Source organism: Deltaproteobacteria bacterium, assembly GCA_029860075.1.
Lineage (GTDB): Bacteria > Desulfobacterota > JADFVX01 > JADFVX01 > JADFVX01 > JAOUBX01.
Genome location: JAOUBX010000006.1, coordinates 1 through 107,722, shown reverse-complemented (window position 1 = coordinate 107,722; position 107,722 = coordinate 1). Strand labels below are relative to the sequence as shown.

Below are 107,722 nucleotides of genomic sequence, written 5' to 3'. Positions count from 1 at the left end.
ATCCTCAAAAAGCCGGAATAATGCTTCAGTTTATCAGAGCTGAAGGAGATAATCAACGCGCATGCCTTAAATGAAGACCATTTTATGCTATAATTCTGGAAAGGGCCGTTGGATGCAGCAATGTACGTTTAGGAATTTGCAGTTTTAATTGTCATTTCGAATGCGCCCGAACAAAGTGACAAGCGCCCTGGGGTAAAATGACAATTTTATGGCCTGTTTACCTTAAAATTAATCATTACAATTTACCAACCGGACAATGCCTTCAGGCGAATAGAGTCAAGGAAAAAAATCTTTTTGCAGGAGTCAAAATGAAAAATCAGGCGCCTCACCACAAACATCGGGGCATGAGTGCACAGAATAAGTTACTCCTTTACAAGAACAGGCAGCAGGAAATACATGCGCCGGGGATTCAGAAACTCAAAGGTTTAATCTGTCTGCTAATTGCATCCCTCCTTATGTTGCCTTCCTGCACAACGCTACCGAGGCATCCCCTCGATGAAGAGCAGAAGACCTTTATTGCTGAAGAGGGGGAAGGAATCTTTAATCGCCATGCACCGGTCTTCATTGTTGAAAGGCCTGAAAAAAAATACAACCTTATCGGAACACCGGCAGCAAGAACAGATAAAAAAGGAGAAGAGAAAATCTTCGTTGATCCCGGCAGGGCCGCCGTATTTTACGAAAAAAGGATTTTTGAGACGGAAAAGGGGAAATATACCAACCTCTTTTACAGGGTACATTTTAAAAAAGTACCCTCTTTTAATCTCACTGCCGGTAATAACGGCGGACTCTTTATCGCAATAACGCTTAATGAAAAAGAAGAACCGCTCCTCTATACGACTGTTCACACCTGTGGCTGCTATATTGCTTTTATTCCGACCTCCTTTCTTCCCCGTGAAATGATGCCTCACAAATGGGATGATAAGAGACAAATTGTATTGGGTGAAAGTTTGCCGGGTATTCTGGATTATAAAGGCGCCTTCCATAGTTCTTTAAAAACAATGATTCTTTTCAGGGATGCTACTCACAGGATTATGGATCTCTGGCTAGAAAAGACAGAAAAGGTCTTTAAAAGAAAAAACAGCGTTGAAACAAAACTCATCCCTATGAAAAAACTGGAACAGCTTCCTTTGGAAAAAAAGGGCACAACCTCTTTCTTCGAGCATGACGGCCCGAGAAAAGGCTATGTTAAAATGAGCCACAAGTTTTGGGAGCGCTTGCTTATGAGTTGGTGGGCCTTTGACTGGCGCATCGGGGAAGACAAAATGCTGGGCAAAGATAAATCCGAAGGCACACGGTTCTATACAAGCCTTAAACCCTGGGCACGGGACGAATCGGACATGCGCGACTTTCCGGCTTTCCTGGAATACTGGGGCTGGGGCCTGTAAAAAAATACCCCGCCCTTGCGGCGGGGTATAGGCATGGAGACCGCCTTCCCGCTTTATCCCGATAAACGGGGTGAATACAGCCAGCAGGGATTCAAAGTATTTTACGGGTTAATAGCGAACCTTTACTCCAGCCCACAGGACGTAGTTTGTATATGCTCTTCTTATTGAGATATTTTCATCTTCCGTATTGCTGTCCCTGCTTTTCCGTTCAAATTCAAGGTAGAGCTTTCTTTTATAGTGAAACTTATAATCATATTCGATTGAGAAGTCAAAATAGGTATAATCCAGTTTAGGGTTTACCCCCGGTGACGGAGCAGTCCGGCGTTTGTACTTACGAGTTTCATAGTCCCCTTTAACCTCAATGGTATTTTTATCATCAAAATCGTAATCAAAATGCACGTCCAGGATCTTCGCCGAATAGCTGTCATAATCCTGGTAGGTATCTTCTCTTTCCCGGGCAGTCAGTTCGACAGCTACTTTCCCCCGCTTATTCAACTTCGCCTTTACCCCAACCATAATCGACCGGTATTCGAGCTCACGCTTTTTGCCTAATACATTGTCGCCACCGTTAGCCTCCTTGGCAAGGTCCTCCCTGTATTCTCTTGCCCTCTGGTCATATTCAAGCTCAAGTTGATACTTTTCTGCAATAACCTGTTCCATGGCGACAATCGATCTATGTTCAGTATAATCGTATGATTCGTAGGGCGCCGGCGGTTCGTCATAATCTTTATCCTTGTACCGCCCTTTTAAAGTCAACAGGGTTTCACCAAATTTCCTTTCCCTATTTTTATCTTCCGGCCTGATAACAAATATAAAATCGGGACCCGTATAGATAGAGCGATAGGAATATTCCTGGATATATTTGTCGCCGAATATGTTCGTCTCATCCCTTTCTTTTTTCCTAAAATCAGCATGGAGTTTGATTTTAAGCCTCTTATTGATTTTGTGGCGTGAATCGAGCTTAACCTTGCCCGTCGTTTCATCGAGCACATCGTGATTAGAATATCTTTTTCCTCCAATAGCCACGCCTGCTTTATATTTGTTTTTTTCGTTCCATGCTCCCTTTATATGAGCGCCAACTTCCATGGCAAGAAAAAAGTCACTTTTTTCAAGACCCGATTTTGTTCCATAGACAGGGTGAGCAACCACCTTGTCAGGGCTGTGAAATACGTTTGTTTCATAACCTGTTGCCACATCACCTTCAATATAGAGCAGTGCGCCCGACTTGCCCAGTTTATAACCATACTTCTCCGCGCCATAAGAAGTGCCACTCAAAATTAACGTAAAGAATAATAATAAAATAACCGCTTCTCTAACCATCATATCACCTCGCTCCATTTGATAGCCTTTCAATATATTTTTTTGCCTCTTTATTATGAGGGTCAAGCTGAAGGACCCTTTTGTAATACTTAACCGCTTTATCCTTATTGCCCGAGTCCTTATAAATTCGGGCAAAGGCAAGCCAGCCTTCAATAGATGAGGGAGAAAGGCTGACTGTTTTTCTGACCTCCTGGATAGCTTCTTTTTTTGCGCCTGATTTTTGCAATTCCTGTGCCAGAAGCAACCGTGTTTTTATATCATCCGGTTTTTGTTCGAGTACTTTGTTAAATAACGTGATGGCTTGCGCCTTCTCACCCTTATCTGAGCCGGCATAGAGAATCCCCAGTTCTCGCAATGCCTTAATATTTTCCGGTTTGAGGGCGAGAATTTTACCATAGGCCCTTATTGCTTCATCCAGGTTTCCCATTTTTGCATGGCCTTTCCCCAGCCTGAACCAGGCAGGCAGGTACTGGGGATAGAGCGCCGATACTTTTTCATATTCCCTGACCGAGCCCCTGTAGTCACCCTTTTGAAAAAGGAGTTTGCCCATATTCATACGTGATTTAACATAGTCCGGTTTCGCTTTAAGCGCTTTTTCGTAACTCTCTATGGCGGCATCAATGTTTTCCAGTTTCTTGTATATTACGCCCATCTGGTGCCACGCCTTATAATAGCTCCCTTTTATTCTTGCAGCCTCACCAAACTCCCGGAGGGCTACCTTATATTTTTTTTCTTTATAGTAACTCTGTCCCAGATTATAGTGAGCTGTTTCATAATCCGGCTTTATGGCGATTGCCTTTATGATGGAACTTCTTCCTTCTTCATGTCTTCCCATCTTTCCATAAGCAAGTCCCCTGTTCAGGAAAGCTTCGGCATATTTGCCTCCCCCTTTGTCTATGGCCTGGTTATAAAATTCTATCGATTTTTCGTAATCTTTCTGTTTGTAGTAGATTCTTGCCAGGTTAAAAAAGTCTTCTTTTTGAGCATTTGTCTCTCTAACGAGAGACAAAAATCTTTCTTCAGCAAGGTCAAGCCTGTTTTTACCCAGATAAAGAAGGCCGAGATTGTATTTTGCTTCCCTGTAGGCAGGATTATGCTTAATAGCTTCCTTGTAGTACTTTTCGGCTTTTTTATAACGCTTTTCCTCTTTGTAGAAGATTCCGAGATTAAAGTAGGCCGGTGTATAATCGGGCCTTAAATTGAGCACCCTTTTGTAAAGGCCTTCTTTTTTTCTTTTCCCTTCTTCAGAAGCGGGTTGAATAAGCGCCAGGTTCATTCTGGGTTCTATATAAGCGGGATAAAGGTTTATTGCTTCAAGATAGGCATTTTCAGCCCTCTTTTTATCCCCCATCCTCACATAGGCAAGACCAAGGTTGAATGAAGACTTCGCTTTTTGTATTCCGCTGCTCATGTCGATTGCTTTCAAAAGACTGGCAGCGGCATCGCTGTATTTTTTTTGTCCTAAATAAAGAATCCCCAAATTATAAAAAGGAATGTCATATGCCGGTTCCAGGGCGATCGCTTTTTTGTAGGCCTCCTCAGCGCCCTCATAATCCCCCAGATATCTTACTGCATGTCCAAGATTAACATATGCCTTTGCAAAATCAGCTTTCAGGGTTATCGCTTTTTTGAAAATTTGAGATGCATTCTCATAGTTGCGCATTTTTAATTCTATGAGACCGAGATAATTTAGTATAAAGGGATTATCCGGAATTTGACCAAGGGCCAGCTTAAAAAAGTTCTCTGCCTTGTTGTAATCAGCAGACCGGTAAAGCTCCCTTCCTTTTACAAAGTTCTCAATCCTTTCCAGTTCCACTGCCGATACTTCTTCCCCGTCATCGGTCTCATCCTCGTTGTTTACTTCCCCCTTATTTGCTGTTGCTATCTCCTCTGCCTTTATTTTAATGACAGTCGGTCTGGAACTGGCCACCTGGGCAAGGTTTTGCAAATAGGCAATAAATCCCACCAGCAGTAATAAAACAGTCAGAACAGGGACAAAGCTTTCTTTAAGGAATCTCGACATTGCTTCAGTTAACCTCTTTCATTATCTCTTTAAGGCCCATGGCATTGACATTCTGAATTTCCAGGCCGGGCCTGGCATTGATTTCCATAACCAGGGGACCCTGCGTCTTATCGATAACAATATCAATACCAAGATAGTCGAGTGGAACGACACGGGATGCTGCTTTTGAGATTGAGATAATGTCCTGCCAGAAAGGGACCTCCAATCCTTCAAGGCAACAACCGCTATCAGGGTGACTAAGGAGATAACCTTTCCCGTCAAATCCCCTCCCTGTAACCCCTGTTTTGATGTCAATTCCAAGCCCGATAGCCCCCTGGTGAAGGTTCCCCTTGCCCTCCGACCTGGACGTGGGTATTCTCGCCATAGCCATAATGTTTTTGCCTTTACAGGTTATTATTCTGAGATCAGCCACACCATGAGGATAAAGCGCGGTAAAGAAGGGGTGGGGATGGACGCGATGCTCAATCAGCACCCTGTCCCAGAGACCAAAGGAGTACACGCCGAAGATAATGTCAGCCATCTGCTTTTTCAACTGATCTGCCCCGAGCAGTCTTCCGGCAGCCGTTTTCCAGCAGCTTTCCGATTTTTCCGCTACCAGGATGCCTCCTCCGGCCTTTCCTCTTGCCGGTTTTATGGCAAATTCATCTATTTCGACTATCCTCTCCCAGGCGCTGTTTATCTCACTCATTGCTGAAAGGACAAGGTAGTTTTTTGGCACAGGTATCCCTGCGGGCACAAGATATTCCTTGGTTTTCACCTTGTCGTCTGCAACATTGAAATACCTGCGCGGATTATACTTGTAGACATAATCGATATTTCTCCCGTTAATGCCAAGCACCCTGCCATAAAGCCCGGCAAATGAATTTAAAGAAGGCCATTTCATTGTATTAACCACCTGAATCTTCCTATCTCCACAACCCTCATGCCTATCCAGCGGCCGATCCAGAGATTAAGCGCTGCAAGAATAAGCAGCATCTCGGGAAAGGCAAGAAATATGGCTTCCATAGCGAGAGAATTCATTGCAAGAAAACAGAACCAGACAACAACAAGGGTCATTGCTGTAACTTTGAGGGCCTTTAAAAGGCCCTGTTCCGTCTGAATGAGGGCGAAGCGCTCTGCCGTAATGGTCAGCACGGCAATAGGAAAGAGGCTGAGATGGGAGAGTTCAAAAAGACCCAGGTTCACCCCCGCTACGGTTATGCCGAGTATAAGCATAACGACGCTTATAAGCAGTATGCTCATTTTTGGGGTATGAAGGATTCCCCATTTTTCCAGCGGATAATGAATGAGACTGACCAGGGCAATGACAAGCAAAAAACCGACAGCCCCCCACACAAAACCTGTCTCCCGGCTGGCTGCCGCAATAAGCGCCGGAAGGAAGGTCCCGAAGGTTTCCAGGCCGATAACATTACGGAAAATGACAACAATAAATGCCCCCAGCGGTATCATTATTATTATTTTTAAAAGGCTAAGCGAAATGCCGACACGCTCAAAAGCAGCCCATGCGGCATAGGCGTTGAGAGGATGCTCTCCAAGTTCCGTCAGAAAATCACTTTTTGATGTCAGTTTTTTGCGTATTTTGAATGAGTAGTTAAAATTAATATCCGCTGTATGCTTGAAAAGCGCCTCGTCTGTGCGATAGAGGGAGAGATAGTTTTCAGGTATCCGGGCAAAATAACCGTTTAGCGTATCGAAAGGGACCCAGTGGCCCTTAATATGGACCTCAACCCACTGATGGCTTGTCCGCTTTGTGCCGCTTTGAAGAATCAGTCCCCCCACTAACCTTGACGGAATGCCCGCTTTTCTCAATAAGGCAATGAAGAGCCGGCTTTTTCCGTTACATGACGCCTCGCCAAGCCTGGCCGCCGTCGCCGCATCGGTAAGCCCCTTGAAGGGCATAGGTTTTAGTCCCCCGGCATAGTCGAAGGCGGCCTTCAGTATGGGAAGCAGTTTTTTTCCTTTTGGAATTTGCTCATCAAATATCCTGCTTATAACAGGATCACCAAGTTGTATAGTCCCCGTTGCAAGGAGGTATTTATTAAGGCGCTCAGGGTAAGATTTTGGAATAGTCAGCCTGTCGTCAAGTTCATAAACTATCTTTTCACCTGTCACTGAAAAGGTATAGAGTATTTGCTGAAACCCTGAGGGATTATCGCTTTGCCAAAGGCCAATCCTTCCAGACTCTTCATGGGATACCTGGAAGGACATGCCCCCTGAATTATTAAGCTCATTTCCTGTTACCTGCCTTTCATCGGAAAGGGGGAGATAGGTCCTGATCCGGACAGGCTCACCAAAACCCTGGAAGGACATGCTTATGTCTACATCATAACGTATCCGGGGAATAATAGAGGAAAAGGTATAACCGACAGAGAATATTTTATAGCATATTAAACCGCTTGCCAGAAGGGTAAGAAGAAACGCTGTCAGCCTGAGAAAGCTTTTTTCTTTTTTCTCTGTCATGCTTTAAAGGTAAGGCCTGATAAATAACCTGCGTTCCTATGACCTCCGGAACTATCCATAAATAATGCGGGATATAAGTATAAAAACAACCTTCCCGCAAGATCCCGATAAATGGGGGCGGGAAACAGCCGCCATGGATTTAAAACAAAAAAATATCATGACCGGCAAGCTGCAGGCTAATTTATAAGTTAACAGAGTAAAAATATTAATGCAACCCTCTCCGGCTTTTGAACTGTATCAATAAGGGATTGCCGATGGATTATCAATATTAAGCAATCAAAGGTTTATAAATATATGCCGGGACCTTATAAAACAATCTTTTTTAATGGAACAAAGACAGGATTTACAAGAGATTCCCCTAAAATTTATTTTTCCAAATACCCTCTTTTGTCAAAGGGGAAAAGTGAAGGCAATGAATATTTGCAATTACTCTCTCCTGTTGTTATTATTCGCTATGGAATAGGTATTCTATTTTATATTGTAAAGGAGTTTTGGAATGTTTAAGACGCTTCATATTAAACAGGGGAACAGCAGCGCTGTCAATAAATGGACTTTTCTCTTTATGGTAAAGAACTTCATTTTTCTCACCCTTCTTGCGGGGGCAGTACAGGCAGCCTATGTAACAGATAACTTCAACATAACCCTCCGTGCTGAACCGCTTAAGAGCGCGCCTGTTGTGACATTACTGAAAAACGGCACCAAACTGGAGGTACTGGAAGAAAATGAGGGATGGGTGCATGTAAAGATAGAAGACGGGAAAGAGGGGTGGATAGTAAAAAGGTATGTTTCACTGGAAATACCCCAAAGCATCCGTATTGAAAAGCTGGGCAAAAGTCTTGATGAAACTTCCATAAAACTGAAAGTTACCGCAGAAAAGGCGGCGGCAATAGGAGAGAATAATAAAACCTTAAAGCGGGAACTGGAATCAACCCGGGAAAAACTCAATCAGGTAGATGCCGACTACAAGCGGCTCCAGGCTGATTCGGGCAATGTGGTAGAGATTAAAAAAAATTATGAGGAAAGCACGGTAAACCTTAGCAGGGCCATGGCAAAAATTGAAGGGCTTCAGGCAGAGAATAACGAGCTTCGTTCAACAACAGAATTTCGCTGGTTTTTAACAGGCGCCGGCGTCGTTGCCGCTGCATGGATCGTAGGTTTTATCATGGGGAGCATGAACAGGGGCAAAAGGCATCATTCTCCTTTTATCAACTGATACTGTTAACCTTCCAAAGCTTACCCTCAAGGGTATAAACCCTTGAAAGTGAAATTTTATTCATCTTAACTTCATCTTTCCCGCTCACTGAATCAAAACCATGTGCTTTGCTTCATTGATTGCCTTTTAAATTATCAAGAGAGAAAGGATTTTTATAATCTATGAGTACGGAACCGAATAAAGTCATTTACTCCATGGTGGGAGTAAGCAAATTTTACAACAAAAAACCTGTTCTAAAAAATATCTATCTTTCCTATTTTTACGGGGCAAAGATAGGCGTGCTCGGTCTTAACGGATCGGGAAAGAGTTCTCTGCTTCGCATTCTTGCCGGTGTGGATAAAGATTATTCCGGAGAGATCAGTCTTTCACCGGGCTATACTATCGGTTATCTTGAACAGGAACCTGTTCTCGATGAAAATAAAACGGTAAAACAGTGTGTGGAAGAGGCGGTACAGGAGACGGTGGACCTTGTTAATGAATTCAACGAAATAAATGCAAAGTTTGCCGAACCCATGTCGGACGATGAAATGACGGCCCTTTGCGACCATCAGGCAGAAGTGCAGGAAAAGCTCGATAATCTCGATGCCTGGGATCTTGACAGCAGGCTTGAAATGGCTATGGACGCCCTCAGGTGCCCGCCTGAAGACAGGCCTGTTAAAATACTCTCTGGAGGAGAAAAAAGAAGAGTGGCTCTTTGCAGGCTCCTTCTTAAGAAACCGGATATTCTCCTCCTTGACGAGCCGACCAACCACCTCGATGCCGAATCGGTGGCCTGGCTGGAACAACATCTTCAACGCTATGCAGGTACCGTTATCGCTGTAACTCATGACCGTTACTTTCTTGATAATGTGGCGGGATGGATACTGGAACTGGACCGTGGTGAAGGCATTCCATGGAAAGGAAACTACTCTTCCTGGCTGGAACAAAAGCAGGAGCGGCTTGCTAAAGAGGAAAAGGAAGAGAGCGACAGGCAAAGGACCTTAAAAAAGGAACTCCAATGGATCAGGATGTCGCCCAAGGGGCGTCATGCCAGGTCGAAGGCAAGGATTACCTCTTATGAAGCGCTTCTTGGTCAGGAGAGTGAAAAAAGGGCCGGCGAACTGGAGATTTTTATTCCACCGGGACCAAGGCTAGGGGATATAGCCATCGAGGCAAAGGATGTGATCAAGTCTTTTGGCGACAACATTCTCGTTGAGGGAATGACCTTCAATCTCCCTCCCGGCGGTATTGTCGGCGTTATCGGCCCCAACGGGGCAGGAAAGACAACGCTTTTCAGGATGATTACGGAGCAGGAGAAACCCGATGGGGGATCGGTAAAAATCGGTGATTCTGTAAAACTTTCCTATGTCGATCAGAGCCGTGACAGCCTCAATCCGGAGCACAGCATTTGGGAGGCCATCTCCGAAGGTTACGATACAATTAATCTCGGCAAAAAGGAGGTTAATTCCCGTGCCTATGTAGGCCGGTTCAATTTTTCGGGGCAGGACCAGCAAAAGAAGGTTTCTCTACTTTCGGGAGGAGAAAGAAACCGGGTCCATCTTGCAAGGATGCTAAAGGACGGCGGCAATGTCCTTCTTCTCGATGAGCCGACCAATGATCTCGACGTTAATACCTTAAGAGCACTCGAAGAAGCGCTGGAAAACTTCGGCGGCTGTGCCGTCGTTATCAGCCATGACCGCTGGTTCCTGGACAGAATAGCAACGCATATCCTTGCCTTCGAGGGAGAGAGCAAAGTCGTATTTTTTGACGGAAATTATTCGGAATATGAAGAAGACAGGAAAAAACGCCTCGGAGCTGCCGCCGACCAGCCCCACCGGATCAAGTACAGGCACCTGACGAGGGATTAAAGAAAACTTCAAATAGAAAAGGGCGGTTTTTATACCGCCCTTTTCACTTTTATCAAGAACTAATCAGATGGGCACCTTATCAACAACGTCAGCCGCCTCATCAATTACTCCATGAGCCGCGTCTCCTGCAACAGGGATAATGGTAAGCACACCACCAACGGCACGCATGGGTGCAGAAACAAGCCGGGTGAGGAGACAGCCACTAAGTTGTGTTGCAATCAAGAGTACAAGCAGAATTTTTAGAAACTTCATAAGGTCCTCCTTTCTTTTTTTTTAACTATGGGAAAAGTATAACCTGCATAATTTCCTTCGACAAGCTATATTTGCAATTCACTACAAAATTCATTGCCCTTTCCGGGCGATCATATCGGCAACTTTAATGCCGTCAAGGGCTGAACTCATAATACCGCCTGCATAGCCGGCGCCCTCGCCACAGGGATAAAGGCCGGCTATACTGACAGATTGCATGTCCCTTCCGCGCAATATTCTAAGCGGCGCCGACGTTCTTGTTTCAATCCCGATCAGTGTCGATTCACTGGAAAGAAAACCCCGCATCTTTCTGTCAAAAACAGGGAGCGCTTCTCTCAGGCTTTCCGTCACATAGTGGGGAAGACAAAGGGAGAGATCGGCATGTTCCAGCGCGGGAAGAAAAGTCGATTTATTTAAGGAGTAACACTTTCCGGGTTCGCAAAACGCCATAAGGTTCTGGGCGGGCGCATTATAATTGCCGCCGCCATGAATAAAGGCAATCCTTTCCCATTTTCGCTGGAATTCCATACCGGCCAGCGCATGTTTACCAAAATCTTCGGGCGTAACATTTACAATGAGAGCGCTGTTTGCATACCCCCTATCCCTGCCGGAATGGCTCATTCCATTTACAACAAGCCCGGCAGGCTCTGAAGAGGCATTGACAACCATACCGCCGGGACACATGCAAAATGAATAGGCGCTGCGGCCGCGCTCTTTCATATTATGGGTAATGGCATATTCAGCCGAACCGAGGCCGGCATGGCCTGCACATTTGCCGAACTGTATTTTGTCGATGAGTGGTTGCGGGTGCTCAGCACGAAGACCGACAGCAAAAGCCTTGGATGTCATTTCCACTCCTCTTTCCAATAGTAAACGGTAAGTATCACGGGCGCTATGCCCTATGGCCAGGACAAGGCAATCCGTCTCTATTTCTTCTCCGTCATTCACGCTGACAGAAACGATCTTATTACTGCTTGCCTCAATACCGGTTACTTTTGCTCCAAAACGAAGCTCACAACCCCTTTCAATAAGCAGCTTTCTTATATTAACAACAATATTGCGAAGCTTGTCGGTCCCGATGTGAGGTTTTGCAAGGTAAGCTATTTGAGGATCGGCTCCGGCCCGGACAAAGGTTTCAAGAATATAGGAAATACGGCTGTCATCAACACGGGTCGTCAGTTTTCCATCGGAAAAGGTCCCTGCCCCTCCTTCACCGAACTGAACGTTGCTCTCGGGATCAAGTTTACGCTCCTTCCAGAAGCGTTCAACATCTTTTACCCGCTCTTCTATCTCTTTTCCACGCTCCACAATGAGCGGCCTTAGCCCATACTCGGTCATCCTCAAAGCGGCAAAGAGTCCGGCCGGTCCCGCGCCTGCGATAAGGGGCCCTTTCCTGCTCCGAAGTTTAGGGAATTTTACAGGGCCTTCTTTCTCAGCAACCTTTACATGGGGAGTATTAAGGTCAATCTTTTCAGCCAGGCAATCATCAATTTCCACATTGAGGGTATAAACAAAATTGATCTTGTCCTTTTTCCGGCTGTCGAGGCCTTTGCGAATAATCGTTAAAGAAAGAATGTCATCAGCCGTAATATCCAGGCGTCGGGCTGCCTTTGACTTAAGCAGTAACTCTGCTTCATCGAGGTAGAGCCTTATTTCTGTCAGCCTCAAAATCATGGTGCTATAATAACAGAATGGGACCTTTAAAAACAGCAGATGGAGTCAATCAAAATTCTTTTCACTAAGTTTGAAAAATTTGTATAATAGCGGTTCAGGGAATCCATAAGCCGGCGTAGCTCAGGTGGTAGAGCAGCTGATTCGTAATCAGCAGGTCAGCGGTTCAATTCCGCTCGTCGGCTCCATTAAATTGATTTTTCAAACTTTTTCAACCGTTCCATACAAAAAAAGTTCTTCTCCGGTTGTTTCCAACTTTCCTCATTACCCGACTTGAAATGCCATGTTCTTTTGCTAAACTTTTCAATTAAGGGCAGTTAGCCCTCTTATTAAAACTAATTCATAAACGAGGCGGCAAATGGATAAAAATAAAAAAGGGAGAATCATACTTCTGCCGGGACTATTTTCAGTGTTTATTATCTTGTCACTTGTCATTGGCCTTTCACACATATCCATGGCACAGCAAGGGCCTGGATATAGAAAACAAAGGACTTTTACACCTCCAAAAGATGAACGCCAGTTAGTCTCCATGCCCGATGGGGTAAAGCTGGTCCTGCGTCTGGATATGATTTCACATTTGAGCGCTTTAAACGAAATTTTGGTCAACATTTCAACGGGTGACCTCGATGCGGCTGCAGAAGTCGCTGAGTTAAAGCTGGGGAAAAGTTCCATGGGAAAACATAGAGGTACCGGCATGGGGCCTGGACGCTTTATGCCGCAGGATATGCACGATATCGCTTTTAGCATGCATCAGGCTGCAAGCAGTTTTGCAGAACTTGCGAAAAAGAAGGGAGATTTAAAGGGAGTTTATGAGGCCTTACAGGAAATAACCGCCCATTGCGTCAGTTGCCACTCAGCTTATCGGATTCAGTAACATATGATTTATAGAGGAGAGTTAAAATTGACTCTTTTCCCTACCCAAAAGTGATATTCAGTTTCTGATGTTTGTATTAAGTCACCAAATACTGGCCACTTCAATTTTTTTTTGTCTTTATAGTAAACAAGGGGCTCAACCCGTTCGCGTCCAACACCTATATTATGGGGCCACTTAAGAAAATGCCTTATTGATTCAACGCTTAATATACTGTCATCCCCCACATCATATTCAAAAGTGTCATAATTCTCCCATGCCCTGACATTATATGAATCATAATTTTCACTATCTTCAATAATAGTAATATACCCTTCAAATTCATTTGGGATTACTATCAAGACGGGATAAGTTTTGTTGCTCCAGTAAATTCCATAGCCGGCAACAGCTATTACGATGAAGATGAACATAAATTTTTTTTGCTTTAATATTTTAGACATAATGACGGAACTGAGGCGCTTACGGGTTGAGGGCAAGGCCATTGGGTTAAATCAATTGTTTTTAAAAGCCACTTGTTTCGATTTAAAACTGTTGCCGGCAAGTCCTTTTCTTTGTTAGATAAATTTTTCTCTATTTCTACAAATCTTTAAGCTTTTTTTGTAGCGAACAAAGATTCGACTCATATAATTTTGGGAGTTCACCCTTACTTGAGCCAGTTATTTTCTTCTTAATAGCGGAGATTAAGTAATGCTCATTGAGCGCGAATTCCTGTTGAATGGCACAGGATGAAAAAGTGTCGAACTCAATAGTCACATTCCCGGCTTGTTTCCCCTTTATCATCTCCTTAATTTTAAATGTTACTCGATTGTGAGCACCTTCAAAATCTATGTTTGATATTGTCCCCTTAAATACAATATCACTATTTTTGACTATTTCATCGGTAAGTTCTGTAGGTGCAGTACAAAAGCAAGCGGATGCGAAATTCGGTAACAGAATAAGAACAATTATTAAATATCTCATGGTAATCTAACGAGTCTGTAGAAAAACTCCTTTTAATTTGAAAACCTTATAATATCGGGGTGCCAAAATAATTCCTGGTACTGAGGTTGTCCAATACAGGCCAAATATGGGACTCATTTTTTTCGTAGAATCTACCAATGGGGAAACCGACAGCTTCATCGATTGAATTAACCGGCCGCTATAGCGAGCTATTAGCGGCCGGATTGAATGGCTTGTTATAAATTAATGGACACCTACACCCTCAAAAACAAGCTCAGAGATTGCAACATCTTTATATTTGGACCCAGGGTAGACTTCCATAATTTCAAATTTAATCAACGTGGTCGTTTTAGGTGGAAACATAAATTTCCCAATATCAATGGTTTGAATTTCAAAACTATCAATTATTTCTAAGATAGCGTATGGCTCATTATTTACGTACATTCTGAGTTTCTTAACTCTCGAATTTGCTTTCCATAATTCTTTAGATTTTTTATATCCGTTCGCTAGCAATATTTTGGTAATACCTAAATGCCCATCATAGTTTTCATACCTGTCAAAATTAAATTTATATTCTACATATTCACCAATTCCATAATCTTTTTTGCCTTCGACCCATGCGGTTTTCATTTCAAAATCATGTGCATTTTTCCCAAGATAGGTATTGCTCCCGTTGCTTCTTAATTCAGATGAGGCCGTAATTTCTTCAACATAACCACCACAATACCAGCTGCAACCTTTTAAAAATACTAAATCGCCAATTGGCTCGTTTGGGCCAGCATAATCCTCGTAATCCATATAATTAGAATCAGAATCTTGTATAGCCTTTATTACAGGGATCTCTTGGGCGTGCAAAAATGTTAATGATAGTAACATCAATAATATGGAAAAAAAGATTGTTTTCATTTTGACCTCATATTTATAACGATTGAATTAAACGGCCGCGTTTAGTGAGTGAAACGAGCTATTCGCGGTCGGGTTGAATGCTTTGTTCGGCATACTTGCGTAATAAATTAACTTTCTGAGTGACTTTTTTCATCGTAATCATCGCCCAGTATTCGTTGAATAATAGATTGTTTCATTTCAGCATAGTTATCAGTATCAGTTACTCCCTCCGAAATAATGCGTTTTTTCTCCGCTATGTAAGCGGAAAGTAATTCAGAGTCATTGCATAATCTGTCACGAAAGATTCGAAATCGGATTGCCTCGTATGAGTCTTCATGAATGACATGAACATATATAAGAAAGGAAGTGTTATCATATTCAAATGTTCCCATCATTACTGGCCTTGTATCAGGAAACCTATTTCTAAATTCTTTGCCTTGTCTTTGAAATCCCATTGCTGAAAGTAGTGATTTAACGACATCAAGAGATTCCTTTGGATAGAGTGCCATCAAATCTACTACACCTTTGCCAGAACAGCTTGGTATAGCTGTACTGCCAATGTGTTCGATAGTCACTCTTGGTACGCATAATTCTATTTGTTTTTTCAAATATTTAGCAACTTCTGGAGCCCTATGATCGTAAGGATTAAATGTAGCCTGCGGTTTCTTATATGGGCCAATTATTTTTTCCATATGCTTAAACATATTTGTACTTTTTGAAAACCACTATTAGGTGCGTTGATGCCGAACGCTAACCGGCCGCGGTTAGCAAGTGAAACGAGCTATTCGCGGTCGGGTTGATAATGGGTTAGGGCGTAGCCCTATGCTGACCCAGCAAGTTTAAGTTCGAAATAGTCCAGTCCAATTCCAACGTCTGAAAGTTTTGACTCTGAAGCTTCTTTTATTCTTTGTTGGATGTCATATCTGCCGTAAAGCTCCTTAAGCTGTGCGCTTTTAGCTTCATCAATAAGCTCTTTATATTCGTATTTGTCGATAATTGGATATAAAGCTTCAACAACTTTATCATAAACATAATCTCTTGCAAGTTTGTCGCTGTTTAAGCTTCGATAATATTTAACAGGGTCGGAAATTTTCCAAACAGCACGGCTTTCCAATTGATGAACTTGCCTGTCTTTCGTCATTATCTCAGGCTTAATTTTCATTATGCGTGGCGTTTTAATCAAGTAATGTGCTTTATGTATGAAGGGGATTTTGAAGTATTCGCCGGAGACATTTCGAGCGGTGCCTGTTAACTCTCCAAATTGGGTAATTACAACTAGATCGTCATCATCAAGTGTATATCTCGCATTTTCATATGCAATGAAAGAGAGGATAACGGCACCTATGACTATTATGATGGCATTCTTTTTCATATTTTAGCCCTAACGTTTCAACTCAAAGACTTGCGGGTTAAAGGCAAAGCCTTTGGATTAATTTAACGGATGTTTACACCATGCACTTCGATTCAACAACGATGTCAGCAAGTCCCTTGCACCTAAAGGTAATGTTGGGCTAGGTTGTTTCAACATTTTATTATTGTGGAATAGCTACTTTCTTTCTACCCGAGAACCACAAATAACCAAATAATAAGAAATTAAGAAAAATAATTCCTGTTAAAATATACCAACTACGCTCGCTTGTAACTTCTGGTTCAAGTACAGCAAAACCAGGGTTATTAAGGTCATAATATACTGTAACAGGCTTGCCACTTGGGTATTTAAGAATGTATTTTTTGCTAAATGCCTTATCTTTTGAGCCTGTCGCTCCGAAACTAACTTGATTAGATTGATATTGCTTTCCATTGACATAATATTCATAGACAATATTGTAATGATAGGAAAGTCCTCGACTTGTTTTAGTGACTCGATTGGATTTTATTACTCGCCCATCTGTTTCAACCAAATCAAGTTTATCACTAAAAAATGTCCCTTTTAATTGATTATATTGCATACCCATGACAAATAAAACGAAGAGAGTGAGTAACCCTAATATTTTCATGAAAACAATATTTTGATTATCACTGTTAGAATTATCAAAATTGTTTTTCTTTGTCTTTTTACGTGCCACTATATCCTAATGGGTATTCATATCATAATAGAACAGGGGCTTGCAGGTTAAAGGCAAGGCCGCTGGATTAAATTAATTGTTTTTAAAAGCCACCCACTTCGATTCAACACCGTTACCGGCAAGTCTCTTGCAGTAAGTGGTTATACTTTTTTGGTACTCAATACCTTCCATGACATTAAAACAATTGGAGCAGAAAACCAGGGAGTACTGTAATTTTTAACATTCTCAATAATCACTTTTTGATTGCCAGGTTCAGCATGTATCCAATCACCATTGCCGATATAAGTTAGAACGTGTATTCCGTCACTCGTAACAGCAATATCTCCAGGCAGAACGATTTCATTGCCTATCTCCAGGATATTATCAAATTCTCCTTTTTTAATTGTGTTCCCACGATAGCCATCACGCATAGCTCTGGCTGAAGTATCGAACCACCAATGCAAAATTGATTCTCTAAGTGCCGTACCATTAAAACTGAATATTCCAAACTCTCTGTAAGTGTCTATCAGAGCTTTCCTCGGCAAGCCTGAGCAATCTATTCCTTGAAAGGTTTCCCCTCCCCATACATATTTAACATCTAAATAACTTTTAATATTGCGGACATAGTTTTTACGAAAATCTTTCTCATCAATCTTCGATCCAGTTGGATTTGCTATAAATAAAAACACTACAGCTATGATAACGGAAAATGCGCATAACAAGCTCTTCATCTTTCGTACACCAAGCAGCGAAGAAACAATAAATGTTATTCCTGAAATAATTAATGCCAGTCTCAACATCGCATTATTGATCGGCTGTACCCAAAACAGAAAGAATAGGATCAATGAAATAATGGAAATGGCAATGAACGCAGGGATTCTTATATTCATTTTAAGTATAACGCTAACCAGCCGCGCAAAATGTTGACTTCAAATCAGACTGCGTTTTCTGCGGTCTGGCAGCAGATGCTTATGTGCTGATGTTTTTAATGTATTCATAATTGTCCGCATCACACTCAAACACTGAGTCTCTTAAATAAAAGAGATAATGTTTATTAGCTTCAGCAGGGCTGATGATTTTCCAGTCGTCTGGGCATTTGTCAAGAAGCAAATCCCCTTTGACCTCATAAAACTCGCCCCACTCAGGAGCAAGTTTGCTAAAACGGCATTGCCCCATATACCAGCCTTCATCATTTACTGAGCCTAAACGCCAATGACTACAACCATAAAACCGTATTGCAGCTCTTTGTTCTTCCTCATACCCTTCATATGCCCATGGATTAACATAGAAAGAAAGCTCAACATAATCTGGTTTTACCTCTACTTCTTCAGATGGCGCGTTTGGTTCAGCATTCCAATCTTTATTTAAATGTATAAACTCTGTTTTCATTTCTTTTGCATATAACGAATCTGCAGGAAAACTCAATTTAATTTAAAAACCTTAAAATATCGGGGTGCCAAAATGATTCCTCGTACCGGGATCATCCAAAACAGGCCATAGACGGAACTCCTTTTTTTCGTAAAATCTACCGATTGAGTAATCCTACAGCTTCAAGGATTGAATTAACCGGCCGCGGTTAGCAAGTGAAACGAGCTATTAGCGGTCGGGTAGCATGTGGTTAGCAATGAACTTCAAAATGAAAGGCCAATCTTTTTGGCACCAACTTCAATTGCCGACAATATTCTAGCTTTTTCTGTGCCTCCAGTTGCAGAGTTAATCGCCTTATGAGCTTTTTTAAGATCAATCCCATCATGGATAGGAGACTCCAACGCTGTAAGGATATTACTCTGTGTTTTTTTAGGCTGTTTGGAAAATGACTTAATAAAGTAGTCAGGGTACTTTATTGCCACTGTGTAAATAAGTTCATTTACCCACTCTGAAAATTCCATGCTGGAGAGGCAACCGCTATTAACTGAGGATAACAGTGTGCTAGTTTGTTTTTCATCTAGGGCATTAAGAGACTTCTCAACGGCAACTAATGTCTGACTACAATTGTCCAGCGTCTCTGAATTTTGAGCGAATACAGGTGAAGAGATAACAATAGATATCAGAATAAAGATCTTTTTCATAATATATCTCCTTTATACTGCTAACGAGTCTGTAGGAAAACTCAAATTTAATAAAAATTTACAAAAATATATTTTTTTCGATTTCCTAACATACTGATTTTATTGAATTAAATATTTGTCATTTTTGTAGTTTTTCCAAAAAAAACTTCAAAAGGGGTTTTCCTACAGCTTCAACGATTTAGCTAAGGGGCTAGCTGAGGCGCCCCAAAAGCGGATTTAAAATGTTTAAGAGACTACTTTCAAAAATTGAAAATGCGTGTTTGCCAGTCCCGTCTTGAGCGCCTGGTTATAAGCCTTACTCAGCTTGTGTTTTTACGATATTTATTAAAAATAATCGGTTCCTCACAAGTGCTGAACTACACCAGACATTTACTGTATCTTCAATCAATACACAAGAATTTTCCTTGTCCTTTAGTTCTTCAACAAGTTCAGATTTAGCTTTTTCTCCTATGCCGTTCCAATCTTTGATGTTGATATTCTCTGCCCACTTTATTGCAGCGGTTCTTGCTGTGGATGCCTTGACTTGTACTATGGTACTTTGACCATTGTAATCAATGTGTAATGTAAATAATGACATTAATTGATTTTGCCTTATAACAATAACGCTAACCAGCCGCGCCAAGTTGCTTGTTTTTCAATTCAGACCGCCTTTTGCGCGGTCTGGGTTGAGCAGCAAGTTAGAACTGACTTACAGAGAGTCTATACCAGTGCCAACAATATAATATAGTGCAATAAATGCGTAAATGACAAAACCAATACAAGTCTGCAATCCGACAAGTAACAATCTCTTCCACAGAGTAATTAGAGGTTTTGTTGCGACGAATGCAAGCCAGAGAGCAATAGTACATAGTGCCATCTGGATTAAAAACCACAATAATTCGGGGATACCGCCTGTGCGTATAGTCCCATCTTGTATCCTTAGTAAATGATCAACTCCCATTTCAAGCGCAAAGCCACCAAAGAATATAAGCCACGCAATTATTTTTTTTTCATTTTCGCTCTAACGTAAAGCCAATCGGCCAAGCCGGAGCCATTGGAAAGAGCCAATGTGGGTGTACGGTCCGGCTTACAGTCTGAAATTTTTCCTTGACTTTATTCACCTAAAGGTAATGTGGGATTAGGCCTCAGCATGAGACACCTTATTTTTTAAAGCATTAATAAAATCATCATGGTTTCCATGAACAATTGATGCTTTAGGCAGTACATGTGCTTGAATCTCATTCAAATAAACAAATGAGTAAGCATCTTTAAGCACAATAGGGCCAACAGAATTCCACGGTGATTTGGTTTCATTGAAATCTGTCTTTTCAATGAGACCATCTTCTTCAATTCTCAATTCATGATCGCAAAGAACGGACTTCATAAAGTCACTATTTTGTTGGTTTTTTAAATTCCGTACTTGCCACCAACGAACATAAAAAGGATACAGTGTAAAGCAAATGGCAGCAATGAGAAAGCCAATCAAAGCTAAAAATATGCTGTTATTTAAATAGGAAACATATGAAATTCCCGCAAAAACGCCACCAGAAAACCATAAGTTGCTCTTGAGAATTTGTTTTTTAACTTGTCGAGAGTTCTTATATTGGTATTCATTAAAGTTAATCAAATCGGTTAATTCATTTCTATATTTGATATTCATTCACCTATTTATTATTTCTAAAGAATTTTTACAGATTCAAGTTTTGCTGAGCAACTGCCAGCATCTTCTTTTTTATATAGCGAGTTAATGAAGCTAAAAGAGCTAAAACAAACACTGAAAAACCGATAAATTTAACCCAAGAGACTTGATATATCCCATACATGCCAAATTGCATTACAAGTAACATAAGAATCACTGTTGCAGACCAAGCTAAAAAGGAATGATAAACCCATTTTTTTAGTTTCCATAAGCCTAGAGTAGAAACTAAAGCTGTTCCGCCATAAGAAAGTGCTATGAATGCCATTAAAGTTGAGCCATTATTGGAATTTAATTGGATTACAGCGTTGCCAAAGCCTGCAATTGCAAGCCAAGCTAAAATAAGTGCCAAAATTGTAAAACCAACGGGTCGTTTCAAAACACTCTCCTTCAATTAATTAATAGAGGGACACATCCCAATAAAATCCAGGACGGTTAATCTTCCTTTTTGGGGCGTCCTTTTCCTCTAAATACCAGCTTCCGGCCAAGTAGTTTCGAAAGCCTATCAATGAAAGCCAAGTCCCCTAGTGGGTGTCCAAGAAGCGTTTTCTTCCGAATTTCTCCGACTTCTTCATCACGACAATCCTCTGCTATAAACTTTTTGTAACTATCCCTTTCTCCTTCTTCAAAAAATGGTTCATTGATTACAAAGTTATCTTTCCCTGTTAAGTGATAGGATGCGCTGGAATAAGAATAGTCAACAGCTTTGCTTACTATCTTTGCACGTACAGGATTATTCTCAATATATCGGCTGACAGCCCAGAGATATGAACCTCTATCAACGACACTCGAATAATAACGACACTCCCATAGACGGCCTGTTCTGTCGTTTTTTTTATTAAAATATTGTGTATAGCATAAGGCTACACCCTGCATCATTTTTGCCAGTGATTTTTCTTCCTTCGGATTTAGAAGCAGGTGCACATGATTTGTCATAAGACAGTAAGATAATATTGATGTATTGGTTCGCTCTGAATAACGTTTCAGCAACTTGAGGTAAAAATACTTATCATCATCATCGAGGAAAACATTCTCTCTGTTGTTTCCTCTTTGAATGATGTGATGGGGATATCCATATCCAACTATTCTTGCGACCCTTGGCATGGTCGATTTATATCATATCAATCTGTTGCTGTCAATTAATTGGGATGTGTCCCTGTTAATAATAGAAATAGTAGCCCTGCTTTTTTGCTGCCTTACTCAACACCTACTTCTGAAGAGCATGGGTAACAAGCCCTGCAATGGAATCAGCCAGGTCTTTAAAATTGAACTCGACTTTGATATTTTCCTCTTTCCCCATAATTCGCAGGTCCATTTCAAGGGACACACTGCCGCCGTCAACGGCGGAGAGTTCACCTTCAAAACAGACCTTCTTCAGATCAAAGATCCCGCCAAGACCATAATTGGCTATACAATCAGCGGCCTTTGCCCCTTCTTTAACGGTTAGTTTTACACCTTCAAGGACGATTTTACCGGCTTCGAGAGCTCCTCTTGCCGTTTCCTTGGCCACGATGAGCCCTGCAACCCTGGGATCAAGATCAACAGGTGTGGTATCGATGGCAGTCTTTGCGGCATCTATGGATTTTTGCGCGATTGTCAAACCTCCCTGGGCCGTTTCTCTCAAGGCAATGGGGCCGGCCACCCTGGGGTCAGAGTCAGGGGGAATAAGGGACAGCCCATTCTTAATTCCTTTCAGTACCTCTTTGGCGGCTTTCAGGGCAACTTCCGCGCTCTTTTGTCCAACAATAAGCCCGGCCACCCTGGGATCGGAATCAACAGGTATAAGTTTAACCCCTTTCCGTACTGTACTGAGCACTCCTTTAGCCACCTTAAGGGCTTCTTTGGAGACATCTCTGGCCACATAAAGGGCCCCGATCTCAACATTGGCGCCCGCGCACTTTGCTGCCCATTTTGGGTTATACCACTCCTTCTTCATTTTCTTTTCATATTTCTTAATGTCGGACTTTTTCCTCTTAATATCATCGTTAAGGTTATTAATCTTTTTTCTGGCAGAGTCTATCTTTTTCTCTGCTGACCGGATATCACGGGTCGCCTTCTCCTGTTCGCCTTTAACCTTTGTTCTCATAGCGGCTACCTGATTTTTAAGGCCCTTTACATCCCTTTCAGCGGCAGATACTTTATTCTCCGCATTTTTCAGATCTCTCTGGGTAGCGGCGCGTTCTCTTTTAATAATATTTCTCTGTTTGCTTATTTCCCTGTTTAACTTGTTCACGTCGTCACGGGCTTTTTTCAGGTCCTCTTTGGCTTTGTTAAGCTCTTTCTTATGGACCTCACGTTCAGACCGTACCTGTGCCCTGGCCGATTTAATCTGACTATCCAGCTTTTCCACTTCTTTTTTGGCTTTATCCACCTCTCCCTGGGCCTTGGTTAACTCTTTCACAGCGCTTTCGGCCACTTTTTTTATCCCCTCCCGCACATTCTCATTAAGATAAGAAATGAGATCATTTTGCAGGGAGGCCCTGATCATAAATTCTCCCGACTGAAAAATGTCTTTCCCATTCACATCAAGCTCTGCCTGGAAAAGATCAAATATCTTACCGACAACAAGAAAGCGGAACCCTTTATCTGAAATACTAATATAGGTGGCCTGTTTCAAGCCCAGCAGAGAGACTGCGCAGGCTATTGTTAAACTGGGCGTACTGCTTATACGCAGATCGAGTTTAAGGAGGGGGTCTTTTTCTTCTCCCGCTCCGGTGAGGGCGAATATATCTCCTGCTTCGATGCTCTCCATTTTCCCTTCAACAAATATTCCTTCCATATAATCGATAGTAGCATTTATACTTCCTTCCCAGTCCATGATTTCAAGCTTGCCCTTAACGGTTATACCGGACTCAAAGTATATTTCTCCAATCCGTGTAGCCGCAGGCACAACATGGACCTTAACATCTTCCAGCCCTGTATCTTTTAATACTTTCTTAAGATCTTTCGCACTTCCTTTTACCTTGGGGTCACAAAAGGCGGACAGCAGATCTGCCAGCAAAAGCTGATCAAATGAAACAGCAAGCATACTCTGAGTAGGATCAGCGGCATTAAAGGCGACAGCAGCTCCCCCCTCAACTTTGCCAATCTTCATGCGCCCCGCCAGGCCGATAGAGGGGAGCCCCTGAAAACTGATTCCAAGTTCAATGGCAACATCGGAAAGGTTGAATCCTTTGGCCCCGAAAGCATTTTGCCAGGTCCCTTTCATGGTGGCGGCAAAAGTGGCGCCATTAGGCATTACACTGAGCGCTCCCATAAAAGCAAGGTCTTCCTCGTTGACCCTGGCTACAACACGGCAAATGGCCATAAATTCCGGAGTTGTTCCCCCGGGAATAATGCGCAAACCGATTTGGCTCATGGTCACATTTTTGGCCAGCTTCATCTCTCCGGCCACACTCCCTTCAAGCATGAACTTCCGGGGATCTTTCCCAATGGCAGCCTGCATAACGATCGTTTCAATGCCAAGGAGTTTATCAAGGCCCGTATCTTTAAGAGTCATCGTTCCCGCAAAATTGAGGCCCTTCGACAGTTGTAACTTTGCGCGGGGCATATAAACCCTCTGGAAATTGAGGGGACTTCCTTCCAGTGATGAAACAATAAGTGCGGCATTGCTTAAATCCATGGAATCGAGACATTTAAAGGCCTTATTCACATGAGAGAACTTCCATTTTTTACCAGGCTTTAAACCGACCCCGGCGGCCCATTTCCCCTTTTTGCTTTTGCAGAGAATAACCTCAACAGCGTCGAAAGGCCCTGCGGCCGATGCAATGGAAAAACCGGGGAGGTTCGGCATAAGGCTGATGTCCACATTTTTCATGGTAAGATTCAAAAAACCGGAAGGCATGGATATGCCCCCGTCAGCAACAAAACCCTCTATCTTTTTATAGACCGAAGCAAGATCGATTTCCTCATATTTCCCTTTTAAAAGTAAATTGCCCGGCAGAATTGACGCCACATCAAGCTTTAAACCAACCACCTCAGCCGAAGCGATTAATTCCCCCTTTTTTACATGTTCTCCCTTTTTAGCTCCCGGCCGGGAGCTAAAAGAAAACCGCATGTTTTCAACAGAAACCATACCCGGAATGAGATCCCATTTCTTTTTCGCCTCTCCCTTAAATGCAAGAGACTTGTTTCCGGGGTTTGCCTCAAGGAACAGGCTGTTCAGATTGATGGCAGGCATTATGTCAGGGAGGGGAAAGCTTTTGGGTACAAGTGATTCGAGAAGGGCCTTCAGATCCATTGAAAAGCCTTCTCCTGTGAAAGCATTTATTGAGAATCCCGGGGAATAGGCGCTTACCCTCAGTTTTTTGGAATCAAGGAGCAGGTCTCCCGCGATGGCCCAGTAAAAATCCCTCTGCTGTTTTTTGAATGGAAAGAGGAGAGTGAGAAGGATTTTAGTGTTATCAATAGAAATCTTGTTTTCAATAATCTCCCATTCTTTCAGGAGGCTGAAACCTGTCTTAATACTAAAAACCTGCATCTTTTTGGGCATAATCGTTACACTGATTTCACTGAGCCCTATATTTTTTGTAATATCCGGGCCTTTTCCTATTGAAGAGGAAATATCGACACCGGGGAAAATTTCGGCCAAAGCCGTTAAATCATTAAGGGGCAGGTTTTCAGGTCTTGCCCGGAAAGTAAAAAAATCTCCGCCTATGGGAAGCAGGGAGGAAAGCTCAATTGTTTTTTCTCCTGCCTTAACATTGGCAAAAAGCCAGGGCTCAGACCGGACATTTTTTGCGCTATAATCTTTCCTGAAATCTTTAAGCTGGAAAAAAGGCTCATGTAGATTAAATGGCCCTATACCGGCTTTTTCTCCCAGAGGAACTTTTAAATTTGTATGCAGTACATTTTCCTTCTTTAAAATAGTCCCTGAAACAGGGAGGTCCTCACCGGCATTTAAAAGGGTGGCGAAACTTTTAAGCATGCCCATTCCTGAAAGCTTCCCTTCGAAAGAAGCAAGGGGATAAGTCGTGCTTGAGGGCTGGAAAGTCAATCTCCCTTCAGAGAAAACAAGATCTGAAAGGAGAGGGCCTTTTGTTTTTTCTTTAGTCTTATAAAATTTCCATCCCTTAGGGACCGATAAATCAATGTAAGCCTTTGCCGTGGCCCCTTTTCCTTTATATAAAAAAGTAATGTTGTATAACATGCGGCCGAAAGCGGCATTGTCCTCATTTTCCTTTAATGATGTGTCGGAGATGAGAGACTCATAAAGTTTTCCTTCTGCTTTCAAATCCCTATCTGTAGATTCGACTTTAGAGATCTTCAGCTTTTTTTCGCCAGGCCCCAGAAAATCGATTAAGAGGTCATGAACATTTTTGTCCAGCTGGAATCTCGATAAGGACAAGGTTTGTTTGGTCTTGTAACTCTCTAAAAGGTCTTCCATCGCCATTACAAGCCTCCTTCAGGTTTACTTAAGAAAAAACCTTTCAGCGGGGGGGGACGGTACCTTTTATTACATGCTGAAAGGCATAAAAATAATCAATTAGGATTGTCAATTTCTTTGTTTGGACATTGCCAGGTGCGGGGTGCCTTTGTTTTAACTGCTTGAAAATTTCGTCTTTTCTGAAGACAGTTGGCGTCGTTATCATCAGCCATATAAACTTTACCTTCTTTTGGGAAATAGAGAATATCCCCGGGATTGTATCCTAAAGTGTTCATCACACCGACTATTCGCTGTTGTTGAGTAACAAGAAAAAGAGACTTTGTGGTTACCTGTATACCTTTTGGTTGAAGATACTTTACTATATAATCATCCATTTTTTCATCCATGAATTCCTTATCACAGCCCCCTTTCTTGTCAAAAAACATTGTCCCGGCGCCTAACCACAGATCAATCTTCTCACTTGCAGCCCCCTCTGTTATCATGGCGAGAATGGTTAAACATGCTCGTTCATAAAGCAGCTTTTGACTTCTTTTATAAGTATGTACATGAGCAAGGCACCCCTTGTTTTCACTGTGAACAACGACAGTTAGACAGGGCCCGGCTCCACATGTGAAAAGTGCTTTTTCATCGGAAAAGCTCCAATAATTGGTATCAACATCATAGCAATCCTCGAAATTATAATTAGCGGGAATAGCTTTCTCTGTTTTTATTGCCATAATCTCTCCCTCCTCTCTATTTTAGTGGGCTAACAGTTACTTTTATACCTATTGTCTGCACTATAATTAATGAATAGCATAACCGTTTCAAATGTCAAAAAAATATTGCCTCTTCACGCTTTTTCTTTACTTTCTTGACATTCAAAAATGCAATAAATTTCTCTTTATATGGCATGTCAGTCTGTACGCCAACTTGAGGGATCGCTTATGATTCAACAAATCAAACAGTATTTTTTCGCAGCATCATATATTCCCGGAACCTTCCAGGGGGTAATAATGGGTGATTATTAAAATAGCAGGGATAAAAAGCAGATCTCTGTGGGAGAAAAGGGAGTTTTTTTAGACTTTAAAGGAGAACTTTAACTTTTTCCTTGACTGCTTGCGCCTAAAGGTACTGAATTGTTACAGGCTTTGACACCAAAAATAATTCGAAAAACCAATATAAGTACAATAATGTCTATTGAACAAATAATAATAGAAGGCCAAGGGTTAACAATTATTCTGACAGTCCCTTCAACTGCTTTCGGAATAGGAACATCAGGAGCAGAAAAATAGCTAATTGCATCGTATATTCTCTTTAAAATATCGATAGCAATGATTGGCGCAATAAATCTTATTGCACGTATCTTATTTTTGAAAATAAAAGCCCCACCAATTATGAATAAACCAGGGATTAGAAAATCGAAGAAAAAGAGTTGAAAAATAGACCAAAGCCCTTGCCCATCAAATGCATTAAGGTTACTGCGCAGTAAAATATAAAAGAGAGGGGGCTTGAAGAATACCTGCCCATCAAATACATCAACACTGTTATGCAGAATAATGTAAAGGCCCGGAAGGATTGTAATAGCGCCCACTATTTTATACATTTTATTGTTTTGACCTATCAACTCGTTCCCAAGCTCCAGCCTGGGAACAAAGACCGCGCGCACCCTACCTGGCTTCATAAAAAATATTTTAACCTTATAAGCTTTAATAGTTCATATATAAGAAAAGTTGCTGCTAAAGTAGCGATAAATATAGATAACACCATCTTTGCAGTACCACAATCTCCTGATGCAGTACCAACCGACCATGCTGGGTGTATGACTAATAACACAGCCATTAATATAAATATTCGAGTAGTAGCGCTTTTGATTCTACGGCTATATTTAATCAGTATAAAATATATGCCTATCGTAGCGAAATGTACTGCAAACAATACCCAAGAGAAAGTAATAGCATATTGTAAAGCATTAGCAGCCCCGGGACCGCTGCAAGCAAACGAAATATCATGAATGAGTATTAGTGTTATGAAAACAAAGAGAATTCTCATATTTTAGGTTCAACGACTTGGGTAAGACGCGTGCGCTGTTTGCGCGTCGAGCTTGATCCGCCTGTTAGGTGTTTTTTCCATACTTTAATATATTCACTAATTTACTTCTTACAGTTAGAAACAGCTTTTTTGTGGGACTATATGACTCCCACCTTTCTTGAGCCAGCTTGTCAAAAGCATCTCTCAAGCCAATATACTCAGATAATGCAATTGGACCCATATAGGGCTCAATTGCGTGTGTGCCAAATGACTTATGAGAAGAAATAAATAAAATACTCTCTATAAAGCCAAGATCTAAAACCTCAATTACTTCTTCGCTTCCGTTTTTATGAATATATTCACATGCGTTAAATATTTTTTTAAAATCATCAGTCTTTCCTTTGGATAGCTGATCTACTACATAATGCGCAAATACTGACATATCATTATAATAGCCGCGTTCATCATCCTCATCCCAGAACTCAATATGTTCTTTCCAGTACGGTTCAATTTCATCGCAGCTATCTTTGATTAAATTTATGGCATCAATTTCGCTTAATTTTTTACACATAACGAGTCCGTAGGAAAACTCAATTTAATTTGAAAACCTTAAAATATCGGGGCGCCAAAATGATTCCTCGTACCGGGATCATCCAATACAGGCTAAATATGGGACTCATTTTTTTCGTAGAACCTGCCAATGGAGTAATCCTACAGGTTCAACGGCGGAAGTAAACAGCGGCGTTAGCCGTCCACTTGACTGAATTGTTATGTGATATTATCGAAGTCTAGTCTGTTAAATAAAAGGTAATGTTAGTTATTACTCGAACATCTTTTTCTATCTTATTTGTATCACCATATTCTTCTCCAGCATCACGGATTCGAAAAATCCCCTGTCTTGCACTACGAATGCTTCCAACATTTACTCCAGCATTTTCAGCGAATTCTTTAGCCGCGATCCGGGCATTATGTGTTGCCTCTTTTAGCATATCAGGTTTAATTTCATTAAGTTTAGTAAAACGATAGGCTGGAGAATTGTTTTCTATATCAATGCCTTGAGCCATAAGTTTATTCACGCTTGCACGTGCTTTTGAAATAATTTCAACATTACCGGTTTCTACACGAATCGAACCAATTAATTCATGTTTCTGGTCTACCAGCCGCTGATTTTCATCACGAAATTCTTTGTACTCATAGTCTAATATGCCAACAGTTATTTCATCGCTGTCAAATCCATTTTGTTTTAAAAGGTCAACAATTGTGGCCTGATTTGTTTCAGCCAGTTTATATAATTTGGGAATTTCATTACGTGTTTTACCTGTAATGGTAAAATTTATCTTCCAGTTTGCCCTGTCGGAGTTAACCCTTCTTTCCGCCAAACCTTTAACCTCCGCAGTATTTAAAGCAACTTTAGCATTGTACATCGTTTGCCCAATAAAATAGCCTCCCACTGAAATCCCAACAGCCAAAAACATCCCTAGCAAAAGTAGCCCGATTTGATCTCTATTAGTCATCTTTCTTCCTCCTTATATTGATACTTAGTATACATTACAAGTCTGTAGAAAAACTCAATTTAATTTATAAACCTTAAAATATCGGGGTGCCAAAATGATTCCTCGTACCGGGATAGTTCAGCACAGACCATATATGGACCTCATCTTTTTCGTAGAATCTACCGATTGAGTAATCCTGCAGCTTCAATGATTTCAATCAGGGGCTTGCGGATTAACGGCAAAACCGCTGACTTAAATTATTTGTTTTTAAAATCAACCAATTTCGATTCAAGACCTCTGTTAGCAAGTCCCTTGCAGTGCTTTATTAGAGCTGCAACATTTGACTGAATAAGTATGTCACTATCATAAGTAAAATCAATGAAAGCCAGAGATATGTCGTGTACTTTTTGTTATGTGGCTTTTCTGTGCAAAATAAGTGACCCAAAATAGTAAAGCAAAGTTCTGGTGTATATGCAAAACTTAATACTATACCTATCATTGATACTATAACAAATGGCCAAATTGTAAAAATCCTGTATGACCAGAAATCAAAAAATAAAAGAGGAACAATTAGATATGTTAATGAAATCGAAACCGAGAAAATGAAAGCCGCATATATTTTGTCTATGAGATTTATTTTCTCTTTATTCATTGAGTTGCTACCGGATAGGTCAGGGGCATTACTCTCTACTCTACCTATTTTCCTATTTTACGGTTATGTGCAGCACCTATTTTGACAGAACAGCATAATGTTCTTCTGAATCAACAAATTTTATCAGCCATTGTTTTTTAGGTATAAGTTCCCTGATGGCAACTAAGTTCTCTACATAAGGATAGAAATCTTTTTTAAATAACTTGTGCTCATCTTTATCACCATTCAATATGGCTGAAGCGACTATTTCACCATGGATATCTATAATTGATAATACAGACTCGACCTTATATTCTTGACTTGAGTAGATTGTTAGAATTCTCTTGTCTTCAGGATGCCACGATATCAGAGTATCAATGCATTCATCTCCTGGACAGCCAGTTGAAAAATTTTTTTTATTTTTCAAATTGAAGAAGTGGAAAGTATAATTCCACGTACCGCAGCAACCTGTAAATTCTGGCGTAACAAGCAGGTCTGGATTAGCTTTAAGAGCATATCTCGGCATATAAACTATTCGATCAATGCTTTGACCTTCATAACTGTACACCTCAGTTATGTCACTGTCTTGGATTTGTTCAGAATAAAGGATAGCTTTACTATCTGGCAAATTTACGAAAGTTTCACGCACACCAATAGAAAACTCTTTACCATTTTGAGAGAAGTAAATAGCACTATGACCTTCTTGATCAGTATTTACTATGTCGCCATCTCTACCGTTTGTTAAGCGTCTGAACTTTCTTGCCAAACTAGACTTATTATGTTTTTCCGCAATCTTTCTGATTTTTTGAGAGCCAAATTCCTCCACATAAGATTCGACTGTTTGTCTGTTCAGCTGTATTAAAAAATCTTCAAAAGGAGGAAAGTTTGGGTGGAAAAGCTCTCCATTTACTTCACGAGAGTTAGTCGGTTTAATTTTTTTTATTTTCTTTATTTCTTCTGTTTTTTTGATAATTTTAACATTTGATAACTGAATTTCTGTCAATAGGTTATCATGATACCTGGGATTAACTTTGTACCAATCTTTGCCATGGAAATAACTGGAAAGATCTTTGCTTTTAAATTTCCGTCCATATCTGGCAAAAATAGAATTCCGTATTATGCGCAGATTTGTTTCAGAAAAAGTTATTAAATCGCAAACATCCAGCCTTTTATTAAATGCATCATGAGCAGTTTCCTCAAAGGAAGTTTTATTTGAATTACAAAGGTATATTTTATCTGACACCGCAGCACTGGATGACGTTGCTAGAGAGGTAAAAAATAGTGCAGCGATTATGGTAGCAAATATTTTCATTTAAAATTTCTCCGAAATTTTATTCAAGACAATTCAAGACACAAAATGATTCAACTTAGGGGCTTGCGAGTTAAGGGCAAAGCCTCTGAACTTATTTAACAATTTTTAAAACCGACACATTCAAATCAAACGCAGTGTCAGCAAGTCCTATTGCAGTGCAGGGTCATGTGTTTTTATTCTTAAAGTAATCTTTCGAGCTTTTACCAAAAGCAAATGAAAACAGCCACCAACTGAGTAGACCAGCTATCACGACCCCCAAAAATAAGTTTGGGTAAAATGCATCAGGATTTGATTTATTAATAAATGGAATAGAAATAAATGCGATAATGAATAATCCAATCGGTAAGGAACAAAATGCTCTACTCCATCTGCGAACTCTAATTAATCCGTACAGTCCGACAGAAAATAAGCCGGGGAATATGAGTGTAATATGGATGGGAGTATTGAATTTTGATACTGAGTTCTGAGCAGACATTATCCCAACCATGATAAACAAACCGTACAGAACGATACCTGCAACATGGGATGGAGGTTTCTTGAATTTTACTTTTTCCATTTGATCTCCTTCACATAACGACAGCATCAGCCCCTTGGCAGACTGCAGAGTGAAGCGACGCGGGATGCCAAGTCGGTCTGCATGCACTTCCTGGACTATGGTGTTGTTTTTTAATTGATTTATTGATTATGCCAAAAAACTTTTAAAGTTCCTTAAGGTATTTTTTGATATAATCAGGTAGCTTATTCTCCTGCCATTTTTCAATATTGAAGATCTGAGTCTTAGATCCGCCCTTGCCATCATACTTTGGTTTTGCCACCTTGGGTCGTTGATCATCATTAAAATAAGTACCTGCCTTTGTTGTTATAGGTTCAGCTTTCATTTCAACAGGATCTATTTTTGATGCAAAGTTAACCCACCATGGGATGCTATCCAAAGCATATTTTTTTCCCTTTAATTCTAATATTAAAAAACATTCATAACTATCTATTCCATCAATAAAAAATAAAGTAGGTTTTGGGGATAGTTTTGTCTGACTTCCATATATGTTACACAACTTAGACTTTGGAGTATTCTCATAGGGACCAGTCCACGGGGCATCATTAAAATCGTAAATATCCGACGTCCATCCCATTTCATCAAAATCCAAATCAGATGCTTCCGTTTTTGCATACCAAAAATCATCATCTATATCGTCATAAGCCGGTACATCTGTGATTTTCTGTACAATTTTTTCTTTATTTAAATGATAATAAAATCTTTCCGAAGAATAGATTGTATTAGTAAATCCGATATTTATAATCTTAGAACGAAGACCTTTTGGAATATTCACTTCAACCCCGAAAATTAATTTTTGGCTGCCAACTTGTACACAGTTAGTTTGAGAGTTATAATACTTTACTTGAATTAAGTTGAGAGTCTTTTTTGGTTTTCCGCTTGTGTATTTTTCATCTTGACCTAGCTTATGCTTCCACTTCCATTTAACTAAATGGCCATCAATATTTTTTTGACACATACGATTTATCCTTTCATTTATAATTCTATTTAAGATAGAAAAAAGGGGGCAACTTTCTTTTTTTCTCCGGCGGACAACTTCCTGTCCTTGACGCTATTCCGGAGTTGAGTAGTAAGGTCAACCATATCTTTGATGTTTCCCATTATAATCTTCCTACCGCCGCAAATCAGCCGAGCAGTAAGGAGCGACAGCGACTGAAGGTGTCGGCTGGATTTGCCCTGTTATACCTATATTTCCTTACTCATTACTGCCACCTGCATTCCAAAATAAACAGGCCTTTCAATTGTTTCCCACCCTTGATGCATATAGAATTGCTCTTTATCAGGAGTATGAAGGTAAAGCGTTTTTACACCTAACTCTCTTGCTTTAGTTTCTGCATGTTTTACTAGAGTACGACCAATACCCTTTTTTCGGTAATTTGGTAAAACGTATAGTGTTCCAAGCCAATGATATAAATGCTTATGGGTTGTCATTTCTTGTATTTTAAGACTTACAGTACCCACTGGCACAGATCCCATCAGCGCTACAAGAGCCAGAGGGAAATTATTTGTGTTTAATCTGTCAGACATTTTTGCAATCTGTTCCTCAACAGATTGTATTCGATACATCTCTCCCCAGTAATCATATACCCATGACGCCAGTACCGGAATATATTGGGGATTGCGTGATAGGTATACAATTGACACTTGCTCATTCATTTTATTTATAACAGATCAGTCTAAAGTTTTCTGGAGTTTTCTCGTTCCCAAGCTCCAGCTTGGGAACGCAATTGCAGTAAAAGCTCTGCTTTACACCCCATCCGAAAACAAGCAAGCGCTTGAATATACCAAACCTGTTTTGTTGATTAGTTTAGACCGCAATAATAGAAAAAGAGAAACCTCCCCTTTTCTTTTTCTTTTTTCATCCGACGACCTAGCACACTAGCGAGTGATTTATTAAGGTGTCAATTCAAATCAGACAGTCGTTTGCCCATCTGGAAGCGTTTTGTTAGCCCGATTTTTTATCTCTTACCTTCAAAATTAGTTTGTCTAATTTTTCCTGAGCCTTATTTAGCGCTCTTTCATTGCTCGGAAGAAATACATTTTTTATCCAATCTTTGTGAGGTGGTAATATCTTTCCGTTCCTAACCTTGTCAACAAACAATGGACGAAACCCATGCCAGTCTGCGTGCTTTCCGCTTTCCAGATACTCTTTACCTTTGGCAATAGCGTCTTCAAGATGTTTGATGCGATCAAGAATGGCCTTCTTCTTTGAGTTCATAACTGTCACGTAATCTTCCGGGCTAACGAGTCTGTAGAAAAACTGTTTTGCCAAGGGAGGTTTATCGAGGGAGGAACAGATTTTTCATAGTTTTGTTAAAGATTACATTCTATAGTTAGTATCGTAGGATGGGTGCAACGAAGTGAAACCCATCGTTCTTAACTTTTACTTCTAAGGCTGACCATTTGAAATCATTCTTAAATATTTTCATTCAAGAATCAACTGGTAATGTCAATCAACGATACAGTGAAACAGAAACTTCCACTTAACATAAAATGATGGGTTTCACTTCGTTGCACCCATCCTACATTTGCTGTTGGGGGCAGTAACCATATTCAATGCATAAGTAAGTAGTGTTTTTCTTCTTTCAAGCAAATTAACGGCAAAAAAGTAGCTGGTACCATTAATTATTTGTCACCTGTAATTTGGCATAGTATAAAGCTTCAATCATTCGGCGGATGGCGCAAGCTTATCCGCCCTACTTGGCTTATCGATTGAATTAACTGGCTGCGGATAGTATTATTCAACTATTTTACGTACTTTTACTCGATATTCCTCGTCTGAAATAATGCCTTGATCTCTTAGTGTCTTTAATGCTTTGATCGCTTCTTCTGTTTTCCCATCATTGTCGAGTGACTTTGTGGTTATTTCAATCTGCTGTTTTGGAGTGACAGACTCTAATCCAAGATCAAATTTCAGGGCTGCATTGCCTGTGCCTTTCCATTGGCAAGGGTCAATTTGTTTTGATTGAGTCTGGCCTTGGAAATTTTTAGGAGGATATGCTTTTACCTCATACTTCCCAGATGCATTCATCCAACCGCCCGGTGCATTCATTACGCCAACCCACTTTTTGTTGCATTCCAAAATAATTGTTGTGGGAGTCTCTCCCATGCTCACACCATTGACGTCAATTTGTGATTTTGGCGGGTAACTTGTCACATTGTAAGGTACTTTCTTGGCTGAAGCACAGCCGAATGTTAAAAGACAGCCAAACATTATTATGAATACTTTCATTCCCTCTCCTTGGTTTACATACTTAGCAAGTATGGGTTATATTTTATTATATAATTTGTATTCAACATTCTTCTGCACGTAATCAAGAGATTTTATAATGGTTTTTTCTGGTTCATAACCTTCTTCAAAGATCTCTACCAGGAATAATTTTCCATTATATATATCTTCTATCAGTCGTCGAATAGCTTTTTCACGAGTTAAACCATACTCCCTAGCTTCTATGTCTCCATGCGTATGGTAATCACCTTCTAATAATTGAATTGAATCTTCATCATCTTTCCAAATTGAAATTTCTAATATTCCGAAGTTATTTGGCAGTAGGACATGGATATCATCATTGACATATGAAAATATAATATTTCCCTTTTTTAGTTCATTTCCAATATTTTTTAGTGCTTTATTTCTCATAAATATAACGAAAAAATTAAACAGGTGCGTTAGCAATCTGATTGATGAAGGGTTAAGGGCTTAAACGGCCATTTAAACATTCAAAGTCCTTAAAATCATAAGCTTTTTTAGCTCGTAGGGCGTATAAGCCTGCGCCATACACCGCATGAAAAACTCCGGTTTATAAACCCTCAACAATGCAACACACCCATTTTTTGGGATAAATACCATACATCTGATCAATGAGAAGTCGCTTTCTTCTTTGAAGTAAATTAACGGTAAATAATAGCTAGCTCCATTGCTTCTTTGTCTGCCGTCTATAATTCAACATGGTGTAATACTTCAATCATACGGCGTATGACGCAGGCTTATACGCCCTACAGGGCTGCATTTGCATTGTCATGAAATTTTAATATAATTCTCAAATATCTTTTTAACGGCATTTGAGAGTTTTTGAAGAAAGCTCCACGCTATTTGTATATCTTCTTTTTCATATAGATACCGCCATTCAACGAAAGCATTAGAAATCTTGGTTAAGTCTTTATGGAACAATTCGCTATCTAAGCCGGTCTCTTCAATAATTTGCGTTTTACGCTCATGTTTTAAATCATTAAAGAGCTCGTGTAGTTTGTGACCGTATTTTGAAGTACCATCGTTCTGTAAAATTGCCTTCAAAAAAAGCTCTATCGAAAACGCTCTATTAGTAACCGCAGGCACAAGTAACCACTCTACTTGATTCTGACTTATTCGCTTTTGTTCTTCGCATCTTTCTGCAGCTAAAAAATAGGCATTTGCAGTTTCACTTATATTAACCATTCAAATATTTCTAAAAAAGGTATCTAAAGTTTTTTTGCATAACGCCCGTGCTCACTGGAGAGCGAACGAAGTGAGCGAATCTAGTGAAGCACATTGTTAGGCATCAGTTTCTGCAAGCTGTAAAAGCCTTTTTATCACCGAAGAACTTACAAAATGGACTAGTGAACTTGTTGCTGTTCCTCGCAATAACATACCCACAATCAAAGGAAATTGAATTTGTTGCTCGCCATTCATGACTGTTTTCAGGAAGAAAACTGGGCTTCCGCTTAATCCATCATAGTCCGATAGCCTGATCGTAGTGTCTATTTTGGCTGTATGGCAGTGCTGAGATAGGCTATTACCCTGATAAGTAGCCCGAATCACACTTCTCGTGTTTTTAATTGTACATGAATCAAAGTCAACAAAATTACTTTCTGAGGGATAACCAATTATCCAAAGTTCATCATTTCCTGAGAGCTCTTCGGCAGTCATTATCCCAGCTTCTATATCTTGCGCCGTCAATGGTGCGTCGCCATTTCCCTCAAATTCCGATAAATCAACACGTAGGGCATAGATATCTTTATAATCCTCATCGTCCAAACCTTCAGCCTTAATCAGGTAATTCTCATTAAATGGTAATGATATCCTAGAGTCATCAGCGGGGAATATTCTAAGCATGTCTGCTGCCCCGCCCATGTTGGTGATTACGTGCTTTGCTGTAATCCAATAATAATGATTAGAGTTTGCTAGTAGAAAAGAAGATCCCTTTCCCCAATACGGAAAATCAGGATTCTCTTGCTCAAATAATACAGGCCTGGCTACACCCTCAAATGTGTACATTTATTCAATGCCTAATAGGTTAGTCTAAAGTTTTTCTGGAGTTTAACAGAGAAGTTTTTATTTTGTAAATAGTATCGGTTTCTAAATTTATTTTTTTAATATTATCAACACTTCCTCCTCTGGATAACTACGGAAATCTGTAGTTATAAAGTTTTATTGATAATATTAAACAATGAACATACTATCAAATATTAGTTTTGTAGGGTGGGTTAAGCTCCTTTTAGCTATCAGTTTAATGCTGAAATAAAGTTATTTTTTAGAAATTCTCACACTATGACGTTAACCCACCACTTTTGAGGCTGTCGGTAACGAGGGTGGGTGGGTTTGATGTAGCGTTGGCATATTCATATATAAAAATTAATTCTAATAATTAGCTATCGGTAAAATTGAACGTAACCCACCCTACGCTACCTCAGTTTGGTGCAGCTAAAACCAGCGTCCAGTATGTTTTATAGTCAGCCGCCTCATTTACGACGCAGGCAGCCCCAATCTCGAAAAGATTTGCATTCATGATAGCTTCGCAATGAACAGGGCTATTTAGCCAACCATCTTGAACTGTCCCAGCCGCATCGGGACGGCCTGCAGAAATATTTTCTCGTGCATTCTGGAAACTATAGCCTGTAGCATTGATGCGAATTCCCGGATCTGAACCATCAGATCCAGTGTGACTAAAGAAATTATAATAGGCCATATCTCTGGAGTGTCTATCTGCGGCCTCGCGCAATTGCTCGTTCCAGGTAACAGTTGTGGTCGCGGAAAATGCGCCAAATCCCCCGCACGTTCTTGCCACTGCTCTTGCCTGATTCACAAGAAGAGTCATTTCTTCTTCTATTGGAGTGTCGAGTATGCATGCCCTTAAGGAATTGGGACCATCAAAATTGATGTTAGATGTATCTTCATCGCTTTCATCCGAACCGCAACCAAACAATATGGGAACAACTAGCAGCAATACAAAAATTTTCTTGCCAAAATCTATATACATCTGTAAATAACCTCTATTAGCTTATAAGGTTTAAATATTTTTTTAATTTGAATTCATCAAAGCACATAACTACAGAAATCTACAGTGATAAAGCTTTATTGATAATATTCAACAATGAATATAAAAAAACCCGAAACCGTCACCGGCCCGAGCTTTCTACTTTTTCCTTCAATATTTCCTTTTTCCCCATTTGCCTTTCCCTCAACGCATTTTTCTTATTTATATACTCTAATCATCTCTCCATGTAAATAGTTTTAACCCTTCCCAGCCTCCCCTTGCCAAGGGGAGGAGCGAAAAACCAGCCTTACTTCCCTTTCCGGGTTTCTTTCATAAAGCTCTTTTTAAAACTCTCATAGGCTTTTTGAACGTCATCATCTTTTAAAGCGCTTACATAAGTGCTGAGCATACCGACAAGACCGAGCTTACTGTCTTCCGGCAGGGCATGAAAGAGGTCGACAAGTTTTTCATCGACTATGGGAGTTTCACCACGGCCAACGTAATTGGCATCCTTGTTTTGATAAGCTTCCTCCCCGGTAAGAAGCCAGTTAATTGAAACACCCAACGCATTCGATATCTTAATCAGGTGCTCAGATTTGGGGATAACATTTAGGTTGAAAATTCTATTAAGTGCACCTCGGTTTAAACCTATTGACAAGCCCCAGGGTGTAGGCTTCCGGCTGCCAAGTTTCTCCAGTATTCTATCTTTAAATGTCTTTTCCATAAAAAAACATCCTTAACGTTGTTTTTAGCCTTGACAATAAACATCTAAATCGATACTATCGATGACTGAGTAATAACAGTCTGTAATTACCAGGCGAGCAATCAAGCACAAAAAGCAAAAGGCTGATGCTCCTGTCAATTCTCATGGCAGAAGTGCAGTCAAATCAACTTTCGATTCTATCTTACAGGCCTTACGAGGTCAACGGATAAAAGTATCTAAAAATCACAAGTATTATAAAAGTTTAATGGAGGTGGCAAAATGATGAAATATTTTAAGAAAAGGGTAGAGGCTCATGAGAAGGGGGAACAGAACTTTATAGCGCTCTCTGATTACGATGTGCTGGGAGAAGATCTGGCTATCATTTCCGCCATCTGTGATCAGTTTACCCTCTATACACACATCCTGACTTATCACCCCAACCCTAAAGAACATCAACGTATTGATATCGCCATAGATACTTTATGGGGACTGGGACAGGGGATTAATAATTTAGTCGAAGAGCTGCAAGAAAAATGTGAGGTTCTTGATGAAAAGTTTCATCTCCGCATAAAGGACGAGTATAAGAGGGAGGGGAAAGCTTCTAAAGGCAACCCACCAGACCTTACCGCTCCGGGCATAAGCCCTTGACAGGGAGGCTGTACTTCAACAAGCACAACTCTCAACCCCACTACTCGTTCCCAAGCTCCGGCCTGGGAACGAGTAGTGGAGTCGTTAAATATGATGATGATATGTTTCACAGGTATTTGTGCCATCAAAACATAAGTCCGACAGGTTTATCTTCTTTATTACCTCAAATATAAACACTACTGCTTCAAAAGCTTTTTTTTATTTTTTTTTTTGCTACAATGGGTCTTTTATCGAGGCTGAGGGTTTCAGTGTTCTCTTTAGCTCAGGGCCTCTTTTTTTTAGTCTGGAGCCCGCAAATTCATGTTACTGCCTTATCTCGATATTTTCTGCAAGGTCTATGAACTTCAAAGCTTCTCAAAGGCGGCAGCTTCACTATATCTCACCCAACCCACGGTAAGCACTCACATAAAGGCCCTTGAAGAGGAACTGTCTATTAAGCTCTTCGACAGGCTGGCACGCCAGGTAACACCCACAAAAGCAGGTGAACTTCTTTATGGTTATGCCCGAAACATAGAGAACCTGAAAAAAGAAGCAAAAGAGGCAATGGAGAGTTTTTCAGGAAAATTGAGGGGAAGTCTTCATATCGGGGGAAGCACCATTCCCGGTGAGTACCTGCTGCCTGAAATAATGTCAAACTTCAAAAAAAAATGTCCCCAGGTAATGACGATTCTGCAAATTGCCGATACTGGAAGAATAGCCGACAGGGTGCTCGAAGGTGAAGTTGAGGTCGGCCTTGTAGGGGCAAAGGGTGATGATAAGAGACTCGAAAGCAGGCGATTTATCGATGATGAACTGATTTTTGTGGCTCACCGTTCTTACCCTCATGAATCTCTTTCCATCGATAAACTGGGAACTGTACCTGTCATTGCCAGAGAGAGAGGGTCCGGTTCCTGGGCTTCTGTTGAAAAAGCGCTGGCGGCATTCGGTGTTAATCCTGAAAACCTCAATATCGTTGCAGAAATGGGTTCTACTGAAGCCCTTAAAAGAGGAATCAAGTCAGGAATGGGACTTTCTGTCCTTTCCACTATTGCCGTAAAGGATGACTTGTGCAGCGGATCATTGAAGGCGCTTAAGGTTGAGGGATTTCCACTCAAACGTTCTCTCTATGTCATTACCCACAAGAAACGTGCAAAAAGCCCCATATGTAAGGCCTTTCTTGATTTTCTGTCCCTTGACGCATAGTTTCTAAATCTTTGAGGCGTGGCTTCCTCAGCATTCAGCCGGTCTATGCCTTACCCTTAATCTATAGATAAAATCAATTTGAATTATAGTTATTTTTAATAGATAATAACTGTAATTCAATCTGGAGTTAAAAAATGATTATTAAAAAAACATGCGCTATCTTTATACTTTCTGCTTTACTGCTGGTCCTTGATTTTGCGCCGGTCCAGGCAAAAAGCCGCACCTTTGAAATGACCTACAAGGCAAAGATTGCTGAAATCCCTGCAAATGCAAAAAAAATCGATCTCTGGCTACCCTACCCTGTCAGCGACGAAGCCCAGCAAATACTGGATATGAAAATTGAATCTCCCTTCCCTGCTCATGTAAATTATGACAAGGAATTTGGAAACGGTATTCTCTACATAAATACCAAACCGGGGACAAAGTCTTTTGAGGTAAAAATGACTTTCCTGGTCAAGAGAAGAGAGCTTAGGCAGAAAAATCTTCCAAAAGAAGTATCCACTAAGCAGCTTGGCAACAAAGATCAATTTTATCGCTACCTCACTGCATCTAAATATGCCGTCATTAACGACAAGGTAAGATTTTTTGCCCAAAAAGCGACAAAGGATAAAAAGGGAATCTCGGAAAAGGCCAAAGGCGCTTATGATTTTATACTTGAAAATATGTCTTACGATAAGGTCATTCCCGGCTGGGGGAAGGGCGATGTGAACCGCGTATGTATCAATATTTCCGATGGAAAAGAAGGAACGGGTAATTGCACGGACTTCCATTCTTTTTTCGGCTCTATCATGCGGGCGTCGGGAATACCTGTGGTTTTTGAAATGGGTTTTCCCCTTAATCCATCGAAAGATTTGCCCGAAGGAATAAGGGGCGGCTATCACTGTTGGGCAAAGTTCTATCTTCCCGGCAAGGGGTGGGTGCCTGTCGACATTTCAGAAGCTGACAAGGCGCCTGAGAAAAAAGACTACTACTTCGGTTCTATCGATGAGCATAGGGTAAGGTTCAGCAGGGGGAGGGATATACTTCTCGAACCTAACCAGAAAGGGGAGAGGCTAAATTATTTTGGTCCCGATCCTTATCTGGAGATAGATGGCATTGCGTCTGATAATTTCGAGAGGTGGATATCATACGGGGATATCTGAGTTAACTCATTAAACTCCGTAGCCGGAAGTACGGCCGATCTCAGCAGAAAAGAGAACGATTGCCGTATACATGATAAGGTTTTGGAAAAATGAAGAGGGGAGAGTTTTTTGAAACTCTTTTTTAAATTTCTCCAGCTCCGCTTCACGACTCTTTGCCGGTCCGTTCTCTATATTTCTCTTTTTATCCATATAAACGCGAAGTAAGTCAGAAGCCTGGGTGACAGAAACAATCCCTATACAGAACAAAAAACCTCCGGCTGTCCAGTCAAACCATTGCGTACCCAGAAGCCCTAAGAGTATGTGCATAAATAAATTCCAAAGCATAAAAAATAATCTCCTTTTTAATGAACACTCATTATAAACAATAAATTAAGAGATGTCATATATATTAATGTCCGGTCACTAATTCGAAAATCAGATATCACCTTGCGACTTTCGCTTGTCTTTAAACGTAATTCTAAATTCCGTACCCTCTTCACTGCAAAGTTCTATTTTCCCACCAAGCTGGAGTTCCGAAAGCATTGTTACAAGGCACAGACCGATTGAATCCGAATTTCTTATATCATAATCGGGACTCATTCCAATACCGTCATCTTTTACAAGCATTTCAATCAGGTCACCTTCTTTTTTTGATATTTTAATATAAATATTGCCTTTCATTTCATCTGGAAAGCCATATTTAAGCGAATTGGTAATAAGTTCATTAATTATAAATCCGCAAGATATGGCGAGGTCGAGGTCAAGAAAGGTTTCCTTAATATCTACATTGAAATTGACATTATAGGAAAGGCCCTTATAAGTATTTATAAGCAGAGCAATGAGATCCGAGATATAATTATTGATATCAATAAGTGCCAGCCTTTCGGACTTGTAGAGCTTTTCATGAATGAGGCTCATAGATCTGATTCTCATCTGACTTGCCTTTACCATCTCAATATCGCCTTTATTATCCATTTTTTTAATTTGCATGTTAAGGAGACTGTTGATGATCTGCATGTTATTTTTTACTCGATGGTGAACTTCTCTCAATAAAACTTCTTTTTCTTTCAGGGATAATACAAGCTTCTTTTCAACCTCTTTTCGTTCTTCTATATTTGCCTCCAGAGATTCAATATTCTCGAGCAATGTAGAGGTCATAAAGTTAAAAGATCCTGCCAGATAAGCAAGTTCATCGTTGCCGGAAACGTTGGCCTTTTGATCAAAGTCACCCTTTGAAATTGCCTGGGCAGTATGTGCCAGTGTCTCTATGGGCTTTACCATTTTTTTTAAAAGCAAAACAATAAGCATTATGGCGGCAAAAAGGGTTATTACGGAAAAGATGACAGTTATCAGTAAGGACTGCCTCATATAACTTAAGGCTTCTTTAACAGGAACTTCTGTGACAATGAAATACTTTTCATCTCCCAGCATCATCTTTACCTGTGCAATAGCAACGCGGCTGCCATCAAGTCCACTCGAAATAGTTTTCTTATTATCAATATTAAAGTAGGTTTCTTTCAATACAATGGAAGGATCAGGGTGGGCAATAACTCTATTTTCGCTATTGAGTATGTAGGTAATCCCTGTGTCGCCAATTTCAATTTTTGCTATCACGTCCCACATGTACCGCATCCTGATATGTGCGATCAGGACACCTTTGATTTGACGCAGCCTGACATCTTTCAGAGGCAAACTTACAATTAACAAGGGTTCGCCCGTTCCTTTTTCAAAATAAACGGGTTCATAATGAATTTCTGCCCCCGCCATAATTGCTTGATATCCAGGGTTTCCTGAGAGGTCAATAAGGTCACTTTGAATAAAGATTTCAGTTCTGGAAACGTGAACTTCCTCGAAACCCTTTTCATCGAGCAGGATAAGGTCCTGAAATACTTTCCCATATTCCTTGTTTATTGTAGAAGAAAGAAGCATGGAAAGAATATTTTCTTTTTCATATTGATTAAGTTTAATAATATTCGTCGCTTTAATAGTGGACAAAAGCAATACCCTTTGTTGATCGAGGTAATTATTAATTTTTTGTAAAGCCACATTTGACATTAATCTCTGAATTTTTGCGATATGAATTTTGTGGGAAAGATAATGATCCCACGACAGGAGAGTACTAAGCAAAATAAGGGGAGAAATGGAAAGCAGGCCAAGGGAAAGGATAAGAAATTTACGTATGCTTTTTTCAGATTTTTTCATAACTCTAGATGTGATTATGCCTATTGTATGACGAAGTTGGCCTGATCTATAACGTGATCGGCTATATGGACATTAATCCTGGATGCCGTCTGCAGGTTAAGACCCAGAAAAAAGTCGGCCATTTCAACAGGGAGATGGGAAGGCCTTGCTCCCTGTAATACGGATTCCGCCAATCTGCCTGCATGAAAGGCAGCCTCATAGTGACTTACCCCATAAGAAAGGAGCGCACCCTTTTTATATTGAACATGCCCTGATGAAGCAACAGGCAATTTCTTTTCTATCGCCTTTTTCGAAATGATTTCCAGATTGGAATTGATCAAAATAGAGTGAAATGTGAACACTGCCTCTGCTTCAGCCGGGATAGATTGCAGAGATTCTATTAATTCTTCTTTATTTGTTACCTCAGAGAGAAGGATTTTAACATCAAGCTTTTTTGCCGCCTTTTCCAGTTCATTAAAACATTGCAAAGCAGCTTTTGTATCAAATGACACGGGAACCCAAATAGTGGCCATATCATGAAATATGGATTTGAGCCATTCAAGGGTCTTTGGCGTACTGCCGCTTAACTGAATACCGGTCAGGTTTCCCCCGGGATGCTTTATGGATTCAACAATATTGGAATTAACAGGATTGTTAACAACAAATATGACAGGAATTTCTTTTTTTTCAGTCAGTTTTTTAACGGTTCTTGTCACCGGTGTGGTTATGGTAAAAATGAGATCAACTTTTCTCTCCACCATTCGATTAATAAAATCTTCGAGACCTTCATTATTTTCACGGAAATAGAATGTTGTATTTTCCCCGCTAACATAGCCACGACTGTCAAGAGACGCAATAAAGCCGTCTGTTCCATGGCTCGTACCTGATTTAGGTATCACAATAGCAATATGATAGTGTTTTTCAGGTTTTGCAGTACAGGCAAAAACGGTAATTAAGAGGACAAGGACTAATAGTATGGATAAAAGGCCGGCTATGCTTTTCATTTAATAAACTGACAAATTGAATTTAAGCGAAATAACAGGGCAAATGACTCTTGTTTCATTTTATCATTTTTAATAGCGTGGGCCAAAAACAAAACAAAAAGTTAACAAAAAAGGAATAATGTCAGGCTATATTATAAAAGTATTTATTTTCGCCAAAACTGTAAAGGAGGTTAATCTTAAAATTAGTCTGTATGGGCCGATAAAAGACGAAACTAAAGTGCCGGTTTTTTCTTATGCCAGTCCGTCGCCTGCTCATAGGCATAAGCCACTTTAAGAATACTTTCCTCATCAAAGTAATTTCCCATCAGTTGAAGACCAATAGGCAATCCGTCTTTAGACAAACCGCAGGGAAGAGAAATGCCCGGAAGTCCGGCCAGATTGCAGGAAATAGTCAGAATATCAGAGAGATACATCTGAAGTGGATCACCTGATCGCTCGCCAAGCTTAAAGGCCGGTGTGGGAGTTGTAGGCGTTAGAATGACATCACATTTTTCATAGGCGCCCGCAAAATCCCTGGAAATCAGTGTCCTTACTTTCTGCGCCTTAAGATAATAGGCATCATAATATCCGGAGGAAAGCGCATAAGTACCGAGCATAATTCTTCTTTTAACTTCTCTTCCAAAACCCTCATCCCTCGTTTTTTTATACATATGAAGAAGGTCATCAACTTGTGAAGCCCGAAAGCCGAATTTAACTCCGTCATAGCGAGCCAGGTTAGAGCTTGCCTCAGCAGGAGCGACTATATAGTAGACGGCTACGGCGTATTCCGTATGAGGAAGGGAAATTTCAACAATCTCTGCACCAAGGTTTTTGATTTGACTGATTGCCTGTCGGGTGGCATTTTCAACATCTTCATCCATACCTTCAATGAAGTACTCCGTTGGGATACCGACCTTGACACCCTTTAAATCTCCTGTAAGCACCTCTCGGTAATCAGGCACTTCACGGTTTATGGATGTAGAATCTTTTTCATCATATCCGGCAACAGCGCCAAGCAGTATAGCAGCATCTTCAACATCTTTAGTCATGGGACCAACCTGGTCGAGAGAGGAAGCAAAAGCAACGACGCCATAGCGGCTTACTCTTCCATAAGTAGGTTTTAAACCGACAATGCCACAGAGTGAGGCGGGCTGTCTGATCGACCCCCCCGTATCGGTCCCAAGGGAAGCGATGCACTGGTCAGCAGCGACGGAAGCGGCAGAACCGCCACTGGAGCCGCCAGGGATTCTTTCAAGGTCCCAGGGATTTTTAGTGGGGCCATAATAGGAAGTCTCAGTAGAAGAACCCATGGCAAACTCATCCATATTTGTCTTGCCTACAATAACCGCGCCCTGGGACTTTAAATTTGCCACAGCCGATGCATCATAGGGTGGAACGAAATTGGATAACATTTTAGAAGAACAGGTCGTCAAAATGCCATCAGTGCAAAATATGTCCTTGACGGCAACAGGAATACCCGTAAGCGCTGAAGCTTCACCTCGTCCAATACAGGCATCCGCCTCCCTGGCCGCATTTAGAGCCTCTTCTTCCATGACCGTAACATAAGAATTAATCTCGCCATCAGACCTCTTTATGGATTCAAGTACAGCTTTGGTTACTTCAACAGACGAAACCTGACGCGAATCAAGTTTGTCTCTAAGTTCATGAATAGTAAGTTTTTCCAGGGACACTGCTTTCTCCTAATCTATAACTTTCGGTACTTTAAAAGAGCCATCTTCACCGTCAGGAGCGTTAGCCAGGCCCTTTTCCACAGTAAAATATTCTTTAAGAGCATCTTCACGAAAAGCATTAGTAACGGGAACGGCATGACTGGTTGGTTCTATATTTTCTGTTTCAAGCTCGGCAAGTTTGTCGATATAACCAATAATGTTGTTCATATCTTTCGTCAGGGAATCAACTTGACCCTGGGAAAGTTCGAGCCTTGCAAGGTGAGCTACTTTGTTTATATCATCTTTTTTAAGTGTCATCGAATTTAATCCCTAATCGTCATTTAAGGTGAGATAATGTAACATATCATCATATTACCTTTCAAGTATGATTAAGTTTTATCAATGCGAAATTTCATTCTAATCAGGCTTAAACATTGGATTTTGATAGACTAGATAGGCAACTTATGTTAAAAATATATAAAAAAACGACAGGATTTGTTAAGTGAGAATTGGAGTTGTTGGCGGTGGCAGCTGGGGAACTACCCTGGCGAATTTACTATCGAATAAAGGATATGATGTTACCTTCTGGGTTTATGAGGAAGATCTTTGTCGAACAATAAATGAATCACATGAAAATACCTTATATCTTAAAGATATCACGCTGTCTAATGAGTTAAGAGCATCTAATTCAATCTCTCAGGTTATCGAAGAAAAGGATTTGCTATTGTTTGTCACGCCTTCTCATGTAGCCCGTGCCATTCTTACTGAGGCCAGTGATCATATTAATGAAGATCAGATTTTGGTAAGTGCAACTAAAGGGATTGAGGAATCTACACTTAAGACAAATTCACAGGTCATTGAAGAAATATTATCTCCCTCTATCTCTAAGAATACCGTATATCTTTCAGGCCCCAGCTTTGCCAGGGAAGTAGCCATAAGGCAGCCTACTGCCGTAACGGTAGCTTCCCAAAATGAAAAGAGGGCACAGTCCGTTCAGGAAATTTTTTCGACTGACTATTTCAGAGTTTACAGGTCTAGCGACATTATAGGTCTAGAGGTAGGCGGTTCTATAAAAAATGTTATTGCCTTAGGTGCAGGAATATCTGATGGTTTAGGTTTTGGAAGTAATGCCAGAGCTGCGCTTATAACCCGCGGTTTGGCCGAAATGCTGAGACTTGGTGTTAAAATGGGGGCCAATGCTATGACTTTCTCCGGTCTTTCCGGTCTTGGAGATCTCGTACTCACATGTACAGGTGATTTAAGCAGAAATAGAAATGTAGGTTTAAGATTGGGGAAGGGTGAAAAGATAGGGGATATCCTTTCAGATATGAAAATGGTTGCTGAAGGCGTAAAAACAGCCAAGGCTGCTTATGATTTGTCCAGAAAAATATCTGTGGAAATGCCTATTACGGAATGTATATACAACATTATATATAATGATATGAATGCCAGAGAGGCCGTATCGACCTTGATGACGAGAGAACTAAAAGAAGAACTAACAAAATAATTAATTTAGTTGAGAGGAGTGGATTCATGAGTATTTTATTTTCAGCATCAGAGGTTATGACCATAGCAATTCAGATAGAAAAAAATGGTTTAAATTTTTATAATGCTATGGCAGCTAAAAGTGAAAACAAGGAGGCAAAAGAGCTGTTTAAATTTCTGGCAGATGAGGAAGTAAAACATTACAGTACTTTTCAAAAGTTATTAAATGGATTAAAGAAGCTTGAAATTTCAGCATACGATCAGGAAGAGTACAATAACTATCTTGGAGCATTGACAAGTTCCAGAGTATTTAACAGAGATGCCAACACTGCTGAATTTGTAAAGGATTTAACTGATCTTGATGCAGTTGAAATAGCGATTGAAGCTGAAAAAGACTCTATTCTTTTTTATTATGAACTACTTGAACAAGCCTTTTCAGAAGATAAAAACGAGATCGAAAAAGTAATAAAAGAAGAAAAGATACATTATGCAAAGCTTATCAAACTTAAAAAGGATCTTTCTGCCGGCTAAATGAATTCTTTCATATCTGTTTTAGACAAGCATAAACTGCCACCACCTGTTAGAGTCGATATCCAAACTCTTCAGGTTAATCTGGGCAGCCTATGTAATATGACCTGCGAACATTGTCATGTAAATGCTGGCCCTGCATCTTTGGAAATCATGTCTCAAGAAACAGCTGATTCCATCATTAGATTTCTATTTAAACATCGTATACAGACCCTGGATATAACAGGAGGGGCACCTGAAATGGCACCTCCATTTAAAAATCTGGTAACCAGGGCTAATCAACTGGTAAAGGAAATAATGGTCCGTTGTAACCTGACTGTACTATTTGAACCGGGAATGGATGACTTACCGGATTTTTATGTAGGTAATAATATTCATCTTGTCTGTTCCCTGCCATGCTATACGAAAGAGAATGTGGACAAGCAAAGAGGGACGGGAACATTCGATAGCAGTATAGAAGCTCTCAAAATTCTTAATAGTGTAGGATACGGTCAAAATAGCGACTTGAAACTTGATCTTGTTTACAATCCTGGAGGCGCTTTTTTACCTGCAAATCAAGCAAAGCTTGAGGCTGATTACAAGAAAGCCTTAAAGGACAACCATAACATCAGTTTTAATAAGCTAATTACAATAACTAACATGCCCATCAGCCGATTTTCAAAGGAAATTAAGAAGAACACAACAGAAGAAAACTACTTACGTTTGCTTGCAAATAATTTTAATCCTTCGGCCCTTGAAAGTGTCATGTGTAAATACTTGTTAAGCGTTGCCTGGGATGGAAAAATCTATGACTGCGATTTTAACCAGGCTTTAGGAATAGAAACAGCCGACAGAAAAGGTAACTCCATATCAATTGAGAACATAGACCTTGAACAACTTCTGGGCGGGACGATAAGATGTGCTGATCATTGTCTGGGCTGCGTTGCAGGAGAAGGAAGTTCTTGTTCGGGCGCATTGATTTAGAAATAATAATTAAGTACTGCAATTTTTAGCGAAAAAAAAGCCCCACTATCACAAGAATGTGGGGCTTTTTATAATCTCTAATTATGTTTTACTTCTTAATCACCTACGAGCTCATTTAATTCCTTCAATACAGGAACATGACTCATATCATGCATAGCACAAGCAAATTCAATTGACTCAACTCTGGAGCCGGGCATGCGGAGAGCCATTACTCCAAAATGCTTTCTAAATACCTCTAATGTTTCAGGGTACTCTTTAACAACATCCCTAACAAACATCTCTTTTTTTATTTTACCTTGCGGTTCATCATGACCAGCAGCCACTTCTATCCTCCAATCTCTAGAAAAAAACCTTCTCTGACATTCTAATAGCAAAATCGGTTACAGGTCCCGGATATACACCAAGATATAATACGCCAACGTTACAAGCTGTTAGCGCAACTTTCATAGTTACACTTACAGGAATCTTTCTATCATCTTTAGGCTCTCTCATATACATAGCCTTGATAACAAGAATGAAGTAGTAAAGTGTGACGACGGCCATAATTGCTCCGACAAATGCCAGGAGATAATTCTTTTGTTCAACAATAGCCATAAGTAAGTATAGTTTGCCTATAAATCCACCCAGGGGAGGAACTCCGGCTAGTGACATGAGACCAATAAAAACGGTTGCCGCCAGGTAGGGCGCTTTCCTGGCCAGACCATTAAAATCCTCAATAAGGTCTGAATCAGTAAGGTTAGATACAAGGATAAGCACAAGAAAAGCACCGAGCGTAGAGAAAAGATAAGCTGCGAGATAATAGATTGTACCTCCCGCTCCAATTTTACTGGCTGCTGCAAGGGCCATAAAAATATAACCTGCAGAACCAATTCCGGCATATGCTATAAGTCTCTTCAAACTTTTCTGCGGAATGGCAGCAAGATTTCCAAAAATCATCGATATGGCTGCAATACCCGAAAGGACTCCGATCCATGCAGAAGACATGGGTAAGAGCGCACCAAAGAGCACTCTCATGAGAACTGCTACGCCCGCCACTTTGGAACCAACGGCAAGAAATGCCGTTACCGGTGTTGGAGCCCCCTCGTAAACATCAGGCGCCCATATATGAAATGGTACCGCTGCGATTTTAAAACTGAGACCTGCAATTACCAGCACAACACCAAATTTTAGAGTATTTGGAAAGTCGCTCATTCCGGAAACGGCCTTATTAATCTCTACATAGTTAGTACTGCCTGTTACGCCATAGATAAAACTGACACCGTAGAGAAGTACGCCCGATGCCATAGCCCCGAGTATCAAATATTTCATACCCGATTCCAACGATACCGGATTGTCCCTCAAATAGGCTGCCAGTATATAGAATGTAATGGTTGTCAGTTCAAGGGCAACATACATGCTCATAAAGTCAGCCGCTGAAGCCATAATAAACATTCCCAAAGCCGCAAAGAGGGATAGGACATAAAATTCACCCTGAAAGGACTTTATTTTGTCAGCATAGGCAATAGACATTAGAATGACGAGCAGCGCTGTTATACCAAGAATGATTTTAAAAGCCATGGTAACCCCATCCTGAACATAAAGCTCAAAAAATGCAGTATCGGCAGCAGCTCCTCTCAATGCAACTTCAATAATAACAGCAACCATAGTGATAGCGCAGAGATAGCCAATCCATTTACGGTCACCCTTCTCTATCATGAAATCGAGAGTCAAAATGACCAGAGCCGCTCCACAAAGAAGCAACTCCGGTGACATAAGCATATAATTGGTTGCAGAAAAATCCATTACTACCTCTCTATTTTATAAGCTGTGCCGTCTTTACGGCCTCGGCTGCGTGATTAAGTTTATCTACAAGCGGCTCTACCCCTGAATTTATAATCTCCAGAAGAGGAAAAGGGTAAAAACCGACAATGAGAAGAATAGATATTAATATGACATAAGGTGCCCTGTGCAAAAAGGTATGGGCATCCTCTAGATCCGCCCATTTAGGGTCTGGCTCTGAAAAGAAAGCATCTCTGATGGCTCTCAACATATAAGTAGCTGATATAATAATACCGAAAACCGCAGCTACAGCCGCCAGTGGATAAACCTTAAAGGCTGCAATGATGACCAACAATTCTCCAACAAAATTGGCAAAGCCGGGTAATCCCGCTGAAGCAAAAGCCATGATAGCAAAACAAACGCCTAGAAATGGAATGTGCTTAGCCAATCCCGAAAAATCGTAGATCATCCTGGTATGTGCCCTGTCATAAATAAAACCGATAAGGGCGAATGCGAGAGCCGTCATAATACCGTGCGCAAACATAACCATAACAGCACCATTAATCCCTGCTATGTTTACACAAGCCAGTCCAAGCAGAACATAACCCATATGACTGGAACTTGAATATCCAATCATAAATTTAAAATCTCTCTTACTCATTGCTACGAGTCCACCAAATATCATGTTCAATACGCAAAGCGCAGCGACTAGCGGCATCCAGGCCTGAGCTCCAGCAGGGAACATATCGAGACATATCCTGATAACGGCATAGGCGCCCAGTTTCATGAGAACACCGGCATGAAGCATACTAACAGCCGTTGGTGCAGCAGCGTGTCCGGCAGGCGACCAGGAGTGAAAAGGCATCATTGGAATAAGCGCACTGAATCCAAAAAGCAAGGCCGGGAAGAAATACCATTGAAAATCAACCCCATAAGGCGTCGAAGCCAATACTGTCATATCAAATGTCAGGTAGCCGTTAACTTCTCCAGCAAGGAAATACATAGCAAGAAGGGCAACAAGGGCAATAAGCGAACCTAAGGTCAGATATATGGTTAGCTTCATAGTCGCATATTCTTTATTGGAACTTCCCCAGATCCCAATGAGAGGATACATGGGGATAACCGCTAATTCATAAAAGAGATAAAAGAAAAGGAGGTCAAGAGACATGAAAACACCATGAACTCCAAAAACGAGTGTTAAGAGAAAAAAGAAGAATTCCTTTTCTCTTTCCTGAATACTAACCCAGGAAACAAGACAGCCCGTGAAAATAACAAAGGCCGTGAGCAAAACCATAGAAACACTAATACCGTCAACACCGAGAAAGTATTGTACTCCCAGTGTTTCCACCCATGTAATCTTCTCGACAAATTGATAACCACCGGCAGTCGTGTCATAAGCCCATGTCATATAAAGTGAGAGCACCAGCGAAAGACCTGTCGATATAACAGCTGTCCAGCGAACACCCATTTTGTTGCCTCTTGGCAATACGGCAATAATAACAGCGCCGATGAGAGGCAAGAACATTATGGCTGATAAAAGTGGAAAATTCATTTAATGACTCCGGATTATACTAATTTAAAATACTGACAGAAAAACCAGGGCGGAAAGGCCCAGAACAAATATAAAGGCGTAACTTTGGATCTTACCTGATTGAGACAACCTCAAAATGGCGCCGCTCTGCCTTGTCCAGAAAGCGAGTCCATTACAGAAAAACCCGATAACAATATTGACCTCACACCAGTTAGTAAATGCAGAAATTTTGTTATATACGTTTTTTACAATCCAGAAATAAACTTCATCGAAATAATATTTATTTTCAAACATTTCGTAGAGTGCTCCCAGTTTTTTAGGAAGTACATCTTCTGTAACCTGCTTTCTCCCATAGATAAACCAGCCGAGAGCCAGACCTAAAAGAGCAATAACAGTCGATTGAATCATTATATCCCAATGAAGAGGTCCATGATGATATTCACCGTAGTGGATAAAGTAACCAAAACCATGTACAACTCCGGGGATTCCAAACTCACCAATAACACCTGATACCACGGCGAGAACTGCAAGGATAATGAGTGGGACGGTCATTACAGCAGGTGATTCATGGGCATGGTGATCTGTACGTTTAGGCCCGGTAAAGGCTACACACCAGAGTCTCGTCATGTAAAAAGGCGTGAGGAAGGCAGCAATAGAACCCATGACAAAAAGGATCATAAAACCATTATCATGAGCTGCCCCTAAAATAAGATCCTTGCTCCAGAATCCGGCAAAAGGCGGAAGACCAGCCAGAGCGAGATAACCAATGAAGAATGTCCAATAGGTCCATGGCATGTATTTTCTTAATCCACCCATATCCCAAATATCCTGCGAGTGCACTGCATGAATAACACTACCGGAACCGAGGAAAAGAAGGGCCTTGAAGAAAGCATGTGTCGTCACATGGAACATTGCGGCAGTATAACCCGCTGTCGTGTAGTGATCAGCGGCAAGGTTCACCACTCCCATAGCCATGATCATGTAACCGATCTGACTTAATGTTGAAAAGGCAAGAATCCTCTTAATATCATTTTGTGAAATGGCAATAGTTGCAGCAAAAAGAGCCGTTAAACCGCCGATATAGGCAACGACTTCCATAGCAAAGGGGGTAAGCATTAGCAGTGGATAAGTCCTAGCCACAAGATAGACACCGGCAACAACCATAGTGGCAGCGTGAATAAGGGCAGAGACGGGTGTTGGACCTTCCATCGCATCGGGAAGCCAGACGTGAAGCGGCAGCTGTGCTGACTTACCCATGGCACCGCAAAAAATGAGCAATGCAGCCATGGTTAGCGTTCCCGTAGCAAGAGTAGCTCCATCTTTGGCAAGAATATGTTCAATCTCATAGAAATTAAAAGATCCAATTGCATAATAGAGAACAAGAATACCAAGGATAAAACCAAAGTCTCCTATCTTATTAACCATAAAGGCTTTAACAGAGGCCTCAGCAGCAGACCTCTTTTCATAATAATAACCGATGAGAAGGTAGGACGCTACACCAACAAGTTCCCAAAAAACAAATATCTGCAAATAGTTAGTGGAGAGGACAATTCCAAGCATTGAAAAAATAAAAAGAGATAAACAGGCAAAAAACCTTGAGAAACCTTCTTCGCCATGCATGTAACCACGGGCGAAGATATGAATCAAGGACCCGACTCCCGTAACAACCATAAGCATGAGAATGCTCAACGGATCAAGCAGGGTGCCCATTTTTATCGTTAATCCGGGCAAAACTATCCAGTCAAGAGTACTCTCAATGGGTTCAAAGTGGCCATGAGAAGTTACTAACTCATAGAATGGAATCAAGGAAATGAAAAAGGGTATACCAACCCCGGCAATCGAAATATAGGAACTTAAGTCCTTATATTTCCTCGTGAGCAAAACTATCGTTAAGCACGAAATGAGAGGTATGAATAATATTAACCAACTGTAATGAATGTTTTGAATCACCTTTAAGTCTCTCCCTTAAATTATCCTTACCACTTCAGCGTATCGATCTCGTCAATCTCCATTGTCTTTCTGACCCTAACCAGATTAACTGCTATGGCAAGCCCAATTGCAACTTCTGCAGCGGCAACAGCCATGGTGAATATGGAAAATACCCGACCTGTTAAATCACCCAGATAATATGAAAACGTTACAAAGTTAATATTGACTGAATTAAGGATTAGCTCAAGTGACATGAGGATAACAATGATATTTCTTCTCGTCATAACGCCGATGACGCCTATAGAAAAGAGTATACCTGAGAGGACCAGGTAATATTCCATTGGTATTGAAGACATAAATCAATCCTCCTTTCGCGGTTTTACGGTGAGAACAACTGCACCCACAAAACCGATAAGCAATACAACAGATATAATTTCAAAGGGCAGCAGGTATTTTGTAAAAAGAACCCTGCCAAGTGCTTCCGTATTCTGACCAATGCTAAACAATTTGGAAATATCTGTGACCTCTTCAGATGGCTGCCCGAAAGTTCCACCGGCAATTAGAGCTATAATTTCTATTAGGAAAAAGAGCGCTATAGGTACTCCTAAGACAATCCATTTACTGAATTTCTCCTTAGCCATAGAAGTCCTGATGTCGAGGAGAAAGACGGCAAAAACGAAAAAGATCATAATAGCGCCGACATAAACAAAAATCTGTGCACCTGCAATAAAAGGAGCTCTCAGCAGTAGAAAAAGGCAGGCTATCTGAAAAAAACAGATGATTAGAGAAATCACGCTATGCACTGGATTCCTGAATGAAATCACCATCACAGCTGATACTACGGCCAACGCTGCAAAAAGAAAGAAAAATAGAGTTTCTACCATATTAAATTTTCCTGTTTACGATTGAATATAATTACCACCAGCGGTATCTTTTACCGCTTACCTCTTCAACCCTGACGGGTCCCTTACCTCTTATAAACTTTGCACTGGCAACTGTTCCCACTTTTTCAGGATCAGTTTCATTAGGCTTGTTTTTTAGAAGATCTTCAAGAGTCATCACCGCATCTTCACGCTTGTAACCGGCAAATTCATATCCGGCGCCATGCATAATGGCATCTTCAGGACAAACCTCAACGCAAAGGCCGCAATAAGCACACCTATGAAGATCCATAGTATAAAGATCGGGACGCCTCTGCCCTTCTTCATCTTCCTTCGCAATAATAGTAATAACGTTGGCAGGACAAATTTTGGCGCAAAGCTCACAGGCTACGCACTTGACTTTATTATTCTCATCAACAGCCTGGTAGTGAAGACCACGGAACCTCTCATAAGGGACCCACTTCTCCTTATCAGGATAATGCATGGTAATCGGCTTTTTAAACCAGTTATACTTAAAGGTAAGCCTCGCCCCGTTGAAAAGATCTACTAAAAATATAGTTTTAAGGAGTTCCTTGATCATTAAATCCTCTTATCAATATAGTAAAATAAATCCGCTAATAAGCACGTTGGCCACGCCCAGTGGAATCAGAATTTTCCAACCAAGTGTCATGAGCTGATCATACCTGTATCTTGGCCAGGTAAACCTGAGCCACATAAAGAGATAAACAAAAAAGAGCAGCTTCAAAACAAACCAGATAATACCGGGTATAAAGTCGAGGAATCCAAAAGGCGGCATCCAGCCACCGGCAAACATGACGACCGCCATGGCAGAGATACCAAACATGGCAACATACTCGGCCAGAAGGAAGATAGCGAGACGCATACCGCTGTATTCCGTATTAAAGCCGTTCCCGAGGTCACCTTCACATTCGGTAAGGTCAAAGGGTATCCTGTTGGCTTCGGCAAAACCGGCAACCATGAAGATAAAGAAAGCTACCAACTGTTTATGAGGCATAAAGTTCCAGTTCCACCAGCCTGCACCCTGGGCCAGTACAATCTCCTGCATATTGAGCGACTGGGCCATCATGATAACGCCGATCACTGCAAAGCCCATTGCCACTTCATAGCTAATCATCTGGGCAGAGGCCCTCATACCGCCGAGCAGGGCATATTTACTGTTAGAAGCCCAACCACCGAGTATTATTCCATAAATAGAAAGGCCACTCACTGCAAGAATATAGAGAATGCCTATGTTCATATTGGAAAGATAAACCGTATCCGTCACAGGGATAGCAACGAAGATGGCGATATAAGGAACAAGCGCCATAAAGGGAGCGACTTTAAAAAGAAACTTGTCAGCGCTAGCAGGAATGATATCCTCTTTCAAAAAGAGTTTCATACCATCAGCCACAGGCTGGAGTATCCCGTGAAATCCAACTCTCATTGGCCCGGGCCTCAGTTGAATATGACCGGCAATCTTTCTCTCAATCCAGGTAAAGGGAAGCGGGAGACCGAATATAATAAGTACAGCCGCTATCGACTTGAGCACCAGGATAAGTATGTCATTCGCCAATAATGCTTCCAGCATTTTTTTACCTTCTTCTTCCAAACATATAAGAAATCATGTCAACGTAAGTAGAATTCATTCTGCGGACTATCATATCTACATGAAAAACAATGTTTTTCATAATCTTGTAGGCAGCCCGAGGCTGCTCTTCAATAAATTTATCGAAATCAGCCTTCTCGATTTTAAGAATTCTTGTACTGTGAACAGTAGAAACTGTCGCTGAATGGGGCCTTCCGTCTAGAAAAGACATTTCACCAAAAATATCACCATCTTTCAGAAGCGCCAGTACCTGCTCACGTCCCTCAGGGTCCTTCTTGGTAATTTTTACCTCTCCGCTCTTTATAATATAGAGCGTTTGCCCTTCTGTTCCTTCATCAAAAACAACTTTTGCCGGGAGATAGTCAACTTCATCCATGATCTCACTGGCTGCTTTAAGCTCCTCTTCATTAAAGAATGAAAAGAAGTCTAATTTTTTCAAAACATTAATATCTTCACTCATAATAGCCTCCTAAGACCTTTAACCTTTTTTGGTTAATCTTCCGCCGACAGCGCCACCCGTTTTATCAAACAAAGGCCTGGCATCGAAATCACGATGATTAATAAGGACGATAACCGTACCTGCTGGTACACGTTCGGAAACAACAGCAACAGATGTGACTGAAGCATTCTTGGTTTCAAGGGCAACTTTATTTCCAGTTTCGATTCCAAGCATGGCACCATCTTCTCGGCTAATAAGAATACTTCCCTTTTGTTTAAGTGTTGAGAGTCCCTCATCCATCCATGACAAGGAAGAGGCAAGATAAACATCCTTACCTGGAACAACAAAGAGGGGCGCACCTCCCTTTAGTTCCGAGCCTGTTGGAATTTCCGGAACAGAGACCTCTCTGAGAGAAACATCCTCTGGTACAACTGCCGGCAAAATTTTCCCATCTCTTCCAATACCTTCCTTAAAAGCCGCTCCATAAGAAGGAAGTACTTTCCCAATTTCAGCAGTAATAGCATTTAAGTCAGAACATCCGAAATTATCAACCATTTGCTCTGCAATCTCATTTAAGATTTTCCAGTCAACTTTTGTCCCGCTGAGTGGACTTATTGATCTATTGAGTGTCTGCAGTCTTCCTGCCAGATTGGTTACTGTTCCCTTTTTCTCTGCATATGAAGCTGCCGGCAGCACAACATCAGCAAGTTTAGCCGTTTCTGTCATAAAGAGATCTTGTACGACGAGAAAGTCTAGTTTCTCCAGTGCGACTTTAACTTTATCTAAATTAAAGGCAGTGGCAGCTGGATTATCACCCATAATGTATATGGCTTTCAATCTGTATGCAGCAATAGATTCCAGCATCTCATCCCAGTTACGCCCCTTCTCTTTCGGCAAGTCACAGCCCCAGACTTCACCAATCCTCTTAAGGGAATCCTCATCATCAATCCTCATATGACCAGGTAAGAAATCAGGCCCGACACCCATATCAACGGCTCCGGCAAAATTACCTGATGTAGAAGCATAAATTGTTTGCCCCTTTTCACCGTTAAAATCAAGTAACTGAGAGAGATTATAGATGGCTTTTACAGTTTCTACTGCCAAGTGTGTAGAAACAACATCATTTCCAAAAAGTATGCACCCTTTAGATGCTCCGGCAAGTGACCTGGCAAGAGTCATTATATTAGCTTCTGTTAAGCCTGTCTGATCTTCAACCTTCTTGATATTCAGACCTTTAACAGATGATGTTATAGCTTTAAGCTCTTTGCTTCTTTCTCCATTAAATGCATCAATATACAGCTTCTCTTTAATAATAGCTTTAATTAAGGCTAGAATAATGAGATTTTCAGACCCTTTTCGACAAATCAATTGCGTGGGCCTGGATGGTAAAAGTCTATTTTCACCAGATGAAATCATTGTCAGTTCAGCACCATTCATTCTGGCTGCAATTCCCGCATTCATTGAAGCAATCGGTGTATCTGTGCCAACGGAAGAACCCAGAATAAGAATGGCATCAGAATCCTTCATCACTTTGATATTTCCCCTCATAGACGAGAGCAAAATAGTAGTCTTTCTATCAAAGTCTCCTGAGCGACACATATCGATATTGTTTGTTCCGGTAGCTACACGGAGGAATTTCTGGAATACGTAATTATCCTCATTACTGCAAATACCGGAGGTAAGTCCACCAATTGCCTGCCCACCTTCCCTCTCCTTTATATTAGAAAGTTTAGACGCAACAACAGATATCGCTTTCTCCCAACTCACCTCAACAAATTTGCCATTTTCCTTGATCAGGGGCGTTCTAATTCTTTCACGTGAATTGATAAATTGATATCCATAACGTCCTCTTGCGCAGAGGCTGATCTCTGTATGAGCTTTATCAACAGTAGCATTATTTCTTAAAACTTTTACTTCCGTCTTTTCTAAAGCTTCTGTTTTGCCAACACTTTGAGTGTGCAACATCTGCGTCGCAAACGGGTCAACATACTTACTTTCAGATGTGATAGAACAACCGACGCTGCAATGAGGACAGATAGTTTCAGTCTTAATAAGATCCCAGGATCTCGCCTTATATTTAAAAGGCTTACTCGTAAGAGCGCCAACAGGACATATCTGGGCTGTATTTCCTACAAATTCACTCTCAATGGGCGTATGACAAAAACTTCCCATTTCCAGCTCATTACCCCTGTTGAGTTCACTAATAGCATAGTCACCGGAAATTTCACTACAGTACCTCGAGCATCTTCTGCAAGCAATACAACGATTCATTTCCTTTTCAAGGGAAGGTCCCATATCCCTCTTTTCAAAGGTACGCTTCTTCCACCTGAAACGACCGGCAGAACCTCCAAAAGCGAATGAAAGATCCTGAAGATCACACTCGCCGGCCTGGTCACAAACAGGGCAGTCAAGAGGGTGATTAATAAGGAGAAACTCCATTTGGGCTTTTCTTGCCTGGACAACAGTCGGCGACTCGGTAAATACCTTCATCCCGTCCATAACCGGTGTTACGCAGGAAGGCTGAAGCTTTCTCATGCCATCTATTTCAACGAGACACATTCTGCAAGAACCAAGCTTGCTTAACTTTGCATGATAACAAAAGGTAGGAATCTCAAACCCGGCATCTCTTGCAGCATCGAGAAGCAGCATCCCGTCATCAACTTGCATTTCTTTTCCGTTAATCGTTATTAAGGCCATAACTTACCCTTAAGAAGCACTCAAACATTTCTTATTTTTTATGTGATACTCAAACTCATCGCGGAACTTGTTAATAGCGCCGGTAACCATCATGGAAGCGCCGTCGCCGAGGGGACAGAAGGTGTTTCCGAATATGCCATCGCTAACGCTTAGCAGAAAGTCGATATCTCCCTCCTTACCTTTTCCCTCTTCGATATCTTTAATAATATCCACCATCCAGGTACAACCTTCCCTGCATGGAGAGCATTTGCCGCAGGACTCATGGGCAAAGAACTTGGCAAGCCTTAAAACCGACTTGACGATACATGTGGACTCATCCATAACAATAATCGCACCTGATCCCATCATGGAACCGATGGCCGCAACGGAATCGAAATCCATATTAACGTCTATCTCATCAGGTGTTAAAACGGGTGTAGAAGCGCCTCCCGGGATTACTGCCTTAAGTTTTTTGCCGTCTTTAATACCACCGGCATGTTCGTAAATGATTTCTCTGAGCGGCGTACCCATGGGGAGTTCATAGGATCCGGGCTTTTCAACATGACCGCTCACATTAAAAATCTTTGTTCCGGGAGACTTTTCCGGTCCGATAGAACCGAAAGCCTTACCACCCTTTCTTACAATAAAAGGAATGGCCGAAAGCGTTTCCACGTTATTTACAATGGTCGGACCATCATAGAGACCGGCCAGGGCGGGGAAAGGGGGCTTGATTCTCGGCATACCCCGCTTACCTTCAATGGAATCAATAAGCGCCGTCTCTTCACCACAGATATAAGCACCGGCGCCTCTGTGAACGTATATATCGAAATCAAAACCCTTACCGAAAACATTTTTACCGAGAAGACCTTTTTTGTAAGCCTCTTCAATCGCTTTTTCAAGACGTTTCGCACCGAAAGCAAACTCGCCCCGAATATAAATGTAGCCCGCCTTGGCGCCAATGGCGTATCCGGCAATACAAATACCCTCCAGAAGCAGATGGGGGTCATTTTCAATAATTACCCTGTCCTTAAATGTTCCGGGTTCACCTTCATCAGCATTGCAGCAAACATACTTGGGCTGATCCGAAAATTTGGGAATAAAGCTCCATTTGAGACCGGTAGGGAATCCGGCGCCCCCTCTACCCCTGATACCAGCGGCTTTGACCTCATCGATGATTTCATCGGGAATCATACCGAGAGCCTTCTTGAGGGATTCATAGCCCCCCTTTTTCAGGCTCGTTTCAATGAGGTACTGCTTGGGATCCTCTACGTTTTTAAATAATACTTTTTCAGCCATCTTATTAATCCAGACTATCGAGAATCTTGTCTATTTTTTCCTCTGTAAGGTTTTCATAGTAATCATCGTTGATCTGCATCATAGGAGCCGTCCCACAGGAACCGAGACATTCCACCGTTTTCAGTGTAAACCTCTTATCATTAGTGGTTCCACCGGCTTTGACGCCAATCTTTTTGGAAATGTACTCTACAATATGCTCAGCGCCGAGAAGCGAACAGGAAAGGTTGGTGCAGACCTGTATGTGGTTCCTTCCAACAGGTTTTTTGTTGTACATGGTGTAGAACGTTGCCGACTCGTAGACCTGGACAGGAGGCAACTTGAGAAGTCTGGCAATTTCAGCCATTGCCTCTTTCGTTACATGACCCTCCTCTTCCTGAGCAAGGTAGAGGGAAGGAAGAACAGCGCTCCTTTTGGTAGGATACTTCTTCTGAACTTCCGCTATTTTCTTAACTGTCTTTTCCGAAAGGACGCTCACTAGTCAAACCTCATTAAACCTATTTATCCGTCTCACCCATAACGGGATCAAGACTACCGATGACGGCAACAACGTCAGCGATGAAACCACCCTTACACATCGTATTCAACGATTCGAGATTAACAAAGGATGGTGACCTTAACTTGAGCCTGTAAGGCTTGCCCGTACCATCACTTATTATATAACAGCCAAGCTCACCCTTGGGTGATTCAAGGCCGAAATAAACCTCACCTTTGGGGGGCTCTATGCCATGCATAACCTGTTTGAAGTGATTAATCATCGACTCCATATCGGTCTTTACTTTTTCTCTTGGAGGAAGACAGAACCTGCTGTTTTCAGTCCTGAAAGGTCCACCGGGCATTTTATCAAGACACTGCCTGATGATCTTGAGGCTTTCCCTCATTTCCCAGATCCTGATAATGTATCTATCAAATACATCACCATTTTCCCTGAGAGGTACTTTGAAATCCAGCTTGTCATAAACCAGATATGGCTCATCTCTTCTAAGGTCACGGTTAACGCCGGAAGCCCTAAGGCTTGGTCCGCCAAGACCCAAATCAATTGCATCTTGACCCGATATCACACCAACATCCACCGTTCTTTTAAGCCAGATCCTGTTTTCTGTAAGGAGTTGCTCATACTCGTCCAGTCCCTGAGGGAAATAGTCGATAAACTCCAGGCATTTTTGCAGGAACGCATCTGTGGCATCGTAACTGACACCACCGATCCTCATATAGTTAACTGTCATCCTGGATCCACAAAGCATTTCGAAGAGATCGAGAATCATCTCCCTATCCCTGAAACCATAAAGAAGGACAGTTAACGCACCAATGTCCAGTGCAGCGGCGCCAACACAAACAATGTGGCCGGCAATACGACTGAGTTCCGCACAGATAGTTCGTAGATATTGAGCCCTTTCAGGCACTTCGATCTGGGCAAGCTTTTCGACGGCCATAACATAAGCCAGGTTGTTGGACATTCCTGCCATGTAATCAAGCCGGTCCGTGTAAGGAATGAAACTATGATAGTTCCGGCTTTCGGCAATTTTCTCTACACCTCGATGGAGATAACCGACAACACACTCAGCATTAACAATCTTTTCTCCGCTGAGCGTCAGGATAACCCTTAAAACACCGTGCGTACTCGGATGCTGAGGGCCGAAATTAAGAATCATTTCCTTGGCGCCGCCAAAGGTTGTTTTCGCCTCTGTTATATCATAAGCCTTGCTAGACAAAACTACTCCTCTTCACCGAATGGCTGGTATTCATCTTTGTAGCCTCTTTCAGGATAATCTTTCCTGAGAGGATAACCAACCCAGTCGTCATCCATATATATTCTCTTAAGGTCGGGATGCCCTTCGAACTCAATCCCGTACATATCGTAAGTTTCTCTTTCCACCCAGTCGGCAGTGGCCCACAAAGAAGTCACTGAATCCACCTTCTCACCATCGGCAACAGGTGCTTTTACTCTGATACGCTGTCTCTTATTGATTGAATGGAGGTGATATACCACTTCAAAACGGGGTTCTTTCGGCAGATAATCGACGCCGCATACGTCGAGGAGATAATCGAAGTCGAGATCCCTTTCGTTCTTAAGGAAGGTGCAAATCTCTTTTAGCGACTCTTTTTTAACGATTATCGTATCGTCACCACAAAAGCTGTGGCTGTCGATAATAGCATTACCAAACTTTTTCTTTATTTTTGTAATAACAGCTGAATCAGACATGGTAACAATCAGGCCCTTTTCCGAAAGTTTGATTCTCTTTTGATTTTTTCCTGGAGCTGAAGGAATCCGTACATAAGCGCATCGGGCCTTGGAGGACAACCAGGGACATAAACATCAACAGGAACGACAAGGTCACAACCCTGAACGATACTGTAAGTATTGAATATTCCACCGGAAGAAGCACAGCTTCCCATGGAAACAACCCATCTCGGCTCAGACATCTGATCATAGAGCCTTCTAAGGGCGGGAGCCATCTTCTTACTAAGCGTTCCGGCGACAACCATAACGTCGGACTGCCTTGGTGAAGGCCTGAAAACGACGCCGAAACGGTCGAAGTCATACCTTGAGCAACCCGACGAGATCATCTCGATGGCACAACATGCAAGACCGAAGGTCATGGGCCACAAGGAGGAGCTGCGCCCCCAGTTGATGATAGCGTCAGCGCTCGTAAATAATACGTTATTTTCCAGTTCTTTTTCCATTAGCTCACCCACTCCAGCGCTCCCTTGCGCCAGGCGTAAAAATAGCCCACAAGGAGAATCGCAATAAACAACACCATTTCTATAAAGGCAAACATTCCGATCTTGTTCAGAACAACGGCCCAGGGAAAGAGAAACAGTGTTTCAACATCGAAGATAACAAATAAAACAGCGATAATATAGAATTGAACGGTAAATTTACCGGCATCGGCTTCACCAACGGGATCAACACCGCACTCCCAGGGACCGAGCTTTTCATCATAAGAATTTCTTGGCTTGAGGATCATACCTACTAGAACGGCAGCTTGTGCCATTACAAAGGTAATACCCATAACGACGATAACAGGCAGGTAGTCGTGGAACAGATTAACTTGGGGCATACTTTTAATATCCTTTCAGTAATCTTATCGACGAAATTCATGGAGCAAAATTTCGTCCGGTACGGCTAAGTAGGGATAGAAGATTATTGCATCATTAAAAATAAGTCAAGAAAAAAAAAGGAATTGTATATTGTATACAATTGTCCTGCTTACGACATAATCACAAAAGATCTTAAATAACTGCATGTTAAGAAATCAATACAAGGCCACCCTTTAATCAATATTTCTTAAAATAAGTTGTTTTATTTGTCTTTATGGACTCAATTTGAGCCTATTTTTTCATACCAAAATACGTGAGAAATCTTTCTCTTTTCACAATTTCAACTCAAAAGCGACTCTACTTCTGCCAAAAATAAGTCGAAAAACCAAAACCTTTTTCCTTTTTTGACTTTCCTTTTCTCTTTGCTAGACTTTTACTGAATCTAATTATTGACACCATTGGTCATTCAATGGCGGGGAGATTTTTTTGGATAAAAAAATCACCATCATAGGGACAGGTGTTGCAGCGCTTACCTCTGTCCGGAATCTTCGAAAACTCGATAGCTCTATTGAGATCACTGTCATAGGCAAAAAGCCGGAATTCGTTTATCTGCCGAGCTTGATCTGGATACCGTCGGGAATTCGCCGCAGTGGGGACCTTATTATTCCTCTCGATAATTTTTTTAGGCGAATGAAAGTCAATTTTTACGAGGGAGAAGCAACAGGCCTTAAAGACGGGGGACGCACCGTAATAACCGACTCCGGTGAAATAAGCAATGACGGTCTCATCATCGCAACGGGCGGCAGGTTTATTAAAAAACTTCCCGGCATAGAGAATGTTATCACCCCCTGTGAAGGGATAGCGGCAGCCGAGGCTATAAGAGACAAGGTTAAGGCTATGAAAGAAGGCACTATTGCCTTCGGCTTTTCGGGCAATCCCAAGGAGCCCGGAGCCATGAGGGGCGGTCCCATATTTGAATTCCTTTTCGGCATGGATGCACAGCTTAGAAAGGAAAAGCGCCGGGACCGTTTCAAGCTCGTCTTTTTTACACCCGCCCCCGAGCCTGGCAAAAGACTGGGCCCCGGCGCCGTCAAAGGATTGCTTGAGAGCATGGCAAGCAGAAATATAGAAACCTACCTGGGTCACAAAATAAAGAGCTTTGAAACCAAAAAGATAATCACTGAAGCAGAAGAGATACAGGCCGACCTCACTATTTTCATGCCCGGCATGACAGGCAATAGCTGGTTCGACAATACGGATCTGCCACGTTCACCGGGAGGCCTCATAGAGGCAGATGAACACTGTGGCGTCACCGGTTTTGATTGTACTTACGTGGCTGGTGACAGCGGCAGCTTCCCGGGACCACCCTGGATGCCCAAACAGGCCCATATGGCTGACTTACAGGCCAAAGCGGCAGCAAAAAACCTCATAAATGAACTATACGGAAAAAAACCAACGGCACGATTCAAGACAGAACTCATGTGTATCGTCGATAACACGGAAAAAGGAATGCTCGTCTTTCGCACGGAAAATAGAAATATCGTTATGCCCAACGCCCGTCTCTGGCACTGGTCAAAGCGCTTTTTTGAATGGTGGTATTTGAGGCGGTACAGGTAGGGGCCGTTAATATAATCTTTATTTTGGCAGGTATAAACCTGGGCAGGTATGAGACCTGCCCCTAAATTATTTGTAGGGGCAATCCCTTGTGGTTGCAAATAATTATGGCAATCTTCCGGGAATTATCATCCTGTCGTCTTACGATAAATCTTGACTTCCACTTGTCTTCAATCACTTTTCCCCCGTTTTTTAGATATCGTTTTATACATTGCATTTGAACATGATGCCCTTCTCTATCACCTTGACAAGGCTAGTAAACATGATTAATTTAGTTATACAAAGCTAAAAAAGGAGGATTAATATGGCTATTGTTAAATGGGATCCATTCAAGGATATGATTACACTTAGAGACAGGATGGACAGGCTTTTTGAAGACAGTCTTGCACGCTTGAGAGGTGGGGAAGACGATATGGGGCACTCTGCATGGGCGCCTGCCGTCGACATCTACGAAACTGCCGATACGCTGGTTATCAAGGCTGAAATTCCAGGCGTTGAAAAGGAAGATATAAGTGTGGAAGTGAAGGAGAATGCCCTTTATCTCAAGGGAGAGAGAAAGTTCGAGAAGGAAGTGAAAGAAGAGAACTATCACAGGATGGAGCGCTCCTACGGCTCTTTCAAGCGCATCTTCCAGCTTCCCACCTCTGTCGATGAAGACAAGATAAAGGCAAATTTCAAAGACGGTGTTCTGGAAATCAATATTCCCAAAGCGGAAGAAACGAAAACAAAACAGATCAATGTTGATGTGGATTAGACCTGCCATCCGACCACCGGCTCAGGGCAAAGAGACTTGCACCCATAAGGAATAAATAAAATGACAAAAGAATCCAGGACGGCAAAACAAGAAAGGGGAGGCAATCAGACGACGTCTGATGCTCCCCCGAAGATCAATTTTTCTACTTTTGTTTATTCTCTTTTTACAACGGCCCGGTTCCAGCTGGGCGAAATACCCAATCCCTATACGCAAAAGTATGAAGAGGACCTGACGCTGGCCGGGGAGACGATAGACATTTTAACAATGCTTGAGAAAAAAACGGCGGGAAATCTGACGAAAGAAGAAGAAAAGCTAATCGAAGACCTTCTCTATAATTTAAGAATGACTTACCTGGGAAAAATTAAAAAGCAGGAAGTCAGAGAATAACCATATCATCACGGTGAATCACTTCATCATAATCTTTTTTACCAAGAATGGCCACAATCTCCGAACTTTTAAGCCCTTTCATCTTTTCCAGATCATCACTATCAAACTGAACCAGCCCCCGCGCAAATTCTCCGCCCCCTTCTTCACTGATGGAAACGAGATCACCGAACGAAAAATCTCCCTTTACGGATTTAACACCCGATGGGAGAAGGCTTTTACCGGCCACAAGGGCTTTTTTTGCACCACTGTCGATAAGGAGAGTGCCTGACACATTGATGTTGTAGGCAATCCACTTTTTCTTTCCCTTTATCCTCTCTTCACGGGGAATAAAAAAAGTACCGCTTCCTCCGCCGTTAAAAATATCAAGAAGAACGCCCTTTTTTTCTCCATTAGCTATGAGAGAAGGAACGCCGAAAGTTGCCGACTTTCTGGCCGCCTCCGTTTTGGTCAGCATACCTCCCGTTCCCGTATCTGAAATACCGATGGAAGCGCCCCTTGTCTGGCTCTCGAAATCGCGTACCGTTTCAATGAGCCTGGCATCACTGAACTTGCGCGGATCCTTGTCATAGAGACCATCCGTATCGGTTAGAATGATAAGAAGATCGGCATCGGCAAGGCCCGTTACCATGGCTGACAGGTTATCGTTATCACCAAACTTTATTTCATCGACGGCGACACTGTCGTTTTCATTGATAATAGGAATAACACCATGATGAAGGAGGGCAAAAATAGTGTTTCTCGCATTGAGGTAACGCTCCCTGTTGCTGAGAGCATCACCGGTAAGAAGGATCTGGCCCACCCTTTTTCCCCGCTTGTCGAAGGCGTCTTCGTAAAAACGGATGAGTGTACTCTGGCCGGCAGCAGCGGCGGCCTGTTTTTCCGGGATGCTCTTGGGCTTGCCTTTAAGCCCCAGCTTTCTCCGGCCTGCCGCAACGGCGCCTGAAGTAACCAGGATTACCTCTTTTCCCATATTGGCAATAACCGAGAGATCACTGGCGATAGATTCAACTATCTTTAGATCAATAATCTCACTATGATGGGTCAAAACACCACTACCGATCTTGACAACGAGTCTTTTAGCTTTTTTAAGCGTTTCCAGCCTCAAACCTCTGTCGTTCATTCCCAATCCTCTTTTTCTTCTTTAGGACAAAAAAGAAGTTCCGCCATTTTGTCAATAAGCTCATCAAGTCCTTCGCCGGTAACGGCAGAAACGTAATAAACAGCATATCCTCTCTCTTTTAGGGGACCTGCAACCTCCTCAAGTAAAGACCTGTCCCCCACGGCATCAACCTTATTAAGGGCGATGATCTGGGGGTTCTTTACGAGCTCACTGTTAAACTCTTTCAACTCTTTATTGATTATATCAAAATCCTTTAAAGGATCTCTTTCTGTAAAGCCTGAAACATCGATCATATGAACAAAGAGCGAAGTTCGCTCAACATGCTTTAAAAATCTTATCCCAAGGCCTGTACCCAGATGTGCGCCTTCAACGAGACCCGGAATGTCGGCAACGACAAAGCTGCTGAAGTCTTTATACCTGACGACACCTAAATTGGGTGTAAGTGTGGTAAAAGGATAATCGGCAATTTTTGGTTTTGCCTTGGAAATTCTTGATATGAGGGTCGACTTGCCTGCATTGGGAAAACCAATAATACCCACGTCGGCAAGGAGTTTGAGTTCCAGTTTGAGGTCTTTTGACTCTCCTTCTTCCCCCGGCTGGGCAAAGCGGGGCGCACGCAAGGTGGATGACGTAAAATGGGCGTTTCCCTTGCCGCCTCTCCCCCCCTGAGCGGCAACAAAGGTAGCCCCGTCTTCAACAAGGTCAACGATCTCCTCACCTGTTTCGGCATCTTTGATGACGGTCCCCACAGGCACATTGATGATCAGGTCGGCTGCGTCCTTTCCATGGCAGTTTCTTCCCCTGCCGGGCTGGCCCTTTTTGGCAACATTGATCTTGTTGTATTTGAGATCCAGGAGTGTATTCAAACGGGACATGACTTTGATGATGACGTCTCCCCCTTTACCACCGTCTCCACCATCGGGCCCCCCTTTGGGAATATACTTCTCCCGCCTGAAGCTGACACAGCCGGCGCCGCCATGGCCGGAGATAACGGTTATGTTGACTTCATCAATAAATTTCATGGCATTTATGTACTATGAATTATGGACCCGAAGATAGAAGTAAGGAAAATTTTTTATGTTGCCTGAGGGGAGGGGTAATGAAATCAGGGGGCTAAAGCCCCCTGAAGTGAATTGATAATTTAAAAAGAAGGAAAGAAAAAACTAAGACGCAGCATATACGCTGATCTTTTTCTTGCCGCCTCTTTTGGTTTCAAACTTTACATTACCGTCAATGAGGGAAAAAATCGTGTAATCCTTACCGAGCCCCACGTTATTTCCGGGATGAAATTTGGTTCCTCTTTGACGAACAATGATATTACCCGCCTTTACAGCTTCTCCGCCGAACTTCTTGACACCAAGACGTTTACTTTCACTATCTCTTCCGTTCTTACTGCTTCCGCCTGCTTTCTTATGAGCCATTCTTTCCTCTCTTAAGCCTTAATCTTTTCTATTTTAAGGGCCGTGTACTGCTGACGATGTCCCTGCAGCTTCTTGTAGCCCTTTCTTCTCTTCTTCTTGAAAACAAGGATTTTCTTATCTTTTCCCTGCTCAACAATCTCACCGGATACCTTTGCCTTTTCAACGGTAGGCGTGCCTATTTTTGTAGCGCCTTCCTCACCGACGAGTAAAACATCACTAATCTCAACCTTGGAACCAACCTCACCGGCCAGCTTCTCAACTCTTACGATATCACCTTCAGATACCTTGTACTGTTTTCCACCCGTTGCAATAACAGCGTACATAAAAAAATAACCTCCACGTTATATAAACATTCCTTTGCGAAATTGGAAATGATACCCCTGTGCACTCAATATGTCAAGTACTTTCTTAAGATGGATCTCCCCGTTTTCTTTGATATTAGCCCCGTCATTTCGGGTTTCACAAATAATTGATGGCTTTCCGGCAGGGCATGCCTGCTCCTCAGTACCTTAAACCAGCCTTCCTTGCCTGATTAAGTTACAAGGTGAAAAGGAGGCCTTATCCGCTTTTCCCTGTCAATTCGGGAAGACCGGGTAAAGGAACACTTGTCATCCCATACGCCACCGGAAGAGGATTCTCCCACACTTCTGTTTGAGGCAGGGTCTCTTCATAGATCAGGTTCATCTCTATATCCTGATGGCGCTGCTTTTTGGAATTCATCATTAATCATCTTAAAATATATTTCTCATTCATTACAAATTAACAGGGTTTCCTGCTAAATCTTCTTGACTGTCTCAGTCTTCTTTGCTTCACTGTTCTTTTTAAATAACTCCTGCTGGAGATAAGAAAAAATGCCCGGGAAACTGAGGAAAACAAAAATAATTGCAACCATGGGGCCCGCCTGTGACAGGCCTGGAACACTTGCGCCTCTTGTCGAAGAAGGCGTTGATGTGGTGAGGCTCAATATGTCCCACGGCGATCATGAATCTCATGCCAAAAATATCGAAACCATACGCAAGGTAGAAGAAAAGCTGGGCCGCCCTGTTTGTATACTGGGAGATCTCAAGGGACCCGAGATCAGGACGGGAAAGCTTAAGGAAGAAGAGATTCATCTCATGAGCGGCGACCTTGTCTGCCTGACGCCTGATGAATACATAGGGGACGGAGAAAAAATACAGATTACCCACGAACCGCTCCATAAAGATGTCAAGGCGGGACAGCTTGTTTATATGAATGACGGCGCCATTACCCTTAATGTGGAATCCATAAAGGGGCACGATGTCTGTTGCAGGGTTCAGAGAGGGGGCACGCTGGGAGAGCGCAAGGGGCTTAATTTCCCCGGCGCTAACCTGTCACTCCCTTTTCTCATGGAGAAAGATTATGACGACATTACCTTTCTTATGGAGCAGAACATCGATTTTATTGCCGCTTCCTTCGTCAGATCGGCAGAGGATCTGAGAGAAATGCGCCGTTTTATGGATGATAAGGGCGGAGAAAAGATAAAGATCGTCGCCAAAATAGAAACACAGCAGGCCGTTGATGATCTTGAGGATATTGTTATGGAGTGCGACGGCGTCATGGTTGCCCGTGGCGATCTGGGAGTAGAAATCCCCATTGCCGATGTTCCTCTTGCCCAGAAGAAGATCATTGCCGTCTCTAACAGGAGAGGCATTCCCGTTATTACTGCCACACAGATGCTTGACTCCATGACGTGGAATGCCTATCCCACGCGGGCCGAGGCAACAGACGTGGCTAATGCTATTATCGATGGAACCGACGCGATTATGCTTTCCGGCGAAACGGCCGTCGGCAAGTACCCGGCGCTGGCCGTGGAAATGATGCACCGTCTCGCAATCAAAGCGGAGACAACCGGCAGAATGAAGCTGGAAATATCTGAAAAAGAAAGTTCCATTTCAAAAGCGACTTCCGCTGCGGCCTGCCTTGTGGCAAGCCAACTCGAAGCGGCAGCTATTATTACCGTAACATCGACAGGAGCAAGCGCATGCAGGATAGCGAGAAACCGGCCCCAAATACCGATCGCTGCCTGTTCGCATGATAAAAAAGTAGTGAGGCAACTGCTCATGGTATGGGGGGTGAATCCCTATTATATCGACAGGCCGGCTGATGTTGAAATCATGCACCGGTCTGCACTGGATGTGACAAAGGCGGCGGGTTTTGTAAAAAAGGGCGATATTGCCATCCTCGTATCGGGCACTCCCATCGGTGTGCCGGGAAGCACTAATTCTATTGATGTGGAGAAGATAGAGTAGAGGGAATTCAGGGATTGCAGAATAAAGCCTCTTTTCCGTCATTACGAGGTCGATACGACCGACACAATCTTGTTTTTCCGGGATTGCCGCGTCGCTGCACCCCTCGCAATGACGGCAGCTATATTAGCCATTCCCTATTATTTATGAATAATAACAAAAAATGGAAATTCGCCGTCGACCGGGGCGGCACCTTCACCGACATTGTCGGCATTGATCCTGAGGGCTGCTTTCACACATCAAAACTCCTTTCCAGTTCACCTGCATATAGTGACGCCTCTATAGAAGGAATAAGGCGGGTGATGGGCATTAGAGGTAACGGTCCACTCCCGGAAGAAAGAATCGGGGAAATACGTTTCGGAACGACTGTTGCCACAAACGCCCTCCTTGAACGTAAGGGAGGGCGTGTCGGCCTCGTCATTACAAAAGGTTTTGCCGACCTCATCGAAATAGGCTATCAGGCCAGGCCCGACATTTTTTCTCTTGCCATAAAAAAACCTTCCATCCTCTATTCAAAAGTTATCGAAGTCGATGAGCGAATCGACTCAGAGGGGAAGGTCGTTAAAAACCTTGATAGTGAGCGCCTTTCAAAAGCCATTAGTGAGATCAAGGGAAAAGTCGATACGGTGGCCGTCGTTCTCATGCATTCCTGGAGAAATGCCGGACATGAATTGCTGTGCCGGGATATTCTAAAGAGACACGGCATAAAGGAAGTATTTCTCTCTCACCGGACGATGAATCTCATCAAAATCGTCAGCCGGGGCCAGAGCTGCGTCGTTGACGCCTACTTAAGCCCTGTCATTCATAAATACCTGGACGGCATCAGGGAAGCAACCGGCAATATTCCCATTGAATTTATACAGAGTTCGGGAACACTCAGCCATCCCGACAACTTCCTCGGAAAAGACGCCATCCTTTCGGGACCCGCAGGAGGCGTCATCGGCGTCGCCTCCATTACGGCTGAAACGGGATTAAAAGGCGTTATCGGCTTCGATATGGGAGGCACATCGACAGATGTTTCCCGCTATGACGGTGAACCGGATAAAGTCTACGAACGGATTATCGAGGGCATAGAGCTGCAAAAAGAGATGCTCAATATCAATGCCGTTGCCGCAGGGGGTGGCTCCATACTCTCATTCGACGGCCGGCGCATGCTGGCAGGCCCTGAGTCGGCAGGGGCAGATCCGGGGCCGGCCTGTTACGGTTTCGGCGGCCCCCTTACCGTTACCGATGCCAACCTCATTACAGGCAGGATCGCCCTCGAATATTTCCCAAAGACCTTCGGCCCTGAAAGGAATGCCCCTCTTGATGCAGGCAGGGCAAGGGCACTTTTCGAGGAACTCTCCAATGAAATCAATGCAGCCATGGGCGCCTCTTTGTCGGCGGAAGACACAGCCAATGGATTTCTGCGTATTGCCAACGAAAAGATGGCCCTTGCCATTAAGGAAATTTCTCTTTCCAAAGGGCTCGATGTAAGGCACTACGCCCTCGTCTGTTTTGGAGGCGCCGGCGGTCAACATGCCTGCCAGCTTGCGTCTCTTCTCGGGATGAAAAAAATCATCTTTCATCCCCTGGGAGGTGTTATGTCTGCCTACGGTATCGGGCTGGCAAAACCGGACAGAAAATCAGACAGAACGGTCCTTATGGAACTGAACAGGGAGAACCATAAAAAGATAGAAGCCCTTCTCGATGAAATGGAGAGTCAAATTATGCCGTCATCATCAGGGGGGAGAGCCTATCTTGCAAAAAGGGAGACCGACATCCGGCCCAAAGGCACAGACTCTTACATAACGGTCAAATATGGCGCTTATGATGAAATACTAACTTCATTTATGAAAAAACACGAACAATTGTTCGGCTTTCACCCTGAAGATTCACCCCTTGAAGTGGTGAACCTGAGAATCCGCGTTAGTGAAGAAGTGGACTTTTTCCCCCCTTACAGAGAAAACAAATCCGGCAGGCGCGAAAGCGCAAATCCCATATCCAGACAGGAAGTTATCTTCCCTCATGGAAAATACAAGGCAGATATGTATCTGAGAGAGTCTCTCCCCCCCGGCAGAATCATTGAAGGACCGGCCATGATCCTTGATAAATATTCAACCCTTATCATTGATCCCGGTTTTACGGGAGAGGTAATGGATCAAGGGATTATCTCCCTGACAGGGTTTTCCGGGAAAAAAGAGCAAATAAAAGCAGAAAAATCACCGGATCCCATACTTCTGGAAGTCTTTAACAACCTCTTTATGAATATCTCCACTGAAATGGGGCACACACTCAGAAACACGGCCCATTCGGTCAATATCAAGGAGCGACTCGACTTCTCCTGCGCTCTCTTTGATAGCAAGGGAGAACTCGTTGCCAATGCGCCGCACATCCCCGTTCATCTCGGCTCCATGTCCGATGCGGTCAAGGGGGTTATGGCCGGACAAGGCACCCTCATACAGCGTGGCCATATTTACCTGACAAACGATCCCTACAACGGCGGTTCACACCTCCCTGACATAACCGCTGTCTGCCCCATTTTTTCCGCTAAGGGAGAGATCATTTTCTTTACGGCGGCAAGGGGACACCATGCCGATATTGGAGGCACAACACCCGGCTCCATGCCCCCCGGGGCGCTTCATATCGATGAAGAAGGAGTGCTCATAAAAAACATGCTCATCGTAAAAGAGGGGCGCTTTATGGAAGAAGAAGCAAGGGGACTTCTAACTTCCGGCAAGTACCCTGCCCGGAATATGGATGAACGGATCTCCGACCTTAGAGCCCAGGTGGCGGCATGCCACAAAGGGAGGGAAGAAATAGAGCGGCTCGTTAATAACTATGGACTTGCAACGGTGAAATCCTATATGAATTTCATCCAGCAAAATGCCGGCTTCTCCATAAAAAAAGCCCTAAGCACTTTTCTTGCCCCGAATACGCCTTTCGAGGCTTCCTTTAAGGATCTATTGGACGACGGGTCACCGATAGCCGTCAATATAAAAATCAAGCCCGGCAACAATCCTCCTGAAAGCATCCGTTGCATCATCGATTTTACGGGGACGGGGAGTGAGCACAAGAGCGACAATCTAAATGCGCCGCTTTCGGTCACACGCTCTGCCGTACTCTATGTGTTAAGGAGCCTTATTAAAGAGGATATTCCTTTAAACAGCGGCTGTTTGAAACCGATCAGGATCATTGTCCCCGAGGGCTCACTCCTTAATCCCGCCTACCCTTCTCCTGTCGCCTCGGGAAACGTAGAAACTTCTCAGCGTATAGTCGACGTATTGCTCGGCGCCTTTGGTGTGGCTGCTGCCTCACAGGGAACAATGAACAATTTTATCTTCCAGGTAGAGGGTGATACGCCTTATTATGAAACCATTGCAGGCGGATCAGGCGCCATGGCCGGTCATGACGGCGCGTCGGGTGTACAGGTGCATATGACCAACACGAGGATGACCGATCCCGAAATACTGGAAGTAAGACACCCCGACGTAAGGCTGGAGAGATTCAGCCTGAGAGAAGGTTCCGGCGGGGCAGGCAGGTTCAGGGGTGGAGATGGCCTTATAAGAGAATTGACTTTTTTGAAAGCTGCCGAAGTTTCACTCATATCGGAGCGAAGAACATACCCGCCCTATGGAATAGCGGGAGGCATGGCTGCGAAAAAAGGCCGAAACCTGGTGAGAAAAAATGGAATGCCTCCCGAAGAAATGGAATCACGCTTTAATATAAAACTGGGTAAAGATACGTCTGTTATTATCGAAACACCGGGTGGTGGTGGCTATGGAGAAAAGCTTCCCTGAATTGTTCAGGTTAAAGAAGAGATATTAATATAATGTTGAAAGGGGATAATGACTATCTCTTTTCATTCCCGGCCGGTTGAAATTCCGGCAAGGGGGAAGGGCTCTCTTTGTTCTCCAGTTGGAAAGATTTTGTCAGTTCAAGACTTTTCCCGCAGTCTCTGCAAAAATAGCCCCAGCTTTCAGGAACTTCCACTGCGCCTTTTCTCGGCTTCCTCTGTGAGCATATCCTGCAATGAATTTCCTTTACACCATTAAAGTAGATATCGAAATCAATAGATAATCGGTCTTTCCTGAAATCGACCCTGATAAGATTTGACGCTTCCATTTTAATATGAGTATCGTCCCCTTTCATCAATGTTTGCGGCCAAAATCATGGATTTATTCCTCACATGAAATAAGGCCCTCTAAAAAAGCTGCCTTAGCCACAGTTTCAAATTATACATGATTTATGAAATATCTTCGATGATAATTTCTGCCACATCCATAAAAATTGGGCACAGGCGTTTAGGCCTGTAATAGCATCAGGCATTATGAATTATGGAGAACCATAAACTCAAAATTTGTTTTAAAGAAAAAAACTTTCTTTAAAACAAATGCCTTTTACCATTTAAAAAACTTCCAAGGGCCATTCACCTTTCTTCATTGCAAAATTATTATTGACGTGCTATATAATCGAGGAATGATCCGCCTTCACATAAAGGCGGCAATAATTATGGCTAATAACAAGAAATCGCCTTTTGTACTAATCAAACAGTCAATGGGAAAAATCGGCAAAAGTGAAATAACATTACTTCTTGCAAGCACGATTATTTCACTTTTGCTTGTTGAAACAGGGGCAAGGGTTTGGTTGCATAATTTTGCAACGCCCAAACAATTTCATATCTACTCTCTAATTTCAGAGATAGACCCACAAAGCAGAATCTATTCTCCCCATCATTATCTAAATTACTATCCCACACCAAACTTTAAGAAGGGATTAACCTATCACAACGCTTTAGGTTATCGAGACAAAGAATTTACCGTAAAAAAACCTCCCGGAGAATACCGTATAGTCACTCTTGGCGGTTCTACCACATACACAACATCTGTTGCCGACAATGAAAAAACCTATCCTTCACAACTAGAAAAAACATTAAAGAAAACTTACGGTTATGATAATGTGAGGGTAATTAACGCAGGGGTAGGCGGTTATAATTCCTGGGAATCTTTAATCAATCTTCAATTTCGTGTTCTTGATCTCGACCCTGATCTTGTTATCGTTTATCATGGCGGGAATGATATAACTCAGAGAATGGTCTTACCTGAAGCATACCGGGGCGATAACTCAGGGTCACGCAGACAATGGTCTTTGCCTCCCGTCAGTTTTCTCGATTACAGTTGTTTTTTAAGAATAATCAGAAGAAAGATGGGATTATCCTATCAGACTGATCTAAACCTGGTGACAAGAGCAAACAGCAACTTTATTTACAGAACATATTTTATCAGTCCCCAAATTGAATCCAGCCTTGCCGGACTGTTGAAAATCAATCCTCCAATATATTTTAAACGTAATCTTCAAAACATGGTTGTTATTGCAAAAGAACATGGAGCAAAAATTATGCTTGCTACATTTGCTCATACCCATGCCTATACAACTTATACAAAACACTATTTCTCTTCCGGAACATATCGGCAAATTGGATACGCTGAGAGTAATAAAGTGGTAAAAGATATTGCCATTAATTATTCCATTCCGCTTTTTGATTTTGCCAACGCAATGCCAAAGTATGTGCGATACTGGTCTGATGCGGTGCACCTCAACGAAAGTGGCGCACTGCTGAAAGCAGAATTATTTGCTCAATTCATCAATGAGCAAGGACTCATAACAAAAGAACGCTGACCGGAACAAGCACTTTAACTTTGCCACAGGTTCCGTTGGTTCGACAAAAACAGGTGTTCCTCCATAATATCTCCCCAAAAGCCCGGTAAATATTTATTTATCTTTGGCTCAAACTATCTTCCAGCTCCTTTTCAGCAAAGAAGTAGCTGATTATCATCAGCGATCAGAACAGACCGGTTGCCATTTTCTCCTTTTAAGGATATACTTCAACGCTCATCAATAAGAGGAAGGTTTTTAACATGATTAATTTGCAGGATAAAGGAACCAAACTAACGGCCGTTGCAATCATCATTGTCGCCGGTGTGATTACTATTTACTTATCTGCCGTCGACCCCACTTTCAAATTAAAACCCTTTAACGAGGCTGCCTGGAAAAGCGGCGATGCCCGGTCCCGGGGTGAAATGGTCAATGATCTTCTAAATTCCCCTGTTCTTGTTAACAAATCCATGGAAGAAGTAAAAAAACTCCTGGGTCCGGGGGAGACGCGAAAAAAAAATTTATACTATCCCATTGAACTGGGCGTTAAGGTCGGTTTTCAGCCATCCGTCTTCGAGCTTGCCATCATATTTGACAGACATAGTCGTGCCATAGACTGGGAAATTATTGAGCAGGGTAAAGTTCCTGAAAAGATCTCGGGCGCAAAAGGGAATAAAGGCAGGTAAGGACAGGTTTACAAAGAGCTTCTCTCTTCATCCTGCAATCTAAATAATAGAAATTGGCAATGAGAGAAGATAAAGACTTTTTTAAAACCGCTATACTGGCAATACTTGAAAAATTCCCGGCAGGCATTTCAGAGTATAATATGATGCAGGAGCTGAAAGGGAAAACAGGCCAAATCCCGCAAGATTTTGGACACAACAACCTGGCCCTCTTTAGAAGCCACTTTCTCCTCTTTAATGCCCTCTATGAACTGCAACTCAAACTCCCTGAAAAAACAGGAAAAGTTCTTGAAATCAGCCCTCTGCATATTCAACTGAGATCGCCGTCATCTGAAAACAGCGGGAAATTGCCGGCAGATAACAGCCATGCAAGCCTGCGCGACTATTACCTCGATATGGCTAACCTGGAGCAAACCACATCAGATGATGTTGAGGATATGCTCAATCAATTCTGGAAAATCTATTTTGCAAGGGACAAGCGAATAGAGGCGCTCAAGGTTCTCGGATTGGAAGAGGGCGCCCGCTTTGATGAGATAAGAAAACGATACCGGGAGCTGGCTAAAAAAATTCACCCCGACAGGGGCGGTGATAAGGAGAAGTTGCAGGAAATCAACGAAGCAATGGAAATACTGGAAGGCTGTTACAAGAAATAAGAACAACGCCCCTCATCCCGTGAGGAGAAGAATAAAGGTGGTCATGCCCCATTATCGATATCCCCCTCCACAGCAGTAACAACGCGATTCCTTCCTTCTGCCTTTGCCCTGTAGAGGGCCTTGTCGGCAGCTTTTATAATCTTTGACACTTCATTTTCCTTAGTCGGCTCAATAGAAGCAATGCCGATACTTATCGTCACACAATTACCGGTGGGAATATCACCATGATAAATAGCCAGGTCCTCAACCTTGCTTCTCACCGCGTTGGCAATAATTTCAGCGCCTTTCAAATGGGTATCGGGGAGAATGATGATAAATTCTTCACCACCATAGCGTGCAATAAGATCACCGGGCCGGTTAAGGAGCGAATGAATGGTACTTGAAACGAGTTTCAGGCAATCATCTCCCGAATGATGGCCGTAGGTATCGTTGAAATGCTTGAAATGGTCCACATCGACCATAAGAATTGACAGGGATCGTTTATTCCTGATGGAACGCTTCCACTCTTCCTTTACATGCTCGAAAAATGAGCGCCTGTTGGCAATGCCCGTCAGGCTGTCCGTTGCAGAGAGTTTTTTTAAGAGTTCATTCTGCTTGGCAAGTTTTTTTGCAAGCTCCATGACTTTTTCTTCATGGAGCTTGCGGGAATCGATTTCTCTTTTCAGCCTCAAAATTGCGCGCACCCGGGCAATGAGTTCAAGCTTTCTAATCGGTTTATGCACAAATTCTACTGCGCCTGCTTCCAGGGCAAGAGCAACCACCTCTTCCTCTTCCATGGCTGAAATCATGACAACGGGAATATCGTAAAAAAGATCGAAACTCTTAATATACCGGCAGGCTTCAATACCGTCAATATCCGGCATGGCCACATCAAGAAGGATAATCTCTATGGGAGGCGCTTTTGGAGGTGCACTATCTTTCCGAATCCCCAGTTTTTCATAAGCCGCCAATGCAGAATCCACAATGACAGGACTTTTAAATCCTGCCTCTTTCAGATAGGCACGGTAGAGAGCTCTCATCTCTTCCGAATCATCTACAATCAGTATGCTCATTTTCTATTATTTCTTCTCAAAAAATTGGAGAGTATCTAATTAATTATATAGTTAATCCATGATAAATCAATAGCTGCCTTTCCCCCTGCCGGAGCACTATAATCAATTACCGGCATAACCTGTCATTTCAAGGTAGCCCTTCCCTGACAGCGGCACACCATGATGCGTCCCCTGCACCTTCACCGCCCCTTCCCAGTAACGTATGGAAAGATCAAGTTCCTGATTGACGATTAAAGGTTCTATATTTAGAAAAAGAGCCTCTTTTTTAAAGAGAAACTTCCACTTTATGGGGTATGTTCCGCCGAGAGGACTTTCCCATTTTTCCAGTTCTTCTATTTCTACATCATCCGCCTTGATGGAAAGAACACTTCCGTCGGGACCGATAAGCTTACCTGCACTAAAGGAATCAACGGTGCCGTTTTTCAGGCGCAACTTGTAAAACATGAGGTCATAACCATTGGAAAGCTGAAGAGCGAACCAGTCCCACCCTTCCTGATCCTCAGACAGAGCACTTGTACTCCACTCCCTGTCGAGCCAGGAACTGCCGCTTACCTGAAAAGTTTCCCCTTTCACTTCAATAGTACCCTCCGTTGATAGACGGGGGATGGAATAGTAGTAAGAGGCGTTGCCCGGCTCTTTACTTTTTTGACTTAGCCCTTCATCACCTTGTAAAACAATCCCTTTTTCAGGAGTCAGGAGGAGATTAACAACAATGCCATTTTTCTTGGCCCGGAGGCTCCAGGGGTGTCCCTCCCCTTCTACTACTTCAACAGACCAGTCTTCAACCCAGACCCTGAAAGGTTCGGCCTTTGCCCCGGCAAGACCTGCCCCCTCTCTGGCAAAGCGTTCAAAATTATAAAATGTTTCTGTCTCAACGTCAGTGAGAGCGAAGTGCCCCATGTAAATGTTGTTCGTCGCCCACTTTGATGTTCTCTCCACGGGCTTGCTCTCTATGGCAAAACGAAAAAGGCTCAGTTCATAGCCGAATTTTCGTCCCCTTTTGTCCTCCAGGTTTCCTGTAAAGTACCACCATTCTGCTTTGAATCCGGGGTGGGGGCCGTGGTCTTCGGGGAAGATGAAAGGCCTCTTTTCCAGGGCCCGTTCAAAACCGTCATTCCCGGAATCACCAAGGAGTTCCCTGAAGTTGAGACTCTCTTCTGTACGAGCAGGGGCAGTAAATATAAAAAGGAATAATATGCTTAATAGTATTTTATTCATGGATCTTTTTTATAGTTTTATTAAATTCTAAATCACTCCCTCTCCCTCGATAGGATCTCGATGCCCCTTGAGGGTAGAGGGCTGGGGTGAGGGTGAAAGCCTTTGGAAATTTCATTCGCCCGTCCCCCCTCAATCCCCTCCCACCAGGTGAGGGGAAGCATCTATTTTACTTTGCGGTTTTTGCGCGCAATAGATTTTCACTCCTCCCGCATCGCCTCAACAGGCAATGCCCTTGAAATCCGCCATGCCGGATAGATGCCGGCCAGCAAAGCAGCCGTTAAGGCCAGCAAAATAGCCTCAAAGAGAATGGGTGTTGAAATGACCGTTTTCATAGTCCAGCCGAAGGAGCGTTCATTGATAACATGAATAAGCATATGGGCCATAACAAGCCCCGAAGGGATTGCCAGCGCCCCCGCCATTAATCCCATAAATCCCGTCTGGCTAATAATGATCCCCGCCACCTGACGCGGGACAAAGCCCGTTGCCCGCAGTATGGCCATCTCCCTTGCCCGCTCCATCTGAAGAGCCATCATGGTGCTTAAGACACCGATAAAGGCAATGATGACGGCAAGAAGGCGTAAAACACCTGTTATGGTAAAAGTACGGTCGAAAATGGCAAGGGAGCGCTCCCGGATTTCCCCGTTTTTGCGCATTTCGATAATCTCGCCGGAAGAAACAAGGGCCCTCACTTCATTCATAATGTTATCTGCCTTTGCCTCTTCTTCCAGGTAGAGCCCTACCGATCTGACGGATCGGTCTTTAAAATGCCGGTTGTAGAGTTGTCGATTAATCAGCACTGCAGCCGGCCCTGAACCATAATCATAGAAGATACCTGCCACAGAAAAGGGCAGAGGACCGTAATCGGTAGGAAGCTCAATTTTATCACCAACTTTTGCGCCGTACACATTGGCAAAAGGTTCAGAGATAACGACGGCCTTATTATCAAAAAACTGCTCCCACACATCAGGCTCTCCCTCTTTAATGAGAAAGGGAGGCGAGTCTTTCTCCCATATGTCCGTTACATGCATTTCCTTCATGCCTTCTTCTGAATGAAGCGTAATCCATTGTGACGAGCTTGTTCCCTCAATGCCTTTTATATGCTGCAATTTTTCAATGAAGGCGGGATTTAAAGCGGATACGATATTTTTCGATTTAAAACTGGGGGAGCGAATATAGATATCGGCCTGGACGATAGACTCGAGCCAGATTTTGACGGAATGACGGAATGAATCGATCATGACACCCACGCCGACGGTAGTGGAAAGGGCCAGCATGAGAACAGCAATGGCGATCCCTGTCCGGCTGAGCGCTGCGCCGATCCCCCTGATAGCAAGCCTTGTGTGGAGGCGGGAAAGGGAAGCGGGAAAAAGGTTCAACAATCGAACACCCTTTGCCGTCAGAAAAGGGGCAAAAAAGATCATGCCGAGAATAATCATAAAAAGGGCTGCAAAGCCTGCCGAAAGGCTCCTTCCTCCCATATGGAGAAGACCAAAAGCCAAAAGGATGAGAAAAATCCCCGCAAGGGCAATTCCTGGGGCGGCTGCCTCGGCTTTGCCTTCAACAAGGGAACGTTTAACAGCCGCCACAGGAGAAATTCCGGCCGCTTCCCATGCAGGAACAAAAGCGGCGAGAAGGGATGCTGCAATACCGACAAAAGCTCCCTTTATAAGAGAAAGAGGACTGACAATGAAATCGTCTATTGTAAGAACAAAGTAAAGATCATTAATCGTTCTCGTCACCAGTTTGACCAGCGCCGTACCCAGAAAAAGGCCTAACACAATACCCAAAACCGTTCCTGCAAGGGCAATGATAAAAGCTTCCGTCATGACCATTTTAAATAGGGCTTCTTTCGTCACCCCCAGGATTCTCAAAGAGCCGATAAGTTGTCTCCTTTGCAGAATGGAGAAAGTCATCGTATTGTAGATAAGAAAGGCGCCAACGAGGAGAGCAAGAAAACTCATGGCCTTAAGATTTGTCCTGAAAGCCTTGGTCATATCATCCATGGCCCGGCTTCTCGAAGCTGCGTTTACGATTTTTACACTCTCCGGCAAAGCTTTTGTCATCTTATGAAGAAGTACGTCTCCCTCCTTTCCGGGAGCGATTATCATGTCAATGAAGGCAAGTTTTCCTTCCATCCCTGTCAATTCCTGGGCCGTCGATATATCGGCAATGAGAAGATCCTCTGTTGCTGCTTCCGGGTGAGTCCCCCCGGGAATAAAACCGATTATCTCCAGGTCACGCTTTTTTGCGCCAACCCTGAAGGGAAAAGAATCCCCCACTTTAACAGCTATTCTTTCAGCTGTCCCGGGGGAAATAAGAACTGTGCCTGATTGGGTAAGGAACTTTTTCAGATCAAAGGTTGCTCCCCTGCCAAGGTGGGAGCGAAAATCACTTTCGGCAAAGAGATCGACACCGAGAAGACGCAGGGTTTCCTTCCCTGCCTTACCGTAGGCTTCAATAAGAGGCGCAATGGAAGTGATTCCTTCCTCGACCCTTAGCCTGGTGTAGAGCCCTTCATTAATACCATTGCTGCCGCCGATAATCCGGTGTGTTGCTTTTCCCGAAACCTCTTCAACCGATTGATTAAATGAACGGTAAGCGCTTTCGCTCGCCAGATCGACGGAGATAACGACGGCTACGCCGAGGGCAATACCTAAAAGAGCGAGAAAAAGCTGTAAAGGATGTTTCGAAAGATGACGAAAACCGGCGCGGCTTATAAGGGAAGTCACTAGTCTCCCTCCCGCTTATCATGACTGATAGCCCCATCCTTCATGGTAACGATCCGGTCTGCCGTGGAAGCGACCTCCCGGGAATGAGTAACAATGATCATGGTTTTGCCAGAGGCGCGCACCAGTTCATCGAGCAGGCCGAGGATAAGTTTGCCTCTTTCCGAATCGAGGTTGCCCGTCGGCTCATCGGCAAGGACAAGAAGCGGATCATGAACAAGCGCCCTGGCAATGGCAAGACGCTGCTGCTCCCCGCCGGAAAGCCTGTCGGGAAAGCTCCCCCTGCGGTCTTCAAGCCCCACCCTGCCAAGAAGGACAAGTCCCTTCTCAATGGCTTCACGCCCTTTTATGCCGTTAAGTTCCAGCGGCAATAAAAGGTTTTCTTCCACCGTCAATGTAGGAATAAGGTTAAAAAACTGGTAGACAAAGCCGATGTTTTTCCGGCGAAAAAGGGTGCGCTCCTTCTCATTAAGTCCCGTAAGGCTGATGCCATCAATAGAAATATCACCGGATGCCGGATAATCGATACCGCTGATGAGGTTTAAAAGGGTCGATTTACCCGACCCGCTCTGCCCGAGAAGCGCCACCGATTCACTACGGGAAACCTGCAGGTTTAAATTCTTCAAAACATGGCGAACCTTGTCGCCTTCCTGGTAGTTATGCGTGATGTCTTTTATGGAAAGAAGAGGGGCTTTTGTATTCATTTTATATTAAGTTTTTTGACACTGATTTTCACTGATTTGTTATGATTTATTTATCATCCTTTCTTAAGAAATTTAGCACTTCATTACTTTACTTTTCCAGTTCTTTTTTCTCAATATGCTTTCACAGTGAATCCCTGGCAGGTGCATTCCCCACGGCTTGCCGCCATAAAGCGGGAACGTAGTCTCCGCGCTCATACCCCGCTGTTTGCGGCAGAGTGATCGATTAAGTTTTGACACCATCTCGTTCCCAGACTCCACCCTGGGAATGTACCCGGATATAAAGCTACAGCTTTGAAATAAACGTCTGGCCCCATAAGAACAAGATATATATTCCTCTTTAGGGGGGCTATGTGGACAGGCTGGAAGATTGGATTTATTCAAGGGCCTGCATTTTTCCGGAGAACTTTTAAAGCAGAGCTTTTACTGCAATTGCCTTCCCGGGCCGGAGCCTGGGAGCGAGTTGAGACGAGTTGAGAGTTGAAAAATAATTACAACCCTACTTCATCTCAAGTGTCTTCCTGAGCCGCCTGGAGAGCGTCATAATAATCCCCCGTGACAGGGAAGGGTATTCATCGAGAATATTGTCGAGCAATTCCAGGCTGTTGGCCCTGTTTCTTTTCACATCACTTATATCGTTAAGGTATGCCTGATACACTTTTTTTCACCTCCCTTTCGATGGCCCTGATAAATTGTGCGCTGTACTTGAACAGCTTCCCCGGTAGGGAGCGGTTTAGCCGCCTGATAGAGGCAATGACATGATCATTGAGATTGGCGTCATCTTCAATAAGAAAGGAGGCAAGCCTGTCATGAAGGAATATCATGAGAAAAAAAGAAGAGGAATTTCTCAGGCGCCGACGGGAATCGAAAAAATAAAGGTGGACCCCTTGTCCCCTTTGCTTTCAATCCAGACCTTTCCCTGGTGAGCATCAATAATTTTTTTTACAATCATTAGGCCAAGGCCTGTACAAATCTCCCCTGCCGTCGGCCTGGTGCTCAACTTATTAAAATTATAAAAGAGCTTTTCCTGGTCCTCCGGGGATATTCCCGGACCTTCATCCCTGATTGAAACCCGGCTTGTATCATTTACAATTTCGAAATCGACATAAATATTTTTTCCCCTGTCGGAAAACTTGATTGCATTGGAAAGAAGGTTGTCCAGTACCTGCGTAAGCAGCCTGTCATCAAATGAGGTAGGAAGCGCATCTTTTTTATGATAGTGTATTTTTATATCTTTTTTCCTGGCCATATGCTCACCTATGGCGATACGCTCTTCAATGAGATCAGGAAGAGACGATACTTGCAGTTTAAGATGCATTCTGCCGCTTTCGATGGAAGAGACATCGAGCAAATCATTAACAAGGACAAGCATTCTCTGGCTGGCATTAAGAATCCGTGAAATAAACTGTTTTTGCAAATCACTTAAATTATTCGGTTCCTCACTCTCGATAAGGTCGCAAAAACCTTCTATTGATGACAGGGGCGCCCTCAGATCGTGTGCGGCAATGCCCAGAAATTCATTCTTGAGATTATTGAGGTCTTCCAGCGCCCTTACACGTTCAAGCTGCTCAAGATTATTGTTGACCCGATAATACAGTTCCTCATTTATGATCGGTTTATTAACATAATCATTGGCGCCGCATTTGAGAAACTTGGCTGAAATACTGTGCTTGCCCACACCCGATATACCGATGACGGCAAGGTGGTCTTTTGAATATTTATTTCGTATTTCAGTGGTCAACTGGAAGCCGTCCATGACAGCCATACTGTAATCGGTTATAACCAGTTTAATATCTTTTTCTTTCCCGAGAATTTCAAGGGCTTCCTTACCATTAGATGCCTCGAATATAGTGTAGTCATGTATCTTTAAAAGCCCTGTCAAATAATTACGGGCAACGACTGAATCATCAACAACAAGCACTTTAATATTACTGTTGCGTTTAAGATTTGTTATGGCCTGACAAACATAATCGAGGCTGAAAACATTCCCTTTTTCAACATAGTCCACAACCCTTTTGCTCCAGATATATTCTCTTACATCGTGACTATTCTGGCCGGTAAAGACAATGACGGGGATATTTTCCGATAAAACATAATCGATGATTTCACCGTTGGGCGCATCAGGGAGACGAAAATCAAGCAAGGCAAGAAAAATTTCAGACTTGCATGTATTAAGAACCCGTCTGGCATCGGCAAAATCAGCTGCACTGACCACATCAAGACCGAGCTTCTCATTGATAAGGGATTTAATCACTTCCCTCATCATATCGCTATCTTCGACAACAAAAATTTTTTCTTTTTCCATCGCTTTTCCCCGGTGATTTACTTCAAATTGCTTTAAGTTTGAATAGTCTGAAATCCTTTGCGCAATGCCTTGAATTTTATCTCTTTCTTGAGTTAATAAGGTAATTAACGCTAAAAAAGAACCTTAAAGCAGTGCAATAGTTTTCTCCCCACAGCTGATAATGAAGCTCACCCTTCCATAATGAGAGTAGCATATTATTTCAGCCAATTCTAATTTTCCCCAAAAAAAACTCACTTGTTTTTATGCTATACTCTAAAAGGTAAACTTTAGCAAAGGTGAATAGAAATATGCGAATACTCATTGTAGATGATGATGAAGACACAAGGATTCTCCTTGCTTCCTTTCTGTCAAAAGAAGGGTACGAAAATGTTATATCAGCCAGTTCGGCAAATGAAGCTTTTCAGGCTCTGGACATTGAAAACCGGGACCCTGAAAAGAAAGCGGAAGCAGACCTCATTCTTATGGATATTATTATGCCGGGAACAGACGGCGTGGAAGGATGCCGGCAGATAAAGAAGAACAACCTGTATAAAGACGTTCCCATCGTAATGGTAACCTCCAGGAGAGAAGATGAATATCTTGTGAAGGCCTTTGCAGCAGGCGCTGTAGACTACATAACCAAGCCCTTTAACAAGGTCGAACTTATGGTAAGGGTAAGGTCGGTCATTAAATTAAAAGAAGAGATGGATAAGCGCAAAACCCGCGAAAGGGAACTTGAAAAGGCATTAAGTGATATCAAAGTGTTAAGTGGCCTTATACCCATCTGCTCACACTGCAAAAAAATGCGAAATGATGAAGGTTATTGGCAACATCTCGAGAAATTTATTGCAGAACGCTCCAATGCCAATTTTACGCACGGCATTTGCAATGAGTGTCTTAAGAAATTCTATCCTGATCTGGCCGATGAGGAGTAAAGCTCATCAATGCGGGCTCCCGGCCCGACTACAAAAGAAGACCTTACTATTTCACCCTGAACAGGCAGCCCCCGGAGGCAAGCCAACTTTTTACAAGGGGCGCCCATTTTCGTTTTAACAGACTAATTTTTCTGCTAAATTAGACTCATATGCGGCCTTTACTCCTAACATTTATAATCATTGTTTCACTCTTTGCTCCCCTCCCGGGTTGTATGACGACTCCCGAATCCGGTCTTCCCGTGAGAGATTTTTCCAGCCTTTTCCCCCCCTTAAAGGCCCCAATGGGGCGCATTTTCTTTTTCCGTCACTACATCCTGGCCGGGTCTCTCATTACCCCCCCTGTCAGCCTAAACGGCGCATACGCAGGTGACTCACTGCCGGGAGAATACTTTTATATCGATACCTATAAAGGAAAATATCATGTGGAAATTTCCGAAGGGTATACACTTGACCTGCAACTGTCTGCCGGTGAAGAAAGGTTTATACTCATGGACCTTGGCGGCACCGGCATTTTTTATGACATCATACCTAAAGTGGCAAATCCTGAAGTTGCCCGGCGCCAGATTATTCAGATTCATGAGATGAAAGAACGGGTGAAGGAAAAATAGGCAGCAAGCAACAAAGTATGCACCCGCCGGATTCAAAAAACATGGACACTTTTACCTCTTTATGTTAATTTTCCAGAACATTGAGGACATAGATGAAAAAAATAGCCATTATCATAAAAAGAAATAAGCCTGAAGGGCTCGGGCTGGCCAAAGAACTCATCCCCTGGCTAAAGGAGCGGGGCATTGAAGCCGTTTTTGACAAGGAAGTCATTGGACCTCTGGGAATAAAAAAAGGTTATTCCAAGACGGAAATTCACGAAATTGCCGATCTGATCATCGTCCTTGGTGGTGACGGAACGCTTCTTAGCATCGCCAGACTGGCCGGCAAGAGAAGCATCCCCATTCTGGGAGTCAACCTGGGCAGCCTCGGCTTTCTTACGGAGATGACCGTTGATGAGCTTTTTCCCATCCTCGAGAGAATTCTCGAAAGCAAGTACGACCTTGAAGAAAGAATGATGCTAAAAGCCTCCATCTATCGTCAGGGAGAAAAAATTACCGAATATTCCGCCTTGAACGACGTCGTTATCAGCAAGGGTTCTATGGCACGAATCATTGATCTCGATACGAGGATCGATGATAATTTTCTTACCCTTTACCGTGTCGACGGCCTTATTTTTTCCACGCCCACAGGATCGACAGGCTATTCGCTGGCAGCGGCAGGTCCCATTGTTCATCCTACGCTAAAAGCCATTATTATTGCCCCCATCTGCCCATTTACACTGAACAACCGCCCCATCATGATACCTGACCAGTCCAGAATAAGCGTAACGCTGAAAACGGAAAATGTCGATTATCTTCTTACCATGGACGGGCAGGTAGCCTTTGCCCTCAAGGAAGGTGACACCATAGAGATAGAAAAATCGGAAAACCTGACAAAGCTGATAAAATCACCTTACAGGGATTATTATGAAGTACTGAGAACCAAGCTCCAATGGAGCGGATCGAGGTAGTATTTCCCTATCCCCCCTCTTAACTTCCCCCTTTCCTCAAGACAGCGATAAGTTCCTTCATATTCTTTCTGTGCAAAAGAAGCATTAACAAAGACAGTGGCAGGGAGAATAAAATGGAGGCAGCCCCGGCGCCGGTAAAGTAAAGAATGGCAGGCATGGCTGCAATCATGCTTATTGCCGCAGCATAGACATTTTTTGTAAAAGCAAAGAAAAAACTCCCCAGCAGGAGTTCCAGAGCAAGGGTTAACGGTGATATCAAGAGGAGCGCCCCCAGGCTGGAGGCAAGCCCTTTTCCTCCCCTGAATTTCAAAAAAAGAGACCAGCCATGGCCGCAAACAAGACCCAGCCAGCCCACCATGGGTGATGAAGGGTGACCGGAAATATGGACGGCAGCAGTCACCCCGGCCACCCCTTTCAAAACATCGAGAGCAAGCACGGCAAAGGCCGGCCCTTTACCTATAACTCTTTTTACATTCCTCGCTCCAAGGGTACCGCTTCCCTCCAGTCGAAGATCGACACCCTTTAGCCTTCCTGCCAGCCAGGCAAAGGAAAGGGAACCGATGAGGTATGAAATCAAGAATACGGGCACAAGCTCAGCCATGCGCTACCCTTTTAGGTTCAAAAACCGCTTTAGAAACTTATCCATTTCTCCCGTATCAAGGCAATCTTCCAGCGCTTCATCTCCCTTATCCTCACCACAGGCAACAAAGAGATCAGCCGGTAAAAAAGGCCGGGAATATTTTCTTGCTTCCCCGTATGTTTTAATTGAGCCTGTCAGATTATGAAGAACTTCTTTTGCAAGGCCGGTAATGGATCCCTTCATCGCCTGCCCCGACCAGGGATCTTTAAAGTGACATTCTTCATTTAATATATTCAGGGAAAGAGAGGCCTTATCCCCGTAGAGAAGCGCTGCATGGTCCTCAAAACGATTTCCCGACAATCTATTGACGAGAAGGATAAATTGCCTGAAAAAGTTATTTCCGTAAAGCGAAAGAAGCCTTAGCTGGAATAAACGGGCTTTATCGAGCCTAAGGACCATCTCTTCTGTGCGCCTTTTTTCATCTTGAGCAGGGACGGACCTTACAAACAAAGAAAGGCATGATGGTGGCGGCTTCATCGCCTTCAGCCTCCCGGTAACAGAGGCAGGGCTAAATTCTCCCTGAGGAAAGTAGTGCGCCATTAACTTTAAATCGACAAGCCCTTCCAGAAAACGGTGTCTCGCCTGAGCCCTCTTTCTTTCTGCAAGGTCAGGGTGAAAGTAATTGCCCGTAAAGTAAACAATAAAGGGATGAAAAAGTGAATCAGCCCACTGGTGAGATATAAGGCCGCAACAAAAAGCAAAGTTCTCATCACTTCCACTGATTCCTTCTTCCAGCGCCCTCGTCAAAAAAACCTTATCCAGTCCTCCCCGGTTTGTGTGAACTCTATGGGACAAAAAAGAGATACTTTTGTTTTTCATAAAAAGAGGGAGATCATAAAAAGCCGTATCGGGAATAATGGAGCCTAAAAGGTAAAGATCATAATGGGTCCGCAGGATAGTCCCCTTTTCAGGGCATGTTTTTTCAATAATATTTAGCGCACGGTCTGAAAAAATGAGGTGACTTAATTCTTTAGGCATAAGTAATCAATAAATAAAAAGGCAACCAATTTTTTTTCCCTTAAGCGCTGCCAGCCCCTTCTCCGCCTCTTCCGACTCAGGATCGACAGCAAGAACCGCTTCGTAAGCCTTCATCGCTGACGGTTTATTACCAAGACGGTGATATGCAGAGGCAAGACCCATATGGCCCGGAATATAGTCGGCTTTGAGACGGACCGCCTCTCTGAAAGATTCCACCGCGTCCCCGTCCCTGTCGAGATTCATATATACAACACCAAGGCCATAATGAATATTGTAATAATCGGGAACAAGCCCGGCAGCCTTTCTGTATACTTCGAGTGAACTGTCAAAGCGCTTCTCATCAGCCTCCAGTGAGGCCATATTATAATAAGCAATCCCTTTGGCCAGATCGTCATTATCGGCGTTAACGGCATCCCTGAAAAAACCGAGGGCCCGCTCCCTGTCTTCCATAGCAAGCCAGCAGGCACCGAGATTGAGCAAAGCCCTTGCGTAGTCAGGAACCATATCGATGGCCCTCTCAAGTTCTTCTATCGCTTCCGCCACCATTCCTTTTGCATAGTAGACGGAAGCAATGGCCTTGTGAGCCGACGCTGAACGCGCATCGGTAAAGAGGGCTTTTTCTGCGGCGGCAGCGGCTTTTTCAAGCAGCCCCGGTGACGCTTCAGGATTTCTGAGATATTCCTGTATGTAAGCTTCCGCCAGGGCCGAATAGGCGGGAGAAAAGGAGGGGGAACCTTCTATTGCCTTTTCAAAAAAAATGATGGCTGCCTTGATATGGTCATCGCTAAAACGGTTATAAGCCTCTCTCCCGCGCTCATAAAATGTCTGAGGATCTTCCCCGGCGCCGGCACATAGGGGCAGAAACATGACCACCGTCATCACATATAAAATAAGGTCTGCCAAAACCCGTCTCTTCATGAAAATTATTATTTAATAAAATAATGAACATGTAAAGTCAGAAAATTCCCCAAATCCCGACTTAATGGAATCTCTAATAATTTATGAGGGGCAGATAATACGGGCCGCTTTATCAATAAGCTGTCTTAAGCTGAAGGGTTTCGACAAATAGTCGTCAGCAATAGACATTTTTGAAGTAGCCGTTTCCATGAGAAATTTATCGGAAGAGGACAGTAAAATAGGGATGTTTTTTGTTCCCTCTCCTGATTTTAACGAACGGCACGCATCGAGACCATTCATTTCCGGCATGTTTATATCCATAATAATCATGTCCGGTTTTTTTTCAACGGCCAGAGACAGCGCTTCCATGCCATTTTTTGCCTCTATGACGGTAGCGCCGCAACTATCCAGCGCTGTCGATAGCGCATCCCTTACTTCCGTCGAGTCATCGGCTATGAGAATTTTTTTTCCTGACAATTTTGCTTTTTTTACTAAACTACCCATTCTAATTTCCCCCCTAAGAACTCATCCTTACCCCGGCAAGTCTTTATTTTTTCTCATAATACACCCGCCACATGGTACTGGCAAGTCAATTTACACCCATTACGTTATAGACGATGATTCTTTCAACTGATAGTATGACTGGACAAATGTGACATAGGAGAGGACAAATGAGAGCATTTAAAACATCCCGGCATATTGGAGAGAAAATCAAAGAACGTAGAAGGGACCTGGGTATAACCCAGGAAAGGCTGGCCGAGAAGCTCGATGTAAGTTATCAGCAAATCCAGCGCTATGAAAAAGGGTCAAACACACTTAATACGGAAAAGCTGCAAATGCTGGCAAATTGCCTCCATGTTCCGGTAGGATTTTTTTTTGAAGAGCCCCCCTTCCTTGCCGGAGAGGAAAAACCTTTCTACCTCCCCGGCGAGGAAAGTCAGTTACTTGACCTTTTCAGAAAAATAGATGAAGAGGACAGAAAGACTATCCTCCACATAATGAAAATAGCTGCAAGAGGGAAAAGTTAAAGCGATTCTCCGCAAACCCTCCTGCAAACCTCGGCATAGGCCTCTTCAATTTTACCCATATCTCTTCTGAACCTGTCCTTATCCATCTTTTCATGGGTCTTTTTATCCCAAAGTCTGCACGTATCGGGGCATATCTCATCACCAAGCAGAATTTCACCTTTATGCCGGCCGAATTCCAGCTTAAAATCGACAAGGTCGATATTTCTTTCATCAAAAAACTTTTTAAGAAGGCCATTAATCTTTACTGCATATTCTCTTATTTTTGCCATCTCGTCATCCGTTGCCAGACCGAGGATCCTGATATGGTCCATATTGATCAGGGGGTCTCCCAGGGAATCATCCTTGTAATAGTATTCCACAACCGTTGCAGGAAGAACTTCACCTTCTTCCTTGCCCAGCCTTTTGGCCAGTGAACCGGCAGCAATATTTCTTGCAACCACTTCAACGAGAATAATGTCAAGCTTCTTGTTAAGCATCTCCCTGTCATTTAACCGTTCCACAAAATGCGTGGGAATACCCTTTTCAGCCAGGTATTTAAAAAGTACTTCCGAGATTTGATTGTTCATTATCCCTTTGCTTGCAATGGTTCCCTTCTTTTCAGCATTAAAAGCTGTGGCATCATCCTTGAAATATTGAATGATAAGGTCCGGATCATCGGTTGCGTGAATAATCTTGGCCTTACCTTCGTACAGCTTTTCTCTTTTTTCCATTCTAATCCCTTTCTTTTCTCCTCTTTTGCCAGGAGGTCTTCAAATTTAAAAAAGCATAATTTTATCGATCATTATCGGTCCATGTCAACTGAAATGAAGAACAGCTTCCACCTGCATGGAGTAATTGACAAGAAAAAAAATATCTGTATAGTTGAATTATTCAGGCCAAATGATTACTTTATAATCACTCACTTGATTCAAGGAGTAATACAATGAAAAAAATATATTCCCTCTTATGTTTATTAATAGTGTTATTTTTTCTTACGGGAACTTTGTATGGGGCTGAAGAGGAACAAGGCCACCTTCACGATGAAATGGCCCATAAAACAGAAGAGGGGGAAATTGCCGAACTTAACAAAGAAGACAAAGAACGTCTTTTAGAAGAACTGATGGAAAAATCCGGCATTAACAGACAACTCGAAGCAATCCCACTCTACATAAAAAGAGGCTTCAGGACCGGCTGGGCACAATCCGGTCAAGCCCGGGGAGAGGCTTTAAATAAAAGTATCCTCATTTTGGGAAGCGCCTTTTACCCCGGCAAATTACAGGTAAAGATTAGAAAGGCCTTTGACATTGCCCTTGGCGCCGATGAAATTTCAGACCTGCTTCAATGGTTTGATTCACCACTTGGCCGGGCAATTGTCTCAATTGAGACTGATGTATTCTCCGGAGCATCGGTGGAGAGAAAAAAGGCAATGATGAATCAACTCATGCAAAGCAGGCAGGGTACTGTAAAAATGGAACGCATGAAGAGACTCGAAAAAGCGACAAAAGCAACAGAAAGAGCGGTCAATATGGCGCTTAACATGGAAATAGCCATGTCTATGGCTATGTTGGGCGCTTTTAAACCTTCAAATGACGAGGCCTTAAATGCACTTGAAAAGGAGGCGCTTACGCAAAGGCCTGAACTTGAAAAATCAATGGAAGAAAAAATATTATCAGGCTTTCTTTATAACTACCGCTTATTAAAAAACAACGAGATAGAAAAATATATTGCTTTTTCCGAATCAAGTTATGGCCGGAAGTTTATTGAGACCTTTCACATGGCGATTACAGAATCACTTACCAATGCCGGACGTGAAGCAGGCAGGGCCATTGGAGAGTACTTAAAAAATAAAAACACCCGCTAGGAGTCTGTCGGACTCAGGAGCCCAAAAGCCCCATCATAAGTATGGCCGCAACAAGAGAGAGTATGGCATAGAACTCGGGAAATGCGGCCAGGATCATGGTGTTGCCGAAAACATCATGACCACTGCCGATAGCCGAAATGCCGTTGGCACAGACCTTTCCCTGCTGTATGGCTGACACGATGGAAGCAAGCCCCACGGCAATACCGGCGCCGAAAACGACGGCCCCCTGAAAAAGAGTGATTCCCGAGTTAACACTCCCGTTATACATAATGAAGGCAACAAATCCATAGAGCCCCTGTGTTGCAGGCAGGCCCGACAATACAAGCCCCCGGCCAAAAGCGTCAGGTTTCTTCTTCATCATGCCGAGCACGGCGGAACCTCCGGCCGCAAGTCCTATGGCCGAACCTGCCCCGGGAAGACCTATCATCAATCCCATTCCTGTTAATGCAAGAAAATATCCCATTTTTAACCTCCTCTTTAACTTGACCGCTCAGAATGATTATGCAATGAAAGGGGCTTAAATGCCTTTCCACCGCCTTCAAAGTTAAGGTTTTTATAAAACTCGACAAAGGTTAAACGAAGCGAGTGAACAAAGGCGCCCAGTGTGGCAAGGCCGAGGTTAAGCGTATGCCCCAGAAGCAGTATAAGCAGGGTACCCACCATGCCGAAAGAGGTATAGTGGATAACACCGCTTCCATCAGTAACGATCATAAAAGCGATCCTGTTGAAGGCATTTCCCAGAAGGGCCCCGGCAAGGCCCAGTGCAAAGAGTCTCAGGTAAGAGAGGATATCCCCCATAAGCCCCGTAGCAAAGCCATATAATTCCCACAAACCCAGAAGCGGCCTTATATGTATTTTCTTCGCCGGATTATTAAATAGAAAAAGAAGAAGAAGGCCGCTAAAAACAAGCGCCTTTCCCGTTGCTGCGGGGATACCGGTCAGGATTGCGCCAACAGGAATGGGCCCTGCTTCTGCCGCTGCCAAACCCATTACATCGGCCTGCGCTGCCCAGACAAGCCCTCCCGTGATCATCAAGAGGTATGACAAAGGCTGAAGCGCATAAAGCGGGCCGCTCAAGCGGGCCCTTTTTACACCGTTCAGGACGATCCCCAGAATAACCTGAATGAAGCCGAGCATGAGCGCAAAGGTCATACCGGGGAATACCATCTCACTTTCCGACAGGTAGGGGCCCAAGGGGGCAAAAACGGCTCCCTCGCTAAAGAGGGCCCTTTCAACACCGGGCCTGTAGAATATGGCCTCACCAAATAATGTGTTAAGCATCATCCCCCCTGCTACGGTCATGAGGCCCAGTATGAGCGCCATGGTAAAAAGAGGCCGCAAATTAAAAGGCCCTTTAAAGGCAAGAAAGCCGGAAATGACGGCGATTATGAGACCATAACCGACATCGGCAAGACAAAGGCCGAAAAAGAGCGCAAAAAATGGCGCAAAGAAAGGGGTTGGATCGAGTTCGAAATAGGAAGGGAGAGAAAAGATTTTCGTTACCGGCTCGAAAAGCTGTGTAAACCGGTTGTTTTCAAGGAGGACAGGCGCCTCATCACCGGGAACCGGGCTTTCTATCAGGTAACAGGCATTGAAATCATCGAGAAAAGAGCGGATTTTATTTTCGTGGTCATGCCTGAACCATCCCGACATGGCCGCAAGCGACCCTTCCGCTTCTCCCGCCATATGAAGTTCGGCCTCCCTGAAACGGATCCGGTCTTTAAGCCTGGTTTCACAGTCCTTGAGCAGCGGCCTGTAAGGAGTGAGCCGTTCCAGCGATAAGTGGAGTTTTTTTCTTTCTTCCCTTAAATCATTGAGTTCTTTTAAGATCTCTGCAAGAGATTGCATGGGAGGGTGAACTTCCGTCCCCTTTAGATGCGCTTTCTCTCCCCTTTCGATAACAAGAAGAAAGCGCTTTTTCCTGCTGCTGCTTATCACTTCACAAAGCGTATCCTCAAAATCCATGCCCTGAAAATCCTCCCTGGAAACGACCATAAACCTTACATTGATACCGGCTTTTTGAATGGTTTCTATTGTATGGGGATCAAAATTCCCCCAGGGAGAGAGTTCTTCAGCTATTTTTTCAAGTCCTTTAATGTCGCCTTCTCTTTTGCATAAGCAGCTGTATAGTTCATCAAAGGCGTCAAGTATGCACAGAGGTTCCATGGTTAGTTCTTTTACAAAAGGCCCCTCCTTTTTGGCTGCCATCTCATGGAGTACACGGAGGCTCCTTTCGTATCTTTCATGGAGTTCAATGGCCTTTTCAAGCGCCACTGATGTAACGTCAGGCAGTGGATTCACATGAAGAACACCGATTTTTTGCAGGGCCTTTAGAAAAGGCTCCTTGTCCCTGTGATAGAGCAGAAGAGATAGTTTTTTCATCCTTACGATCATGAGGCAGCTCCTGCCATGGCCTTTCTCTCTTTCAGTATCTTTTGCGACGACCTGGCCAGGTTATCTTCATCTTCCAGAAAACGCTTGATCTTCCTTATGGCCTCCCTATAGGCCGGAACCTGCACCTTTTCATAGAGATTGACTTTTTGCGTCGTCTTTTTCCTGGCATAGTCAAGAACTTCCAGCTCTTTCGTGAGCACTTTCAGTCTGACCTTCATACGGGCAATATTTCTCAATATGTCCACCCCCCGCATAAACCAGAAGGGACGACCGAAAAGGCTGAAACGCTTTACGTCAAAATCGATTCCTTCAAGCTCGTCTATCTTTACCCCTGCTATGTTTTTCGATTTAAGCCTTACTTCCCTGATACAGAGAACCCGGGGAAATTCAGCCCAGAGTTTTTCCATAGGCGCTACTTCTTCAAGCGCTTGAGCAATATCGCTTTCGATCTTTAAAACAGCCTCTTTTGCCCGCTTTACCTCATTCCTGAGAGCCGCCTCCTTGGCATGAAGTGTGGGAAGGGCGTCGATCCTTACCTTCAACTCTTTTGCAAGCTGCTGCTGTGATGTCTTGTTGAAATGGTACTTGAGTTCCATTTTTTACGGGGCCTCTTCTTCCTGTTTAGCCGCCTTTTCCCGGCCTTCTCTCCAGTATCTCTCCATCAGGTCCTGCCTTATGCCCGCTTCTTCCCTCGAAAAGTAGCGCCCCAGCAGTTCCCAGGCTGTATCAAGCATGGCCTCCATAGAGAGATCGACGTCGATAGCGAGGAGTTTTAATGAATAGTCTCCGGCGAAATCAAGGGTCCTTTCATCGTACCCGGTCAGGTCGAAGCCATTCTCCTTTTTCGTTTTTGCATTGGCTGCATCGGCAAAAAGCCGGATACAGGCATTCATAACCTGGGGATGGTCCTCTCTCGTCACCTTGCCTATAACCAGCTGTTTGAGGCGGGAAAGGCTCCTGAAAGGATCGATGACAACCCTGCTAATGTCCGTATCACGCCTTAAATAGAGCTGTCCTTCCGTAATGTAGCCCGTGTTATCGGGAATGGCGTGAGTAATGTCACCGCCGCTTAAGGTGGTAACGGCAATAATTGTTATAGAGCCGCCTTCCGGAAGCTGTGCCGCTTTTTCATAAATCCTGGCAAGGTCGCTATAGAGGGAGCCCGGCATGGAGTCTTTCGAGGGAATCTGGTCCATGCGGTTGGAAACAATGCTCAGCGCATCGGCATAAAGGGTCATATCGGTGAGAAGCACGAGGACCGTTGCATTTTTTTCCGTTGCAAAATGCTCGGCGGCAGTAAGGCACATGTCGGGAACGAGAAGCCTCTCGACAGGCGGATCTTCCGTCGTATTGACGAAGCTGATGATTTTTTCCAGGGCACCTGCACTTTCAAAGACATTTTTATAATAGAGATAGTCATCATTGGAAAGTCCCATGCCTCCCAGTATAATAATGTCCGCACTGGCCCGTAAGGCCACATGGGCCATGACCATATTAAAAGGCTGGTCGGGATCGGCAAAAAAGGGGATCTTCTGGCCTGTGACAAGGGTATTGTTAAGGTCGATACCGGCAATGCCCGTTTCAATGATGCGCGACGGTTGCCTGCGCCTGACAGGATTAACGGACGGCCCGCCTGTTTCCACCTCTATCCCTTCCACATGAGAACCTCCATCGATCGGTTTGCCGTAAGGGTTGAAGTAACGCCCTCTCAATTCATCACTCACCTTGAGGGTGGGAGGCTTGCCCAAAAAAATAACCTCTGCATCACTTGCTATCCCTTCTGTGCCGGGGAAGACTTGCAAGGTCACCCGGTTGCCCATGATTTTTACCACCTGTGCGGGACGGTCGTCTACATAGGCCATCTCTTCATTTCCCACCCCTTCGGCAACAACGGTGCATGTTGCCCGCGTAATATTTTCGATGCTCGTGTAGATCCTCTGGAAGGCCTTCGTATGCATTAGACGCGCCTCCTTTCCTTGAGGAGTTCCGCAAGCGAGGCCCTTTCCTTTTCAAAAGCATCACTTTCATATTCAAGATAATTCATCTGCCTGAGCCTGTTGATAATGCGCTTGAAATAAGGGGCCACTTCGTCAAAATGCTCAAAATGAAAATCGCTTTTGCATAGGTCCGTCACCAGATCAACCATATACTTCTGCCTTTCCAGCGGCGTCGATGCGTCAATACGGTCAAAACTGTCCTGCTGGAGGATGGAAAAGTCGATAGTCTCCGCCTTCCAGAAGGTTTCATGATAGCCGACGGGAACACCGTCATCACCGAGAATCTTGATCTGGTTACTCACCTCCATCCCTTTTTGAAGCATATCTTTTAAATAGCTTACCCTGTCACACCAGCCTCTTTCCATGAGCGAATTGAGACAATCCCTCACTTCCGGGTACTCCAGGTATTTTGAATAACTCTCGACAGGGTCTATGGCGGGATAGCGCTTTGAATCAGCGCGATTCTGGGAAAGGGCATAAAAAGTCCGCGCTGCTTTTTTAGTCGATTCCGTGACGGGCTCCTTAAGGTTTCCCCCTGCGGGACTTACCGTTCCGATAAAGGTGACGGACCCACTTTCGCCGTTTGGAAGGTAGACAAAGCCCGCCCTTGAATAAAAGTTGGCCACCGTTGCGGGCAGGTCCATGGGAAAAGCATCGGGACCGGGGAGTTCTTCCATACGGTTTGAAATTTCCCGCATGGCCTGGGCCCACCTCGATGTGGAATCGGCCAGAATAAGGACTTTAAGCCCCATGGCACGGTAGTACTCGGCAATGGTCATGCCTGTATAAACGGAAGCCTCCCTTGCGGCGACAGGCATATTTGATGTATTGCAGATGATGATGGTCCTCTCCATCAGCTTTCTTCCCGTCCTCGGATCATCCAGTTCGGGAAAATCCTGGAAGATTTCCACTACCTCATTGGCCCTTTCTCCGCAAGCAACGACAATAATCAGGTCGGCATCGGCATTTTTGGCCAGCGCATGCTGAAGGACCGTTTTGCCGCACCCGAAAGGCCCCGGGATAAAGCCCGTTCCTCCTTCAGCCATGGGATTCATCACATCGATAACGCGAATACCCGTCTCCATGACTCTGAAGGGCCGCGGTTTATGGCGATAATTCTTGACGGCCCTTTTGACGGGCCATTTCATAATCATGGAAATGGCCCTTTCATTGTCCTCTTCATCGACAATGGTGGCAATGGTTTCTCCCGTCCTGTATTCTCCTTCAGCCACGATATGCCTGATCGTAGCTGTCCCCTTGCAGTCAAAGGGGACCATGATCCTGTGTCTTATCCAGCCCTCTTTGACCTCACCGAGCCAGTCCGAAGCATGAACGGCATCCCCTGTCTGCATGAGGGGAGTAAAGCGCCACTGTCTGTCATGATCGAAGGCTTCTGTATATTCACCCCTTTTCAGGAAGAGGCTTTCCATTTTATAAAGATCATTCTGGAGACCGTCATAAACCTTTGACAGCATGCCCGGGCCAAGGCTCACTTCAAGCAGGCGCCCTGTAAACTCTGCCTCATCACCAACTTTCAGGTTTCTCGTGCTTTCAAAGACCTGGGCATAAGCGATCCCCCTTTCCATTTTGATTACTTCCGCCATGAGCTTTTGCCCTTTAAGTTCAATATAGCAGATCTCGTTTTGCGCCACCGGCCCGTCAGCGGCAATAGTAACGAGATTGGAAACGATGCCTGTCACCTTTCCCTTTGTTTTCAAGGGATCACCTCCTCCATGGAAACCCCTTGACAGGAACTTTCAAAGGAATGCAGCAACCCTTCGAACCGTTCCTTTCCGGCTTGGGGAGTAAGCCTTTTCCAGCGGTCCATAATCTTCAGCTTCAAGCCATAAGCAAGAATAAAATCAATATCGAAATAATTATGTACCACTGCTTCCGTAAGCCAGTCCCACCTTATGCGGTCCATGCTTTTTTCAAAATTTTCCAGGTCACTCCTGTCAAGAGAGAGAACCCTTGAGGCCAGAGGGAAGATGGGAGGGAGAGAAAAGTCGGGATCTGAACTATTCACGATGGCTTCAGCCGCCTCGTTTCTCGTAATAACGGCCTGGGTGCAGATATTTTCAATCCTTTCAGTCACCCTGCGCTCGATGGGAATATTAAATTCGCTGCAACTCATAACGGCAAGGAGATTATTAAAGGTCACATCAAAGGCAAACCACTTGCGTAAAAACCGGCTCTCCACCGCTTCCATGGCTTCGTAAAAGAGCCAGTTAAGCTGGTCTTCCCAGGTAATATTGTGAAATACGGGAATATCACTCTGCCAGGCCTCTATCACCTGCTGCATACAGGGGGGGAAAATATGGGGATCATGAAGCCCCTCCTGAAGCGCCTCTTTTTCATACAATCCTCCCTCTGTAAAAAGATGGTCCCCTCTTTCCATTAGCGCTGCAAGGTTGCCAATATCGATGGTCAGTTGAATTTTTTGGAAAAGCAGGACATCGGAAGGGAGGAGATGATCTTTGGCAAGCTTCGCAAAGTCCGGAAAGGAGGGGCACTCCCGGGGCGCATCGAAGTCGGCTTCAGGAAGCCCTGCTACGAGAAAATAGTAGTTTTCAGCCATTCTGCCTCTCCCCGAAAAGGAGTTCTCTGGCTCTTGGCTTAAGATACTCTTTGAAAAATTCCAGAAAATCTTCGTCCGTCAGGTTTATGCGGTACCCCCCTTTCTTTGATTCTATCTGGAAGCCTCCCTTTATTTTCTTGTGGAAGTTAATGGTAATACCCTTTTTAAGTCCCTTGCCTATTTCCGATTTAAACCATTTTTCAAGTTCTTCTCTTCTCTTTTCGGGGAGAAGGACTTCGAGGCTGGGTGACTCTGTTTTTTCAGGGTGCCAGTTTTTAATAACTTCTCTCACAAAATCTTCTATATTTTCAAGATTATTCATGGAGGTCCGCAGGTTTTTATCGAGGGCCTCTGCCACGATAATATCTTCTATCTCCTTTTTAAAAGTGCGCATGGCCTGCCGTCCTGCAAGCCGTACTTCAGCTTCTACCCTTTCTTTAAATTCGGCTGCGCTTTTTTTAGCCGATGAGATGATTGCTTCCGCCGTATTTTTTGCGTCACTGACTATATTTTGGCCCTTCTCTTCTGCTTGAGCAACGAGTTCATCCGCTTTTTTCCGGCCTTTTTCAATACCTTCTTCGTATATTTTTTCCGTCAGATCCTGCAGCCTGTTTTCCATCCTGGTCCCCTTCCCGAAAAGCGCCTTATTAGAGAAATATAGTGCGTCAAAAAAATTATCCTGAAAATCATGGACCGACAGTCCTTTACACATAATAAAATGTATCAAAAAATAAAGGCCTTGTTAAGATAAACCTCTCCTGAAAACAAAAAAGGCCGCACCTTGTGCGGCGCGGCCTTTTTCCCCTCCCTGACAGATTGATTGAGCAAGCCCTTTATCGTTGGTAAGGATTTTTTTCTCCCAGCCAGCCGGTAAAGCCCCCTTTCATATTGATAATATTCTTAAAGCCCATACTTTTCATCTTTTTCTGAGCCCTCTTGCTTCGTTTGCCCGAATGGCAGTAGACGAGGTAGGTCTTGTTCCTGTCCAGCAAGCCTATCTCTTCCCCGAAGTTTGCCGACTTAATGTCAATATTGATGGAATTAAAGAGATGCCCCTTATCATATTCCCCTTTTGTTCTTACATCGAGAATAACAAAGCGGGCGTTATTTTTTTCTTTTGCAACCATTTCGGCCGCTTCCTTAACATCTGCATCCCGAAATCCCTCACCTGCAAGCAGGGGGGATGAGATCACTGACAGACAGGCAAGAACCATAAAAACAAGATAATGCTTTCCCTTTTTTCTCAACATAATACTTTCTCCTGTAAATTAATATTTATAAAATGATATCCAAATAAATTTAAAAAGGCAACGGGCCGTCAAATGGTGTAATTTTTTTTCATCAAGATGATTTTATCGTCATTTAATGTTATAATAGACATTTCAGGGGTGAAAATTGATATTATTTAGGGGAGAAAATGGCATGGCAGCACATATTCAAAAGAGATATGATCTGGCTCTCGAAAGGATCAGGGACAATGACTACGAAGGCGCAATAGGTTTTTTAGAGGATAATATAAAATATGGAGGACCCACACCGGCATCACTGTCCCTTCTGGGCGCCCTGATAGCCAAATCGGGCGGGAATCTAAAAAAAGCGGAAAAGCTTTGCAAAGAAGCCCTCAAACTTGATTCAGGCAACGCCGAATGTTATTTGAATCTTGCCGAGGTTTATATAAAGCGAAAATGGCATAGCAAGCTGATAAAAACCCTGAGAGCCGGTATCGAAACAGATCCTGAAAACGAGGAAATAGTAAAACTGCTCAACCAGTTTTCTACCCGTAAAAAACCACCCATTCCTTTTCTGAGCAGATCAAATGCCCTTAATAAATACTTAGGAAAGCTTATGGCGAATTACCGCCTATGAATGCTTTTTATGGTTGACTGCAATAGAAATTTAAAAAAAATGAAGCCTGCTATGCTTTTATCCAGCCTTGCAATGCCTCGATGATTTTATTTGCCTGGTCAATGCTTGAAATATTGAATTTGGACTGCTGCTGGTAATTGCCGTGCAGCTTCCTGTAGCGGCGTATGGTGAATTTCTCCGGGCCGTAGGTCTCTTTCTGCCTGTCCCAGTCCTGGAATTTGAAAATGATCGTTGTCCATGCGCCCCTGGAAAGAATGACTTTGTCCAGTTCTTTGGTAACAATGATCCCCTCTTCTTCATATTCGATTGTAATATCCTGTACATCAGATGCCATGATAAGCCTGCTCCTTTATCTTTAGTGGCCAATATATAACACAGATGCCTGAGATATTAACAGGTTTTTATCTGCTTTTCTCATTTGCCGGCTCAACAGTCACCCAGTCGACAACATATTCAGAAAGAATTTCCGCATCAATCCCCTTTTCACAAATCAACTTTTCCCTGTATCCTATTCCCGCCTCATTTAAGGATTGCCTTGTTCCTGAAATGAGGGGATGCCACCAGGGAAGGTCTTTTCCTTCCTTCACGAGCCGATAGGCACAGGTTGAGGGGAGCCAGGGGACCTCTTCAATATTTTCAGCCGTCAGTCTTAAGCAGTCATTTTTTAAAATACTTCTTCCCTCATAGTCAAAACAGCGCCTCTTTTCATGATCCAAAAGAGAACAGGCCACATTGGTATAGAGATACTCGCCACTTTCATCATCTTCAATCTTGTTTAAACAGCAAAGGCCGCAGCCATCGCAAAGGGCCTCCCACTCTTCATGCGTTAATTGGGAGAGGCTTTTATTTTTCCAGAAATTTTCTTTTAGTAGAGACATTTTTCATTAAGAGGATATTTTTTCTTTTACTTTTTTTCAGAAGACCAGTTACAACTCGGGGAATCGATTCCAGCACCCGATTCCGGCTCCATTCTTTCACTTTCGGCAAGAGGGGCCGCCACTTTATCAAGCGCCGTAAAAATCTCTTCATTTTCAGGAAACCTTCCCCCGTGCTCCCTGTTATTGTAAGCCATTTTCCCGTTTATCTTGACCGTAAAAATGCCGCCGCCACCCTTTATCAGTTCCGATTTGATAGCATACCTTCCTTCAATTGCAGCCGCCAGACCGGAGGCTTGGGGAAGAAAGTTTCACTCAACACAATATTCGACTTCAATCTTTAGGTCACTCATTGCAGCCTCCATATTAGAAAAGGGATAAAATAGTTTAAAATAAATCTAAATAAAAAACAGGCTATTGTCAAAGGTTAAAGAGATTCAGTTATGGATTAGAAATATTTTGGGTTGTCGGTAAAATCCACCCCTCGCCTTAATCCTCTCCCCATGAGGGGAGAGGAGATTATTGCATATCCCTCTCCCTGGGCAAGGACCAGGGTGAGGGGTGGATTTTATTTGCACCTTGACAGTCTCCCACAGTCCCCTTAATATTACGCCTCTGTAAGCAGAAAAATGACAATGGAGCAAAATTAAATGGTGCACAATAAAGGCAGAAACAGCGATTTTAAAAGCAGTCACAAGGCCTTTGGCCGCAAGGCGGTCAAGCTCTCCGCCAGTCAGAAAGACCTGCTGGAAAAAGCTCTGCCAAAAGTGGAAATTCCCTTCAAAGCCGGCATTATTGATCTTTCCTCTTATTTTGAGGGAAGCGGTCCCCTCCATCTTGAAATAGGTTTTGGAAATGGCGAATATACGGCTGCACTGGCCGACGCGCTGCCTGATGCTCACATTGTGGGCTGTGAGATTTTTTTAAACGGCATTGCCGCCTTATTAAAGCATAGGGAAGAAAAGAACCTGCAAAACATCTGGATTATTCACGGCAGCGCCCTCATGGCCATGGAAGAGATCTTTGCCGATGAACTCTTTGACTATATCCACATCAACCATCCCGACCCCTGGCCCAAGAAACGGCACACAAAAAGACGCATCATCCAGTCCCATACGGTGGAACTGCTTCTGAGAAAGCTCAAAAAAGGGGGAGAAGTATGGCTTTCTACCGACGCGGAAGCCTATTATGAATGGATGAAAGAAGCCTTTCAAAGCTGTGACGCATTTGAAAAAATCCCTGTGGAAGGCCGTTTTCTCGATGAAGTCAGGCAGGATAAAATAAAAACGCGGTATGAGAAAAAAGGGGCCATTCACGGACGGGGGACGCAGCATTTGATGTACAGAAAGAAATAGCTATTTGACACTAATTTATCATGATGGCTTTCCCTCACTGCAAGCCCCTAAGCCAGACAAGCTCTTTGGTCCTTCGTCTTTATTATCGCTATTTCTTTTGTTTTCAATTTGACCTTTATCCGCCAATCCATGTAATTTGAAAGTTGAACTTGCAAATTACATGGATTTTTTTCGTGATAGTAGTGGCCATGAGGTTGATATGGTCGTAAATATGGGGCCTGATCTTTTCCCTGTTGATGGAATTCATAGAAAAAGCCGGATCACAGTAAAATTAAGCCGGAAGAGATAAAGCTGACTTTATTATTTTGTTCTTCATCCTGTCAATCCCGTTAATCCCGCCTGCCCCGTTAAATCTCTTAACGAGGTCTAAAACAATCTTTTATTTTTTTTTTGACAGGATTTCATAACAGGCAGGGTGGAATAAGGCGAGAAGCGGCGTTTCCAGCACTTGCGCCAGATTTGATTATGTCTCTTTCTTTGCTGTTAAAAGTTCTTTTCGCTTCTGCATCTTTTCATCCTCTTTCTTACATTTTTCTTCATACTGCTCACCATCCAGTAAAACGGCAGGCACCAGGCAATTTGATTTAAAAAGATAACATTCAGCCGGTGAATCCTTATCACGATCAATAAAGGTCGTTAATTCAGCTTCTTCCTGAATAAAGTCATAGGCAATACTGTTAGGTATATTTTTATGTACTGTTACCGTAACATCATGAGCGCCTGCGCCTCTCAAGCGCATCTTGCACAAACCTTGTTTCGCAAGCCCTCTTAATTCTTCTGCTTGTTTCGGATCCATTGGCATCTCCTTTTTTATACGAAATTCGAAATTATCAAAAAATAAATCAAAAGCCTTAACCGTCAATTCCCGTATTTTACCCAAAAGCCTGTCAGCTTCAAAGGGTTTCGGTAAATAATCATCCATCCCGGCGGCAGCGAACTTCTCTTCAATATAGGCATTGCCGGATAAAGCCATAATGGGAAAATACCTGACCTCCCTGCGAATCGTCTGCGCCGCTTCACAGCCATCCATTATAGGCATATCTATATCCATAAGGCAAAGGTCATATGCACCTTCATTCGCCACGGCCTGTTCGACCGCCTCCCGCCCGTTACTCGCCGTATCAAAATCAAAGCCCCAGCATTTCAATAACATACCAACCGACTTTTGAAGTCTCACGTTGTCTTCTGCTATCAGGATTTTCATGGTTGTTCCCCCTTTATTGTTAAAGTAGCCTGCCCCCTTCGAATTAATCGAATTAATAGGGACACATCCGAATGGCACTAAGTTAAGCCCCTTCAGCACGATATTTAGCCCTATGTGGAATATCTACCATTTCATGTCTTGGTGAGGTCAATAATGCAAAGTTTTTTCGTCTCCTTT

The 107,722-nt window shown here is 43.1% G+C and carries 113 protein-coding genes and 1 tRNA gene; 28 read left to right on the top strand and 86 right to left on the bottom strand.

What is annotated here, in order from left to right; genetic code table 11:
• The first annotated feature begins 308 nt into the window (after nucleotides 1-308).
• Nucleotides 309-1,385, top strand: coding sequence for a hypothetical protein (locus OEV42_03490; GenBank protein MDH3973322.1), 1,077 nt, complete (start codon nucleotides 309-311; stop codon nucleotides 1,383-1,385).
• 108 nt (nucleotides 1,386-1,493) lie between these two features.
• On the opposite strand, the gene OEV42_03485 is transcribed toward OEV42_03490, so the two are convergent.
• Genes OEV42_03485 through OEV42_03470 form a run of 4 tightly spaced genes read right to left on the bottom strand, consistent with a single transcriptional unit; the run spans nucleotide 1,494 to nucleotide 7,188 of the window.
• Nucleotides 1,494-2,738 (bottom strand): hypothetical protein, encoded by a 1,245-nt coding sequence (locus OEV42_03485; protein ID MDH3973321.1) that lies wholly within the window; start codon nucleotides 2,736-2,738, stop codon nucleotides 1,494-1,496.
• Nucleotides 2,710-4,728, bottom strand: coding sequence for a tetratricopeptide repeat protein (locus OEV42_03480; protein ID MDH3973320.1), 2,019 nt, complete (start codon nucleotides 4,726-4,728; stop codon nucleotides 2,710-2,712). Before OEV42_03480 ends, OEV42_03485 begins: the two co-directional genes overlap by 29 nt.
• Nucleotides 4,729-4,732: 4 nt before the next feature.
• Nucleotides 4,733-5,611 (bottom strand): hypothetical protein, encoded by an 879-nt coding sequence (locus OEV42_03475; protein MDH3973319.1) that lies wholly within the window; start codon nucleotides 5,609-5,611, stop codon nucleotides 4,733-4,735.
• Complete coding sequence (locus tag OEV42_03470; protein MDH3973318.1) at nucleotides 5,608-7,188, bottom strand: transglutaminase; 1,581 nt, start codon at nucleotides 7,186-7,188, stop codon at nucleotides 5,608-5,610. Before OEV42_03470 ends, OEV42_03475 begins: the two co-directional genes overlap by 4 nt.
• 496 nt (nucleotides 7,189-7,684) lie before the next feature.
• On the opposite strand from OEV42_03470, the gene OEV42_03465 reads away from it, so the two are divergent.
• Nucleotides 7,685-8,401: a TIGR04211 family SH3 domain-containing protein gene (locus OEV42_03465; GenBank protein ID MDH3973317.1), complete on the top strand. Its 717-nt coding sequence runs from the start codon at nucleotides 7,685-7,687 to the stop codon at nucleotides 8,399-8,401.
• 161 nt (nucleotides 8,402-8,562) lie between these two features.
• Complete coding sequence (gene ettA / locus OEV42_03460) at nucleotides 8,563-10,248, top strand: energy-dependent translational throttle protein EttA (protein ID MDH3973316.1); 1,686 nt, start codon at nucleotides 8,563-8,565, stop codon at nucleotides 10,246-10,248.
• Nucleotides 10,249-10,311: 63 nt separating this feature from the next.
• On the opposite strand, the gene OEV42_03455 is transcribed toward ettA, so the two are convergent.
• Both OEV42_03455 and OEV42_03450 read right to left on the bottom strand, forming a co-directional pair.
• Nucleotides 10,312-10,500: a hypothetical protein gene (locus OEV42_03455; protein ID MDH3973315.1), complete on the bottom strand. Its 189-nt coding sequence runs from the start codon at nucleotides 10,498-10,500 to the stop codon at nucleotides 10,312-10,314.
• Between the two features lie 90 nt (nucleotides 10,501-10,590).
• Complete coding sequence (locus OEV42_03450; protein MDH3973314.1) at nucleotides 10,591-12,171, bottom strand: FAD-dependent oxidoreductase; 1,581 nt, start codon at nucleotides 12,169-12,171, stop codon at nucleotides 10,591-10,593.
• A 109-nt stretch (nucleotides 12,172-12,280) separates the two neighbouring features.
• On the opposite strand from OEV42_03450, the gene OEV42_03445 reads away from it, so the two are divergent.
• A tRNA-Thr gene (locus OEV42_03445) sits at nucleotides 12,281-12,356 on the top strand.
• Nucleotides 12,357-12,526: 170 nt separating this feature from the next.
• Nucleotides 12,527-13,042 (top strand): cytochrome c, encoded by a 516-nt coding sequence (locus OEV42_03440; protein ID MDH3973313.1) that lies wholly within the window; start codon nucleotides 12,527-12,529, stop codon nucleotides 13,040-13,042.
• Between the two features lie 8 nt (nucleotides 13,043-13,050).
• Here the strand turns inward: OEV42_03440 and OEV42_03435 are convergent, their stop codons facing one another.
• From OEV42_03435 to OEV42_03360, 16 genes are all read right to left on the bottom strand, one after another.
• Nucleotides 13,051-13,479 carry a hypothetical protein gene (locus tag OEV42_03435; protein ID MDH3973312.1) on the bottom strand — a complete coding sequence of 143 codons (429 nt, stop codon included), beginning with the start codon at nucleotides 13,477-13,479 and terminating at the stop codon, nucleotides 13,051-13,053.
• A 136-nt stretch (nucleotides 13,480-13,615) separates the two neighbouring features.
• Nucleotides 13,616-13,999, bottom strand: a complete 384-nt coding sequence (locus OEV42_03430) for a hypothetical protein (GenBank protein ID MDH3973311.1) — start codon at nucleotides 13,997-13,999, stop codon at nucleotides 13,616-13,618.
• A gap of 222 nt (nucleotides 14,000-14,221) precedes the next feature.
• Nucleotides 14,222-14,884 (bottom strand): hypothetical protein, encoded by a 663-nt coding sequence (locus OEV42_03425; protein ID MDH3973310.1) that lies wholly within the window; start codon nucleotides 14,882-14,884, stop codon nucleotides 14,222-14,224.
• Between the two features lie 107 nt (nucleotides 14,885-14,991).
• A complete protein-coding gene (locus tag OEV42_03420) occupies nucleotides 14,992-15,555 on the bottom strand; it encodes a GrpB family protein (protein MDH3973309.1) in 564 nt (187 codons plus the stop codon).
• Between the two features lie 128 nt (nucleotides 15,556-15,683).
• Nucleotides 15,684-16,235, bottom strand: coding sequence for an SPFH domain-containing protein (locus OEV42_03415; protein ID MDH3973308.1), 552 nt, complete (start codon nucleotides 16,233-16,235; stop codon nucleotides 15,684-15,686).
• Between the two features lie 160 nt (nucleotides 16,236-16,395).
• Complete coding sequence (locus tag OEV42_03410; GenBank protein ID MDH3973307.1) at nucleotides 16,396-16,929, bottom strand: DUF3592 domain-containing protein; 534 nt, start codon at nucleotides 16,927-16,929, stop codon at nucleotides 16,396-16,398.
• A 140-nt stretch (nucleotides 16,930-17,069) separates the two neighbouring features.
• Nucleotides 17,070-17,798 carry a C40 family peptidase gene (locus OEV42_03405; GenBank protein MDH3973306.1) on the bottom strand — a complete coding sequence of 243 codons (729 nt, stop codon included), beginning with the start codon at nucleotides 17,796-17,798 and terminating at the stop codon, nucleotides 17,070-17,072.
• A gap of 79 nt (nucleotides 17,799-17,877) precedes the next feature.
• On the bottom strand, nucleotides 17,878-18,297 hold the full coding sequence (locus OEV42_03400) for a hypothetical protein (GenBank protein ID MDH3973305.1): 420 nt from the start codon (nucleotides 18,295-18,297) through the stop codon (nucleotides 17,878-17,880).
• A gap of 242 nt (nucleotides 18,298-18,539) precedes the next feature.
• Nucleotides 18,540-18,977, bottom strand: a complete 438-nt coding sequence (locus OEV42_03395; GenBank protein MDH3973304.1) for a hypothetical protein — start codon at nucleotides 18,975-18,977, stop codon at nucleotides 18,540-18,542.
• Nucleotides 18,978-19,272: 295 nt separating this feature from the next.
• Nucleotides 19,273-19,554, bottom strand: coding sequence for a hypothetical protein (locus OEV42_03390; protein ID MDH3973303.1), 282 nt, complete (start codon nucleotides 19,552-19,554; stop codon nucleotides 19,273-19,275).
• Between the two features lie 540 nt (nucleotides 19,555-20,094).
• Nucleotides 20,095-20,616, bottom strand: a complete 522-nt coding sequence (locus OEV42_03385; GenBank protein MDH3973302.1) for a YcxB family protein — start codon at nucleotides 20,614-20,616, stop codon at nucleotides 20,095-20,097.
• A gap of 28 nt (nucleotides 20,617-20,644) precedes the next feature.
• Nucleotides 20,645-21,031 (bottom strand): hypothetical protein, encoded by a 387-nt coding sequence (locus OEV42_03380; GenBank protein MDH3973301.1) that lies wholly within the window; start codon nucleotides 21,029-21,031, stop codon nucleotides 20,645-20,647.
• Between the two features lie 56 nt (nucleotides 21,032-21,087).
• Nucleotides 21,088-21,756: a transposase gene (locus OEV42_03375; GenBank protein MDH3973300.1), complete on the bottom strand. Its 669-nt coding sequence runs from the start codon at nucleotides 21,754-21,756 to the stop codon at nucleotides 21,088-21,090.
• Between the two features lie 103 nt (nucleotides 21,757-21,859).
• Nucleotides 21,860-26,044 (bottom strand): hypothetical protein, encoded by a 4,185-nt coding sequence (locus tag OEV42_03370; GenBank protein MDH3973299.1) that lies wholly within the window; start codon nucleotides 26,042-26,044, stop codon nucleotides 21,860-21,862.
• A gap of 89 nt (nucleotides 26,045-26,133) precedes the next feature.
• The gene (locus OEV42_03365; GenBank protein MDH3973298.1) at nucleotides 26,134-26,754 is read right to left on the bottom strand and encodes a hypothetical protein; all 621 of its coding nucleotides are present in this window, start codon (nucleotides 26,752-26,754) and stop codon (nucleotides 26,134-26,136) included.
• Nucleotides 26,755-27,113: 359 nt separating this feature from the next.
• On the bottom strand, nucleotides 27,114-27,620 hold the full coding sequence (locus tag OEV42_03360; GenBank protein MDH3973297.1) for a hypothetical protein: 507 nt from the start codon (nucleotides 27,618-27,620) through the stop codon (nucleotides 27,114-27,116).
• 9 nt (nucleotides 27,621-27,629) lie between these two features.
• On the opposite strand from OEV42_03360, the gene OEV42_03355 reads away from it, so the two are divergent.
• Nucleotides 27,630-28,028: a hypothetical protein gene (locus tag OEV42_03355; GenBank protein MDH3973296.1), complete on the top strand. Its 399-nt coding sequence runs from the start codon at nucleotides 27,630-27,632 to the stop codon at nucleotides 28,026-28,028.
• Between the two features lie 102 nt (nucleotides 28,029-28,130).
• Here the strand turns inward: OEV42_03355 and OEV42_03350 are convergent, their stop codons facing one another.
• From OEV42_03350 to OEV42_03290, 13 genes are all read right to left on the bottom strand, one after another.
• Complete coding sequence (locus tag OEV42_03350; protein ID MDH3973295.1) at nucleotides 28,131-28,616, bottom strand: hypothetical protein; 486 nt, start codon at nucleotides 28,614-28,616, stop codon at nucleotides 28,131-28,133.
• Nucleotides 28,617-28,833: 217 nt separating this feature from the next.
• Nucleotides 28,834-29,559 (bottom strand): SIMPL domain-containing protein, encoded by a 726-nt coding sequence (locus OEV42_03345; protein MDH3973294.1) that lies wholly within the window; start codon nucleotides 29,557-29,559, stop codon nucleotides 28,834-28,836.
• A 707-nt stretch (nucleotides 29,560-30,266) separates the two neighbouring features.
• Nucleotides 30,267-31,481: a YARHG domain-containing protein gene (locus tag OEV42_03340; GenBank protein MDH3973293.1), complete on the bottom strand. Its 1,215-nt coding sequence runs from the start codon at nucleotides 31,479-31,481 to the stop codon at nucleotides 30,267-30,269.
• A 163-nt stretch (nucleotides 31,482-31,644) separates the two neighbouring features.
• On the bottom strand, nucleotides 31,645-32,037 hold the full coding sequence (locus OEV42_03335) for a hypothetical protein (protein MDH3973292.1): 393 nt from the start codon (nucleotides 32,035-32,037) through the stop codon (nucleotides 31,645-31,647).
• Between the two features lie 142 nt (nucleotides 32,038-32,179).
• Nucleotides 32,180-32,992, bottom strand: coding sequence for a hypothetical protein (locus OEV42_03330; protein ID MDH3973291.1), 813 nt, complete (start codon nucleotides 32,990-32,992; stop codon nucleotides 32,180-32,182).
• Nucleotides 32,993-33,219: 227 nt separating this feature from the next.
• Entirely contained in the window at nucleotides 33,220-33,690 is a 471-nt protein-coding gene (locus OEV42_03325) for a GNAT family N-acetyltransferase (GenBank protein MDH3973290.1), read from the bottom strand.
• A gap of 289 nt (nucleotides 33,691-33,979) precedes the next feature.
• Nucleotides 33,980-34,306, bottom strand: a complete 327-nt coding sequence (locus tag OEV42_03320) for a hypothetical protein (protein MDH3973289.1) — start codon at nucleotides 34,304-34,306, stop codon at nucleotides 33,980-33,982.
• A 465-nt stretch (nucleotides 34,307-34,771) separates the two neighbouring features.
• On the bottom strand, nucleotides 34,772-35,266 hold the full coding sequence (locus tag OEV42_03315) for an SHOCT domain-containing protein (protein MDH3973288.1): 495 nt from the start codon (nucleotides 35,264-35,266) through the stop codon (nucleotides 34,772-34,774).
• 36 nt (nucleotides 35,267-35,302) lie between these two features.
• A complete protein-coding gene (locus OEV42_03310; GenBank protein ID MDH3973287.1) occupies nucleotides 35,303-35,674 on the bottom strand; it encodes a hypothetical protein in 372 nt (123 codons plus the stop codon).
• Nucleotides 35,675-36,052: 378 nt separating this feature from the next.
• Nucleotides 36,053-36,469, bottom strand: coding sequence for a HEPN domain-containing protein (locus OEV42_03305; protein ID MDH3973286.1), 417 nt, complete (start codon nucleotides 36,467-36,469; stop codon nucleotides 36,053-36,055).
• A gap of 96 nt (nucleotides 36,470-36,565) precedes the next feature.
• Nucleotides 36,566-37,288, bottom strand: coding sequence for a serine protease (locus OEV42_03300; GenBank protein ID MDH3973285.1), 723 nt, complete (start codon nucleotides 37,286-37,288; stop codon nucleotides 36,566-36,568).
• Between the two features lie 412 nt (nucleotides 37,289-37,700).
• Nucleotides 37,701-38,270, bottom strand: coding sequence for a CAP domain-containing protein (locus OEV42_03295; protein MDH3973284.1), 570 nt, complete (start codon nucleotides 38,268-38,270; stop codon nucleotides 37,701-37,703).
• A 304-nt stretch (nucleotides 38,271-38,574) separates the two neighbouring features.
• Entirely contained in the window at nucleotides 38,575-38,991 is a 417-nt protein-coding gene (locus OEV42_03290; GenBank protein MDH3973283.1) for a helix-turn-helix domain-containing protein, read from the bottom strand.
• Between the two features lie 258 nt (nucleotides 38,992-39,249).
• On the opposite strand from OEV42_03290, the gene OEV42_03285 reads away from it, so the two are divergent.
• The 3 genes from OEV42_03285 (at nucleotide 39,250) to OEV42_03275 (ending at nucleotide 41,942) form a co-directional block, all read left to right on the top strand.
• Nucleotides 39,250-39,618 carry a hypothetical protein gene (locus tag OEV42_03285; GenBank protein ID MDH3973282.1) on the top strand — a complete coding sequence of 123 codons (369 nt, stop codon included), beginning with the start codon at nucleotides 39,250-39,252 and terminating at the stop codon, nucleotides 39,616-39,618.
• A 300-nt stretch (nucleotides 39,619-39,918) separates the two neighbouring features.
• A complete protein-coding gene (locus OEV42_03280; GenBank protein MDH3973281.1) occupies nucleotides 39,919-40,800 on the top strand; it encodes a selenium metabolism-associated LysR family transcriptional regulator in 882 nt (293 codons plus the stop codon).
• A gap of 134 nt (nucleotides 40,801-40,934) precedes the next feature.
• Nucleotides 40,935-41,942 carry a transglutaminase domain-containing protein gene (locus OEV42_03275; protein ID MDH3973280.1) on the top strand — a complete coding sequence of 336 codons (1,008 nt, stop codon included), beginning with the start codon at nucleotides 40,935-40,937 and terminating at the stop codon, nucleotides 41,940-41,942.
• A gap of 9 nt (nucleotides 41,943-41,951) precedes the next feature.
• On the opposite strand, the gene OEV42_03270 is transcribed toward OEV42_03275, so the two are convergent.
• From OEV42_03270 to gatC, 5 genes are all read right to left on the bottom strand, one after another.
• Complete coding sequence (locus OEV42_03270; GenBank protein ID MDH3973279.1) at nucleotides 41,952-42,248, bottom strand: hypothetical protein; 297 nt, start codon at nucleotides 42,246-42,248, stop codon at nucleotides 41,952-41,954.
• Nucleotides 42,249-42,356: 108 nt separating this feature from the next.
• Nucleotides 42,357-44,123 (bottom strand): cache domain-containing protein, encoded by a 1,767-nt coding sequence (locus OEV42_03265; GenBank protein MDH3973278.1) that lies wholly within the window; start codon nucleotides 44,121-44,123, stop codon nucleotides 42,357-42,359.
• Between the two features lie 20 nt (nucleotides 44,124-44,143).
• Nucleotides 44,144-45,106 carry an ABC transporter substrate-binding protein gene (locus tag OEV42_03260; GenBank protein ID MDH3973277.1) on the bottom strand — a complete coding sequence of 321 codons (963 nt, stop codon included), beginning with the start codon at nucleotides 45,104-45,106 and terminating at the stop codon, nucleotides 44,144-44,146.
• 212 nt (nucleotides 45,107-45,318) lie between these two features.
• Nucleotides 45,319-46,776, bottom strand: coding sequence for an Asp-tRNA(Asn)/Glu-tRNA(Gln) amidotransferase subunit GatA (gene gatA / locus OEV42_03255; GenBank protein ID MDH3973276.1), 1,458 nt, complete (start codon nucleotides 46,774-46,776; stop codon nucleotides 45,319-45,321).
• Nucleotides 46,777-46,785: 9 nt separating this feature from the next.
• Nucleotides 46,786-47,073, bottom strand: a complete 288-nt coding sequence (gene gatC, locus OEV42_03250) for an Asp-tRNA(Asn)/Glu-tRNA(Gln) amidotransferase subunit GatC (protein MDH3973275.1) — start codon at nucleotides 47,071-47,073, stop codon at nucleotides 46,786-46,788.
• A 184-nt stretch (nucleotides 47,074-47,257) separates the two neighbouring features.
• Here gatC and OEV42_03245 point away from each other — a divergent pair, with 184 nt between their 5' ends.
• Genes OEV42_03245 through arsS form a run of 3 tightly spaced genes read left to right on the top strand, consistent with a single transcriptional unit; the run spans nucleotide 47,258 to nucleotide 49,731 of the window.
• Nucleotides 47,258-48,262 carry an NAD(P)H-dependent glycerol-3-phosphate dehydrogenase gene (locus OEV42_03245; GenBank protein ID MDH3973274.1) on the top strand — a complete coding sequence of 335 codons (1,005 nt, stop codon included), beginning with the start codon at nucleotides 47,258-47,260 and terminating at the stop codon, nucleotides 48,260-48,262.
• A 26-nt stretch (nucleotides 48,263-48,288) separates the two neighbouring features.
• Nucleotides 48,289-48,771 (top strand): ferritin family protein, encoded by a 483-nt coding sequence (locus tag OEV42_03240; GenBank protein ID MDH3973273.1) that lies wholly within the window; start codon nucleotides 48,289-48,291, stop codon nucleotides 48,769-48,771.
• The gene (arsS, locus tag OEV42_03235; GenBank protein ID MDH3973272.1) at nucleotides 48,772-49,731 is read left to right on the top strand and encodes an arsenosugar biosynthesis radical SAM protein ArsS; all 960 of its coding nucleotides are present in this window, start codon (nucleotides 48,772-48,774) and stop codon (nucleotides 49,729-49,731) included.
• Between the two features lie 95 nt (nucleotides 49,732-49,826).
• On the opposite strand, the gene OEV42_03230 is transcribed toward arsS, so the two are convergent.
• From OEV42_03230 to OEV42_03155, 16 genes are all read right to left on the bottom strand, one after another.
• A complete protein-coding gene (locus tag OEV42_03230) occupies nucleotides 49,827-50,054 on the bottom strand; it encodes a DUF1858 domain-containing protein (protein MDH3973271.1) in 228 nt (75 codons plus the stop codon).
• Nucleotides 50,055-50,070: 16 nt separating this feature from the next.
• Complete coding sequence (locus tag OEV42_03225; GenBank protein ID MDH3973270.1) at nucleotides 50,071-51,513, bottom strand: NADH-quinone oxidoreductase subunit N; 1,443 nt, start codon at nucleotides 51,511-51,513, stop codon at nucleotides 50,071-50,073.
• Nucleotides 51,514-51,523: 10 nt separating this feature from the next.
• A complete protein-coding gene (locus OEV42_03220; protein MDH3973269.1) occupies nucleotides 51,524-53,041 on the bottom strand; it encodes an NADH-quinone oxidoreductase subunit M in 1,518 nt (505 codons plus the stop codon).
• A gap of 24 nt (nucleotides 53,042-53,065) precedes the next feature.
• The gene (gene nuoL, locus OEV42_03215; GenBank protein ID MDH3973268.1) at nucleotides 53,066-54,970 is read right to left on the bottom strand and encodes an NADH-quinone oxidoreductase subunit L; all 1,905 of its coding nucleotides are present in this window, start codon (nucleotides 54,968-54,970) and stop codon (nucleotides 53,066-53,068) included.
• A 26-nt stretch (nucleotides 54,971-54,996) separates the two neighbouring features.
• Entirely contained in the window at nucleotides 54,997-55,305 is a 309-nt protein-coding gene (gene nuoK, locus OEV42_03210; protein MDH3973267.1) for an NADH-quinone oxidoreductase subunit NuoK, read from the bottom strand.
• Between the two features lie 3 nt (nucleotides 55,306-55,308).
• Nucleotides 55,309-55,833, bottom strand: coding sequence for an NADH-quinone oxidoreductase subunit J (locus OEV42_03205; GenBank protein MDH3973266.1), 525 nt, complete (start codon nucleotides 55,831-55,833; stop codon nucleotides 55,309-55,311).
• Nucleotides 55,834-55,864: 31 nt separating this feature from the next.
• The gene (locus OEV42_03200) at nucleotides 55,865-56,410 is read right to left on the bottom strand and encodes an NADH-quinone oxidoreductase subunit I (GenBank protein MDH3973265.1); all 546 of its coding nucleotides are present in this window, start codon (nucleotides 56,408-56,410) and stop codon (nucleotides 55,865-55,867) included.
• A 12-nt stretch (nucleotides 56,411-56,422) separates the two neighbouring features.
• Nucleotides 56,423-57,415, bottom strand: coding sequence for an NADH-quinone oxidoreductase subunit NuoH (nuoH, locus tag OEV42_03195; protein MDH3973264.1), 993 nt, complete (start codon nucleotides 57,413-57,415; stop codon nucleotides 56,423-56,425).
• A 7-nt stretch (nucleotides 57,416-57,422) separates the two neighbouring features.
• Nucleotides 57,423-57,896 carry a cyclic nucleotide-binding domain-containing protein gene (locus tag OEV42_03190; GenBank protein ID MDH3973263.1) on the bottom strand — a complete coding sequence of 158 codons (474 nt, stop codon included), beginning with the start codon at nucleotides 57,894-57,896 and terminating at the stop codon, nucleotides 57,423-57,425.
• 18 nt (nucleotides 57,897-57,914) lie between these two features.
• Complete coding sequence (locus OEV42_03185; protein MDH3973262.1) at nucleotides 57,915-60,572, bottom strand: molybdopterin-dependent oxidoreductase; 2,658 nt, start codon at nucleotides 60,570-60,572, stop codon at nucleotides 57,915-57,917.
• A 9-nt stretch (nucleotides 60,573-60,581) separates the two neighbouring features.
• Nucleotides 60,582-61,847 (bottom strand): NADH-quinone oxidoreductase subunit NuoF, encoded by a 1,266-nt coding sequence (gene nuoF / locus OEV42_03180; protein ID MDH3973261.1) that lies wholly within the window; start codon nucleotides 61,845-61,847, stop codon nucleotides 60,582-60,584.
• Between the two features lie 4 nt (nucleotides 61,848-61,851).
• Nucleotides 61,852-62,322, bottom strand: coding sequence for an NADH-quinone oxidoreductase subunit NuoE (gene nuoE, locus OEV42_03175; GenBank protein ID MDH3973260.1), 471 nt, complete (start codon nucleotides 62,320-62,322; stop codon nucleotides 61,852-61,854).
• 19 nt (nucleotides 62,323-62,341) lie between these two features.
• Nucleotides 62,342-63,496, bottom strand: a complete 1,155-nt coding sequence (gene nuoD / locus OEV42_03170) for an NADH dehydrogenase (quinone) subunit D (protein ID MDH3973259.1) — start codon at nucleotides 63,494-63,496, stop codon at nucleotides 62,342-62,344.
• 62 nt (nucleotides 63,497-63,558) lie between these two features.
• On the bottom strand, nucleotides 63,559-64,047 hold the full coding sequence (locus tag OEV42_03165) for an NADH-quinone oxidoreductase subunit C (GenBank protein ID MDH3973258.1): 489 nt from the start codon (nucleotides 64,045-64,047) through the stop codon (nucleotides 63,559-63,561).
• An 8-nt stretch (nucleotides 64,048-64,055) separates the two neighbouring features.
• Nucleotides 64,056-64,529 carry an NADH-quinone oxidoreductase subunit B gene (locus OEV42_03160; protein ID MDH3973257.1) on the bottom strand — a complete coding sequence of 158 codons (474 nt, stop codon included), beginning with the start codon at nucleotides 64,527-64,529 and terminating at the stop codon, nucleotides 64,056-64,058.
• Nucleotides 64,529-64,906 (bottom strand): NADH-quinone oxidoreductase subunit A, encoded by a 378-nt coding sequence (locus OEV42_03155; GenBank protein ID MDH3973256.1) that lies wholly within the window; start codon nucleotides 64,904-64,906, stop codon nucleotides 64,529-64,531. Before OEV42_03155 ends, OEV42_03160 begins: the two co-directional genes overlap by 1 nt.
• A 466-nt stretch (nucleotides 64,907-65,372) precedes the next feature.
• Here OEV42_03155 and OEV42_03150 point away from each other — a divergent pair, with 466 nt between their 5' ends.
• The 3 genes from OEV42_03150 (at nucleotide 65,373) to OEV42_03140 (ending at nucleotide 67,641) form a co-directional block, all read left to right on the top strand.
• Nucleotides 65,373-66,503 (top strand): NAD(P)/FAD-dependent oxidoreductase, encoded by a 1,131-nt coding sequence (locus OEV42_03150; protein MDH3973255.1) that lies wholly within the window; start codon nucleotides 65,373-65,375, stop codon nucleotides 66,501-66,503.
• Nucleotides 66,504-66,804: 301 nt separating this feature from the next.
• Entirely contained in the window at nucleotides 66,805-67,254 is a 450-nt protein-coding gene (locus OEV42_03145; GenBank protein MDH3973254.1) for an Hsp20/alpha crystallin family protein, read from the top strand.
• Between the two features lie 60 nt (nucleotides 67,255-67,314).
• Nucleotides 67,315-67,641, top strand: coding sequence for a DUF1844 domain-containing protein (locus OEV42_03140; GenBank protein MDH3973253.1), 327 nt, complete (start codon nucleotides 67,315-67,317; stop codon nucleotides 67,639-67,641).
• Here OEV42_03140 and proB read toward each other — a convergent pair.
• The 5 genes from proB to OEV42_03115 all read right to left on the bottom strand — a co-directional run bounded on the left by proB (nucleotide 67,631) and on the right by OEV42_03115 (nucleotide 70,905).
• Complete coding sequence (gene proB, locus OEV42_03135) at nucleotides 67,631-68,746, bottom strand: glutamate 5-kinase (protein MDH3973252.1); 1,116 nt, start codon at nucleotides 68,744-68,746, stop codon at nucleotides 67,631-67,633. The genes OEV42_03140 and proB overlap by 11 nt on opposite strands.
• A gap of 11 nt (nucleotides 68,747-68,757) precedes the next feature.
• Nucleotides 68,758-69,783 carry a GTPase ObgE gene (obgE, locus tag OEV42_03130; GenBank protein ID MDH3973251.1) on the bottom strand — a complete coding sequence of 342 codons (1,026 nt, stop codon included), beginning with the start codon at nucleotides 69,781-69,783 and terminating at the stop codon, nucleotides 68,758-68,760.
• Between the two features lie 141 nt (nucleotides 69,784-69,924).
• Complete coding sequence (gene rpmA, locus OEV42_03125) at nucleotides 69,925-70,182, bottom strand: 50S ribosomal protein L27 (GenBank protein MDH3973250.1); 258 nt, start codon at nucleotides 70,180-70,182, stop codon at nucleotides 69,925-69,927.
• Between the two features lie 11 nt (nucleotides 70,183-70,193).
• Nucleotides 70,194-70,505: a 50S ribosomal protein L21 gene (gene rplU / locus OEV42_03120; protein ID MDH3973249.1), complete on the bottom strand. Its 312-nt coding sequence runs from the start codon at nucleotides 70,503-70,505 to the stop codon at nucleotides 70,194-70,196.
• Nucleotides 70,506-70,740: 235 nt separating this feature from the next.
• On the bottom strand, nucleotides 70,741-70,905 hold the full coding sequence (locus tag OEV42_03115; GenBank protein MDH3973248.1) for a hypothetical protein: 165 nt from the start codon (nucleotides 70,903-70,905) through the stop codon (nucleotides 70,741-70,743).
• Between the two features lie 128 nt (nucleotides 70,906-71,033).
• Here OEV42_03115 and pyk point away from each other — a divergent pair, with 128 nt between their 5' ends.
• On the top strand, nucleotides 71,034-72,452 hold the full coding sequence (gene pyk / locus OEV42_03110; GenBank protein MDH3973247.1) for a pyruvate kinase: 1,419 nt from the start codon (nucleotides 71,034-71,036) through the stop codon (nucleotides 72,450-72,452).
• A 143-nt stretch (nucleotides 72,453-72,595) separates the two neighbouring features.
• Nucleotides 72,596-76,228, top strand: a complete 3,633-nt coding sequence (locus OEV42_03105; GenBank protein ID MDH3973246.1) for a hydantoinase B/oxoprolinase family protein — start codon at nucleotides 72,596-72,598, stop codon at nucleotides 76,226-76,228.
• Nucleotides 76,229-76,280: 52 nt separating this feature from the next.
• On the opposite strand, the gene OEV42_03100 is transcribed toward OEV42_03105, so the two are convergent.
• Entirely contained in the window at nucleotides 76,281-76,580 is a 300-nt protein-coding gene (locus OEV42_03100; GenBank protein ID MDH3973245.1) for a hypothetical protein, read from the bottom strand.
• Between the two features lie 360 nt (nucleotides 76,581-76,940).
• On the opposite strand from OEV42_03100, the gene OEV42_03095 reads away from it, so the two are divergent.
• The 3 genes from OEV42_03095 to OEV42_03085 all read left to right on the top strand — a co-directional run bounded on the left by OEV42_03095 (nucleotide 76,941) and on the right by OEV42_03085 (nucleotide 79,419).
• Nucleotides 76,941-78,107 (top strand): SGNH/GDSL hydrolase family protein, encoded by a 1,167-nt coding sequence (locus tag OEV42_03095; GenBank protein MDH3973244.1) that lies wholly within the window; start codon nucleotides 76,941-76,943, stop codon nucleotides 78,105-78,107.
• Nucleotides 78,108-78,346: 239 nt separating this feature from the next.
• On the top strand, nucleotides 78,347-78,769 hold the full coding sequence (locus tag OEV42_03090) for a hypothetical protein (GenBank protein MDH3973243.1): 423 nt from the start codon (nucleotides 78,347-78,349) through the stop codon (nucleotides 78,767-78,769).
• Nucleotides 78,770-78,828: 59 nt separating this feature from the next.
• On the top strand, nucleotides 78,829-79,419 hold the full coding sequence (locus OEV42_03085; GenBank protein MDH3973242.1) for a DnaJ domain-containing protein: 591 nt from the start codon (nucleotides 78,829-78,831) through the stop codon (nucleotides 79,417-79,419).
• 41 nt (nucleotides 79,420-79,460) lie between these two features.
• On the opposite strand, the gene OEV42_03080 is transcribed toward OEV42_03085, so the two are convergent.
• The 7 genes from OEV42_03080 to OEV42_03050 form a co-directional block, all read right to left on the bottom strand.
• On the bottom strand, nucleotides 79,461-80,471 hold the full coding sequence (locus OEV42_03080) for a diguanylate cyclase (GenBank protein MDH3973241.1): 1,011 nt from the start codon (nucleotides 80,469-80,471) through the stop codon (nucleotides 79,461-79,463).
• 102 nt (nucleotides 80,472-80,573) lie between these two features.
• On the bottom strand, nucleotides 80,574-81,689 hold the full coding sequence (locus tag OEV42_03075) for a carotenoid 1,2-hydratase (protein ID MDH3973240.1): 1,116 nt from the start codon (nucleotides 81,687-81,689) through the stop codon (nucleotides 80,574-80,576).
• Between the two features lie 197 nt (nucleotides 81,690-81,886).
• Nucleotides 81,887-84,418 (bottom strand): ABC transporter permease, encoded by a 2,532-nt coding sequence (locus tag OEV42_03070; protein ID MDH3973239.1) that lies wholly within the window; start codon nucleotides 84,416-84,418, stop codon nucleotides 81,887-81,889.
• Nucleotides 84,418-85,119, bottom strand: coding sequence for an ABC transporter ATP-binding protein (locus tag OEV42_03065; GenBank protein ID MDH3973238.1), 702 nt, complete (start codon nucleotides 85,117-85,119; stop codon nucleotides 84,418-84,420). The genes OEV42_03070 and OEV42_03065 overlap by 1 nt, the downstream gene beginning before the upstream one ends.
• A 496-nt stretch (nucleotides 85,120-85,615) precedes the next feature.
• Nucleotides 85,616-85,774 carry a hypothetical protein gene (locus tag OEV42_03060; GenBank protein MDH3973237.1) on the bottom strand — a complete coding sequence of 53 codons (159 nt, stop codon included), beginning with the start codon at nucleotides 85,772-85,774 and terminating at the stop codon, nucleotides 85,616-85,618.
• Nucleotides 85,755-85,940 (bottom strand): hypothetical protein, encoded by a 186-nt coding sequence (locus OEV42_03055; protein ID MDH3973236.1) that lies wholly within the window; start codon nucleotides 85,938-85,940, stop codon nucleotides 85,755-85,757. The genes OEV42_03060 and OEV42_03055 overlap by 20 nt, the downstream gene beginning before the upstream one ends.
• Before the next feature lie 23 nt (nucleotides 85,941-85,963).
• Nucleotides 85,964-87,421, bottom strand: coding sequence for a hybrid sensor histidine kinase/response regulator (locus OEV42_03050; GenBank protein MDH3973235.1), 1,458 nt, complete (start codon nucleotides 87,419-87,421; stop codon nucleotides 85,964-85,966).
• Between the two features lie 287 nt (nucleotides 87,422-87,708).
• Here OEV42_03050 and OEV42_03045 point away from each other — a divergent pair, with 287 nt between their 5' ends.
• From OEV42_03045 to OEV42_03035, 3 genes are all read left to right on the top strand, one after another.
• The gene (locus tag OEV42_03045; GenBank protein MDH3973234.1) at nucleotides 87,709-88,335 is read left to right on the top strand and encodes a response regulator; all 627 of its coding nucleotides are present in this window, start codon (nucleotides 87,709-87,711) and stop codon (nucleotides 88,333-88,335) included.
• Nucleotides 88,336-88,547: 212 nt separating this feature from the next.
• On the top strand, nucleotides 88,548-88,943 hold the full coding sequence (locus OEV42_03040) for a DUF2846 domain-containing protein (protein MDH3973233.1): 396 nt from the start codon (nucleotides 88,548-88,550) through the stop codon (nucleotides 88,941-88,943).
• A gap of 92 nt (nucleotides 88,944-89,035) precedes the next feature.
• Nucleotides 89,036-89,893 (top strand): NAD(+)/NADH kinase, encoded by an 858-nt coding sequence (locus tag OEV42_03035; protein ID MDH3973232.1) that lies wholly within the window; start codon nucleotides 89,036-89,038, stop codon nucleotides 89,891-89,893.
• A gap of 19 nt (nucleotides 89,894-89,912) precedes the next feature.
• Here OEV42_03035 and OEV42_03030 read toward each other — a convergent pair whose 3' ends face one another.
• The 4 genes from OEV42_03030 to OEV42_03015 form a co-directional block, all read right to left on the bottom strand.
• Nucleotides 89,913-90,494 carry a glycerol-3-phosphate acyltransferase gene (locus OEV42_03030; GenBank protein MDH3973231.1) on the bottom strand — a complete coding sequence of 194 codons (582 nt, stop codon included), beginning with the start codon at nucleotides 90,492-90,494 and terminating at the stop codon, nucleotides 89,913-89,915.
• Nucleotides 90,495-90,497: 3 nt separating this feature from the next.
• Nucleotides 90,498-91,511: a zinc dependent phospholipase C family protein gene (locus OEV42_03025; protein ID MDH3973230.1), complete on the bottom strand. Its 1,014-nt coding sequence runs from the start codon at nucleotides 91,509-91,511 to the stop codon at nucleotides 90,498-90,500.
• Between the two features lie 6 nt (nucleotides 91,512-91,517).
• Nucleotides 91,518-92,429: a tetratricopeptide repeat protein gene (locus tag OEV42_03020; protein MDH3973229.1), complete on the bottom strand. Its 912-nt coding sequence runs from the start codon at nucleotides 92,427-92,429 to the stop codon at nucleotides 91,518-91,520.
• Between the two features lie 81 nt (nucleotides 92,430-92,510).
• Nucleotides 92,511-92,912 (bottom strand): response regulator transcription factor, encoded by a 402-nt coding sequence (locus OEV42_03015; GenBank protein ID MDH3973228.1) that lies wholly within the window; start codon nucleotides 92,910-92,912, stop codon nucleotides 92,511-92,513.
• Between the two features lie 167 nt (nucleotides 92,913-93,079).
• On the opposite strand from OEV42_03015, the gene OEV42_03010 reads away from it, so the two are divergent.
• Complete coding sequence (locus OEV42_03010; GenBank protein MDH3973227.1) at nucleotides 93,080-93,436, top strand: helix-turn-helix domain-containing protein; 357 nt, start codon at nucleotides 93,080-93,082, stop codon at nucleotides 93,434-93,436.
• Here the strand turns inward: OEV42_03010 and OEV42_03005 are convergent.
• Complete coding sequence (locus OEV42_03005; protein MDH3973226.1) at nucleotides 93,433-94,146, bottom strand: phosphoribosylaminoimidazolesuccinocarboxamide synthase; 714 nt, start codon at nucleotides 94,144-94,146, stop codon at nucleotides 93,433-93,435. The two genes, OEV42_03010 and OEV42_03005, sit on opposite strands and share 4 nt — an antisense overlap.
• A 212-nt stretch (nucleotides 94,147-94,358) precedes the next feature.
• On the opposite strand from OEV42_03005, the gene OEV42_03000 reads away from it, so the two are divergent.
• Nucleotides 94,359-95,276, top strand: coding sequence for a hypothetical protein (locus OEV42_03000; protein MDH3973225.1), 918 nt, complete (start codon nucleotides 94,359-94,361; stop codon nucleotides 95,274-95,276).
• Nucleotides 95,277-95,289: 13 nt separating this feature from the next.
• On the opposite strand, the gene OEV42_02995 is transcribed toward OEV42_03000, so the two are convergent.
• The 8 genes from OEV42_02995 to OEV42_02960 form a co-directional block, all read right to left on the bottom strand.
• Nucleotides 95,290-95,739, bottom strand: a complete 450-nt coding sequence (locus OEV42_02995) for an ATPase (protein ID MDH3973224.1) — start codon at nucleotides 95,737-95,739, stop codon at nucleotides 95,290-95,292.
• Nucleotides 95,740-95,753: 14 nt separating this feature from the next.
• Nucleotides 95,754-97,670, bottom strand: coding sequence for a hypothetical protein (locus tag OEV42_02990; GenBank protein ID MDH3973223.1), 1,917 nt, complete (start codon nucleotides 97,668-97,670; stop codon nucleotides 95,754-95,756).
• Complete coding sequence (locus OEV42_02985) at nucleotides 97,667-98,266, bottom strand: V-type ATP synthase subunit D (GenBank protein MDH3973222.1); 600 nt, start codon at nucleotides 98,264-98,266, stop codon at nucleotides 97,667-97,669. The genes OEV42_02990 and OEV42_02985 overlap by 4 nt, the downstream gene beginning before the upstream one ends.
• 3 nt (nucleotides 98,267-98,269) lie before the next feature.
• Nucleotides 98,270-99,628, bottom strand: a complete 1,359-nt coding sequence (locus OEV42_02980; GenBank protein ID MDH3973221.1) for a V-type ATP synthase subunit B — start codon at nucleotides 99,626-99,628, stop codon at nucleotides 98,270-98,272.
• Nucleotides 99,628-101,385: a V-type ATP synthase subunit A gene (locus OEV42_02975; GenBank protein ID MDH3973220.1), complete on the bottom strand. Its 1,758-nt coding sequence runs from the start codon at nucleotides 101,383-101,385 to the stop codon at nucleotides 99,628-99,630. The genes OEV42_02980 and OEV42_02975 overlap by 1 nt, the downstream gene beginning before the upstream one ends.
• The gene (locus tag OEV42_02970) at nucleotides 101,382-102,245 is read right to left on the bottom strand and encodes a DUF2764 domain-containing protein (protein ID MDH3973219.1); all 864 of its coding nucleotides are present in this window, start codon (nucleotides 102,243-102,245) and stop codon (nucleotides 101,382-101,384) included. The genes OEV42_02975 and OEV42_02970 overlap by 4 nt, the downstream gene beginning before the upstream one ends.
• Nucleotides 102,238-102,864: a V-type ATP synthase subunit E family protein gene (locus OEV42_02965; protein MDH3973218.1), complete on the bottom strand. Its 627-nt coding sequence runs from the start codon at nucleotides 102,862-102,864 to the stop codon at nucleotides 102,238-102,240. The genes OEV42_02970 and OEV42_02965 overlap by 8 nt, the downstream gene beginning before the upstream one ends.
• Nucleotides 102,865-103,078: 214 nt before the next feature.
• Entirely contained in the window at nucleotides 103,079-103,495 is a 417-nt protein-coding gene (locus tag OEV42_02960) for a rhodanese-like domain-containing protein (protein ID MDH3973217.1), read from the bottom strand.
• A 172-nt stretch (nucleotides 103,496-103,667) separates the two neighbouring features.
• On the opposite strand from OEV42_02960, the gene OEV42_02955 reads away from it, so the two are divergent.
• Nucleotides 103,668-104,111, top strand: coding sequence for a hypothetical protein (locus OEV42_02955; GenBank protein ID MDH3973216.1), 444 nt, complete (start codon nucleotides 103,668-103,670; stop codon nucleotides 104,109-104,111).
• A 49-nt stretch (nucleotides 104,112-104,160) separates the two neighbouring features.
• On the opposite strand, the gene OEV42_02950 is transcribed toward OEV42_02955, so the two are convergent.
• From OEV42_02950 to OEV42_02940, 3 genes are all read right to left on the bottom strand, one after another.
• Nucleotides 104,161-104,445 (bottom strand): hypothetical protein, encoded by a 285-nt coding sequence (locus tag OEV42_02950; protein ID MDH3973215.1) that lies wholly within the window; start codon nucleotides 104,443-104,445, stop codon nucleotides 104,161-104,163.
• A gap of 67 nt (nucleotides 104,446-104,512) precedes the next feature.
• Entirely contained in the window at nucleotides 104,513-104,989 is a 477-nt protein-coding gene (locus OEV42_02945; GenBank protein ID MDH3973214.1) for a YcgN family cysteine cluster protein, read from the bottom strand.
• A 26-nt stretch (nucleotides 104,990-105,015) separates the two neighbouring features.
• Nucleotides 105,016-105,183, bottom strand: coding sequence for a hypothetical protein (locus OEV42_02940; protein MDH3973213.1), 168 nt, complete (start codon nucleotides 105,181-105,183; stop codon nucleotides 105,016-105,018).
• Between the two features lie 453 nt (nucleotides 105,184-105,636).
• On the opposite strand from OEV42_02940, the gene trmB reads away from it, so the two are divergent.
• Nucleotides 105,637-106,341, top strand: coding sequence for a tRNA (guanosine(46)-N7)-methyltransferase TrmB (gene trmB, locus OEV42_02935; GenBank protein ID MDH3973212.1), 705 nt, complete (start codon nucleotides 105,637-105,639; stop codon nucleotides 106,339-106,341).
• 136 nt (nucleotides 106,342-106,477) lie between these two features.
• Nucleotides 106,478-106,630 carry a hypothetical protein gene (locus OEV42_02930; GenBank protein ID MDH3973211.1) on the top strand — a complete coding sequence of 51 codons (153 nt, stop codon included), beginning with the start codon at nucleotides 106,478-106,480 and terminating at the stop codon, nucleotides 106,628-106,630.
• Between the two features lie 174 nt (nucleotides 106,631-106,804).
• Here the strand turns inward: OEV42_02930 and OEV42_02925 are convergent, their stop codons facing one another.
• A complete protein-coding gene (locus tag OEV42_02925) occupies nucleotides 106,805-107,545 on the bottom strand; it encodes a response regulator (protein MDH3973210.1) in 741 nt (246 codons plus the stop codon).
• Between the last annotated feature and the right edge of the window lie 177 nt (nucleotides 107,546-107,722).

Excerpts from the sequence above, each read along its gene's own strand:
- OEV42_03400 (MDH3973305.1), bottom strand. The coding sequence starts at position 18,297 with ATGAAAACAGAGTTTATACATTTAAATAAAGATTGGAATGCTGAACCA.
- OEV42_02950 (MDH3973215.1), bottom strand. The coding sequence starts at position 104,445 with ATGGCATCTGATGTACAGGATATTACAATCGAATATGAAGAAGAGGGG.
- OEV42_03025 (MDH3973230.1), bottom strand. The coding sequence starts at position 91,511 with ATGCCTAAAGAATTAAGTCACCTCATTTTTTCAGACCGTGCGCTAAAT.
- OEV42_03040 (MDH3973233.1), top strand. The coding sequence starts at position 88,548 with ATGACGACTCCCGAATCCGGTCTTCCCGTGAGAGATTTTTCCAGCCTT.
- OEV42_03185 (MDH3973262.1), bottom strand. The coding sequence starts at position 60,572 with ATGGCCTTAATAACGATTAACGGAAAAGAAATGCAAGTTGATGACGGG.
- OEV42_03050 (MDH3973235.1), bottom strand. The coding sequence starts at position 87,421 with ATGGAAAAAGAAAAAATTTTTGTTGTCGAAGATAGCGATATGATGAGG.
- pyk (MDH3973247.1), top strand. The coding sequence starts at position 71,034 with ATGCCCGGGAAACTGAGGAAAACAAAAATAATTGCAACCATGGGGCCC.
- OEV42_03205 (MDH3973266.1), bottom strand. The coding sequence starts at position 55,833 with ATGGTAGAAACTCTATTTTTCTTTCTTTTTGCAGCGTTGGCCGTAGTA.
- OEV42_03340 (MDH3973293.1), bottom strand. The coding sequence starts at position 31,481 with ATGAAAATATTTGCTACCATAATCGCTGCACTATTTTTTACCTCTCTA.
- OEV42_02965 (MDH3973218.1), bottom strand. The coding sequence starts at position 102,864 with ATGGAAAACAGGCTGCAGGATCTGACGGAAAAAATATACGAAGAAGGT.
- OEV42_03310 (MDH3973287.1), bottom strand. The coding sequence starts at position 35,674 with ATGAGAAATAAAGCACTAAAAAATATTGGAAATGAACTAAAAAAGGGA.
- OEV42_03190 (MDH3973263.1), bottom strand. The coding sequence starts at position 57,896 with ATGAGTGAAGATATTAATGTTTTGAAAAAATTAGACTTCTTTTCATTC.
- OEV42_03100 (MDH3973245.1), bottom strand. The coding sequence starts at position 76,580 with ATGAAAGGGGACGATACTCATATTAAAATGGAAGCGTCAAATCTTATC.
- OEV42_03075 (MDH3973240.1), bottom strand. The coding sequence starts at position 81,689 with ATGAATAAAATACTATTAAGCATATTATTCCTTTTTATATTTACTGCC.
- OEV42_03220 (MDH3973269.1), bottom strand. The coding sequence starts at position 53,041 with ATGAATTTTCCACTTTTATCAGCCATAATGTTCTTGCCTCTCATCGGC.
- OEV42_03165 (MDH3973258.1), bottom strand. The coding sequence starts at position 64,047 with ATGTCTGATTCAGCTGTTATTACAAAAATAAAGAAAAAGTTTGGTAAT.
- OEV42_03350 (MDH3973295.1), bottom strand. The coding sequence starts at position 28,616 with ATGTGTAAAAAATTAAGCGAAATTGATGCCATAAATTTAATCAAAGAT.
- OEV42_03430 (MDH3973311.1), bottom strand. The coding sequence starts at position 13,999 with ATGAGATATTTAATAATTGTTCTTATTCTGTTACCGAATTTCGCATCC.
- rplU (MDH3973249.1), bottom strand. The coding sequence starts at position 70,505 with ATGTACGCTGTTATTGCAACGGGTGGAAAACAGTACAAGGTATCTGAA.
- OEV42_03345 (MDH3973294.1), bottom strand. The coding sequence starts at position 29,559 with ATGACTAATAGAGATCAAATCGGGCTACTTTTGCTAGGGATGTTTTTG.
- OEV42_03065 (MDH3973238.1), bottom strand. The coding sequence starts at position 85,119 with ATGAATACAAAAGCCCCTCTTCTTTCCATAAAAGACATCACGCATAAC.
- OEV42_03000 (MDH3973225.1), top strand. The coding sequence starts at position 94,359 with ATGAAAAAAATATATTCCCTCTTATGTTTATTAATAGTGTTATTTTTT.
- OEV42_02980 (MDH3973221.1), bottom strand. The coding sequence starts at position 99,628 with ATGCATACGAAGGCCTTCCAGAGGATCTACACGAGCATCGAAAATATT.
- OEV42_03035 (MDH3973232.1), top strand. The coding sequence starts at position 89,036 with ATGAAAAAAATAGCCATTATCATAAAAAGAAATAAGCCTGAAGGGCTC.
- OEV42_03095 (MDH3973244.1), top strand. The coding sequence starts at position 76,941 with ATGGCTAATAACAAGAAATCGCCTTTTGTACTAATCAAACAGTCAATG.
- OEV42_03470 (MDH3973318.1), bottom strand. The coding sequence starts at position 7,188 with ATGACAGAGAAAAAAGAAAAAAGCTTTCTCAGGCTGACAGCGTTTCTT.
- OEV42_03030 (MDH3973231.1), bottom strand. The coding sequence starts at position 90,494 with ATGGCTGAGCTTGTGCCCGTATTCTTGATTTCATACCTCATCGGTTCC.
- arsS (MDH3973272.1), top strand. The coding sequence starts at position 48,772 with ATGAATTCTTTCATATCTGTTTTAGACAAGCATAAACTGCCACCACCT.
- OEV42_03370 (MDH3973299.1), bottom strand. The coding sequence starts at position 26,044 with ATGGCGATGGAAGACCTTTTAGAGAGTTACAAGACCAAACAAACCTTG.
- OEV42_03440 (MDH3973313.1), top strand. The coding sequence starts at position 12,527 with ATGGATAAAAATAAAAAAGGGAGAATCATACTTCTGCCGGGACTATTT.
- OEV42_03465 (MDH3973317.1), top strand. The coding sequence starts at position 7,685 with ATGTTTAAGACGCTTCATATTAAACAGGGGAACAGCAGCGCTGTCAAT.
- OEV42_03330 (MDH3973291.1), bottom strand. The coding sequence starts at position 32,992 with ATGTGTCAAAAAAATATTGATGGCCATTTAGTTAAATGGAAGTGGAAG.
- OEV42_02990 (MDH3973223.1), bottom strand. The coding sequence starts at position 97,670 with ATGATCGTAAGGATGAAAAAACTATCTCTTCTGCTCTATCACAGGGAC.
- OEV42_03270 (MDH3973279.1), bottom strand. The coding sequence starts at position 42,248 with ATGCACATACTCTTAGGGCTTCTGGGTACGCAATGGTTTGACTGGACA.
- OEV42_03360 (MDH3973297.1), bottom strand. The coding sequence starts at position 27,620 with ATGTATAAAATAGTGGGCGCTATTACAATCCTTCCGGGCCTTTACATT.
- OEV42_03385 (MDH3973302.1), bottom strand. The coding sequence starts at position 20,616 with ATGAATATCAAATATAGAAATGAATTAACCGATTTGATTAACTTTAAT.
- OEV42_03010 (MDH3973227.1), top strand. The coding sequence starts at position 93,080 with ATGAGAGCATTTAAAACATCCCGGCATATTGGAGAGAAAATCAAAGAA.
- OEV42_02985 (MDH3973222.1), bottom strand. The coding sequence starts at position 98,266 with ATGGAACTCAAGTACCATTTCAACAAGACATCACAGCAGCAGCTTGCA.
- OEV42_03160 (MDH3973257.1), bottom strand. The coding sequence starts at position 64,529 with ATGGAAAAAGAACTGGAAAATAACGTATTATTTACGAGCGCTGACGCT.
- OEV42_03015 (MDH3973228.1), bottom strand. The coding sequence starts at position 92,912 with ATGGGTAGTTTAGTAAAAAAAGCAAAATTGTCAGGAAAAAAAATTCTC.
- OEV42_03140 (MDH3973253.1), top strand. The coding sequence starts at position 67,315 with ATGACAAAAGAATCCAGGACGGCAAAACAAGAAAGGGGAGGCAATCAG.
- OEV42_03365 (MDH3973298.1), bottom strand. The coding sequence starts at position 26,754 with ATGGCAATAAAAACAGAGAAAGCTATTCCCGCTAATTATAATTTCGAG.
- rpmA (MDH3973250.1), bottom strand. The coding sequence starts at position 70,182 with ATGGCTCATAAGAAAGCAGGCGGAAGCAGTAAGAACGGAAGAGATAGT.
- OEV42_03390 (MDH3973303.1), bottom strand. The coding sequence starts at position 19,554 with ATGTCATTATTTACATTACACATTGATTACAATGGTCAAAGTACCATA.
- ettA (MDH3973316.1), top strand. The coding sequence starts at position 8,563 with ATGAGTACGGAACCGAATAAAGTCATTTACTCCATGGTGGGAGTAAGC.
- OEV42_03155 (MDH3973256.1), bottom strand. The coding sequence starts at position 64,906 with ATGCCCCAAGTTAATCTGTTCCACGACTACCTGCCTGTTATCGTCGTT.
- OEV42_03280 (MDH3973281.1), top strand. The coding sequence starts at position 39,919 with ATGTTACTGCCTTATCTCGATATTTTCTGCAAGGTCTATGAACTTCAA.
- OEV42_03200 (MDH3973265.1), bottom strand. The coding sequence starts at position 56,410 with ATGATCAAGGAACTCCTTAAAACTATATTTTTAGTAGATCTTTTCAAC.
- OEV42_03480 (MDH3973320.1), bottom strand. The coding sequence starts at position 4,728 with ATGTCGAGATTCCTTAAAGAAAGCTTTGTCCCTGTTCTGACTGTTTTA.
- OEV42_03455 (MDH3973315.1), bottom strand. The coding sequence starts at position 10,500 with ATGAAGTTTCTAAAAATTCTGCTTGTACTCTTGATTGCAACACAACTT.
- OEV42_02945 (MDH3973214.1), bottom strand. The coding sequence starts at position 104,989 with ATGTCTCTACTAAAAGAAAATTTCTGGAAAAATAAAAGCCTCTCCCAA.
- OEV42_03325 (MDH3973290.1), bottom strand. The coding sequence starts at position 33,690 with ATGAATGAGCAAGTGTCAATTGTATACCTATCACGCAATCCCCAATAT.
- OEV42_03090 (MDH3973243.1), top strand. The coding sequence starts at position 78,347 with ATGATTAATTTGCAGGATAAAGGAACCAAACTAACGGCCGTTGCAATC.
- OEV42_03435 (MDH3973312.1), bottom strand. The coding sequence starts at position 13,479 with ATGTCTAAAATATTAAAGCAAAAAAAATTTATGTTCATCTTCATCGTA.
- OEV42_03295 (MDH3973284.1), bottom strand. The coding sequence starts at position 38,270 with ATGTATATAGATTTTGGCAAGAAAATTTTTGTATTGCTGCTAGTTGTT.
- trmB (MDH3973212.1), top strand. The coding sequence starts at position 105,637 with ATGGTGCACAATAAAGGCAGAAACAGCGATTTTAAAAGCAGTCACAAG.
- OEV42_03265 (MDH3973278.1), bottom strand. The coding sequence starts at position 44,123 with ATGAAAAAATCTGAAAAAAGCATACGTAAATTTCTTATCCTTTCCCTT.
- OEV42_03020 (MDH3973229.1), bottom strand. The coding sequence starts at position 92,429 with ATGAAGAGACGGGTTTTGGCAGACCTTATTTTATATGTGATGACGGTG.
- OEV42_03300 (MDH3973285.1), bottom strand. The coding sequence starts at position 37,288 with ATGTACACATTTGAGGGTGTAGCCAGGCCTGTATTATTTGAGCAAGAG.
- OEV42_03080 (MDH3973241.1), bottom strand. The coding sequence starts at position 80,471 with ATGAGCATACTGATTGTAGATGATTCGGAAGAGATGAGAGCTCTCTAC.
- OEV42_03005 (MDH3973226.1), bottom strand. The coding sequence starts at position 94,146 with ATGGAAAAAAGAGAAAAGCTGTACGAAGGTAAGGCCAAGATTATTCAC.
- OEV42_03375 (MDH3973300.1), bottom strand. The coding sequence starts at position 21,756 with ATGCCAAGGGTCGCAAGAATAGTTGGATATGGATATCCCCATCACATC.
- OEV42_03315 (MDH3973288.1), bottom strand. The coding sequence starts at position 35,266 with ATGAAAGTATTCATAATAATGTTTGGCTGTCTTTTAACATTCGGCTGT.
- OEV42_03415 (MDH3973308.1), bottom strand. The coding sequence starts at position 16,235 with ATGAAAAAGAATGCCATCATAATAGTCATAGGTGCCGTTATCCTCTCT.
- OEV42_03335 (MDH3973292.1), bottom strand. The coding sequence starts at position 32,037 with ATGGAAAAAGTAAAATTCAAGAAACCTCCATCCCATGTTGCAGGTATC.
- OEV42_03475 (MDH3973319.1), bottom strand. The coding sequence starts at position 5,611 with ATGAAATGGCCTTCTTTAAATTCATTTGCCGGGCTTTATGGCAGGGTG.
- OEV42_03115 (MDH3973248.1), bottom strand. The coding sequence starts at position 70,905 with ATGATGAATTCCAAAAAGCAGCGCCATCAGGATATAGAGATGAACCTG.
- OEV42_02955 (MDH3973216.1), top strand. The coding sequence starts at position 103,668 with ATGGCAGCACATATTCAAAAGAGATATGATCTGGCTCTCGAAAGGATC.
- OEV42_03285 (MDH3973282.1), top strand. The coding sequence starts at position 39,250 with ATGATGAAATATTTTAAGAAAAGGGTAGAGGCTCATGAGAAGGGGGAA.
- OEV42_03395 (MDH3973304.1), bottom strand. The coding sequence starts at position 18,977 with ATGAAAAAGATCTTTATTCTGATATCTATTGTTATCTCTTCACCTGTA.
- OEV42_02925 (MDH3973210.1), bottom strand. The coding sequence starts at position 107,545 with ATGAAAATCCTGATAGCAGAAGACAACGTGAGACTTCAAAAGTCGGTT.
- nuoK (MDH3973267.1), bottom strand. The coding sequence starts at position 55,305 with ATGTCTTCAATACCAATGGAATATTACCTGGTCCTCTCAGGTATACTC.
- OEV42_03420 (MDH3973309.1), bottom strand. The coding sequence starts at position 15,555 with ATGGAAAAAATAATTGGCCCATATAAGAAACCGCAGGCTACATTTAAT.
- OEV42_03425 (MDH3973310.1), bottom strand. The coding sequence starts at position 14,884 with ATGAAAACAATCTTTTTTTCCATATTATTGATGTTACTATCATTAACA.
- OEV42_02960 (MDH3973217.1), bottom strand. The coding sequence starts at position 103,495 with ATGTTGAGAAAAAAGGGAAAGCATTATCTTGTTTTTATGGTTCTTGCC.
- OEV42_03145 (MDH3973254.1), top strand. The coding sequence starts at position 66,805 with ATGGCTATTGTTAAATGGGATCCATTCAAGGATATGATTACACTTAGA.
- OEV42_03240 (MDH3973273.1), top strand. The coding sequence starts at position 48,289 with ATGAGTATTTTATTTTCAGCATCAGAGGTTATGACCATAGCAATTCAG.
- nuoD (MDH3973259.1), bottom strand. The coding sequence starts at position 63,496 with ATGATTCTTAATTTCGGCCCTCAGCATCCGAGTACGCACGGTGTTTTA.
- OEV42_03405 (MDH3973306.1), bottom strand. The coding sequence starts at position 17,798 with ATGAATATAAGAATCCCTGCGTTCATTGCCATTTCCATTATTTCATTG.
- nuoF (MDH3973261.1), bottom strand. The coding sequence starts at position 61,847 with ATGGCTGAAAAAGTATTATTTAAAAACGTAGAGGATCCCAAGCAGTAC.
- OEV42_03055 (MDH3973236.1), bottom strand. The coding sequence starts at position 85,940 with ATGATATTCCTTCATGACAGGCTTGCCTCCTTTCTTATTGAAGATGAC.
- OEV42_03305 (MDH3973286.1), bottom strand. The coding sequence starts at position 36,469 with ATGGTTAATATAAGTGAAACTGCAAATGCCTATTTTTTAGCTGCAGAA.
- obgE (MDH3973251.1), bottom strand. The coding sequence starts at position 69,783 with ATGAAATTTATTGATGAAGTCAACATAACCGTTATCTCCGGCCATGGC.
- OEV42_03490 (MDH3973322.1), top strand. The coding sequence starts at position 309 with ATGAAAAATCAGGCGCCTCACCACAAACATCGGGGCATGAGTGCACAG.
- OEV42_03045 (MDH3973234.1), top strand. The coding sequence starts at position 87,709 with ATGCGAATACTCATTGTAGATGATGATGAAGACACAAGGATTCTCCTT.
- OEV42_03085 (MDH3973242.1), top strand. The coding sequence starts at position 78,829 with ATGAGAGAAGATAAAGACTTTTTTAAAACCGCTATACTGGCAATACTT.
- OEV42_03260 (MDH3973277.1), bottom strand. The coding sequence starts at position 45,106 with ATGAAAAGCATAGCCGGCCTTTTATCCATACTATTAGTCCTTGTCCTC.
- OEV42_02995 (MDH3973224.1), bottom strand. The coding sequence starts at position 95,739 with ATGGGATATTTTCTTGCATTAACAGGAATGGGATTGATGATAGGTCTT.
- gatC (MDH3973275.1), bottom strand. The coding sequence starts at position 47,073 with ATGACACTTAAAAAAGATGATATAAACAAAGTAGCTCACCTTGCAAGG.
- OEV42_03105 (MDH3973246.1), top strand. The coding sequence starts at position 72,596 with ATGAATAATAACAAAAAATGGAAATTCGCCGTCGACCGGGGCGGCACC.
- OEV42_02940 (MDH3973213.1), bottom strand. The coding sequence starts at position 105,183 with ATGGCTTACAATAACAGGGAGCACGGGGGAAGGTTTCCTGAAAATGAA.
- OEV42_02970 (MDH3973219.1), bottom strand. The coding sequence starts at position 102,245 with ATGGCTGAAAACTACTATTTTCTCGTAGCAGGGCTTCCTGAAGCCGAC.
- OEV42_03275 (MDH3973280.1), top strand. The coding sequence starts at position 40,935 with ATGATTATTAAAAAAACATGCGCTATCTTTATACTTTCTGCTTTACTG.
- OEV42_03450 (MDH3973314.1), bottom strand. The coding sequence starts at position 12,171 with ATGATTTTGAGGCTGACAGAAATAAGGCTCTACCTCGATGAAGCAGAG.
- OEV42_03290 (MDH3973283.1), bottom strand. The coding sequence starts at position 38,991 with ATGGAAAAGACATTTAAAGATAGAATACTGGAGAAACTTGGCAGCCGG.
- OEV42_03225 (MDH3973270.1), bottom strand. The coding sequence starts at position 51,513 with ATGGATTTTTCTGCAACCAATTATATGCTTATGTCACCGGAGTTGCTT.